We start from the raw sequence: 115,343 nt of genomic DNA on the forward strand, positions 1-115,343 counted from the left end.
GCAGTTTCTGTTCGACGAAGCTGTAGATCTGCGTGTACGGCGGAATCGCCACGTCCGCTTCGGCGAAGCTGATCTTCAGGACGATGAAGAACGGCAGCATGAAGAACAGGAACAGCCAGAGGAACGGAATCCCGATGACCGCATGGCGGCCACTGGGTGTTATTCGTCGCACCAGGGATTTGAGTTTCATGAGCGCAGTACCACGCCGCTATCGTCTTCCCACCAGACATAGACTTCATCGCCCCAGGTCGGACGCTGGCCCTGGCGCTCGGCGTTGGCGACGAACGACTGCACCAGCTTGCCGCACGGCAGCTCAACGTAGAACACCGAGTGGCCGCCCAGGTAGGCGATGTCGTGGACCTTGCCCCGCGACCAGTTGTACTCGCTGGTCGGTGGCACCGGCGTCACCAGCAGTTTTTCCGGGCGAATGGCGTAGGTGACACGCTTGTCCTGAACCGAAGTGCTGACACCGTGGCCGACGTAGATATCGCGCTCCAGCTCCGGGCTGGAGATCCGCGCGTAACCTTCGGCGTCATCCACTACTTCGCCTTCGAAGATGTTGACGTTGCCGATAAACTCGCAGACCAGGCGGCTGGTCGGGGTCTCGTAGATGTCAATCGGGCTGCCGATCTGGGCGATCCAGCCCAGGTGCATGATGGCGATGCGTTCGGCCATGGTCATGGCCTCTTCCTGGTCGTGGGTCACCATGACGCAGGTCACGCCGACGCGCTCGATGATCTCGACAAGCTCAAGCTGCATTTGCGAGCGCAGCTTCTTGTCCAGAGCACCCATGGGCTCGTCGAGCAACAACAGCTTCGGCCGCTTGGCCAGGGAGCGGGCCAGGGCCACGCGCTGGCGCTGGCCGCCGGAGAGCTGGTGCGGCTTGCGCTTGGCGTACTGGCTCATCTGTACCAGCTTGAGCATCTCGGCCACCCGGGCGTCGATCTCGGCCTTGGGGATCTTGTCCTGTTGCAGGCCGAAAGCGATGTTCTGCGCCACGGTCATGTGTGGGAACAAGGCGTAGGACTGGAACATCATGTTGATCGGCCGCTCATAGGGCGGCAGGTCGGTGATGTCGACACCGTCGAGGTAAATCCGACCCTCGGTCGGGCGCTCGAAGCCGGCCAGCATGCGCAGCAAGGTGGACTTACCCGAACCCGATCCGCCGAGCAGGGCGAAGATCTCGCCCTTCTTGATTTCCAGGGACACATCGTCCACGGCAATCGTCTCATCGAACTTCTTCGTGACCCTGTCGATTTTGACCAGCACCTGTTTAGGTGTCTGGTCGCCCTCGAGGGCTTTCTTATAGGCGCCGGAGGCAACTGCCATTTGTAAAACTCCCAACAAGATTTAGCCGCCGAGCCTGGGTGACCCGGCTTTGGATGGTTCGACCCACGGGCATTACTTGCCCGACTTGACCTTGGTCCAGCTGCGGGTCATCAAACGTTGGATCTTCGGGGGTAGCTCAGCATTGACATACAGTTTGTCCACAACTGCCTGCGGTGGGTAAACCGCTTCATCGGTACGCACGGACTGATCCATCAGAGCGCCAGCCTTTGGGTTCGGGTTGGCATAACCGACATAATCACTGACCTGGGCAATCGCTTCAGGTTGCAGCAGATAATTGATAAAGGCGTGGGCCTCCTTGACGTTGCCGGCGTCCTTGGGAATCGCCAGCATGTCGAACCAGAGGTTGCCGCCTTCCTTGGGAATCACATAGGCGATGTTCACGCCTTTCTTGGCTTCTTCAGCGCGTTTCTTCGCTTGGAAGATATCGCCGGAGAACCCGGCCGCCACGCAGATTTCGCCGTTGGCCAGGTCGGAAATGTATTTGGACGAGTTGAAATAGGTGACGTAAGGACGAACCTTCAGCAGCTTCTCTTCGGCCAGCTTGTAGTCTTTTTCATTGGTGCTGTTGGGGCTCAGTCCCATGTAGTTGAGCACCGCCGGCAGCATTTCATCAGCGGAGTCGAGGAACGCCACGCCGCAGCTGGAGAGTTTCTTCAGGTTCTCCGGCTCGAACAGCACCGCCCAGGAGTCGATCTTGTCGACGCCCAACGCTGCCTTGACCTTCTCGACGTTGTAACCGATACCGTTGGTGCCCCACAGATAAGGCACGGCGTACTGGTTGCCCGGGTCGTTCTTTTCCAGACGCTTCATCAACGCCGGGTCGAGGTTCACGTAGTTCGGCAACTGCGCCTTGTCGAGCTTCTGGAACGCGCCCGCCTTGATCTGCTTGCCGAGGAAATGGTTGGACGGCACGACCACGTCGTAGCCGGTGTGCCCGGCCAGCAACTTGCCTTCCAGGGTTTCATTGGAATCGAACACGTCATAGACCGGCACAATGCCGGTGGCCTTCTGGAAATCAGCCAGGGTGGTCTGCCCGATATAATCCGACCAGTTATAAATATGCACGGTCGGCGCCGCTTGCACACTGACCGCCAAGGTCAGGCCTGCGCCCGCCAGCATGGCTTTGCGAAATAAAGAAACAGACACGTGGAGGTCCTCTAAATAGTTGGGCCCGAGTTGCCGTGCTACGAGGCTGTTAAGCCACGAGGCGGATAAATAGCCCATTAACAAAACCGGCGCGCAACTTACCCTCGATAAACCGATCCAGCAAAGTTTTCCGGTGATTCAATTCACATGACATTCAATCCGCGGGAGCCGCCAAAGGCTGCGCAGCTCCCGGGAGTTGTCTCAAATCGGCTTATTTACCCGATTTGATCTTGGTCCAGCTGCGGGTCATTTCGCGCTGGGTTGCCGCTGGCAAATCGGCAATGGCATACAGCTTGGCCTGCACATCCGCTGGCGGATAGATGCCCGGGTCGCTGGTGATGCTCTTATCCACCAACGCGGTCGCCTTCTCGTTACCGTTAGGGAAACGCACGCTGTCGGTGATCGCCGCCATGACTTCCGGCTTGAGCAGGTAGTTCATGAACTTGTAGGCCGCTTCGGTGTTTTCCGCATCTTTAGGGATCGACACCATGTCGTAGAAGCTGCCAGCCCCTTCTTTCGGAATGCTGTAGGCGACTTTGACCTTGTCACCGGCTTCGGCGGCGCGGGACTTGGCCTGCTGGACATCACCCGAGTAACCGATGGCGACGCAGATGTTGCCGTTGGCCAGGTCGGAGATGTACTTGGACGAGTGGAAGTAGGCAATCGACGGACGCAGTTTGAGGAACAGGTCTTCGGCTTTCTTCAGGTCTTCCTTCTTCTGCGTGTCGGTCGGCAGACCCAGGTAGTGCAGGGCCACCGGCAGCATTTCGGTCGGCGAATCGAGGAAGCTCACGCCGCAGCTCTTCAGCTTGGCCAGGTTCTCGGGCTTGAGCACCGCGTCCCAGGAATCGATCTTGTCCACGCCCAGCGCGGCCTTGACCTTCTCCGGGTTGTAGCCGATGCCGATCGAGCCCCACATGTACGGGAAGGCGTGTTTGTTGCCCGGGTCGCTGACCGAGACGGCCTTGAGCAGCGACTGGTTCAGGTTGCCGTAGTTGGACAGTTTCGACTTGTCCAGTTCCTGGTAGACACCGGCCTTGATCTGCTTGGCCAGGAAGTTGTTGGATGGCACAACGATATCGTAACCGGACTTGCCGGCCAGCAACTTGGCTTCCAGGGTTTCGTTACTGTCGAAGACGTCGTAAACCACCTTGATGCCAGACTCTTTTTCAAAGTTGGCAACGGTGTCCGGTGCGATGTAGTCGGACCAGTTGTAAACGTGCAGCACCTTGTCGTCCGCGTGAGCGGCACCGGCCATCACACCCGCCAACGACAGGGCGAGGAGAGTTTTGCCGGCTACGTTCTTACCTAATGCCTTCATGCGTCATGCTCCAATTATTCTTTTTAACCCGCTGTTCGGCGGCCGATTCCAGGGCAACTCGAAACAGTGGGGGTAGTCTGGCAAGATCCAAGGCAGCCTTTCAAGGAAAGACCACCCTTTCTGATTGCTCTGAGCGAAAGCACCTACACCGTACTTCCGGGTCAGAGCCTAGCACTTAGCCCTGTAACGCACTCAGGGTCAGATCCAGGCACTTGCGTGCCTTTGCCACCAACTCGTCGATCTCGGTTTTGCTGATCACCAGTGGCGGCGCGATGATCATGGTGTCGCCGACGGCACGCATGATCAGTCCATTATCGAAGCAGAACTGTCGGCAGATCATGCCGACGCCTTTACCTTCATACCGCGCACGGGTGGCCTTGTCCTTGACCAGTTCGATGGCGCCCAACAGGCCCACACCGCGAACTTCACCCACCAACGGGTGATCGTTCAGTTCCCGCAGACGTTTCTGCAAATAGGGTGCCGTTTCGCTCTGGACGCGCTCGATAATTTTTTCTTCGCGCAGGATACGGATGTTTTCCAGGGCTACGGCGGCGGCCACCGGGTGGCCGGAATAGGTGAAACCGTGGTTGAAATCGCCGCCTTCGTTGAGCACCGCGACCACTTCGTCACGCACGATCAGGCCACCCATGGGGATATAGCCGGAGGTCAGGCCCTTGGCGATGGTCATCATGTCCGGCTTGAGGCCGTAGAAGTCGCTGCCGAACCACTCACCGGTGCGACCGAAACCACAGATCACCTCGTCGGCGACGAAGAGGATGTCGTACTTGGCGAGGATTTCCTTGATCCGCGGCCAGTAGCTGTCCGGCGGCACGATCACCCCGCCCGCGCCCTGGATCGGTTCGGCGATAAAGGCGCCGACATTATCAACGCCCAGTTCGAGGATCTTTTCTTCCAGCTGGTTGGCGGCCCAGACCCCGAACTCTTCCGCGCTCATGTCGCCGCCTTCGGCGAACCAGTAAGGCTGCGGGATATGGACGATGCCCGGGATCGGCAAATCGCCCTGCTCATGCATATAGGTCATGCCACCCAGGCTCGCGCCGGCCACGGTGGAACCGTGATAGCCGTTCTTGCGGCTGATGATGACTTTCTTGTTCGGCTGGCCCTTGATCGCCCAATAGTGGCGGACCATACGCAGCATGGTGTCGTTGCCTTCGGAGCCGGAACCGGTGAAGAACACGTGGTTCATGCCTTCAGGCGCGATCTCGGAGATGGCCTTGGCCAGTTCCAGCACCGGCGGGTGGGCGGTCTGGAAGAACAGGTTGTAATAAGGCAGCTCGCGCATTTGCTTGCTGGCGGCGTCGGCCAGCTCATCGCGACCGTAGCCGATGGCCACGCACCAGAGGCCGGCCATGCCGTCGAGGATCTGATGGCCCTCGCTGTCCCAGAGGTAAACGCCCTTGGCGTGGGTGATGATGCGCGGGCCTTTCTCTTTCAGCTGCTTGAAGTCGCTGAAAGGGGCCAGGTGGTGATCACTGCTGAGGGCTTGCCACTCACGGGTTTGCGGGTTGTTGCTGGTCATACGGATCTCCTAGATTCCAGTAAGGGCGCGGTCTTTATCTACCGCGCCCGACGCATCAGACGGCGAAGAGCAGGAATTCCCGCTCCCACGAACTGATGACGCGCTTGAAGTTTTCATGCTCGGCCCGCTTGACCGCGACGTAGCCTGTGATGAATTTCTTGCCCAGGTATTTCTCGATGGTCTTGCTGTTTTCCATCCGCTCCAGGGCGTCTTCGATGGTCAGCGGCAGGCGCAGGTTGCGGCGTTCATAACCGCGACCGACCACCGGCGCGCTCGGGTTGAGGCCCTCGACCATACCGATGTAGCCACACAGCAGGCTTGCAGCAATCGCCAGGTAAGGGTTGGCGTCGGCGCCCGGCAGGCGGTTTTCCACACGACGGTTCTGCGGGCCGGCATCCGGGACCCGCAAGCCGACGGTGCGGTTCTCTTCGCCCCATTCGACGTTCACCGGGGCCGAGGTGTCCGGCAGGAAGCGGCGGAACGAGTTGACGTTTGGCGCGAACAGCGGCAACAGCTCGGGAATCAGCTTCTGCAGGCCGCCGATGTGATGCAGGAACAGCTGGCTCATGCTCCCGTCTTCATTGGAGAAGACGTTCTTGCCGGTGGTGATGTCGATGATGCTCTGGTGCAGGTGCATGGCGCTGCCCGGCTCGCCGGTCATGGGTTTGGCCATGAAGGTCGCCGCCACGTCGTGCTTGAGCGCCGCTTCACGCATGGTGCGCTTGAACACCAGGATCTGGTCCGCCAGGGACAACGCGTCGCCATGCCGGAAGTTGATTTCCATCTGCGCCGTGCCGTCCTCGTGGATCAGCGTGTCGAGGTCCAGCTCCTGCAGTTCGCACCAGTCGTAGACGTCTTCGAACAGCGGGTCGAATTCGTTGGCCGCTTCAATGGAGAAAGACTGGCGACCGGTTTCCGGGCGACCGGAACGGCCGACCGGCGGCTGCAAAGGGTAGTCCGGGTCGTCGCTACGCTTGGTCAGGTAGAACTCCATTTCCGGCGCCACGATCGGCTGCCAGCCCTTTTCGGCATAGAGTGCCAGGACCTTCTTGAGCACGTTGCGCGGCGACAGCTCGATGGGGTTGCCCTGCTTGTCGTAGGTGTCGTGGATCACCTGGGCGGTGGGCTCGATGGCCCAGGGCACCACATACACCGCATTGCTGTCGGGGCGGCAGATCATGTCGATGTCGGCCGGGTCGAGCAGTTCGTAATAGATGTCGTCTTCGACGTAGTCGCCGGTCACCGTCTGCAGCAGCACGCTCTCAGGCAGACGCATGCCTTTTTCGGCGATGAACTTGTTGGTCGGCGAGATCTTGCCCCGGGTGATGCCGGTAAGGTCGGCAATCATGCATTCGACTTCTGTGATCTTGTGGTCTTTCAACCAATCGGTGAGCTGGTCGAGGTTGTTACTCATAAGTGCCTCTGGGTTGGGGTTCCTGACGTCTATTATCGGTCAGGCGTTCCTGGACGTATCGTCTTGGCGCTGTAAAACCCGCTTTCGACAGGCATCGCCGAAAGCCTGGAAAATCGCCAGGTAGACCGGGTTGCTCGTGACCTGCCATTCCGGGTGCCATTGCACCCCTAGAGCAAAAGCCTTGCCTTCGATCACCGAGACCGCCTCGATCAGGCCGTCCGGCGCCGTGGCTTCGACGCGCAACCCCGGCGCCAGGCGGTCAACGCCCTGGCTGTGAATCGAGTTGACCTGGAATTCCGTCGGCAGCCCGAGACCCGCCAGTACGCCGCCGGGTTGAACCTGCATGGCATGGGCCGGACCGTACTGTACGTCCAGTGGCTGGGACTCGTCTTCACGATGATCCATGAAGGTTCCAACCTCATGAACCTTTTGATGCAGGCTGCCACCGAAGGCCACGTTCATTTCCTGGAAGCCCCGGCAGATCCCGAGCACGGGAATGCCCGCAGCGACGGCGGCACGGATCAGCGGGAGGGTGGTGCGGTCGCGTGCAGAATCATGAGCAGTGCCCGGCGCGCTGGCCGGACCGCCGTACAGATGCGGTTCGACGTTGGACGGAGAGCCGGTAAACAGGAGTCCATCCAGGCCGTCGAGAATATCGGACGGCTCAAGCAGTTCAGCCAGGGACGGAAGGATCAGCGGCAGCCCTTGGGCGGCGACGGCGACGGCACGGACGTACTTGTCACCACTGATGTGATAAGCATGCAAACCGATCTGTTTAGAGCATGCGGTGACGCCGATTAACGGCAGGCGAGACATGAAGCACCCCGGTATTATTGCTGTTATGGGTTTCAATCGAGCTTAGCCTTGTTCATTTTTTTACACAACACCCCCGTAAAAAATACAACACGGCCCGCTCAAGCCCGCGGTGCGGGAGAGCCCTCCGCCCAAAAAATTGCCCCAAAAGGCCGCAAAAAAGCCACCTGGGCGCTTTTTCAGGGCAAAAAAGGCCTCGCTTGACTTCGGCATGCCGTTCGGGTTGACTGAAACCAGAAAAGATCAATGATTGATATTTTTAACAACAAAGGTGTTGCATCATGTCGGTACCCCCGCGTGCCGTTCAGCTTAACGAAGCGAACGCGTTCCTTAAGGATCATCCTGAGGTTCTGTACGTAGACCTTCTAATTGCGGATATGAATGGTGTGGTGCGCGGCAAGCGCATCGAACGCACCAGCCTCCACAAGGTTTACGAGAAAGGCATCAACCTGCCTGCCTCTCTATTTGCCCTGGATATCAACGGCTCGACGGTGGAAAGCACCGGCCTGGGTCTGGACATCGGTGATGCTGACCGAATCTGTTATCCGATCCCCGACACCCTGTGCAATGAACCTTGGCAAAAGCGCCCGACCGCGCAGTTGCTGATGACCATGCACGAACTCGAAGGCGAACCTTTCTTCGCCGACCCTCGCGAAGTGCTGCGGCAAGTCGTGAGCAAGTTCGATGAACTCGGCCTGACCATCTGCGCCGCGTTCGAGCTGGAGTTCTACCTGATCGACCAGGAGAACGTGAACGGTCGCCCACAACCGCCCCGCTCGCCGATCTCCGGCAAACGCCCGCACTCGACACAGGTCTACCTGATCGACGACCTCGACGAATACGTCGACTGCCTCCAGGACATCCTGGAAGGTGCGAAAGAGCAAGGCATCCCGGCCGACGCCATCGTCAAGGAAAGTGCCCCGGCGCAGTTCGAAGTGAACCTGCACCACGTTGCCGACCCGATCAAGGCCTGCGACTACGCGGTACTGCTCAAGCGCCTGATCAAGAACATCGCCTACGACCATGAGATGGACACCACCTTCATGGCCAAGCCTTACCCGGGCCAGGCGGGCAACGGGCTGCACGTCCATATCTCGATTCTCGACAAGGAAGGCAAGAACATCTTTGCCAGTGAGGATCCCGAGCAGAACGCCGCGCTGCGTCACGCGATCGGCGGTGTGCTCGAGACCCTACCGGCGCAGATGGCCTTCCTCTGCCCGAACGTCAACTCCTACCGTCGTTTCGGCGCACAGTTCTACGTGCCGAACTCGCCGTGCTGGGGCCTGGACAACCGCACGGTGGCGATTCGCGTACCGACCGGTTCGTCCGACGCCGTACGTATCGAGCACCGGGTCGCCGGTGCCGATGCCAACCCGTATCTGTTGATGGCTTCGGTCCTGGCCGGTATTCACCACGGCCTGACCAACAAGGTCGAGCCGGGCGCTCCGGTGGAAGGCAACAGCTACGAGCAGAACGAGCAGAGCCTGCCGAACAACCTGCGTGATGCCCTGCGCGAGTTGGACGACAGCGAGATCATGGCCAAGTACATCGATCCGAAATACATCGATATCTTCGTCGCCTGTAAAGAGAGCGAGCTGGAGGAGTTCGAACACTCCATCTCCGACCTCGAGTACAACTGGTACCTGCATACCGTGTAAGCGGTTGCCGTGATAAAAAAGAACGCCGCCGGCCTTGGGCCCGCGGCGTTTTTTGTGCCCGCCTGTTGGCGGATCGCCAGCAAGCCGGCTCCTACAGGGTCGGCGGTGAGCGCAACATTCGGTACGACGCAAACGTTGCCGGCGATGGCGTCCTCACAGACGCTGTAGAACCTCGCGTACAATCCCCGCAGCCCCTCTCGGAGAACCCCATGACCCGCCCCGCCACCGCTCGCAAACCCCGCGCACGCAGCCAGGCCCGGATCGATTCGATCCTCGACGCCGCGCGCACCTTGCTTGCCGCCGAAGGCGTGGCCAGTCTGTCGATCTACAGCGTGGCGGAACGGGCCGAGATCCCACCGTCCTCGGTCTATCACTTCTTCGCCAGCGTCCCGGCCCTGCTCGAAGCCCTGACCAACGACGTCCACGCGGCCTTCCGCGCCACCCTGCAGGCGCCCATCGACCATCAGGCCCTCACCAGTTGGCGCGACCTGTCACGCCTGGTAGAGCAGCGGATGCTGAATATCTACGAGGAGGATGCGGCGGCGCGTCAGTTGATCCTTGCGCAGCACGGCCTGACCGAAGTGACCCAGGCTGACCGCCAGCACGACATCGAGCTCGGCGACCTGATGCACAAGCTGTTTATCCGGCATTTCGAATTGCCGACGCTACCCGCGGAAGTCGATGTATTCGCCCTGGCGATGGAGTTGGGGGATCGGGTCTATGCACGCTCGGTGCAGTTGCACGACCAGATCACGCCGCGCATGGCCGAAGAGGGGATGCGGGTGTTCGATGCGTACCTGGGGCTGTATTTGCCGCCGTATCTGCCGAGGCGCGAACACCCGCTCTGAGCCACAGGGTCAGAACGGCGCATCACCGAGAATGGTCGCCCGGTGCATCACCCGCCGATTCGGCCGGTAATCGTCCACCGCGTAATGCTGGGTCACGCGGTTGTCCCAGAATGCCACGTCATTCTCCTGCCAGCGCCAGCGAATGGTGAACTCCGGACGCGTCGCATGGGCGAACAGCAACTTGAGAATCGCCTCGCTCTCGGCCTCCTCCAGCTCGTTGATCCGGGTGGTGAAACCCTCGTTGACGAACAACGCCTTGCGCCCGCTCACCGGGTGCGTGCGGATCACCGGATGCGACAGCGGCGGGTTCTTCCTGCGGGTCTCCTCCCAGCGCGCCAGGTCCTCGGGCGTATTGCCGAAACGCTCGACGGGAAACGACTTGATGAAGTTGTGCGTCGCCGTCAGCCCCTCCAGCAGTTGCCGCAACGGCGCCGACAAGGCCTCGAACGCCGCGATGCCACTGGCCCACAGGGTGTCGCCACCAAACGCCGGCAGCTGCTTGGCGCTGAGCACCGCCCCCAGCGCCGGGGTCGGCAGGAAGGTCACGTCGGTGTGCCAGACCGCGTTGTCGCGTACGTCGGTCACCGCCGTGTCGAGGATCAGCACTTCGGGCTGCTCCGGCACGTTCGGGTAGATCGGATGAATATGCAGGTCGCCGAAATACGCCGCAAAGGTCGCCTGCTGCACCGGGTTCAACGGTTGGTTACGGAAGAACAGCACCTGATACTTGAGCAGGGCCTGCTGGATGGCGTCGCGATGTTCGACGGTCAACGGCCGGTTCAAGGTAACGCCGTCGATCTGCGCGCCCAGGGCGGCGCTCAGAGGAGTAATGGTCAGGCTCATGATCGATCTCTTCAAATACGCGCCGGGCTGTCGGCGTGGTCAATAGACTGCGGTCTGTCAGTGGGCCTGGCCGTGCCACGGCACCAGCTTGCGTTGCAGGGCGCGCAGGCCCATCTCCATGGCAAAGGCGATGAAGGCGATCACCAGGATCCCCAGCACCACCACATCGGTCACCAGGAACTGCGCGGCCGACTGCACCATGAACCCCAAGCCGCTGGTGGCGGCGATCAGTTCGGCGGCCACCAGGGTCGACCAGCCGACACCGAGGCCGATGCGCACACCGGTGAGAATGTCCGGCAAGGCGCTGGGCAGGATCACATGGCGAATCAACTGGGCACGGGTGGCCCCCAGGGATTGCGCGGCCCGCAGCTTGGCCGGGTCGACGGTGCGTACACCGGTGGCGGTGGAGATGGCGATCGGGGCGAAAATCGCCAGGTAGATCAGCAGCACTTTCGACAACTCGCCGATCCCGCACCAGATCACGATCAGGGGCAGATAGGCCAGCGGCGGAATGGGTCGGTAGAACTCGATCAGCGGATCGAAAATGCCCCGGGCGATGCGGTTATGGCCGATGGCGATGCCCACGGGAATCGCGGTCAACACCGCAAAGCCGAGACCCAGGCCGATACGTCCCAGGCTCGCGCCCAGGTGCTGCCAGAGGGTCGAGTCCATGTAGCCCTTGGTCGCCAGCAACCAGCCTTTTTCCAGCACCGCGCCCGGCGGCGGCAGAAACAACGGTTCGATGAGGCCGGCAGCGGTCACTGCCCACCAGAGCAGGACCAAGGTCAACAGGGTCAGCACGCTGATCCAGCGCGTGCTCAGGCTGCGGCGCACCGGCACGACTTGCGGTTTGCTCGCCAGCGTCACCGGCAATTCATAGCTGCTCATACGAACTCCTGCCGCTGGGCGGCGCTGCGTTGGGAGAACACACGGGCCAGCACGTGCTCGCGGGTTTCGATAAAACGCGGGTCGGACTTGATCGCCCGGGCCGATTCACCGGCGCTGTAGCGCTGACCGAAATCCAGGCTCAGGCGTTCGACGACCTGCCCCGGATTGGGTGCCAGCAGAATCAGGTCGGTGGCGAGAAAAACCGCTTCTTCTATATCGTGGGTAATCAGGAACACCGGCTTGGCGGTGCGGCGCCAGACTTGCAGCAACAGCTCCTGCATCTGTTCGCGGGTAAAGGCGTCGAGGGCGCCGAACGGCTCGTCCATCAACAACACCCGAGGGTCTGCCGCCAGGGCGCGGGCCAGCCCGACACGCTGTTTCTGACCACCGGAAAGTTGCCAGATCCGACGCTTGTCGAAACCGGCCAGGTCCACCAGGGCGAGCATCTCCCGGGCGCGGATTTCGCGCTGCGGCCGGGGCACACCCGCCAACTCCAGACCGAAGCCGACATTGGCCAGGACATCCTGCCAGGGCAACAGGGCGTCATCCTGGAACACCACGCCACGCTCGGCACTCGGGCCTTTGACGGGCACGCCGTCGAGGGTGATGCGCCCGGCACTCGGTTCGACGAAGCCGGCGATCAGGTTCAACAGCGAGGTCTTGCCACTCCCCGAAGGTCCGAGGGCCACCAGCAGTTGCTGGGGGCCGAGGCTGAGGGAAATGTCCGCCAGCACCGGCTCGACCGCGCCGGGGTACTGTGCGCTGATGCGCTCCAGCTGTAACAAGGCCATGACGGCGGCTCCTCGACTGAATCAGTTAGTGATGAACTTGGCGCTGACGTAAGGGGCGTAGTCCGGCAGCACGGCATCGACCTTGCCCTGCTCTTTCAGGAACGCGGCGGTGTCGGTGATGGCCTGTGCGGTCGGCTTGCCGAGGACGGTGACCTGGTCAGCCGCCAGCGGATAGACGTTGCCTTGCAGCAGCAGGGGGATGTCAGACGCCTTGGCCCCGGAGAGCTTCACCAGCTTGTCGACATTGCCCTGGGTCGCCAGCCAGGCTTGCGGGTCCTTGCGGTACTGGGCGTAGGCATCCAGGGTGACCTTGGCGAAAGCCTTGACGATCTCCGGGTGCTTCTCGGCGAAGTCCTTGCGCACGATCCAGGCATCGAAGGTCGGCGCACCGAACTTGGCCAGTTCGCCGGAAGTGATCAGCACCTTGCCGTTTTCCTTGGCCACGCCCAGGGCCGGATCCCAAACGTAGGTGGCGTCGATATCACCGCGTTTCCAGGCGGCAATAATGGCCGGTGGCGCGAGGTTGAGAATCTGTACTTTCGAAGGATCGATGTTCCAGTGCTTCAGCGCAGCCAGCAGGCTGTAGTGCCCGGTGGAAACGAAGGGCACGGCGACTTTCTTGCCGATCAGGTCCTGGGGCGAGTTGATCCCGGAGCCGTCGCGGGCCACCAGGGCTTCAGCGCCGCCGATCTGGGTGGCGATCAGGAAGGTTTCCACCGGTACCTTGCGGGTGATGGCCGCGGTCAGCGGGCTCGAACCGAGGTAGCCGATCTGCACATCGCCCGAAGCGATGGCGGCGATGATGTCGGCGCCGTTATCGAATTTGCGCCAGTCGATCTTCGCTTGCGTGGCTTTTTCATAAGCGCCGTCGGCCTGGGCGACTTTCGCCGGATCGACGGTGGTCTGGTAGGCCACGGTCACATCGGCAGCCTGGGCGAACCAGCTGGCCCCGGCCAGGGACAAGGCCGCCAGGAGGCGGAGCGGAGCAGGGAGTTTCATGGGACAAGTTCCTCGACAGGCGACCGGGAATCGGCATGTGGAGAGACTAAATGATCTAAGAATCTTAAAATAAATAACTTATTTGCATTAGCTTATGAGTCAAAAGATTACAGATGCCACCGCTATAGCGGCGGTGAAGCTCAAGGCGCCAATACTGGCCAGCCGCCACCTGCCGGAGCCAAGCGGGCCGTGGGCTGGAGAGAAATGCAGGGAATAACTAAAACCGACGAATGAAGGTGCAATCCGCATTTTTTCTTCTAAGGTTCTGTGCGCGGCAACGTGTCAACCGTCCGGCTGAATCAGCCAAATGCTGTAATAAATTGACGGGAGTGCCAGCGTTTAGACATGATTGCGTCGCTTTTTTGAACTTTCCTGTCCCTGAGAACAGGTCTCAAATGCAGATTGTTCGAAAAAAGCGGCTACAAATACTTTGCAGAAATAAGTCTGGAGGCCGACAAAGGCTTCAGGCCAGGGTAAATTCCCAGGCGGCTTATTCCCGAATCGTATTAAAAAGGACGAAATAGTTCTTTTTGGGTTTATGAAGAGTTTCATTACCCTGCAGGGACCAAATTCACAGCGAGTTAGACCAAAGTCTAGGCATGGTTTGTTACGATTGACTTACCAGTCACGATCTGGTGCTAATCGCGCATCTGTGGCTACAAAGGGACGTTAGATCCCCGGCCAGGACACACAAAAATTAGAAATGAGAGGAGCTGTACCATGAAGAAGTCCACCTTGGCCCTGGCTGTGGCCGTAGGCGTTTTGGCACAACACGCATATGCCGACGGGCAAGCAGATGCCACCGGTTTTATCGAAGGCGCGAAATCGACCCTGGGTCTGCGTAACTACTACATCAATACCGATAACCGTGACCGTGATACCAAGGCTTCGGGCTCTCAGAGCCTGAACTCGGAATGGGGCCAAGGCTTCGATCTGCGGTTCACCTCCGGTTACACCCAAGGCACTGTAGGTTTCGGCCTTGATGTAATCGCCCTGACCGCCATCAAGTTGGACAGCGGTGGCGGTTCCAACGGCGCGACCCCAACCAGCGCTGGCGGCACGGTATTCCCGACCGAAGCCACTGGCGGTAAAAACGCCAAGGCTGTGAATGACTTCAGCAGCCTGGGTCTGACCGGTAAAGTCCGCGTTTCGCAGACCGAACTGAAAGTCGGTACCCTGCTGCCGAACAACCCGGTGATCAAGTACAACGACGGTCGTCTGCTGCCACAAACCTTCACTGGTGGCCAGATCACTTCGAACGAGATCAAGGACCTGACCCTGACTCTCGGCCAGGTTGAGAAGGCCAAGGGCCGTAACTCGAGCAACGACGAAGATCTGTCGATCAACGGCGCAAACGGCGGCTCGAACTACTCCCAGGGCACTGCCGGCAAGTTCAGCAACAAGTTCCAGTACGCCGGTGCCGACTACAAGGTCACCAAGGACCTGGTCGCTTCGTACTACTTCGGCGAGCTGAAAGACTTCTACTCGCAGAACTTCCTGGGTCTGGTACACAACTGGGCTATCGGTCCAGGCGTGCTGAAAAGCGACCTGCGTTACTACCGTAGCCGCGACAATGGCGCCAATGGCGACACCGCTGCCTACTTCAGCTCTGGCTACTACCCAGACAACACCCCACTGTCCGCTCGTGCCAAAGGCAAGGTCGACAACAACCTGTACAGCTACCTGGCCTTGTACACCGTTGCTGGTCACACCTTCGGTGGTGGCTACCAGTACAGCAATGGCGAAAGCGACTTCCCATGGCTGAACCAGGGTGACGGCTCGTCCAACAGCACCATCACCGACATGCAGATCCAGAAGTTCGGTCACGCTGGTGAGCGTACCTGGCAGGGTCGCTACTCCTACGACTTCGCTCAGGTCGGCGTGCCTGGCCTGACCGCAGGTGTTATCTACCTGCGCGGCAACAACATCGACACCGTCGGCAAAGAAGGCGCAGCTCAAGTCAACGTTCTGGGCACTGGCCGCTCCGAGTGGGAACGCGACATCACCGTTTCCTACGTGGTACCGGAAGGCACCTTCAAAAACGTTGGTGTGTCGTGGAAAAACGCCATGTGGCGTAACGATATCGCCGGCCAGCGCGAACAAGACGAAAACCGTCTGATCGTCAGCTACTCGATCCCGCTGCTGTAAGCGTGATCGTTTAAAGTCGAGATCCACACTCAGCCCGGCGCAATGCCGGGCTGAGTGCTTCACGTACCGCTTGAAACTACCTCTCAGCTTCGCCTCGAACGCCAACCTTCGACATCACGGCGCCAAGAACCCCACTGAGTTACATCCCCTTAGCCCTCTCACAAGCTGTGGACAAGGTTGCTCCTGCCCGCGCCCGACGTCCAATGAAGAACTTTTTAATATTCAATTTAGATCTAAATAAATCGATATTTATTCTTTTTAAATAAATTCGCCAACAGGCACAGTAGGCTCATCACGCACTCACCAGGAGCAGCACCATGAGCCTAAGACTCGGCGACATCGCCCCCGACTTTGAACAGGATTCCAGCGCCGGCACGATTCGCTTCCACGAGTGGCTCGGCGACAGTTGGGGCGTGCTGTTCTCCCACCCGGCGGACTTCACCCCGGTGTGCACCACGGAGCTGGGCTTTACCGCCAAGCTCAAGGACGAATTCGCCCAGCGTGGCGTCAAGGCCATCGCCCTGTCGGTGGACCCGGTGGACTCGCACCACAAGTGGATCGAGGACATCAACGAAACCCAGAATACCGTGGTCAATTTCCCGATCCTGGCCGATGCCGACCGCAAGGTGTCCGATCTCTACGACCTGATCCACCCGAATGCCAACGACACCCTCACCGTACGCTCGCTGTTCGTGATCGATCCGAACAAGAAGGTCCGGCTGACCATCACCTACCCGGCCAGCACCGGGCGCAATTTCCACGAGATCCTGCGGGTGATCGACTCCTTGCAGCTCACCGACAACTACAAGGTGGCCACCCCGGCCAACTGGCAGGACGGTGACGAGGTGGTCATCGTGCCATCGCTCAAGGACGAAGACGAAATCAAGAAACGCTTCCCCAAAGGTTACCGCGCAGTGAAGCCGTACCTGCGCCTGACACCACAGCCCAACCGCTGAACCCAGTTTTTTACCAACTCACGATGCAGGGGTTTCAGGCCGTTTCGACGGCCTGTTTTTTTGCCTGGAAGAAAGTCACCCGCATATTCATTTAAAGAATAAACAAATGAAAAAATAAGATTTATAGATATATAAATCAGCTGATATGGTCTGTCCATCTTGGTGAGATCGCAGCCCGCGAATCGCCGACAAACGTTCAAGGAATTACCCGCATGCTGGTCGTCACACTTGGAGGAAGCCCCAGCCAGCGATCACGCTCCGGGGTGCTGCTGGACCAGGCCAGGCGCTGGTTGATCGAACAAGGCGTGGAAGTGGTGAGTTACCAGGTCCGCGACTTCCCGGCCGAGGACCTGCTGCACGCGCGCTTCGGCAGCCCGCAGATCATTGATCTGCTGCAACAGATCGAACAGGCCGACGGCCTGGTCATCGCCACGCCGGTGTACAAGGCGTCATTCTCCGGCGCCCTGAAAACCGTACTCGATCTGCTGCCCGAACGCGCCCTGAGCCACAAGGTGGTCTTGCCCATGGCCACCGGCGGCAGCATCGCCCATATGCTCGCGGTGGATTACGCCCTCAAGCCGGTCCTGTCGGCACTCAAGGCCCAGGAAATGCTCCACGGCATCTTCGCCGAGGACAACCAGATCGCCTATGGCGAAGGCAGCGCCCAGGCGCAGCTGGCACCGGCCCTGGAACAACGCCTGACCGAGGCCCTGGAACAGTTCCACAGCGCCCTGGCGCGGCGTCCCAAGCCCCTGGACCCGACACTGCTCAACGAGCGCCTGCTCACGGCTCGCTGGAGCATCTGAACCGCTTTACCTGACATCGATGTACTGGCCTTACTCGCCCGCCAACGGGCAAGCAGGTGCAGCCAAAACCCTCACAGCAAAAAGGAGAGCGCCATGCGCACTATCATTTTGCGTCGCGGTCTGGTCGCTCTGTTTGCTGCGGCTGTCACCTTCGGCGCCATTACCCAGGCTCAAGCCGAGACGCTTCGGATCGGTTATCAGAAATACGGCACCCTGGTGCTGCTCAAGGCCAAGGGCACCCTGGAAAAACGCCTCGCCGACCAGGGCGTGCAAGTGCAATGGACCGAATTCCCCGGCGGCCCGCAACTGCTCGAAGGGCTGAACGTCGGCTCCATCGACTTCGGCGTAACCGGCGAAACACCGCCAGTCTTCGCCCAGGCCGCCGGTGCCGACCTGCTCTACGTCGCCTCCGAACCGCCGGCGCCCACCAGTGAAGCGATCCTGGTGCCCAAGGACTCGCCGATCAAGTCGGTGCAGGAACTCAAGGGCAAGAAAGTCGCCCTCAACAAAGGCTCCAACGTCCATTACCTGCTGGTCCGCGCCCTCGAAGACGCCGGCCTGAAATACAGCGATATCGAAACCGTGTACCTGGCCCCGGCCGATGCCCGCGCCGCTTTCGAGCGTGGCAGCGTCGACGCCTGGGTCATCTGGGACCCGTACCAGGCCGCCGCCGAGCAACAGCTCAAGGCCCGCACCCTGCGTGACGGGACCGGCCTGGTGGACAACAACCAGTTCTACCTGGCGACCAGACCCTACGCCGAAAAACATCCGGAAGTGATCAAGGCCCTGGTGGAAGAAGTCCGCGCCGTGGGCGACTGGTCCAAGGCCAATCCCGAGGAAGTCACCACCCAGGTGGCACCGCTGCTCGGCCTGCCCGCCGACATCACCCTGATCTCGGTGAAACGCCAGGGCTACGGCGCGCAGTTCCTCACCCCGGAAGTGATCGCAGCACAGCAGAAAATCGCCGACAGCTTCTACCAGCTCAAATTGATTCCCAAACCGCTGAGCATCAAGGACGTGATCTGGACCCCGCCGGCGGCCGTTGCCAAAGCACTTTGAACCGCATTCCTTAGGAGACCACTCCATGAGCCTCAATATTTTCTGGTTCCTGCCTACCCACGGTGACGGCCATTACCTTGGCACCGCCGAAGGCGCTCGCGCCGTTGACCACGGTTACCTGCAGCAAGTGGCCCAGGCCGCCGACCGCCTCGGTTTCGGTGGCGTGCTGATCCCCACCGGGCGCTCCTGCGAGGACTCCTGGCTGGTGGCCGCTTCGCTGATCCCGGTGACCCAGCGCCTGAAATTCCTGGTTGCCCTGCGCCCCGGGATCATCTCCCCGACAGTAGCGGCGCGCCAGGCCGCGACCCTCGACCGGCTGTCCGGCGGGCGCGCGCTGTTCAACCTGGTAACCGGCGGCGACCCGGACGAACTGGCCGGTGACGGCCTGTTCCTCAGCCACGAGGAACGCTACCAGGCCTCGGTGGAATTCACCCGCATCTGGCGTCGCGTGCTGGAAGGCGAAACCGTCGACTACGACGGCCAGCACATCAGCGTCAAAGGCGCCAAGCTGCTCTACCCACCGATCCAGCAACCGCGTCCGCCACTGTACTTCGGCGGCTCGTCGGAAGCCGCCCAGGACCTCGCCGCCGAACAGGTGGAAATGGTCCTGACCTGGGGCGAACCGCCTGCCGCCGTTGCCGAGAAGATCGAGCAGGTCCGGGCCAAGGCCGCCAAGCTGGGGCGCACCGTGCGCTTCGGTATTCGCCTGCATGTGATTGTCCGTGAAACCAATGCCGAAGCCTGGCAGGCAGCGGACAAACTGATCTCCCATCTGGACGACGAGACCATCGCCCGCGCGCAGAAATCCCTTGCGCGTTTCGACTCCGTCGGCCAGCAACGCATGGCCGCCCTGCACGGCGGCAGCCGCGACAACCTCGAAGTCAGCCCCAACCTCTGGGCCGGCGTCGGCCTGGTCCGTGGTGGTGCAGGCACGGCACTGGTGGGCGACGGCCCGACCGTGGCCGCGCGGGTCAAGGAATACGCCGACCTGGGCATCGACACCTTTATCTTCTCCGGCTACCCCCACCTGGAAGAGTCGTACCGGGTTGCCGAACTGCTGTTCCCGCACCTGGATATCGAACGTCCGGAACTGCCGAAAAGCGCCGGTTACGTCAGCCCCTTCGGTGAGATGGTCGCCAACGACATCCTGCCCAAAGCCGTGTCCCAGAGCTGAGGCCGGCCATGACGACCTTGAGCAGACTTACCCACAAGCTCGCACCCTGGGCCCTGCCGGTGCTGTTGCTGGCGGTGTGGCAACTGTCGGTGTCGGCCGGCTGGCTGTCGACCCGGATCCTGCCCGCGCCGAGCGCCGTGGTCGAAGCCGGTATCGCCCTGGTGAAGAGCGGCGATATCTGGAAACACCTGGCCATCAGCGGCTGGCGCGCCGGTATCGGCTTTGCCATCGGCGGTGGCATCGGCCTGGCCCTGGGCTTTATCACCGGCCTGTCGAAATGGGGTGAACGCCTGCTCGACAGCTCGGTGCAAATGATCCGCAACGTGCCACACCTGGCGCTGATCCCGCTGGTGATCCTGTGGTTCGGGATCGACGAATCGGCGAAGATTTTCCTGGTGGCCCTGGGCACCCTGTTCCCGATCTACCTCAACACCTACCACGGCATCCGCAACGTCGATCCGGCGCTGGTGGAAATGGCCCGCAGCTACGGTTTGTCCGGTTTCAGCCTGTTTCGCCAGGTGATCCTGCCGGGCGCCCTGCCCTCGATTCTGGTGGGCGTGCGCTTTGCCCTGGGCTTCATGTGGTTGACGCTGATCGTCGCGGAAACCATTTCGGCCAGTTCCGGCATCGGCTACCTGGCGATGAATGCCCGGGAATTCCTGCAGACCGACGTGGTGGTCCTGGCCATCGTTCTCTACGCCGTCCTCGGCAAACTGGCGGACCTCGCGGCCCGTGGCCTGGAACGGGTCTGGCTGCGCTGGCACCCGGCCTATCAAGTGAGCAAGGGCGGTGCGCAATGACGGCTCAACAACCTCCACGCCTGCTGCGGGGTATTCCGCTGGCGGTGCGCAACCTGCAAAAGACCTTCGGCCAGCGCCAGGTGCTGCGGGAGATCGACCTGCATATCCCGGCCGGTCAATTCGTCGCCGTAGTGGGCCGCAGCGGGTGCGGTAAAAGCACCCTGCTGCGCCTGCTGGCCGGTCTCGACCAACCCAGCGGCGGCGAATTGCTGGCCGGTTCCGCTGCGCTGAGCGAGGCCCGCGAAGACACCCGGCTGATGTTTCAGGAAGCGCGTTTGCTGCCTTGGAAAAAGGTGATCGACAACGTCGGACTGGGTCTCAAGGGCAACTGGCGCCCCCAGGCACTGGAAGCGCTGGAAGCGGTCGGCCTGGCGGACCGCGCCCATGAATGGCCGGCGGCCCTGTCCGGTGGCCAGAAGCAGCGTGTGGCCCTGGCCCGCGCCCTGATCCACAAACCGCGTCTGCTGTTGCTGGACGAGCCGCTGGGGGCCCTGGATGCCCTGACCCGGATCGAAATGCAGCAGCTGATCGAACGTCTCTGGCAGCAGCATGGTTTTACCGTGTTGCTGGTGACCCACGACGTCAGTGAAGCCGTGGCCATCGCCGATCGGGTGATCCTGATCGAAGACGGCCAGGTCGGCCTCGATCTGCACGTCGAACTGCCGCGCCCACGGGCGCGTGGCTCCCATCGCCTGGCGGCGCTGGAGACCGAAGTGTTGAACCGGGTGTTGTCGCTGCCGGGCGTACCGCCCGAGCCGGAACCTGTATCGCCCTTGCCCACGCAGTTGCGTTGGGCGCTGTAACCCATGCCTTGCCTACTCAATCCACGACAGGAATCAATGCCATGACCATCAAAGCCATCAACGTTCGCAACCAGTTCAAGGGCACCATCAAGGAAATCGTCACCGGCGACGTGCTCTCGGAAATCGACGTCCAGACCGCTTCGGGGATCGTCACCTCGGTGATCACCACCCGTTCGGTGAAAGAGCTGGAACTGCAGATCGGCAGTGAAGTGATCGCGTTTGTGAAATCCACCGAGGTGTCCATCGCCAAGCTGTAAGCGATGGAAACCTTTGGCCCCGGAGGGTTTGGCCCTTCGGGGTTTCTTTTTGGACAAAAGCTCACCAGTAATCCGGTTTTCTCGCCGGTTTTTTCCGGGTAGGCACTTGGCGTGGCAACTGACACGCGGCCAATTCCTCCCGTGTCACGACGTGGCGCATCCAGTGCGAGTGATTCCTCAATGAACCGGGGGCATTGCGCTTGATATCTTCTCGATGCGGAAGAATCACCCCCACTTGCACTTCAGGGTAATCCTCTCGAAGTGCCTTGAGGACGGGAGTCATATCGGTATCGGCAGACACCAGCACGATTTGCCCGATGCGCTCACAGGCAGGCAATGCGGCTTGTTTGGCCGCGAGTCGATACATGCTGATCGCGATGTGAACATCGGTCTCTTTTTCTTCAAGCTTCCAGATAGCGACCTGATCCAGCCTTGACGCCGGTGTATTTCGATCGACGAATCGAGGTGCAAGCCTCGGCTCCAGTTGATGCCGCCCGTAATACACACGAACGCCTTTTTCGATGAGCGCACGTAGATAAGTGTCTTGAGCTTCTTTAGAGGTACGACCGCGGGTCGCGAGATCGGGTTTGACACCCGAGGTGAAAAAACACACCGACGCCAACTCGCTCTCTGGCTGTTCAGCACGAAGGATATGGGTAAGCAACGCAGGAAGGTCTAGCCATTTGTACTCAGTTCCTGCCAGCAGGCCGTAAAACAGGTTGTATCCGTCCACGAAGCAGGCTGTACGCACAGATTCAGTCCCTTGAAACGAAAAAACCGGCGCTAGGCCGGTTTTTTCACCCCAACAGCCAGCGAACTGAATCGCTGCGTACGGGGCTGAGTAGTGTTTTAAGAATGCCACAGATGACGTTGATGTCAACTCACTACGACCGTTGAATACATTCTTGGTGCAAGCACCAAAGCTCATCAGCAAGACGATTCTCTTTCCCTTGCGTGAACTTTCCTAGAAAATCCTTTCGGCTTGCGCCTGCGATTCTCGGGACCTAGGCTTGGACCTGTCACTGCAAAAACACAGTGATCGGGTTTGGTAGCCCGAGGTCAATCAAGGCGCATAGCGCCACCGAGTCGATTTTCTGTTGGCGTTTTTTATTGCCCACGGTTTTCGTCTATGGCGGCTCTGCGCGGGGCACTTTCGAGTGCGCTGGGTTCCTTGATTCCCGGTCTACCAACCTGCGCATAGCCGCCACCCATATCGTTTGGTAGCGATCAGTGTCGGCTCCATCAATCAAGGAGTTGTCATGAAAACAGTCGTTCCTGATCCGCCCGTACAAAATGCATCTTTTGTAGATGCCGAGGCCGCCGAACGCGCCTTCGCTCACTATGGATTGCCACGTCATCCTGTGCGCAAATCGCCCCGTCCAAATCCCGAAGACACCCTGAACAATCTCGACTCGATCCTGCGCTCAGCGGCCGCGACGGCGTATGAGTCCGCCGATCATCTGAGCGGCACACCTCGCCAACTGGCGATGGCCTCGGTGCATCTGATCGAGCTGGCGCAGAGCCAGGTGGATGACTTGCTCGCGCAACGACACTGAGGCGCTGAACAGGCCCCTCTCTGGAGCCCTGAAGGTCGCTAAAAGCTTCGCGGGCAAGCCCTGCTCCTACAGTTTTGTGCCGTACACAAAATCGGTGAACGACAGAAGACTGTAGGAGCAGGGCTTGCCCGCGAAGAGGCCCCGGAGCCTTGCGCCATCTATGCGGACGCTATCGCCAGCAAGCCGGCTCCTACAGGGGGGATGGTGTCTGGCCTCAGGTCTTGCGCCAGACACTCGCCAACCACGGTTGCTGCTCTCGCGGCAGCCCGGCAGGGCGATAGTAGTGCTCCAGCTCGACAAAACCCGCCGCCGTCAGCAGCTCCCGCCAGGCCTCCAGGTCGTGGTACGAGCCATAACGCTCGCCGTTCCAGCCTTCCTGGTTTTCACCACGCGGGTTGGAGCTGAACAGCACGCCACCGGGTTTCAAGGCACCGTGCAATTGCCCCAGCACCCGTGGCAATTCCTGGCGCGGGATATGAAACAACACGGCATTGGCGAAGATCCCGTCGAAGCGCTCGGACGGCAGATCAAGTTCGAGGAAGTTCTGCTGCAGCACCTCGCAGCCACTGTCCTCACGGGCCATCTGCGCAAAGCGCTCGGAGCCGTCGAGGCCGACCGCGATATGGCCCATGCGGGTGAAGGTCTGCAAATCCCTTCCCGGACCGCAACCGAAATCCAGCACGGTAAACGGCGCCGTGCCCTGGATATGCCGCAACAACGCGTCGATGTTCTGGCTCACATCGTGGTCGCGGGTGCCTTCGCGAAAACCCTCGGCACTGCGGTTGTAATGGCCGAGGGTGGTGGAAGCAATCTGTTCGAGGTCGTTGGGGCCGAGGGTTTTCATCGAGGTCTACGCGGGCTGGGGGCGGATGTTCCGAATATAACACCCTGCCCGCGTCCTCTGCCTTTCAACGCTTGTTCAGCACCCGCGCCAACCGATCTCCACCCAACTGAATCACCGCCACCAGGATCACCAGCAGCACGATCACCGTCAGCATCACCTGGCTGTCAAAACGCTGATAACCATACCGATAGGCGATATCCCCCAACCCGCCCGCACCAATCGCACCCGCCATGGCCGAGGAATTGATCATGGTCACCAGGGTAATGGTGAAGCCGCCGACAATCCCCGGCAACGACTCGGGCAACAGCACATACCAGACGATATGCCAGCGCCGGCAACCCATGGCCTGGGCCGCTTCGATCAAACCATGATCGACCTCCCGCAGGCTCACCTCGGCGATCCGTGCAAAAAACGGCGTAGCCGCGATGGTCAGCGGTACCACGGCAGCCCACACGCCATAGGTGGTGCCGACAATCAACCGGGTAAAGGGAATCAACGCCACCATCAGGATCAGGAACGGGATCGAGCGGAACAGGTTCACGAATGCCCCCAGCACCCGGTTCACCACCGGCGCTTCATAGATCCCGCCCTTGTCGCTGGTGACCAGGATCACTGCCAGCGGAATGCCCAACAGCAAGGCAATCAGCGACGACACGCCGACCATCAGGAAGGTGTCGATCACCCCCTGCCACAAACGCTCAAGCCACATAACCCAGCACCTCCACCTGTTGTGCCCAACGCCCGGCCCGCTGACGCAGTTCCTCGGCCCCCAGGGACGAGCCGCTCACCGACAGCAGCAACTGCCCCAGCGCATGCCCCTGGATTCGTTCGACACCACCCTGCAACAAACGCACGCGCCCGCCGAGGGCACTGAACAGCGCCGCCAGGTCCGGTTCGTCGGCTGCGCTGCCGGTCAATTGCAGACGCAACACCACCGCCGACTCCGATGACTCGGGACGTGCCTGCAAACGCTCTTGCAGCTCCGCCGGCAAAACGTGTTGCAACGGCGCCAACAAGGTCCGGCTGACCTCGTGCTGCGGATCGCCGAACACTTGCCAGACCGGCCCCTGCTCGACCACCCGCCCATGTTCCAGCACCACCACCCGATCGCAGATCTCGCGGATCACCGCCATCTCGTGGGTGATCAGGACAATGGTCAGGCCCAGGCGCTGATTGATCTCGCGCAGCAAGCCAAGGATCGATTGGGTGGTTTCCGGGTCCAGCGCCGAGGTGGCTTCGTCACACAGCAGGATCGCCGGGTCATGGACCAGCGCCCGGGCAATCCCGACCCGCTGTTTCTGCCCGCCGGACAACTGCGCCGGGTAGGCCTTGTATTTGTCCCGCAGGCCGACCAGGTCCAGCAGCTCGCGAACCTTCTGCTCCCGTTGCAGCTTCGGCACCCCGGCCACCTTCAACGGCAGCTCGACGTTCTGCCAGACCGTCTTGGCCGACATCAGGTTGAAGTGCTGGAAAATCATGCCGATGCGCCGACGCAGTTCCACCAGGCGGTTTTCGTCGAACTCGCCGATATCCACCTGATCGATCAGCACCCGCCCCGAACTGGGTTGTTCCAGGCGATTGATCGTGCGGATCAGCGACGACTTGCCGGCGCCGCTGCGGCCAATAATGCCGAACACTTCACCGCGCTGGATTGCCAGGTCGATGCCTTGCAACGCGTGCACCGGGCCTTCGCGGCCTTCATAGGTCTTGCCCAGGCCGATAAAACGCACGTGGGCACGGTTGAGCTCGGGATGCAGTTCGGTCTGCTCGGCGCTGCGCGGCGTTTCCTCACGCGGGCGCTGGAGGTTGACGACACTCATGTCAGCCTTCCCAACCGGCCTGGTACAGCTTGCCGTGGGCTTTATCCAGGGCGGCACGGACCACCGGCGAATGCTGGTAGATATCGACGAACTTGATCAGCCGCGGGTCGGTTTTCTCTTTCGGCTGGATCACGAACTGGATCACGTACTCCTTGTGATCGAGACCGTCGAACAGCAGCGCGGAGCCGGCGTCGAAGGTCTTCGCCAGGCGGATATAGGCCGGGTAGCCCTGGACCAGATCGGCGTCGTCGTAGGCGCGCACCAGTTGCACGGCTTCGACCTGGAGGATCTTGATCTTTTTCGGGTTGCCGATGATGTCGTCTTCGGTGGCCTTGTAGCCGACGCCGGGTTTGAGGGTGATCAGCCCGGCCTTGGCCAGCAGTTGCAGGCCGCGACCGCCGTTGATCGGGTCGTTGGCAATGGCCACGGTGGCGCCTTGTGGCAGCTCGTCGAAGCTTTTGTATTTCTTCGAGTAGAGACCGACGTTGTTGATGATCCCGGGGGCGAAAGGTTCCAGGTCGAAACCGGCAGCAGCCTTGGCGTTTTCCAGGAAGGGAATGTGCTGGAAGTAGTTCACGTCGATATCGCCAGCGGCGAGGCTGACGTTGGGCGCGATCCAGTCGGTGAACTCAACCAGTTCGACTTTCAGACCTTGTTTGCCGGCTTCTTCAACGGCGGCCTCCAGGGGGATGGCGAAGGCGGCGGTGGTGCCGACCTTGAGCGGGGCGTCGGCGGCATGAGCGATGGCGCTGAAGAGGCCGAGGGCCAGGACCAGTGCTTTGACTGGTTGGGTGAGGCGTGTTGTTTTCATGATGGGTTTCCAGTCATAGGGTTTGGGGTGTCTGGGCGGGCCTCTTCGCGGGCAAGCACCGCTCCCACAGTTTTGAGCGGTACCTGATTATTGTGTACGACCGCCCCCCTTGTGGGAGCGGAGCTTGCCCGCGAAGACGACAGAACAGACGCTGCAGTATCAAAGGGTGACTCAGGCTCTCAGGACCGGCGATAACCCGCTCCGGCATGCTGCACCGGCAGATGCGCCTCACCGTGGAACAGCTTTTCACGCAAGGTCCCCTGGTCATAAGCGGTCTTGTACGACCCGCGCCGCTGCAATTCCGGAATCACCAGCTCGATAAAGTCCACATAGCTTTCCGGAGTGACGATGCGTGTCAGGTTGAAGCCATCCAGCCCGGTTTCGGCGATCCACGACTCCAGTTCATCAGCCACCTGCCCGGCCGAGCCGACCACGGTGAAATAGCGCCCGCCCAAGGCGTGCTGCTCCAGCAATTTGCGCCGGGTCCAGTCATTGTTCTGCAGGTTCCTGGTCGCCGACTGGATCGCATTGCTCTTCACGTACTGGATCGGCTCATCCAGTTCGTACTCGGCAAAATCAATCGCGGTAGACGCGGAAAAATGCGCCACCCCGGCCTCCGCACTGGCATACCCCAGGTACTCGGCATGCTTGGCCCAGGCCGCGTCCTCGGTCTCGCCGACAATCACGTTCAAGCCCATGAATACCTTGACGCCTTCGGGATCACGTCCGGCCGCCACCGCGCTGGCGCGCACCTTGTCCACCTGGACCTTGGTCGCGGCCTTGTTCTGCCCGCTGATAAATACGCACTCGGCATGTCGCCCGGCGAACTCCAGGCCACGCTCCGAACTGCCGGCCTGGAACAGCACCGGCGTGCGCTGCGGCGAAGGCTCGCAGAGGTGATAACCCTCCACCTGATAGAACTCGCCGGCGTGCTGCACCTTGTGCACCTTCTCCGGCTGGGCGTAGATCCGCCGGGCCGGATCGTTGAGCACCGCGTCGTTTTCCCAGCTGCCTTCCCAGAGTTTGTAGAGCACCTCCAGGTACTCGTCGGCCTGGTCGTAGCGCCGGTCATGTTCGACCTGTTCCTTGAGGCCCATGGCCCGGGCGGCGCTGTCGAGATAACCGGTGACGATGTTCCAGCCGACCCGCCCACGGCTCAGATGGTCGAGCGTCGACATCCGCCGGGCAAACAGGTACGGCGCCTCGTAAGTGAGGTTGGCGGTCAGGCCGAAGCCGAGGTTTTTCGTCACCGCCGCCATCGCCGAAACCAGCAGCAGCGGATCGTTGACCGGCAACTGGATCGACTCCCGCAGCGGCACCTCCACCGACCCCTGGTACACGTCGTAGACCCCGACGATATCGGCGATAAACAGACCGTCGAACAGACCACGCTCCAGCAGCTGCGCCAACTCGGTCCAGTATTCCAGCGTCTTGTACTGGGTCGAGTTGTCCCGCGGATGGGTCCACAAGCCGTGGTTGATATGCCCGATGCAGTTCATGTTGAAGGCATTGAGCAGGATCTTTTTCTTCGCCATCAGATGGTCCCCCGCAGCGGTGGGTTTTCCGCATTGAGGTAGTAGTTGCCCACCGCGTGGTACTTCCAGCGCACCGGGTCATGCAGGGTGTGCACCCGCGCATTGCGCCAGTGGCGATCCAGCCCGTGCTCGGCCAGGGTCGCCTGGCTGCCGGCCAGTTCGAACAGGCTGCTGCCGGCCGCCAGGGAGATTTCGGTGCTGATGGCCCGTGCTTCGGCAACGGCAATCGAGGCCGCCGCGACGGTTTCGGCATTGGTCTCGGCCTGGGCCAGGTCGAGGTATTCACCGGCCCGCTCCAGCAAGGCTTCGGCGGCGTGCAGGCGAATGCTCAGGTGGCCGATGCTCTTGAGGGTCAACGGATCTTCAGTGGCCTTGTCGCTGCCGGCATCGATCCAGGGCCGCGTGCGCGTGCGGACAAAGTGCAAGGTGTCTTCATAGGCGGCGCGGGCAATGCCGGTGTCGATGGCCGCATGGAGAATCTGCGCCAGCGGACCGACCGGGGTCGGACGTTCGAAGGCGGTTTGAAAAGGAATCACGTCTTCGGCGGCGACATACACGTCCTCGAACACCACCGAACCGCTGCCGGTGGTGCGCTGGCCAAAACCGCTCCAGTCGTCGATCACATTGAGGCCGGCGCTGTCACGCGGCACGAAGGCCAACTGCTGGACACCCTGCTCATCCACCACCGAGGTCGGGATGCGCTGGGCATACAAGGCGCCCGTGGCGTAGAACTTGCGACCGTTGATGCGGTAGCCGTCGCCGTCCCGGCGCAAGCGGGTGACACGGTCATGGGCGGTCTTGGTCCCCAGTTCGGCCAGGGCATTGCCAAAGCGCCGCCCCGCGAGCACCTCGGCATACAGGCGGCGTTTCTGCGCCTCGCTGCCGTTGACCCGCAACACTTCCAGGGCATAGAAATGGTTCTGTGGAATCTGCCCCAGGGAGGCATCGGCCTCGGCGATCAGTTGCGTCACCTTGGCCAGGGTCACGTTGGACACGCCGGCACCGCCGTAGGCCTTCGGCACGCTGATACCCCAGAGGCCGGAGCGGGAAAACACCTCCAGCTCGGCCAGCGGCAGGCGCCGTTCACGGTCGCGCAGGATGCTGTCGCGCTTGAAGTCTTCGGCCAGGTCGCTGGCCACGATCAGGGCTTGCTCGTCGCTGCTGATGACCGCGACGTGTTGAGAAAAAGTCATGTGTTTCTCCAGAGGTCTGGTCGTCAAATCCAGGAATGCCGGGCCGGCAAACTGCCGTTCAGGTGATAGGCGCCCACGGCGTGGTATTTCCAGCGCACCGGGTCGTGCAGGGTGTGCACCCGGGCGTTGCGCCAGTGCCGGTCGAGGTTGAACTCGGCCAGGGTGGCGCGGCTGCCGGCCAACTCGAACAGCTTCTCGCTGGCGAGCAGGGCGATTTCAGTGGTGAGGACCTTGGCTTCGGCCACGGCAATCGAGGCACGCGCGGCAGAAGCCGCATCCACCGGCTTGGCGCTGACCTGGTCGAGCACCTGCCCGGCCTTGCGCAGCAGCGCCTCGGCGGCGTGCAGTTCGATTTTCAATTTGCCGATATCGGCAATCACGTAGAGGTCGTCACTGGCGCGCTCGACCTTGGCATCGACCCACGGCCGCGAACGCTCGCGGATAAAGGCGATGCTGTCGTCGATGGCCCCACGGGCGATGCCCGCGTCGATGGCGGCCTGGATCAGTTGCGAGTAGGCGCCCTGGATATTCGGCACCTCGCCCTGGCGCCAGTTGTCCACCACGTCTTCCGCTTCCACCCGCACCTGGTTCAACAAGACGGTGCCGCTGGCGGTGGTGCGCTGGCCGAAGCCCGACCAGTCGTCGACGATGCGCAAGCCCGGCGTGCCACGCCGGACGAAGGCCATGACCTGCCGCCCTTCGTCGTTGATCGCCTTGACCGCCACCCAGTGGGCGAACAGGGCGCCGGTGGAATAGAACTTCTGGCCGCTGATGACCAAACCGTCACCGTCGGCGGTGATCCGGGTCTTGAGCTCCAGGGTGTTTTTCGTGCCGCGTTCCGGCCCGGCATTACCGATGCGCCAGCCTTCCAGCACGCTCTGGAACAGCTGCTTCTTCTGGCGTTCGGTGGCGGTGCCCAGCAGCAACTGAAGAATGCCGAACTGGTTCTGGGGGATCTGCCCGAGCGCCGGATCGGCGGCGGAAATGATCGCAAAGACTTCGGCCACGGTGACAAAGGATACCTGTGGACCGCCGTACTCACGGGGAATCGTGATGCTGCCCAGGCCGCTGCGGGTGAACTGCTCGATCTCGGCCCAGGGCAGCTTGCGCTGACGGTCGCGGCGCGCGGCCTGCAAGCGGGCAGCCTCGGCCAGCTCATGGGCGGCCTGCAAGGCTTCGGCGTCGTTGCGCAGCACGCGGGCCGGGAGCAACAACGGGGCAATATCCAGGTCGCTCTGGACCTGTGCTTCATGCAAATTAGACATCAACGCCACTCCGTGGCGTGCGCAATGCCCTGGCGATCCGCACAAGGGTGATTGTGTTCCTGACCATACCGTCCTCATCTCTCTTTGGAAGCGTCGCGAAAGCGCGACGCCATAGAAATCAAACAAGTCCGGTGGTCCGGTGCATATACCCTAAGCGCGTATAAAAATTAAATAAACTAACCTTTGGGAATATGCATAGAAGGTCAGCCTCTCAGCCCCGGCAGGGCTGGGCGAGCTTGGGGAAAACCGGGCGCGGGGCCCTGATGTAGTGCCGGGCGCTGCCCACCCTGAGCCGCCGCGCCGGCGCCCAACGAGAGTTGTTGCCGACCCGGTCGATCACGCAGTAGGTGAGGTCCAGGCCACTGTCTTCACCGGCTTCCTGGATCACCGCCGGTGGCACGAAGACCCGGACCGGCTTGCCGATGTCCTCGCCGGCGAGCTTGGGCAGGTCGAGGCGCACATCGCCCCAGAGCAGGGTGATTTCGTCCTCGGCGGCCATGTTCAGATAGGGCGCCAGGGTCAGCGGTACGCCCCGGCGCATCTGGCTGGGGTTGACCCCGTAGCGCTGGATCGGCGCGGGAATGATCAGCGGCGCCAATCCCTGGTTTTCCTCGCCGAAGGGCTGGCCACCCGGGCAAGCGAGCTTGACCGGCACCTCGAGCCGGCGCGAACAGGCGCCGGCACTGCCCACCCGCAGGACCCGATAGTGGACCCGCGCCAGCCCGTCCAGGACGAAACTCTCCGGTACCCGCAAACTCAGCGACTGGCCCACGTCATTGGCCGACACCTGCCGCGCCGTCACATAACAACCGTCCCAGAACAACTCGATCAGGTCGCCCTCATCCATGCCGACATAGGGCCGGACGACAATCGACAACTGCGCGGCGGCCAGCAGGCCAATACCACGCCCATGGGCCTGGGGGACGACAGGCGGAGCCAGCCGCAGGGTTTCCTGAAAATGAGTCATGCAAAAATCCTTTTTGTAGGGTAACGAAAAGTCCAACGTGCAGGCGCAGGCCTGGGCCGCATAAACAACCGTTGTCCTTGAACCTTAATAGGCGTCCTTACCGTCGAACATTCTGGAAGGCGCACGCGCAGTCCGGCGAACAGTTGGCCGAAACGTGCATACAGTCCTGATAACGTCGTGCAGGTTGTGAAGTGCAGCTAAGAGTTTTGCCGGGAAGGTGTCAAGCCATTAAGCCGTCAGGGCGGGGATCGCCCGGGAATTCGGACACTTCCTACTTTCGCAGTCGTTCGTGTGAAAGAAGAAGCAGGGGAAAGGCGGTAGTAAACAATTATCGCCCGATAGGCGATCAAACAACTTTTCAAAGCCGTCGTACTCATTCCCTGAGTACGCCTTATTCAGTCAAGAAGTGTCCTACGTATTACCGAGAAACTTGCTGAGAAACTGCCGGGTGCGCTCTTCCTTGGGATTGGCAAACAGCGCCTTGGCTTCACCTTGTTCGACGATCACGCCCTTGTCGAAAAAGATCACCCGATTGGCCACATCCCGGGCAAAGCTCATTTCGTGGGTGACGATGACCATGGTGCGTTTTTCTTCGGCCAGGCCACGAATGGTTGCCAGCACTTCACCCACCAGTTCCGGGTCGAGGGCCGAAGTCGGCTCGTCGAACAGGATCACCTGCGGCTCCATCGCCAGCGCCCGGGCAATGGCCACCCGTTGTTGCTGACCACCGGAAAGCCTGCGCGGATAGGCGTCTTCCTTGCCTGCCAGGCCAACCTTGGCCAATAGCTTGCGGCCCAGGGCCAAGGCCTGGTCACGCGGGGTCTTCTTGACCACCAGCGGGCCTTCGATGACGTTCTCCAGCGCCGTGCGGTGGGGAAACAGGTTGAAGTTCTGGAACACGAAACCGACCTGCTGGCGCAGCTTGCGCACCAGGCCCAACTGCTGGTTCAGTGGACGGCTGCCATCGATTTCGATGTCGCCGACCTTGATCCGGCCGCTGGTGGGTTCCTCGAGGAAGTTCAGGCAACGCAGGAAGGTGGTCTTGCCGGAACCGCTGGGACCGATGATAGCGATCACCTCGCCGGCCTCGACCGTCAGGTCGATACCGTTGAGCACGGTCTGCCCTTTGAATTTCTTGGTCAGTTTTTCAACCACAATCATGCTGTCAAGACTCCTGGTCATGCCGATTGACCCGCTCTTCCAGACGGTTCTGCAAGTGCGCGAGCAGGCTGGCAAGGACCCAATAGATCAGGGCGGCGGCAAGATACATGGTGAAAATTTCAAAGGTCCGGGCAGTAATCAGCTGGGCCTGGCGGAACAGTTCCGGTACCTGGATGGTCGCGGCCAATGCCGTGTCCTTGACCAGGGAAATGAAACTGTTGCCCAACGGCGGCAGGGCCGTGCGCGCGGCTTGCGGCAGGATCGCCCGGCGCAGGGTCTGCGCCCGCGACATGCCGATACTCGCCGCCGCTTCCCACTGGCCGCGCTCGATGGAGCTGATGGCGGCCCGGAGGATTTCACAGGCGTAGGCCGCCATGTTCAGCGAGAAGCCGATCAACGCGGCGGGCAGCGGGTCCAGCTCGATGCCCATCTGCGGCAGTCCGTAATAGATCACGAACAACTGGACCAGCAGGGGTGTGCCGCGAAAGAACGACACATAGACCCTGGCGATCCAGCTCACCGTCTTGAAGCGCGACAGGCGCATCAAGGCCAGGCCGAAGCCCAGCAGCAAACCGAAGAACATTCCACCCAGGCTGAGGATGACCGTGTAGTACGCGCCCTCGAGCAGAAAGGGCGCGGAGTCCAACGCAAGCTGAAAAGCTGCTTCCATTATTGAGTGACGTCAGCGTTGAAGTATTTTTCCGACAGCTTTTTCAAGGTGCCGTCAGCGCGCAGTTCGTCGATGGCCTTGTTCACCGCGGCCAGCAACTCGGGTTCGCCTTTACGCAGGGCGATACCGGCTTCCTGACGGGAGAACGGTTCACCGGAAACGGCCAGGGTGTCGTTGGTTTTCTTGATCAGTTCAAAGGCTGCCAGGCGGTCCACCAGAATTGCGTCGATACGGCCTACACGCAGGTCCTGGTACTTGGTCGGATCATCGTCGTAAGTCTTGATGATGGCTTTCGGCACATTGTCCTTGAGCCATTGTTCATAGTTGGTGCCCAGGCCGACACCGACCTTGTGGCCCGCCAGATCCTGGGCGGTCTTGAACTTGTCGGCGTCCTTCTTCTGCACCAGCGCCTGGATACCGGAAACGGTATAAGGCTCGGAGAAGTCATACTTCTTCTTGCGCTCTTCGGAGATGGTCACCTGGTTGATCACCGCGTCCAGGCGCTTGGACTCCAGGGCGGCGAGAATGCCGTCCCACTTGGTCGGTTGCAGCTTGACCTTCACACCCAGTTTTTTCGCCAGGGCGTCGGAGAACTCGACCTCGAAGCCGGCCAGCTTGCCGTCGGCACCGATGAAGCTGAACGGTGGGTAGGTGCCTTCCAGGCCAACGTTGATGACGCCGGCCTTCTTGATGTTGTCCAGTTGCTCACCGGCAAAGGCCTGGCCGAGCAGTCCGGCACCGAGTACCAACCCCAGGCTGCCGACCAGCAGACGCTTGCGAAATGCGGAAATATTCATGACGAGCCCCGTGTGTATTCTTATGGGTGGGAACGCGAATCTGACGTGCTGAAGAGCAGCGTCAATCCTGCCTTAAAGCGGCGCTGGCGTCTCGCGCCAAATCGCCTGCGCCGCGACTATAGCGAGCGCTTAATATTCTATAAAATAATAAAAAACTATTTGTATATTCTATTTTATTACCTGCTGACACCCGAATTGGTGTCGGGCTGCCCCGCTCCCAGCAGGGAGCGGGGCAGCCTCACGCTCAGAGTCGGGTTACAGCATAGCGTTGTAGGCAAACAACGCCGGCGCCCCGCCGGTGTGCAGGAAGATGATCGGGCCGTCCTCGAAACGCTGGCGGCCGATGCCGTCGAGCAGCCCGGCCATGGCCTTGCCGGTGTAGACCGGGTCGAGCAGGATGCCTTCCTGGCTGGCCAGCAGCTTGACCGCCGCCAGGGTCCCGGCGTTCGGCTCGCCATAACGGGGAGCGAAATATTCGTCCCACAACTCGACCTTGAAACTGGCCGGCAGCGGCACACCGAGCAACTCGGCCGTGCGCTCCGCCAGCCCCTGCACCTTCGGCCGCTGCGCCTCATCGCTACGGGACACTGTCACGCCGACCACCGGCAAGCCCGGCAGCGCTTCGCTCAGGGCCAGGCCCAGGCCGCTGTGGGTCCCGGCACTGCCGGAGGCCAGCACCACGGCGGCGAATTCCAGCCCGCTGTCTTCGATCTGCGCCGCCAGCTCGAAGCCGGCCCGCACATAACCCAGCGCGCCCAGGGCATTGGAGCCACCAATCGGCACCAGATAGGGCTTCTTGCCGTTGCTGCGCAGGCGCTCGGCCAGGGCCTGCAACTGCTCGTCGGCATTGTCCAGGTTGTCCACCAGCTCGACCCGGGCGTCGAACAGGTCGAGCAACAGGCGATTGCCATTGCCCAGGTAGTTGGCGTCCTGGGTGCCGATGGGGTTTTCCAGCAAGGCCACGCAACCCAGCCCGAGGCGGGCCGCCAGGGCCGCGGTCTGGCGCACATGGTTGGACTGGATGGCGCCGGCGGTGATCAGCGTGTCGGCACCGACCGCCAGGGCATCGGCCCCCAGGTATTCCAGCTTGCGCAGCTTGTTGCCGCCCAGAGCCAGGGGCGTCAGGTCATCACGCTTGATGTAGATATCGCGGCCGACCCACGCCGACAGGCGTTCGAGCTTTTCCAGAGGGGTGGCCTGGGCCAGGAGTTCCAGACGGTTAAAACGGGCAAGCTGTTGTTTGATCATGGGTCCGAGCTGGCTGTAGGAGATGCCTGGACTATAGGCAGGGGCTTTTCCTCAGGCAACTGTCATTCGCTTATGTCGGAAAGTTCTGAGGAAAGCACCATTCGTTCTTAATTACCGTTTGTGTCGGTGCCGTAAAGTGGAAGTCATTCAGGCGACCCGATGGGCCGGTCGTCCCGTCGGAGATTTGATCGTGAGCGAGCGTTCCAGCCATTGGCAACTACAGACCATCGTCGGCCAGTTGCGCAGCGCCCGGGATGAGTGGCGCAGCCGTAATGGCCGGGTCAGCGACGAACAGGGCGGCCGCGAGCTGCCGTCGCGCCAGGCCATGGCCGAGATTCTCGAATCGCTCTGCGGCGCGCTGTTTCCCATGCGCCTGGGGCCGGTAGACCTGCGCGAGGAAAGCGAGGATTTCTACGTCGGCCACACCCTCGATGCCGCCCTCAATGCCTTGCTGGCCCAGGCCCGCCTGGAGTTGCGTTACGTGGCGCGACATGGCGGCGAATCGGACGCCGAGGTCCAGAGCAAAGCCGTGCAACTGATCCAGGACTTCGCCATGGCTCTGCCGGCATTGCGTCGGTTGCTCGACACCGATGTCCTGGCGGCTTACCACGGCGACCCGGCGGCGCGCAGCGTCGATGAAGTGTTGCTGTGCTACCCGGGGATTCTCGCGGTGATCCACCATCGCCTGGCCCATCACCTGTACCGCGCCGGGTTGCCGTTGCTGGCGCGGATCAGTGCGGAAATCGCCCACTCGGCCACCGGGATCGACATTCACCCCGGGGCGCAGATCGGCGGCAGTTTCTTTATCGACCATGGAACGGGCGTGGTGATCGGCGAAACCGCGATCATCGGCGAACGGGTACGCATCTACCAGGCGGTGACCCTGGGTGCCAAGCGCTTCCCGGCGGACGAGGACGGGCAATTGCAGAAGGGCCATCCACGTCACCCGATTGTCGAGGACGACGTGGTGATCTATGCCGGGGCAACCATCCTCGGGCGGATCACCATCGGCCGCGGCGCCACCATCGGCGGCAATGTCTGGCTGACCCGCAGCGTGCCGGCGGGCTGCAACCTGACCCAGGCGAACCTGCAGCAGCATGAGGAAGGGACGCAGCGCTAGTCGTCAGGGCGCTCGCCACAAGGCCGGCAGGTCCTGCATCGATCTTGCGGCCGCCTTCGCGGCGATGCGGCGCGAAGAGGCCGGAACGATCACCCCATCAGAAGCGTCATACCCCTGCCTAACGCTCACGTAAGAAAAGCACCACCGAGCCCTGCGATTAGTCCTCAAAGCCCTATCCGTGTTTAACTTGACCGTTCGTTCAAGTTAAACCGGCGGTTCGCTGCCCGCTCACAACAGGAGGCTTGCCTTTGCTGAGTCCGAGATGTCCAGCCACGTTTCATGTTCTTGAGGTGCCCGTTTCATGAGCACGTCCCCCCCTTCCACCAGCGGCCTGATCCGCATGAACCCGCCGGTGTTCTACTTCGCCGCGAGCTTCATCCTGCTGTTCGGCCTGGTGGTCATTGCCCTGCCCGAAGCCGCTGGCCAATGGCTGCTGGCGGCGCAGAACTGGGCGGCCAATACGGTCGGCTGGTACTACATGCTGGCGATGACCCTGTACCTGGTCTTCGTGGTGGTCACCGCCTTGTCCGGCTACGGCAAGATCAAGCTCGGTGCCGACCACGACGAACCCGAGTTCAGCTACCTGTCCTGGGCCGGCATGCTGTTCGCCGCCGGGATCAGCATCACGCTGTTCTTCTTCTGCGTTTCCGAACCCCTGACCCACCTGCTGCAACCGCCCCAGGGAGAAGCCGGGACCCAGGCCGCCGCGCGCCAGGCCATGCAGATCCTGTTTCTGCACTGGGGCCTGCACGGCTGGGGCGTGTTCGCCTTCGTCGGCATGGCCCTGGCCTACTTCGCCTACCGGCATAACCTGCCGCTGGCCCTGCGCTCGGCGCTGTACCCGTTGATCGGCAAACGCATCAACGGGCCCATCGGTTATGCCGTGGACGGCTTCGGCATTATCGCCACGGTGTTCGGCCTCGGCGCCGACATGGGCTTTGGCGTGCTGCACCTGAACTCGGGCCTGGACTACCTGTTCCACGTGCCCCACACCCAGTGGATCCAGGTCGGGCTGATCACCCTGATGATGGGCGCGGCCATCGCCGTCGCGGTCGCCGGCGTCGACAAGGGCGTGCGGGTGATGTCCGATATCAACATGCTGCTGGCCTGCGCACTGCTGCTGTTCGTGCTGTTCGCCGGGCCCACCCAGCACCTGCTCAACACCCTGATCCAGAACGTCGGCGACTACCTCGGCGCACTGCCGACCAAGAGTTTCGATCTCTACGCCTATGACAAACCCAGCGACTGGCTGGGCGGCTGGACGGTGTTCTACTGGGCCTGGTGGATTGCCTGGTCGCCGTTCGTGGGCCTGTTTATCGCGCGGATTTCCCGCGGCCGGACCATTCGCGAGTTCGTCTTCGGCGTGCTGCTGATTCCGCTGGGCTTCACCCTGGCGTGGATGTCGATCTTCGGCAACAGCGCCATCGACCAGGTGCTCAACCACGGCATGACTGCCCTCGGCCAGTCGGCCATCGACGACCCGTCGCGAACCCTGTACCTGTTGCTGGAAACCTATCCCTGGAGCAGGACCGTGATTGCGATCACGGTGTTTATCAGCTTCGTGTTCTTCGTCACCTCGGCCGACTCCGGCACCGTGGTGCTCTCGACGCTCTCCGCCCGTGGCGGCAGCGCCGACGAAGACGGGCCGAAATGGCTGCGGGTGTTCTGGGGCGCGATGACCGCGCTGATCACCAGCGCGCTGCTGTTCTCCGGCAGCATCGACGCGCTGAAATCGGCGGTGGTGCTGACTTCACTGCCGTTCTCGTTGATCCTGCTGCTGATGATGTGGGGGCTGCACAAGGCGTTCTACCTGGAGTCGCAGAAGCAGATCGCCCAGTTGCACTCCCTGGCACCGCTGTCCAGTTCACGACGCAGCGGCTGGCGCCAGCGCCTGAGCCAGGCGGTGCACTTTCCGTCGCGGGACGAGGTGTATCGCTTCCTCGACCAGACGGTACGTCCGGCTATCGAGGAAGTCAGTGCGGGGTTTGTCGAGAAGGGCCTGAACGTGGTCACGCAGCCGGACCCGGCCAATGACAGCGTCAGCCTGGAAATCGGCCATGGCGACCAGCATCCGTTCATCTACCAGGTGCAGATGCGCGGCTACTTCACGCCGTCCTTCGCCCGTGGCGGCATGGGTCCCAAGGAGCTGCGCAACCGCCGCTACTACCGCGCCGAAGTGCACCTGCGCGAAGGCAGCCAGGACTATGACCTGATGGGCTACAGCAAGGAGCAGATCATCAACGACATCCTCGACCAGTACGAACGGCATATGCAGTTCCTGCATCTGGTCCGTTGAAACCCGGGATCAGGCCTGGTCCAGCACCATGAACAAGGCCATGGCGATGGCCGGCAAGCCGAACACCGCCAGCCCGATCATCACCTCCGAAAGGAGGCTCTGGTGGGCGGTGATCACGCCGATGGCGCCGTTGACGATGGTCGCCAGCAGCCACATGCCGAGAAAGCCGGCGCCGAGGATCTGCCGGCTGATGCCCAGGCGCCGACCGAAGAACAGCGTGCCACCGAGCAGGATCAGGCCGATGGCGAGAATGATGGCGGTGTGCATGGGGGGGATCCTCCGAGGTGCAGTGTTGTCAGTTATGCCGTCTTCGCGGCGGTGCGGCGAAAGCCATTTTGAACACCACACATGACTTGATTCAGACGCTCATCCCTTACTAACACTGTAGATCGAAACCAGCCCCTTCAACGGTCGCCAACCCGCAACAAATCCTCCAACCCGATCCGTCGGAACATCTCAGCCCGCACCCGATCGGCCATGGCCTTGACCACTTCGGCGCCATCCCGGGAGGGGTCGATATGGCAGCGAACCGGGCGATCATGCAGAGAGGGATGCGCTGATCAGACCAGGCCGCCATTGGCCCGCAGGATCTGGCCGTTGACCCAGCCAGCGGCCGGGCTGACCAGAAAGGACACGACAGCGGCGATATCTTCCGGCTGACCGAGACGCTCCAGCGGCGGCATCTTGGCGAAGGTCTGGATCTGCTCTTCACTCTTGCCGTGAAGGAACAATTCAGTCGCCACCGGACCAGGAGCCACCGCGTTGACGGTGATCTGGCGGCCGCGCAGTTCCTTGGAGAACACGTGGGTCAAGGACTCCACCGCCGCCTTGCTGGCGATATACACCGCATAACCCGGCAGGTTCAGGGCCACGGTGCTGCTGGAGAAGTTGACGATGCGACCGCCGTCATTCATCCGCGTCGCGGCTTCGCGCAGGGTGTTGAAGGTGCCACGGGTGTTGATCGCAAAGGTCTGCTCGAACAGTTCGTCGCTGTGCTGGGCCAACGGCAGGACCTTGAGAATCCCGGCGTTGTTGACCAGCACATCGACCTTGCCCAGTTGCTGCTCGGTCTCATCGAACAGGCGGGCAACATCGGCGGAACTGGCGACATCGGCCTTGATCGCTATGGCCGTGTGCCCGGCCTGGCGCAGTTCCACCACCAGCGCCGAAGCCTCGTTGGCGCTGCTGGCGTAGTTGATGGCGACGGCAAAACCTTCCGCCGCCAGCTGGCGGGCGATAACAGCACCGATGCCGCGTGAAGCGCCGGTAACGATGGCCACTTTCCGAGTCTGGGTAGTCATGTCGAATCTCCTGGGGTGTGGGTTGCGTGTGGCGCCAATTTCACATGTTTACCCAGGGTGATAAATGCTCGATAGTTGGCTTGACTGTTCAATAATCGCCAACAATCAATTGCAACGGAGCGCCCATGGACCAGGTCAAGGCCATGAAGGTTTTTGTACGGATCTACGAGCGCAGCAGCTTCACCCTGGCCGCCGAAGACCTGAACCTGCCCCGCGCGACACTGACCCACACCCTGAATCAGTTCGAGGCCTGGCTCGGCACCCGGCTGTTGGAGCGTAGTACGCGGCGCGTGCGCCCGACCCTGGATGGCGAGGCGTATTACCGACGCTGCGTGCAGTTGCTGGCGGAGCTGGAAGAAGCCGAACTGGCCTTCCGTTCGGTGGCGCCCAAGGGCCGCTTGCGGGTGGATTTGCAGGGGACGCTGGCCAGGTACTTCGTGGTGCCGGCACTCCCGCAGTTTCTCGAGCGTTACCCGGATATCGAGATCTCGATGAGCGAGGCCAGCCACTTTATCGACCTGATCAGCGAGGGCGTGGACTGCGTGCTGCGTTCGGGCAATCTCGGCGACTCCTCGCTGGTCGGCCGGCGCGTCGCCAACCTGCGCCAGGTGACCTGTGCCAGCCCGGCTTACCTGCGCAAATACGGCGAACCGCAAAACCTCGCGGACCTGAGCCGGCACCAGGGGGTGAACTACGTTTCCAGGGTCACCGGCAAGCTGTTTCCGTTCGAGTTCACCGAGGCCGGCGAGCTGCGGGAAGTGCCCCTGGCGGGCCGGGTGTCGGTGTTCGGCGCCGAGATCTATGCCGCTTCGGCCGTCTCCGGGCTGGGCCTGATCCAGGTGCCGTATTACCGGGTGGCGGAGCAGATCGACCAGGGCTTGCTCAAGGAAGTCCTGCCGAACCATCCGCCGCCGCCGATGCCGGTGTCGGTGCTCTACCCGCAGAACCGGCATATGTCGCCACGGGTGCGGGTGTTCGTCGACTGGATCAGCGAGGTCTTCGCCAAGGCCGTTTGAGGTCAGGCACTCTCCCGCTCGATCAGTTGGCAAGTCAGCAGGTTCAAGCGTTGCACCTCGTCCGCCGGCAATACCCCGAGGCTCTCCAGCACCCGGGTCGCCGCCAGCACGCCGATCTCCAGGGCCGGCGGCTTGATGGTGCTCAGGCTCGGCAGGAGCATTTCGGCAAACGGGTAATCGCCGAAGCCCAGCACCGCGCAGTCCTCGGGGATCTTCAACCCTGCCCGCTGCCCGGCCAGCAAGCCACCGGCGGCCAGGTTGTCGTTGGCGAAGATGATCGCATCCGGTTTCGACGCGCCACTCATCAACACCTGCATCGCCTGCTTGCCGGCCTCGAACGGGGCACGGTCGGCATCCGGGGCGAATACCCAGGGCTCCAGTCCCAGTTCGCGAACGGTCGCCGCATAGCCGTCTCGACGCTCCAGGGCACTGAAGTCCCCCGGGGCGCTGTTCTGCACAAAGGCGATCCGCCGATACCCCTTGCCATGCAGGTAACGCGCGGCGGTCACGCCGACCTCATGGTGGGAAAAGCCGATCTGCATCGGTTCGCGCTCCGGTTGGTAATCCCAGGTCTCGATCACCGGGATATCCGCCTCGGCGAGCATTTTCTCCGTGCCCGCGCTATGGAAATGGCTGGTCAGCACCAGCGCCGCCGGTGACCAGCCGAGAAAGGCGCGGACCGCACTCTCCTCCTGCTCCGCCGAGAAGTAGCTCGACGCCAGCAGCAACTGGTAGCCGTGACGACTGAGGGTGTCGCTGAAGCCCTGGATGGTGTTGGCGAAGATCGGCCCGGAGATGTTCGGGATCACCATCGCCACGATCCGCCCCCGCGCCGAGGCCAGGCCGCCGGCCACCAGGTTCGGCACATAGCCCAGGGCCGCGACCACCGTCGCGATCCGCTCACGGCGCTCGGGTGAGACCTGCTCCGGATTGTTGAAATAGCGCGACACGGTGATCGCCGAGACCCCGGCCTCCTGGGCCACCGTGTTCAGGGTGACGCGTCCGGCGCCCCGACGTTTACGGCCTGGCGATTTGTCAGCAGTCAAAGTGCGACCCTTCTTGAAAACCAAAAGGAATATAAAAGTAATTTTTCAGTATTGGACGGTCTATGTCGACCTTTCCGATACTGGCGATGTTAGCGCTAACAAAGTGCTTTGTCTGCTACTCGCTCGAGCGAATGCCCCAAGACAAATTTCAGGCGCTGTCGACGCAGAGCGACAGCGGTTCAGGGCCATTTTTCGAGCGGGCAACACATGCACAACACACTTGGGGTTCAACCCACACTGGCGCAGTCGATTCGCGCCGCCACACCACGCCGTCCACACCTGGGCTGGCTGCTCGCCGGTCTCGCCGCCCTGCCGTCATCCGCAGTGTTTGCCGCCGACGCCAGCAGCGACCAGGAGCCGACACTGAAGCCGGTCACCGTCACCGCGACGCGGCGCGAGGAATCGTTGCAGAAAGTCCCGGTGGCGGTCTCGGTGGTCGAGGGCGAACAGTTGGAGCGCGACAGCCGCAACGGCGTCGCCAGCATCGTCCAGCAAGTGCCGACGCTGAACTTCCGCACCGGCGCTTCGAACAAGGACACCTCGCTGTTCATCCGTGGCGTAGGCACCATTTCCACCTCGCCGGGGGTCGAGCCCACCGTGGCCACGGTGATCGACGGCGTGGTCTACAGCCGTCCCGGCCAGGCCACCCTCGACCTGCTCGACCTCGACCGCATCGAAGTGCTGCGCGGCCCGCAAGGCACGCTGTTCGGCAAGAATGCCTCGGCCGGTGTACTGAACATCGTCACCAAGGCCCCGACCGCCGAGACCCACGGCTACATCGACCAGTCGTACTACAGCGGCAACGAAAGCCGTACCCGTTTCGGCATCGGCGGCAGCCTGGTTCCAGAGACCCTGAAAGGCTCGCTGACCACCCTGTTCGGCAGCTATGACGGCAACGTCGAGAACAAGGCCAACGGCCAGGAAGTCAACGGCTACAACCACAAGGGCGTACGCGGCAAGCTGGAGTTCACCCCCAACGAAGACGTGAAATTCACCTTCGCCGCCGACTACATGGAGTCCCACGACAACGCGCCCAACGGCGTGGTCAGCAAGTCCCTGACCCCGGCCTTCGCCAATGCGTTGAACCCGGTCCGGGGCTCCAGCGACAACCGCGACATCAACACCGACACCCGCACCGATGTCGACGATATCAACAAGGGCCTGTCCGGCCAGTTGGACTGGAACCTGGGCGACTACACCCTGACCTCGATCACCGCCTGGCGCGGCTGGAGCAACCACCAGTACCAGGACGCCGATCGCCTGAGCACCATCAGCGCCGCCTTCCCCGGCACCGCCGACCAGGGCGCGCTGGACTTCAACCAGTACTCCCAGGAACTGCGCCTGGCCTCGCCCAAGGGGCAATTCCTGGAATACGTCGGCGGCCTGTTCTACCTGCACGGCAAGGACGAAGAGACCTACCAGCGCACCCTCACCGCGCCCGGCAGCGTCAATCGCGGCGTCGCCAACTACGGCACCACCAGCGACAGCTACTCGACGTTCGGCGAAACCACCTTCAACTTCACATCGGCGTTTCGCGGCATCGCCGGCCTGCGCTGGACCCACGACGACCTGTCCTACGACCACCGCCGCGTCTCCACCTCCGCCACCACCGTCAGCGGCATCCAGCCCGCCACCAGCAGCAGCGGTTCGGTGGCCGAAGACGGCTGGTCCGGGCGTCTCGGCGTGCAGTACGACCTGAGCGATGCGGTGACCACCTACCTGACCTATTCGCGCGGCTACAAAGGCCCGGCCTACAACGTGTTCTTCAACATGCAGCCCCGGGACACCGACGCGCTGAAACCGGAAACCTCCAACACCTGGGAAGCCGGGATCAAGGCCACCAGCTGGAACAATCGCCTGACCACCAACCTGGCGGTGTTCCACAGCGACTACAGCAACTACCAGGCGAACTTCTTCGACACCGTCGCCGGGCAAGTGGTGACGCGCCTGATCAACGCCGGCAGCGTCAGCACCGAAGGCGTGGAAGCCGATTACGCCTTGCAGGCCACCCGCAACCTGAAGTTCTCCGGCGCACTGGCCTACACCAAGGCGCGGATCGACGAATTCTCCTGCCCGCCGGGGGCGGCGGCCAGCTGCAACGTCAACGGCAAGCCGCTGCCGTTCAGCCCGGACTGGAAGAGCTACGTGCGCGCCGACTACAGCATCCCGCTGGACAACGGCCTGGATGTCGAACTGGGTACCGACTTCAGTTGGCAGAGCCAGGTGCAGTACGACATCAGCCAGAACCCCGACACCGTGCAAGGCGCCTATGGGATCTGGAACGCGAGCATTGCCCTGGCCGATTACAGCCAGGGCTGGCGGGTCGCTCTGCTGGGGAAAAACCTCGCCGACAAATCCTATTCACCCTTGCTGGCCAGCGGCGGCAACTACATCTACCGCGCCGTGCCACGGGATGACCAGCGCTACTTCGGCATCCAGTTGCGCAAGGATTTTTGAGCCGTTGCGTGCACCAACCCTCAATAAATCGCCAAGGACTCTGTCATGACCCACACCCCGCGCCAGCTGAAACTCGGCGCCTTCCTGATGGCCACCGGGCACCACGTCGCGGCCTGGCGCCATCCGGATGTGCCGGCCAACGCCGGGCTGGATTTCGCCCACTACAAGCACCTGGCCCGCGTCGCCGAGGCGGCGAAGTTCGATGCCCTGTTCGTTGCCGACAGCGTCGCCGCGCCCAGCGCTGAAATCGCCAGCCGCATGGCCCGCTCGGAACACTTCGAACCGCTGACCTTGCTGTCGGCGTTAAGCGCGGTGACCGATCACATCGGCCTGATCGCCACCGCCACCACCAGCTACAACGAGCCGTACCATGTGGCCCGCAAGTTCGCCTCGCTGGATCATCTGTCCGGCGGGCGCGCCGGCTGGAACCTGGTGACCTCGGACAACGCCGCCGAGGCCCAGAACTTCGGGCGCACCGAACATATCGGCCACGCCGAACGCTACAGCCGGGCGCGGGAGTTTCACCAGGTGGTCACCGGCTTGTGGGACAGCTGGGAGGACGACGCTTTTACCCGCGACAAATCCAGCGGCCAGTACTACGACCCGGCGCGCTTGCATGTGTTGAATCACAGTGGCGAACACTTCAAGGTCAAGGGCCCGCTGAATGTCGCCCGCTCGCCCCAGGGCCAGCCGGTGATCGTCCAGGCCGGCTCCTCGGAGCTCGGCCGTGAGCTGGCGGCGCAGACCGCCGAAGTGGTGTTCACCGCGCAAACTTCGTTGAGCAAGGCCCAGGCGTTTTATGCCGATCTCAAAGGCCGCCTGGCGAAGTTCGGACGTTCGACCGACTCACTGAAAATCATGCCCGGGGTCTTTGTCGTGGTCGGCCAGAGCGAGGCCGAGGCCCGGGAAAAATATGAATCGTTTCAGCAATGGGTCGAGCCGGAGGTTGGCGTCGCGCTACTTGGGCGTATGCTGGGTAACTTCGATCTGTCTGGATACCCGCTGGACGGCCCATTGCCTGAGCTACCGCTGACCGACAGCGGCCAGCAAAGCCGCCAGCAACTGCTGACCGAACTGGCCGGCGCGGAAAACCTGACCCTGGCCCAGCTGGGACGGCGTATCGCCGGCGGACGCGGGCACTACAGCCTGATCGGTACGCCGACGCAGATTGCCGACGAGTTGCAGGCCTGGTTCGAACAGGGTGCGGCGGATGGCTTCAACGTGCTGGTGCCGCATCTGCCGGGCGGGCTGGAAGACTTTGCCGCCAGTGTCGTCCCGGAACTGCAACGCCGCGGGCTGTTCAGAACAGAGTACCCAGGCACCACGCTGCGCGAGCACCTGGGGCTGGCACGGCCGGCCAACCGATTTTTATAGCGACGATCTGTATCTACTGCCAAACGAGAGAGGGTTCGATGACTTACCAAGCTGCCGAAAACCGCTACGACTCCATTCCCTACCGCCGCGTCGGACGCAGCGGGCTGGTACTACCGGCGCTGTCCCTGGGCCTGTGGCACAACTTCGGCGACAGCACGCCGATCGACACCCAGCGCGCGCTGTTGCGCACCGCCTTCGACCTGGGCATCAACCACTTCGACCTGGCGAACAACTACGGGCCGCCCTACGGCAGCGCCGAGATCAACTTCGGCCGTCTGCTGCGCGAAGACTTCAAGCAGTACCGCGATGAACTGATCATTTCCAGCAAAGCCGGCTGGGACATGTGGCCCGGCCCTTACGGCCAGGGCGGCGGTTCGCGCAAATACGTGCTCGCCAGCCTCGACCAGAGCCTGCAACGCCTGGGCCTGGACTATGTGGATATCTTCTATTCGCACCGCTTCGACCCGGACACCCCGCTGGAAGAAACCGCCAGCGCCCTGGCTACCGCCGTGCAGCAGGGCAAGGCGCTGTATATCGGCATCTCGTCGTACTCCGGGGTGAAAACCCGCGAGATCGCCGCGCTGCTGAAAGAATGGAAAGTCCCGCTGCTGATTCACCAGCCGGCCTACAACCTGCTCAATCGCTGGGTGGAAAAGGACCTGCTGGACACCGTCGAGGAGCTGGGTACCGGGGTGATTGCCTTTACCCCCTTGGCACAAGGTCTGCTGACCGACAAATACCTCAATGGCGTGCCGAAGGATGCGCGGGTCAATCGTCCGGGCGGCGGTTCGTTGCAGGCCTCGCATTTGTCCGAGACGAATATCGCCCACGTGCGGGCGTTGAACGAGATCGCCCAGCGTCGCGGCCAGAGCCTGGCGCAATTGGCCTTGGCCTGGACCCTGCGTGACCCACGAGTGACCTCGGCCCTGATCGGCGCCAGCCGGCCGGAGCAGATCATCGAGAACGTCGGCGCGCTGAAGAACCTGAGTTTCACCCAGGAAGAACTGGCGGAGATCGATCGCTTTGCCCAGGAAGGCGGGATCAATTTGTGGGAGAAGCCGTCGACGGCGGAGTGATCACTGGCCCCTTCGCGGGCAAGCTCCGCTCCCACAATGTTCGAGTCGTACTCAAATCTTGAGTACGGCGCAAAACCTGTGGGAGCCGGCTTGCTGGCGATGGCGTCCGGTCAGGCGATGCAAGGCCACTGGCCTTATCGCCAGCAAGCCGGCTCCTACAGGGGTATCGGGACATACCCGAAAAAACGTTTCTACCGGACCTCCGGCTCCGGCTCCCGAATCCTGTACCACGCCACATACAGCGCCGGCAGGAACATCAACGTCAGCACCGTCGCCACCACGATCCCGCCGATCATCGCGTAGGCCATCGGGCCCCAGAACACTTCCCGGGCAATCGGGATCATCCCCAAACTCGCCGCCGCCGCCGTCAGCAAAATCGGCCGCCGCCGATGCTCCGTCGCCTCCACCACCGCATCCCACGGCGCATAACCATTACTCTCGTACTCGTTGATCTGGGTCACCAGGATCACCGAGTTGCGGATGATGATACCGATCAGCGCCAAGATCCCAAGGATCGCCACAAAGCCCATCGGCGTGCCCGTCGGCACCAGCGCCAGGACCACGCCGATCAGCCCCAGGGGCGCGACACTGGCCACCAGGAACATCTTCTGCACGCTGTGCAACTGGATCATCAGGAAGGTCGCCATGAGGAACAGCATCAGCGGCACCACCTTGGCAATCGGCCCCTGGGCCTTGCCGCTCTCCTCCACCGTACCGCCAGTGACCACCTTGTAGCCCGCCGGCAAGCCGGCGGCGAACTGGTCGATATCAGGCTTCAGTTGCTTGACCAGATCGGTCGGCTGCAACTTGCCGCGCACACCGGCCTTGAGGGTAATGGTCGGCAAACGGTCACGGCGCCAGACCAGCGGCTGCTCCAGTTCATAACGCACCGTGGCGAACGCCAGCAACGGAATCGACACCCCGTTGGGCGTGACGATCTGCAGGTTCTGCAAGGTTTCCGGCGTGCCCCGCTCACTGTCCACCGCGCGCCCGACCACGTTGATCAGGTAGATGTCGTCCTTGACCTGGGTCACCGGCGAACCGCTGACAATGCTGTTCATCAGCCTCGCCACATCCTCGGATGACAAACCGAACTGCCGCGCCTTGTCCTGGGCGATATCGATGCGCAGGACCTTGCCCGGCTCGTTCCAGTCGTAAATGGTCTCGCCGACATTGGGGTTCTTGTCGAGGATGGTCGCCAGTTCGATGGCGTGCTTGCGCACCTGGTCGATGTCCTTGCCGCTGACCCGGTACTGCAACGGCCGCCCCACCGGCGGGCCCATTTCCAGGGTCTGGACAAAGCTGCCGATGCCGACGAAATCCTCCCGCAAACGCTTGTTCAACCGCTCGATCAAGGCGGCACGCTGTTCCAGGCCCTTGCTGACGATGATCAGTTGCGCGTAGTACGGGTTCTGCAATTGCTGGTCGAGGGGCAGGTAGAAACGGATCGCGCCCTCGCCGATATAGCTGCTCCAGCGCAGGATGTCCGGATCGTCCTTGAGGCTGGCCTCAAGTCGGTCCACCGCCTTGCGCGTCTCGTTGATCGAGGCGTTTTGCGGCAGGTTGAGGTCAACGAGGATTTCCGGGCGGTCCGAGGACGGAAAGAACTGGTTCTGCACAAAACGCATGCAGAACACCGACAAGACAAAGATCAGCACCGTGAGGCCGATGGCCCACCAGCGATTGCGCATCGACCAGAGCAGCCCGGCATTGAAGCCCCGGGCAATCCGGCCCGGCTCCGCGTTGTGACCCTTCACTTTTTCACTGAGGATATGCACGCCGATCACCGGCGCGAACAGCACCGCGACCACCCACGACACCAGCATCGCCACGGCGATCACCGCGAACAGGGTGAAGGTGTATTCCCCGGCGGAGCTGGCATTGAGGCCGATGGGCACGAAGCCGGCCACGGTCACCAGGGTCCCGGTGAGCATTGGAAAGGCCGTCGAGGTATAGGCGAATGTGGCCGCCTGCTCCTTGGTGTCGCCCTTTTCCAACCGCGTGACCATCATTTCCACGGTGATCATCGCATCGTCCACCAGCAGGCCGAGGGCGATGATCAGTGCGCCCAGGGAAATCCGCTGCATGGTGATGCCGCTGTATTCCATGAACACGAAGACCATCGCCAGCACCAGCGGGATCGAGCAGGCCACCACCAGTCCGGCACGCATGCCGAGGGCGATAAAGCTCACCACCAGGACGATGATCACCGCTTCGAACAGGGCACTGGTGAAACCGCCGACGGCCTTTTCCACCACCTCGGCCTGGTCGGAAACCTTGTGCACGCCGACGCCCACCGGCAGTTCGGCGGTCAGGCTGTCCATGCGCGCGTGCAGGCTCTTGCCGAAGTCCTGGATATTGCCGCCCTTCTTCATGGCGATCGCCAGGCCGATGGCCGGCTGGCCGTTGTAGCGGAACAGCGGGGTCGGCGGATCGACATAGCCGCGGCTGATCTCGGCAATATCGGCCAACCGGTAGAAGCGGTCATTGAGCTTGAGGTTGACCGCCTCCAGGTCTTTCTCCGAGGCGTATTGCCCGGAAGCCCGTACCGAAATCCGCTCCGGTCCGGCCTCGATCACCCCGGCCGGGGTCACCGCGTTCTGCGATTGCAGGCTCTGCACCACCTGGCGCTGGTCGATGCCCAGGGCGGCCAGCTTGCGGGTGGAGAAGTTCAGGTAGAGCACTTCGTCCTGCTCGCCGATCATCTGGATCTTGCCCAGCCCCGGCACATCGCGGATCTGCGCCCGCACCTGTTCCACGTAGTCACGCAGTTGACGCATGCTCAGGCCGTCGCTGGTGAAGGCGTAGACCGAACCGAACACATCGCCGAACTCGTCGTTGAACCCCGGCCCCTGGATACCCTGGGGGAAGTCGCCGCGAATATCGTCGATCTTCTTGCGCACCTGGTACCAGATCTGCGGGATGTCCTTGCCGCTGGTGGTGTCGCGCAGGAACACGAACACCGTCGACTCGCCCGGCCGGGTGTAACTCTTCACGTAGTCGAGGGAGTCGAGCTCTTCGAGTTTTTTCTCGATGCGGTCGGTGACCTGTTCCAGGGTGTCATCCACCGTGGCGCCAGGCCATTTGGTCTGGATGATCATGGTCTTGATGGTGAAGGACGGATCTTCCTCGCGCCCCAGGTTGATGTAGGAAAACACTCCCATCAACAGCGCGACGAACATCAGGTACCAGACGAACGACTGGTGTTTGAGGGCCCACTCGGACAGGTTGAAGGACCCTTTCATTGGGCTTTTTCCTCAGCGACTTTGACTTTCTGCCCCGGTTTCAGGCTGTTCACTCCGGCACTCACCACCCGTTCGCCGGGTTTGACGCCGGAGGCCAGCAGCACGCCGTCGGCATCACGACTGAGCACCCGGACCTCGCGCAGCGCGACCGTCTGGCTCTGTGGGTCGATGATCCAGACCCGCGTCTGCCCCTCGCTTTCCAGCAGGGCCGAGAGCGGCAGGCGGGTCCGTGGCTCGATGGCCGAGCTGAGGGTGACGCTGATGGAGCTGCCCAGGCGAAACGCCGCCGGGGTCTCGGCCAGGGTCAGCCGGGCACGCCGGGTGCGGGTGGCGCTGTCGGCCTGGGGCTCGATCTCCCGCAGGTGCGCGGTGGTGTTGACGGCGGGGTCGAGCTGGCTGGCGACGCGGAATTCGACGCCCTCGCTCAGTTGATCGGCCAGGGGGGCCGGCAGGTCGATGACCGCCTCCTTGATATCCGGACGCGCCAGGGTCACCACTTGCTGGCCGGCGCTGACCACCTGGCCGGCCTCGGCTTTCCAGGCGGTGACCACCGCCGCGTGGTCGCTGTGCAGTTCGCTGTAGCCGAGCTGGTCGCGGGCCTGGCTGACCGAAGCCTTGGCCTGTTCGAGGGAGGCGCCGGTGGTTTTCAGGTCGGTCTGGGCAACGTCCAGTTGCGCCTGGGCACCGACGCCCCGGTCGAACAGCTCCTGCTGGCGTCGGGCATTGGCCTGGGCATTGATCCACTGCGCCTGGACCCGTGCCAGATCACCTTCGGCGGCGCGCAACTGGTTCTGTTGATCGGTCGGGTCGAGGCTGGCGAGCAAGGCGCCCTGCGCCACTTCGCTGCCGACATCCACATAGCGCCGGGCAATACGTCCCGAGACGCGGAAACCCAGGGTGCTTTCATAACGCGCCTGGATGCTCCCGGCGAAACGCCCGAGGCTCTGTTCCAGTGCCGGCTTGACCTCGACGAACAACACCGGGCGCACCGGTTCAGGAGCGGGCTCCTGTTTCGAGCAGGCGACCAGCAAGGCGCCGCCCAGCAACATCAGCGACAGGCGCTTCATGGCTGGGCTCCCTTGGCCGGTTGCGCGGCGATCTCCACCAACATGTCCGGATGGAGCAATTGCCCGCCGGCGATCACCACCTTTTCGCCGCCCTGGAGGCCGTCGCTGATGATCACATGGCCGGTCAGGTAGCGCCCGACCTTGACCCGGTGCAGGCTGACCTTGCCGCTATCGTCCACCAGCCACACGGCCGGCTCGCTGATGTCCTTGGTCAGGGCCGACCAGGGCAGTTCGATGCTGGCTTTGCCGGGGGCGGTGACGGTGGCGCTGACCACCGAGCCCAGGTCCATGCCGGCCGGCAGCGCGCCGAGGGCGACCTTGACCTGGACGGTGCCACTCTGGGCCGAGACGGCCGGGGTCACTTCACGGACCTTGCCGGTGGCCTGGATAGCCGGTTTGTCGAGCAGGGTCACGGTAATGGTCTGGTCGCCGGGCGGCTCCACCAGCAGCGATTCATAGACGTTGAACACCGCGTCGCGTTCGCCGTCGCGGGCCAGGCTGAAGATCGGCATGGTCGCCTGCACCACCTGCCCGACCTCGGCCTGGCGGGCAGTGATCACCCCGGGAGCTTCAGCGATCAGCGAGGTGTAGCTCAACTGTTCGCGGGCATTGGCCAACTGTGCCTGGGCCGCCGTAAGCGCGCTCTTGCTGCTCAATAAGGCAGCCTGGGCCGAATCGTATTCGCTGCGACTGGTATAACCCTTGGGCAGGAGTTTCTGCTGGCGGACGAACGCCGCGCTGGTCTGCTGCACCCGCGCCTGCTGGGCGTTGACCTCGGCCTGGGCTGTGTCGACATTGGTCTGCAGGTCTTTGGGATCAAGCTTGGCGAGCACCTGTTTGGCGGAGATACGCGCACCAACGTCGACATTACGCTGGATGATCTTGCCACCGACACGGAACGACAGATCGGTCTGGACCCGGGCCTGGACATCGCCCGTCAGGGTCACGGCGGCACCGAAATCCTTGAGCTGCACCTGTTCGACGAAGACCCGGGGGCGCTCGGTTGCAGGCGGCTTTTCATGACCGCATCCACTCAAGAGCGCTGCCAGGCCGAGGGCGACCGTCCACTGTGTTCGCTGCCCTTTCATGCACGCTCCTTTGCGTAATACAGTTTCGCCAGTGCCGTTACGACTGTTAGCGTAGAACAGGGTTCCCTACGTGCACATCAACGACTCGACTCATCCGGCAGGACGCTTTCCATGCTCAAGACCCTGGCGGTCGCCAACTACCGCTCGATCAACCAACTGGTGGTGCCCCTGGGTCGACTGAACCTGATCACCGGGCCCAACGGCAGCGGTAAATCCAACCTCTATCGCGCCCTGCGCCTGCTGGCGGAAACCGCCCAGGGCGGGGTGGTCAATGCGTTGGCCCGTGAAGGCGGGCTGGACTCGACCTTCTGGGCCGGACCGCACACCATCACCCGGCGCATGCGCAACGGCGAAGTGGCCATCGAAGGCGGGCCACGCCCAAAAGCCAAGCGCCTGCGCCTGGGGTTTGCCGGTGAAGACTTCAGCTACGCGATTTCCCTCGGTTTGCCGGAGCCCAGCAGCTCGTATTTTGCCCTGGACCCGGAGATCAAGCGCGAATGCATCTGGGCCGGGCCCCTGTATCGCCCGGCCAGCCTGCTGGTGGGACGCTCGGGGCCGATGGTCAAGGCCCGCGAAGGGCGTGGCTGGGAGGTGCTGGCGCAACATACGCCGAGCTTCGACAGCCTGTTCGATCAGGTCGGCAATCTGCGCGGCTCACCGGAAGTGCTGTTACTGCGCGAGAGCATTCGCGGCTGGCGGTTTTATGATCACTTTCGCAGCGATGCCGAGGCGCCGGTGCGTCAACCCCAGCTAGGCACACGCACGCCGGTGCTGCATCACGACGGTCGCGACCTGGCGGCGGCGTTGCGGACCATTATCGAAGTCGGCGATGCCCAAGCCCTGCACGCAGCCATCAGCGATGCCTTTCCTGGCTCGCGACTGGAGATCGCGCCATTGCAGGGCGCGCGCTTTGCCATCGAGTTCTATCAGGAAGGGTTGCTGCGACCGCTGTCGGCTGCCGAGCTGTCGGACGGGACCTTGCGTTACCTGCTGTTGATCGCGGCGCTGCTGACGCCCCGGCCACCGACCCTGATGGTGCTGAACGAACCGGAAACCAGCCTGCACCCGGACCTGCTGCCGGCCTTGGCGCGCCTGATCGTACAGGCTTCGGAGCAATGCCAGGTGTGGGTGGTGTCCCATGCCAGCCGCCTGATCGCGGCGTTGCAACAGGACCCGGCGTGCAACTCCATCGTCCTGGAAAAAATCCTTGGGCAGACCGGGGTGGTCGGCCAGGGCATGCTCGATGAGCCGGCCTGGAACTGGCCGGATTGACCGCCGGTGTTTGCCGGATGGGAGCTGGGAAATAAAAAACGCCGACGCTGGTTGCTCGTCGGCGTTCAAACCTTGAAGGGGTTATTCGCGAATCAGAACGCCGGCAATACCGCGCCTTTGTACTTCTCGGCGATGAAGGCTTTCACTTCCGGGCTGGTCAGGGCCTTGGCCAGTTTCTGGATCGCGTCGCTGTCCTTGTTGTCCGGACGAGCCACCAGGAAGTTCACGTAAGGCGAGTCGGCACCTTCGATCACCAGCGCGTCTTTAGCCGGGTTCAGGCCCGCTTCCAGGGCATAGTTGGTGTTGATCATGTCCAGGTCGACCTGGTCCAGAACCCGTGGCAGCAGGGCCGATTCCAGTTCCTTGAATTTCAGGTGCTTGTCGTTCTTGACGATGTCTTTGGGTGTCGACAGGGCATTGGTCGGGTCTTTCAGGGTGATCAGACCGGCTTTCTGCAGGAGCAGCAGGGCACGGCCGCTGTTGCTGCCTTCGTTCGGGATGGCCACGGTGGCGCCGTCTTTCAGGTCAGCCAGGCTTTTGACTTTCTTCGAGTAACCACCGAACGGTTCGACGTGCACGCCGATCACGGTGACCAGGTTGGTGCCCTTGCCTTTGTTGAAGCCATCCAGGTACGGCTTGGTCTGGAAGTAGTTGGCGTCCAGGTGTTTCTCGGCCACCTGGGTGTTCGGTTGTACGTAGTCGGTGAAGACCTTGATTTCCAGGTCCACGCCTTCTTTGGCCAGGGTCGGCTTGATCAGCTCGAGGATCTCGGCATGGGGGACCGGCGTTGCCGCCACGACCAGTTTCTCGCCGGCCTGGGCCAGACCTGCCGCCAGAGCAGCCGCCAATGCGGTAAACAACAGAACCTTTTTCATGCAGTGTCCTTATCGAAGATCACGGTCGTCATCGACGACAGCCTTGAGAGAGAGGTGCCAGCAAAGTGATATCGCTGGCGTGGGGCAGAAGATACCGATATTTTTTATTCCAGAACAATATCTTTTATTCATCTTCATATTCCATTTTGTTCATACAGCCACTGCCCTTTGTAGGAGCCGGCTTGCTGGCGATGAACGAAAACGCGGTGTCCCTGGGACACCGCGTCGCTTGAATCGCCAGCAAGCCGGCTCCTACAGAAAATCAGGTGCCTGCGTTATCCAGCAGGCGCTTGAGCGCCGCCAGTTCCTCAGGAGAACTGCTGCCGATAAATTGCTCGATCAAGGCCAACGGCGCCGGCAGATTCAGATGCTCCGGCAAAATCTCGTCGCCGCTGCTGACCAGCAAGGCAAAGTGAATGACATTCTCCAGCTCGCGGGTATTGCCCGGCCAGCTGTGACGCTCCAGGGCACGCTGGGCGCTTTCGCTGATCAGCGGTACCGGCAGGCTGAGGCGCTGACTGTAGATGCCGAGGAAATACTCGGCCAGGGACAGGATGTCGCCGACCCGTTCGCGCAACGCCGGCAACTCCAACCGGCCTTCGCTGAGGTAGTGATACAGGCGCTCATGGAATTTCCCCACCGCCACCGCCTGGGCCAGGTCGATGCTGGTGGCCGCCACCAGGCGCACATCCACCGGACTCGGTTGCGGCGCGCCGACCCGGGTGACTTCGTGATTTTCCAGGGCCGCGAGCAACTTCACCTGGATCGGCAGCGGCAGGTCGCCAATCTCGTCCAGGTACAAGGTGCCGCCGTTGGCCGAGCCGAACCAGCCGGCGCGGCTGCTGGCCGAACCGCTGTAGGCCCCGGCCGCATAACCGAACAGCTCGGCATCGGCGTAGGTCGGGCTGATGGCGCCGCAGTTCACCGAAACGAACAAGCCGGTGCGATCACTGGCACGGTGGATATGCCGGGCGAGCAACTCCTTGCCGGTGCCGGTCTCGCCACGGATCAAGACCGGCACCGACTTGGGCGCCAGGGTCTCGAGTTCTTCACGCAGTTGCCGCGAACGTGGATCGACGAACACCAGCGCCTTGGCGCGAATGCTCAGCGGGCTTTTTTCCGAATCGGGAAAGGTCAGCAGCGGCTGACCGAAGGTTTCATGCAGGCTCATGGCAGGCTCCCGCCCAAAACCGCCAACGGCAGTGGGCGTTCAAGCAAAAGAAAGAATTCAGGCGCGACGCAGGGAATGCTGTTCCATTCGGGTCTGCAGGCGGTACAGGTAGGCAAAACCCTGTTCCCAGCGCTGGTGACCGGACTTCACATTGATATGCCCGGCACCGCTGAGGATGCTCGCTTGCGCGCCCCAGTCGCGGGCCAGTTCCAGGGTCCGCGGGGCGCTGACGGCAGCGTCGTTGTCGGAGGCGACGATCTGGCTCGGGAACGGCAGCAGGTCGGTCGGAATCGGCGCAAAGTTACGCAAGGCCGGCGCGCAGGCGGGACGCTCGACATCGGCCGGGGCCACCAGCAGCGCGCCACGGACCTGGCGCAGCAGGTGCAGCGGCGCCGTTTGCGCCCAGTGGGCAACCGTGATGCAACCCAGGCTGTGGGCGATCAGAATCACCGGCGTATCGTCCGCGGCAATGGCTTCGGCCAGGGCCGCGACCCAGTCTTCGCGGCGCGGCGTCAGCCAGTCGGCCTGCTCCACCCGCGCACTGTTGGGCAGACTGTTCTGCCAGTGGGTTTGCCAATGATCTTCTGGCGATCCTTGCCAGCCCGGCACGATCAGATAACGAATCGACTCGTTGCGCATGGGGTACACCTCCTCCAGCGTTTGCGTTCCTGATCGAGTATAGGGAGGAGAGTTATATTCGTTAAGGAATAAGAAGCTATTTATTAAGACCATAAAGAAATATAAGACCGATCATCCCGTTGATCGGCCTGCGCGCTTATCCAGAAATAAAAAAAGGGCCGCACCCTGCCAAGGAGACGGCCCAAGAAACTCGAGGATGTGTTGCGTTCAGCGCGCGGTAATCACCGACAGCTTGGTAATCCCGGCCCGCTCGATGGAGGCCATGGCCCGCGCCACTTCTCCATAGTTCACGCCGTTGTCGGCCTGCAATTGCACCCGCAGGTCCGGGTCCTTGGCCTTGGCCGCCTGGAGGTTGAACTCCAGCAACTCGGGCTTGATTTCGTCCTTGTTGAGGAACAGCTTGCCGCTGCCATCGATGCTCACCACCAGCGGGTCCTTCTGCTCCACCGGCGCCACGGCTTCGGTCTTCGGCAGGTTGATCGGAATCGCATTGGTCAACAGCGGCGCGGTGACGATAAACACCACCAGCAGCACCAGCATCACGTCCACCAGCGGTGTGACGTTGATCTCGCTCAATACCTCATCGCTGTCCTGGGTCGAGAAGGCCATATCAGGACGCCTCCTTCACTTTCTGCGCCGAACCCTGGGCGGCCGCTTTGTTCGCCGTCGGGTGGATCAGCACGCGGAACGAACTCTTCTGCGCCAGGCTGTAGAAGTCATGGGCGAAGTCATCGAGGTCGGCGGCGGTGAGTTTCAGGCGACGCAGGAAGTAGTTGTAAACCAGCACCGCTGGCACCGCGACGGCGATCCCGACGCCGGTGGCCACCAGCGCGGCACCGATCGGCCCGGCAACGGTTTCCAGGCTCGCGGAACCGGCGGCGCTGATGCCTTTCAAGGCTTCCATGATCCCCCACACGGTGCCGAACAGGCCGATAAACGGAGAGGTGCTGCCGATACTGGCGACCACCGCCAGACCGGTTTCCAGGGAGCGTCGTTCCCGCACGATCTGCTGGCGCAGGGCACGTTCGAGACGGTCCTGGTGATTGATTGCCTGGCTCAGATCCGCCGCGTGGGGCGCATCGCCGACCTGGATCGCGGCATAACCGGCCTGGGCCACGCGGGCGGCGGCGCCCGGTTGGGTTTCGCTGAGCTCGGCGGCCGAGTCGAGGCTGGAAGCGGCCCAGAACTGTTTGTGGAACTTGCGATCCTGCGCCTTCAGGCGGCCGAACTGCACGCCCTTGAGCAAAGCCAGGCCCCAGGTGGCGACGGAGAAGACCACCAGCAGCCAGATCACCGCGCTTTCGATGGATTGGAGTGGAGATGCCAGTAACGTCATGATGTGTTCCCTCTGTGGAAGCGTTTAGCGCGTTGGGTGCCGATCAGTGGATCTTGAAGTCGATGGGTACGCTGACCCAGCCGACCTGGGCGACATCGCCCTGCTTGGCCGGGACAAAGCTCCAACGCTTGACCGCTGCCAACGCGGCGTCGTCGAGTTGCTGGCGACCACTGGTTTTCTGAATCTGGATCTCGCCCGGTTTACCGCTGGCCAGGACCTGCACCCGCAACAAGACCGTGCCTTCCCAACCGCGACGCTGGGCCAGCTGCGGATATTCCGGCGCCGGGTTCTTCAGGTACGCGGCGCTGGCCGAAGCCGGGGTCACCGGTGCCGGAGTCGGCGGCGCGGGTGGCGCTGCCCGAGCCGCCGGTTGTGGCGGCGCGGGCGGTTGCTCGACCGGCTTGGGCGCAGGTTTCGGCTCAGGCTTGGGAACCGGCTTGACCTTGGGCTTGGGTATCGGCTTGGGCGGCGGCGGTTTGGCCGCCAGCTCATCGACCACCGGCGGCGGCGGCTCGACCACCGGTGGGGGCGGCGGAGGCGGAGGGGGTGGAGGCGGCGGTTCAACCACAGGCGGAGCCGGTTGGGAGAACTCGATGGTCATCGGTGGGATTTCCGGCGGCACCACCGGCAGCACCGGGGTTTCCTTCTGGCTCAGCCAGTAGATCACCGCGCCATGCAGCACCAGCGCGAACACACCGAGCAAGATCGCCTCGCGTCGGCTGAGGATGCCCTTGGGCACTTTCTGCAGACGCAATTGCCCCAGCGGCGCGCGGTGGGGCCGGCCGAGGTCGACCAACTCGCCACCCGGTGCCTGAGGCCTGCGCACCTCATGTGCACTGGCAGCGGTCTGGACATTGCCCATTGAATAACTCCTGCGGTCTTCAGCAAAAAATCGTCGAGGCGCGCTTGGCGGCGTCGAGGTGCCGATGATCCACGGAGGCTGCTTAGGCCTTAAAGTAATATTTAAAATTATACATAGAACAAAAATGAATATTGATTTTCAGTGCGCCGCTCAAGGCCGCGTGTTTCAAGGGCTCCAGCCAATCGCCCGGGAAGCCATGCTTTTCAGGCATTGAAAATATTCGCTCAAGGCATGCCTTCAAGGCTCAAAACCGCTACTTGATGAGCGATTTCAAACACGCAGCGGCGATCACCACACGGACAACCGCGCGGATGGCAAAGAAACAGGAAGAAGGATTCGGATGTAAGAAAGAGGGAAGTGCAAACAATAAAATGGCGTATTTAATAATTAACACACACGACAAAACATACCGCCAGTACATCGAGCGGATGAGCAGCATCCGCCACTCACCCGTTCGTTGGCCTGGCAGTATAGTGTGTTGCCTTTATTACTGTTTGACGAACTCGCCCCCCAGACCGACCACTTGGCCGTCAAAGGTGCTGCGTGAACCGCTTGCTCTCAGTCGCCCGTAGTTGTGGTCGGGGGAGAAGGCGGCAAAGGTGACATAGCCGTGACCATCATTGTAGCCAGTGAAGGCGATGATCGTGGGCTGGCCGGTGCTGTTCTGGAAGTGGTAGTGGCCCGTCACGTTGTAGTTCACACCGGCCTGGGTGATCTGCCCGCTGAAGGAACCGTTCGAGTCGTTACCGTCGGTCACGACCAGTTTGGCGTCAGAGTTGGCGTTTACATAAGTTCCATTGATGCTCGACATGATGCGTTCTCCTTATGTCGTTAATACACTCTTCCACTGAAAGTGAGGTTCTCCTGAAACTCACGACACCCAGCATGGTTGGACTTGTAACGCCTGTCCAATTGCACCACCGGTTATTTCTCAATCGATTGGCTATATGAACCATGAGCATTGTGAATAACTTGTTTGACGGATGAGTTATATATAACCAACTCTTCACTGAATGGACTCAGAAGTCATAGCGCCCGGTCACCCCGAGGGTCCGCGGCGTGCCGAGCAGTCCTTCATAGCCGCCATTGCCGCCGGTCCAGAGGGTGGTGTAGTAGGTCTTGTCGAAGGCGTTCTTCAACCACAACGACACATCCCATTGGCCCTGCTTGAAATCGCCGCGCAAGCCGGTGGACAGGTTGACCACCGCATAGCTGGGAATCTGCCCATAGGCGGAGTCCTCGACCGTACCGGCGGCCTTGGAGCGGAAGGCGTAGCTGCCGGTGACGTATTCTTCCCAGCCGTTATCCAGGTTCCATTTGTATTCGCCATTGGCGTTGGCAATCCACTTCGACGCCCCCGCCACCTGGTGCCCGGTGAGGTCGCAGGAAGCCGGCGCCCCGGGTTGCAGGGCGACCTCGGGCGCGCACGGCGCATCCTTGTAGGACATGTAACGCACATCGTTATAGGAGCCGTTGAGATTGAGGGTCAGGCCGCGCAGGGGAATCAGCGTGCTCTCCACTTCCAGCCCGCGCGAGCGCACGGAACCGGCGTTGGTCAGGTATTGCACACGGGTGTCGTAGTCATAGGCGTTGGTCTGGTATCCGTTGACCTGGGTCCAGAACAGGTTGGCGTTGAGCTGCAGGCGCTTGTCCCACAGGGTGCTCTTGAAACCCAGTTCGGCGTTGTTGGCGCGCTCGCTGCCGACCAGCAGCGAGCCGGCACCGGCCGTTGGGGCCGTTCCCACCGCGAGGCTGACACCGCCGGATTTTTCACCGTGGGACAAGGTCGCATAACCCAACAGGTCGTCGGTGAAGCGATAGCTCAGGTTCAGCAGGCCCGACGGGCTGATGCTGTACAGGCTCAGGTTACCGGAGTCATAGGCACCGGCGCGGCCGGCTCGGGCCGTGGCGGCGGCACCGCTCACGGCTGCACCGCCAACCGGTGCATCGCGGGTCACCCAGGCACTTTTTTCCTCGTAGCTGCCGCGCAGGCCGGCGGTGAAGTCGAGGCGCTCAGTCAGGTGCCAGGTGCCCTGGGCGAAGAGGGCGAAACTGTCGGTGTCGATATGCCCGTTGCCGATGCTGGTGACGTTGTTCAACGCGCCCGTGGGGGTGCCGTTCCAGATATCCGCCTTGGGGCCGTAGTAGCTGAAGCTCTGGTTATCCAGCTTCGAGCCGAAGTAGTACGCCCCCAGCACATAGTCGAAGAACCCACCCGTGGGCGAGGCCAGGCGCACCTCCTGGGACCACTGGGTATCCTCCACCGAGACCCCGGAGTTGTAGGCGGCCGGGACGTTGAGCCCGTCGTCGTTGCGCGGAGTGAAGTTCCACCAGCGATAGGCGCTGATGGACGTCAGGGTGAAATTGTTGGGCAGGGTCCAGTTGGCCTCCAGGGAAGTGCCGCCCTGGAACACCCCGACGTGTTGCTGACCGTCGAGATTCACTTGCCGATTCCGGCCATCGGCGAGGGTCGCCCCGGCCGCGGCAGCCCGCGCCTGGTAAAGGTTTACGCCATTGATGGTCGGGCCGGTGCTGTAGAGCACGCGGGTCCCGGCGCTGGAGTCTTCTTCGTTGTAGTCGCCGATCCAGCGCAGGCTGAAGTTTTCGTTGGGCTTGAACAACAGCTGTCCGCGAAAGCCGTCCCGCGAGCCGCCGTCCAGCTCATGGCCGTTGTATTCGTTCTTGATATCGCCATCGCTGCTGGTGCGATAGGCCGACAGGCGCCCGGCCAATTGATCGGTGATCGGCCCGGAAATCGTGCCCTTGGTCTGGAAGTAACCATCCTCGCCTGCCGAACTTTCAATGCTGCGCTCCGGTGTGAAACTCGGTGCCCGGGTATTGATATTGATCACCCCGGCGGTGGTGTTCTTGCCGAACAGCGTGCCCTGGGGACCGCGCAACACTTCCAGCTGCTCGATATCCATCAGGTCGAATACGGCCATGCCCGGACGACTCAGGTAGACGTTGTCGATATACAGCCCGACGCTGCCCTCCAGGCCATCGCTGGCCGGGTTGTTGCCCAGGCCGCGAATCGACACGCTGGACTGGCGCGCATGCATGTAGGCGACGTTGACGCTGGGCACCAGTTGCTGCAGATCCTGGATGCGATAGACCCGCTGGCTTTCCAGGGCCTGGCCACCGATCACGCTGATGGGCACGGGCACGCTCTGGGAGCTTTCTTCCCGGCGCCGGGCGGTGACGGTCACGGTTTCCAACTGGCCGCTGTCGGCCTTGGGCTTGCTGGTACTGGCCACGGGTGCCGGGTCCGGCGGGGCTTCGCTCTCGGCGGCCTGGCCCAGAGACCAACTGGCACTCCCCGCCAGCAACAGGGCCAGGGGCAAGCGCTTGAGCCGCCGCGAAGGGTGATGCAAGGCAAAGTTGAACGAATTCATGGGCGGCTCCTGGTCAAAAAATATACATCCCGTATATTCTTTAAAGTTATTTATTTATGTTTTTACAGATATTTACTGCATAAGAGATTGCCTTTATAAGGAATCGACGTAATGCATAGCCAATGCATTTCCCCGATATTTTCCATGTGAAAAATGCATATCGACCTGCGTCAACTCCGTCACTTCATCGCCCTCGCCGAGCAGCGCAGTTTTGTCGCCGCGGCCACGGCGGTGAACCTCTCGCAGTCAGCGTTCAGCCGCAGCATCCAGGCCCTGGAGCACAGTGCCGGGTGTCAGTTGGTGGATCGCGGACGCAAGGACCTGGCGCCGACCAAACAGGGCCAGGTGTTGCTCGAACATGCTCGCCGACTGGTCAGCGGCGCCCAGCAACTGGCCAATGAAATCAGCCAGTTCAACGGCCTGGAGGCCGGCGAGGTGCGCTTCGGCTGCGGGCCGGCGCCGGCCTCGGGGTTGATCCCACGGGCCATCGGCCACTTCATCGGGCGCTATCCGAAAGCCCGGGTGCAGTTCCAGGTGGATGACTGGCAGAGCCTGAGCAAACGGCTGTTGAACGATGAGTTCGAATTTTTCGTCGCCGACACCCGCAGCTTCGAGGCCAACCCGGATTACCTGACCCAGCGCCTGCGGCCACGCAAGTGGTACTTCTGCTGCCGGGCCGGGCATCCGCTGGCGGCTCAGGAGAGCGTGACGGCCGGGCAATTGCTGAGTTATCCCCTGGCCTCGACGATTCGTCCGCCGAACTTGCGCAAGGTGATCGTCGACCTCAGCGGTCGCCCGGATTTCACTCCGCAGGTGGAGTGTGAAAGTGCGTTCAGCCTGTTGGGGGTGGTTTTGAGGTCGGATGCCATTGGTATCTGCGGGGAGAACAGCGATGCCTGGGAGTACGCCCGGGGCGGGTTGGTAAGGCTGAAGATCGAGGGGTTGGCGGAGGATCTGGAGGAGTTGTATACGCGGTATGGGATTGTCAGCCGGGCCGGGTATCGGTTGTCGCCGCTGGCCGAGGCGATGATCGAGCAGATCAAGAGCGAGGATGCGCTGGAGGTGGGTGAGGTGTGCAGCCTGGAGCAAATGGCTGTCTGAGCGAGACTCACCCCATGCACACCATGCATAGAAAACAGTCGCCAAATGCGCTTGCCGAAAATCGCGCCAAAACGCGAAATCCCTCACTTGTCCTCCGCTGCGGTGAACCTCCATGCCCCACGTGCGCAACGTGCTTTACATCATGTGCGACCAACTGCGTCGCGATTATCTGTCCTGCTACGGCCACCCCCATCTGCACACGCCGAATATCGACCGCCTGGCCGCCGCCGGCGTGCGCTTCAGCCGCGCCTACACCCAGGGCACCATCTGCGGGCCGTCGCGGATGTCGGCCTATACCGGGCGTTACGTCAGCAGCCATCAAGTGGCCTGGAACGCCGTGCCGCTACCGCTGGAAGAACTGACCCTCGGCGACTACCTGCGGCCCCACGGCATCCGCACCGCCCTGGTCGGCAAGACCCACGCCACGCCCAATCTCGACGCCCTGCAGCGACTGGCCATCGACCCCGACAGCCTTCAGGCCGAGCCCTTCAACGAAGTCGGTTTCGAAGCCTACTCACGCCATGACGGCATCTACCCCGATGACCCGCTGTTCGCCGATAAACGCGAGTCGGCGCCCTACACCCATTACCTGCGCGACCTCGGCTATAACGGCACAAACCCCTGGCATGACTGGGCCAACGCCGCCGAAGGCGAAAACGGCGAGATCCTCAGCGGCTGGCAAATGCGCCACGCCCATTTGCCGGCGCGAGTAGCGGAACAACACTCGGAAACGGTCCACACCACCGACCGCGCCATCGACTTCATCAGCGAACAGGGCGAGCAGCCGTGGTGCCTGCACCTGTCGTATATCAAACCGCATTGGCCCTATATCGCCCCCGCGCCGTACCACGCGCTGTATGGCCGCGAGCAGGTGCTGCCGGCGGTCCGTCCGGCACCGGGCGCGGCCAGTGATCACCCGGTCTACAGCGCCTTCCGCCAGCATGAGGAAAGCCTGAATTTCTCCAGGGACGAGGTGCGGCTGAATGTGGTCCCGACCTATATGGGCCTGATCAAGCAGGTCGACGACCAGCTCGGGCGGCTGTTCGACGTGCTCGAAAGCAGCGGCCGCTGGGACGACACCCTGATCGTGTTCACCAGCGATCACGGGGATTTTCTCGGCGATCATTTTCTCGGCGAAAAGGAGTTCCTGCTGGAGCAGGCGGTCGGCGTGCCATTGATCGTGCGCGACCCGCGGGCGGCGGCGGATAGCACCCGGGGTACGGTGGATGAGCGCCTGGTGGAAACCATCGATGCGCTGCCGACGTTTCTCGAAGCACTGGGTCTGCCGTCGGCGGAACATCGGTTGGAGGGACGGTCGCTGGTGCCGCTGCTGCATGGAGCGCAACCGGCCTGGCGCCGCTATGCCATCGCCGAATACGACTACGCCTTCCAGGCCCCGGCCCGGGAGCGGCTGGCGCAACCGATCGATCGTTGCCGGATGACCATGGTCCGTAGCGAGCGCTGGAAGTACCTGGCGTATGACGGATTTCGGCCGCAGTTGTTCGACCTGGAAAACGACCCGCAGGAACTGCATGACCTGGGCGCCGATCCGGCCTTGGCGGCGGTGCGTGAAGAGCACTCGGGGTATCTGTTCGAGTGGCTGCGCGGGTTGAAGCGCCGGACCACCATCAGCCATCAGGAAATCGATCTGCGCGGGCAGCGCTTTCGTTATGGCGAGCCGGAGGCGGAGAAGGTGGTGCAGATCGGGGTGTGGTAAAACCTTGAGGGCCACCAGCCAAGTGTGATCTCAATGTGGCGAGCGGGCTTGCCCGCTCACCACATGACCTCACCTGTCACCGCAAACTCAAGCCCCCTTGATCGTCTGGCTCCGCTGCCCATGCACGCCCACCGGCACTTCGCCCTTGAGCGTCACCCGCCGCACGATGCGCTCCTGGGTCCCGTAATCGTCCACCGCGTAATGCTGGGTCGAACGGTTATCCCAGATCGCCACATCGCCGCTCTGCCAGCGCCAGCGCACGGTGTTTTCCAAACGCGTCACATGGCTCTGCAACAGGTTGAACAAATGCGCCGAGTCCGCCAGCGAATAGCCCTTGATACGTTTGACGAAGTGCCCCAGCAACAGACTCTTCTCACCGCTGATGGGATGTACCCGCACCACCGGATGCTCGGTCTCGTATACCGTCGAAGTGAAGATCTGGCGGTAACGCTCCAGCTTCTCCGCCGAGACATTCGGCCGCGAACCGGCGTAGTCGTATTCGTTGCTGTGCACCGCCCAGAGCTTGTCCGCCAGCTCGCGCAACTCCGGCGCCAGCTCCTCGTAGGCCGCTGCCGTATTCGCCCACACCGTGTCGCCGCCGGAGGCCGGCGCCAGCACCGAACGCAGGATCGAGGCTTTCGGATAGGCGTCGACGAAGGTCACGTCGGTGTGCCAGGAATTGGCCCGCTGGCCTTGTGCACCGTCCAGCTCCAGCAGATAACGCGTACCGTCACGCACCGGCACCGTCGGGTGCGCCACCGGCTCGCCGAGCAGATGAGAAAAAGCCTCTTGGCTCTGGTCATCGAGATGGGTCTGGCCCCGGAAGAAAACCACCTTGTACTGCACCAGCGCCTGCTGGATCGCCTCGATCACGCCGGCCTCCAGCTCGCCGGAAAGCTCGACGCCACGGATCTCGGCGCCAATACGACCGGCCACCGGATGAATATCCAGCGCGTGCACAACGGGTTTTACAGCGAGTGCGGCATTGCTCATGGGTGAACCCTCGTCGGACTGCTTACGGTTTGAGCCGTCGCGAAACAACGCTCTATCTATATTCAATTTAGATCTAATAGATATACACATGCTTCGTTGACGGAATAAGAGCTTGCATTTAAAACCTCAAGCCTCGCTCGTCGCAAATGCCTTCGAGCTATTTTTCGGATGCCAGGAAAGCATATGGATCTTCGCCAACTGCGCTACTTCATCGCCCTCAATGAACACCGCAGTTTTGTCCGCGCGGCGGACGCCATGGGTATCACCCAACCGGCCTTCAGCCGCAGTATCCAGGGGCTGGAACAGGAGTTCGGCTGCGTGCTGGTGGACCGTGGCAACAAGGATTTGCGCCCGACGCCTGAAGGCCAGGTGGTGCTGCAACATGCCTTGACCCTGGTCCAGGGCGCGGCGCTGCTGAGCGCCGAAGTGACCCAGATGACCAAGCTCGATGCCGGTGAGCTGCGCTTCGGCTGCGGCCCGGCGCCAGCAGTGAAACTGGTACCGGAGGCGGTGGCGCGGTTTATCAATGCCCACCCGAAAGTGAGGACCAGATTCCATGTGGATAACTGGGAAAAACTCAGCCGCAGCCTGAGTCGCGAGGAGATCGAATTCTTTATCGCCGACATCCGCCATTTCGAGGCCGATCCGAACTTCCAGACCCAGGCGCTGACGCCCAAGCGCGGGGTGTTTTTCTGCCGGCCAGGGCATCCGTTGCTGGCCAAGGAAAGCCTGTCGACCAACGATATGTTCGACTATCCGCTGGCGACCACGCTGATTCCGCCAGGCATTCGCAAGCTGCTGGCGAACCTCAGCGGGCGCACGGATTTTTCGCCGAATATCGAGACCGAGCATTTTCCGGCGCTGGTGAAGATCGTCCGGCAGTCCAATGCAATTGGCGTCGGCACCCAGGAGGCGTTTATCGAGGACGTGGAACAGGGCTCGCTGGTGCTGCTGCACTGGCGCAACCTGCCGCAGAACATCGAGAGCATGAACGCCCGCTGCGGGATCGTCAGCCGCACCGGGTTCCGGCTGTCACCGGCGGCGCGGGCGATGATCGAGACGTTGGTGGCAGTGGATACCCAGGAGGACAGGGTTGCGGTCTAGATCCCCGCCGCCGCCAGATTCGGCGCCACCCAGTCCGTCACCTTGAACGGCTTGCGAATCAGCTTCTGCTGGGATGCCAGGTCCACCGAGCCCTGCAATTTACCAAGGAACACCGGGTCCAGTTGCGAAGGGAAAATCTCGCTGAGTTTCTCGTCTTTCAGGTCCTGCTGCAAAATCACCTGTGGATAACTTGCCAGCCCCGACACCAACTGCACATAGGCGTCCTTGTTGCCATCCTGGGTCAGCCACTCCACCGCTTGCTGCTGGGCCTTGAGCAGCTTGTCGACCACGTCCGGATGCGCATCGACAAAGGCGCCGGAGCCCACCAGCACGCTCTGGATACTCCCGGCACCGCCCAGATCCCTGGTGCTCACCGGCAACTCAGCCAGCCCCTTGGCCTGCAACGCCGTCAGGTTCGAGCTGCCCCAGGAGGCGTCGATCTGCTTGGCCGCCAACGCCGCGACCGCCGCGCTGAAATCCAGGTTGATCACCTTGAAGTCCTTCTCGCTCAAGCCCTGGCTGGCCAGTGCGGCATCGAAGGACAGCTGGCTGGCGGTGCCACGGAACACCGCCACGCGTTTGCCCTTGAGGTCCTGCAGGGTCTTGATCCCCGAACCGGGCACCACGCCGAGGTATTGCTTGACCCCGCGTGCCGTCGCGCTCAACAGCCGGGTATCCAGCCCGTTCGATTTGCCGATGATCGCCGCCAGGTCCCCCAGGTAGGCGAAATCCACCTGGCCGTTGGCGAAGGCTTCATTGATCACCGGCCCTGCGCCCTTGAAGAAATTCCACTGCACCTTGATGCCTTGGTCGGCAAAGGCCTTTTCGAAGATCTGCCGGCTGCGCAGCACATCCACCACACCACCGCCGCTGTGCTCGGTGCCGGCACTCAGGTCGGGCACGGCGATGCGGATTTCCTTGACCTCGGCCGCCGTGGCCAACAGCGGCAGGGCGCCCAGGACGCCCGCTAGAGCGGTGGTGGCGAACAGGCGAGCAAGGCTGCCTTTGAACAGGGTTTTCATGGGTGGTGCTCCTTGGCAACGGGCTTCGAGTCGCTGAAGGTAGGCATAGCCATCCATAACAATAAAATACTAATAATTCACATTTTAGTAACCTTAAGGAATATAAGCGCTGGAACAAGGGTCCTGGAGCGGCATGCATAAAACGCATCGAAAATATTCTTCAAATGCATTGGATGCGTGCCCTGCACAAGCCTTAAATGGCTTCTCTTATCTCCCAATAGAATCGATAAGATTTTTTATAGACCTAACAAGCATATTCAATCCAGTGCCGTGCATTGCCCGGAAAACCGACAACGGAGGTCTGCCATGGCCCGTGTTTCGCTCCTCAGCCTGCCGCTGGCGCTGCCGCCGTCCGGGCAGCGCCGTGGTTGGCCCAGACTGAGTCCGCGCCTGTTGCCCTGGCTGTTGCCGCTGGCGCTGGCCACCCTGTGGTGGGTTGCCAGCCGGCAACACTGGATGAGCGAGCAGATCCTGCCGCCGCCTTCGCTGGTCGGGCAAAGCGCCGTGGAACTGGCCGGCGGCGAACTGTGGGGGCATCTGTGGATAAGTCTGCAGCGGCTGTTCCGTGGTTTGCTGGCGGGCGTCGGCATCGGCGCCCTGCTCGGTGCCACGCTGGGTTTCAGTCGACGTGCGGAACGCTGGGTATTTCCCACCTTCAGCGCCCTCGCACAAATCCCGACCCTGGCCTGGATTCCGCTGTTCATGGTGTTTTTCGGCATCGGCGAAGTGCTCAAGCTGGTGGTGCTGATCAAGGCCATCGTGGTCCCGGTGACCCTGCACACCCTGGTCGGCGTGCGTGATGCCCAACCCAGGCTGCGCGAAGCCGCGGCGGTCTTGCGGCTGCCACCGTATCTGTTGATCCGGCGGCTGATCCTGCCCGCTGCCCTGCCGGCGTTCATGGCCGGCCTGCGCCTGGCGCTGGCCGCCGGTTGGACCTCGCTGCTGGCCGTGGAACTGTTGGCCTCCAGCGAAGGCATCGGCTACCTGATGGTCTATGCCCGGCAACTGTTCATGCTCGATATCGTCTTCGTCTGCGTCCTGGTCATCGGTGTGCTCGGCGTGTTGATGGACCGTGGCATCGGCCTGCTCGACCGACGCCTGGTGCACTGGCCGCACCCGGCGACGGCGCAGATCCCCCCCGGCCCGCGCTATCACGGCTGGCAACGCCTGCAACCCTGGCTGCTGCCGCTGATCCTGCTGGTGCTCTGGCAAGTGGCGAGCGACCAGCAGTGGGTCGACGGGAATATCCTGGCCAGCCCACTGGCGGTGCTGCACAGCACCTGGCGCGGGACACTCGACGGCAGCCTGCCCACCAGCCTGGGCCTGAGCTTGCAACGGACCCTCGCCGGGCTGCTCCTCGGCGGCTCGCTGGGCTTTGGCCTCGGGCTGTTGCTGGGGCTGTCGAAAACCGGCGAACGGCTGCTCGGCCCGAGCCTGTCGGCCCTGCGCCAGATCGCTATTTTCGCCTGGGTACCACTGATCACCGCCTGGTTCGGCCTCGGCGAGCTGGCCAAGGCCGTGTTCGTCGCCCTCGCCGCCTTCTTCCCGCTGTTTATCGCCACCCAACGCAGTGTCGCCAACCTCTCGCCGCAGTTGACCGAGGCCGCGCAAGTGCTGCGCCTGAGTCTCTGGCAACGGCTGCGCAAGCTGGTGCTACCCGGTGCCGCGCCGGGGATTTTCGCCGGGCTGCGCCTGAGCCTGATCTATGCCTGGCTCGGGACCCTCGGCGCCGAATATTTCATGCCGTCCAACGGCGGCATCGGCGCGCTGATGATCGGCGCCCAGCAGTTGCTGCGCATGGACGTGATCATGAGCGGCATGCTTGTGGTGGGCCTTACCGGCGCGCTGATCAACCTGCTCGGCCAACACCTCGAAACCCGCGCCACCCGCTGGAGACACGCATGAACGCTCCGATTGTCAGCTTCAACCAGGTCGGCAAATCCTTCGATGTCGACGGCATCGAGCTGGAAGCCATTCATGAGTTCAGCCTGGATATCGCCGAGGGTGAGTTCGTCGCCATTGTCGGTTCCAGCGGTTGCGGCAAATCCACCTTGCTGCGCCTGCTGGTCGGCCTGGACACAGCCTTTCGTGGTGAGATCCGGGTCGATGGCAAGGCGGTCGAAGGCATCGGCAGCGAGCGCGGCATCGTGTTCCAGGAACACCGGCTGTTTCCCTGGCTGACGGTCGAGGAAAATATCGGCCTGGGCCTGGTCAACGAACCGCTGAGCAAGGCTGAGCGTCAGCAGCGCATCAATGATTTCATCCAGTTGGTGGGCCTGGGGGATTTCACTCGCGCCTACCCGCACCAACTGTCCGGTGGCATGGCCCAGCGCGTGGCGATTGCCCGTGGGCTGGTGGCGAGTCCACGCATCCTGTTGCTGGACGAGCCGTTCGGCGCCCTCGATGCATTGACCCGCCAACAGATGCAGGACGAACTCCTGGCCATTCGCGCCCGGGCCAGGATCACCACGCTGCTGGTCACCCATGATGTCGAAGAAGCGATTTTCCTCGCCGACCGGGTGGTGGTGATGGAGCCGCGTCCCGGGCGGATCAAGCAGGTGGTCGAGATCGCCCTGCCCCATCCGCGCCAACGCAGCAGCTTCGATTTTCACCAGTTGCGCGAGGAACTGCTCCACGAGCTGACCAGCGACGGCCATTACCAGACGCCGGTTCCCGAGCAGATTCGCGACCTGCCCCTGACGTTTATTGCCTGCTGAGAGGAGCCCCTCAGCCTTGCGCCGAGCTCACTTCCTGCGGGCTTTGGCGCTCTGGCCGGACAAACCGGTTGGCCCGTCCGAAGGTCCCGAAATCATTGAAACGCACACCCATCTCGGCCATCACCCTGTGTGCCACCGGCGCGGTCATCTGGCGGATATAGAACGGTTCCTTGACCACGAAATGATGAATCCCGTGGGTGCTGCCGAAGTTGAAGCAGAACGCCTGCAATGGCCACAGCCACCAGGGATTGAGCACCTGGGTCTGCTGGATCACGTTGCCCGCCTCGAGATCCCCGTAGTAGTGCATGTTCGAACTGACGAAATGCAGGCAGAAGGTCCGCAGCACATTCGGCCCGATGATCACCACCACCGCGATATCGATCACCTGCATCACCGCCAGGGTATGAGCCGACCAGTCGATGGAGCTGCCCAGCAGCCCGGCGATCCCGTTGGCCGCGTGGAACCCGAGAAACACATACCAGGCGCCCCAGTGCAGCAGCGCCAGTGGCGCATAGACCCTGAGCGTACGCTTGAGAATGCTGAACTTGTGGGTCCAGGTCTTGGCCCGCAGCATGCGGATCAGCGAAGACATCACGTTGTCGCCGACCATCAGCAAGCGGGCAATCCCCCAGGGCTCGCCATTGGTAATGGCGCGCTCTTCCATGTCTGCCTCGGTGCCGGAAACCTTGTGATGATTGAGGTGCAGATGGCGGCGGATCCACGGGTTGATGGTGCTCGGCCGTGCCAGCCAGACCAGCGCCAGCATCAGGTTGTGCGGCACCCGCTGCTTGCGGAAATACATGCTGTGGATCAGGTCGTGTTCCAGCTCGTGGGTCAGCGAGGCAAAAAAAGCATTCAGTAACAAACACCCCCACCAAGCCAGGTATCCACCCACATAAAGCGCCGCCGAACCGATCATTCCGGCCAGGGCGAGCGCCAGGATGCCCGCGCCCAGGGCGTCCTGATGATTCAACAGCGGGTAGCGCCGACGCAATTCGACGCCCCGGGACATGACCTTTTCGCGAATATAGGCGGATCGTTGTTGAGCATTCATGCGTTCGGGACTTGCGCAAACACCGTCCATGATTCCATCCTCTAGTTATTGATGTTCGTATCCTGCGCCGTTGCAGCATCAGAGGTCGTAGCCGCGAACGCCAACCCGTTGACCGGATACGCCAACATGCCTGAACCGACCTCGCTCTCCAGCTGGACCCGCGCCCTGCGCAAACAGCTCGACGCCCTGGGCCTCGACAGCGCCGCCCTGTGCCACGAAGCCGGGCTCGACCCGCAACTGATGGACGACCCCAACGCCCGCTACCCGCTGTCGGCCACTACCCGCCTGTGGGAGTTGGCCGTGGCCAGCAGCGGCGACCCGGCCATCGGTTTGCGGGTCTCGCGTTTTGTCAGCCCGACCACCTTCCACGCCCTCGGCTACGCGCTGGTGGCCAGCGGCAGCCTGCGCGAGGTGTTCGAACGGATCGTGCGGTATCACCAGGTGGTCAGCGATGCCCTGGGACTGGAGTTCAGCCGCGAGGGCGAACGCTATCGTTTTCGCCTGCAAGTGCCGACGGACGGCCCGGCACCGGCTCCCGAAGCCATCGATGCCTTCGTTTCGATCTATGTGCGCACCTGCCGCAACCGCCTGGGCCGCGATTACGCGCCGCTGGCGGTGCATCTGCGGCGTCCGGAACCGGCCGATCCGACGCCCTGGCACACGGTGTTCCGCGCGCCGGTGTTCTTCAGCGCCAAGGAGGATCTGCTGGAGTTCGCCTGTAGCGATTTCGACAGTCACCTGGACGATGCCAACCCGGAGCTGGCCGAACACAACGAGACGGTGCTCAACCGGACCTTGGCGCAACTGAAGCCACTGACCTGGGAGCGGCGCGTGCGTGAGGCCATCGAGGCCCAGTTGCCGGAAGGCGAGCCGTCGGCGGAGCGCATCGCCCAGACGTTGCACCTGAGCCTGCGCAGCCTGCAACGGCACCTGGCCGATGAAGGCGCGCGCTATGACACGCTGCTCAACGAATGCCGGGAGAACCTCGCGCTGCTGCACCTGCGTGATCCGCAGTGTTCGCTGAGCGAAGTCAGCTATCTGCTGGGGTTTGCCGATACCAGCAGCTTCAGCCGGGCGTTCAAGCGCTGGACCGGGATCACCCCGGGGCAGTTTCGCGACGGTTTGCGCTGAGGGCGGCGGCGCTTATCCGTATGCCATCGCCAGCAAGCCGGCTCCTACAGGGGTTCCCCATGCAGCCAGGGACAAAGGGTCACTCGCTTGCAACGGCGCGCAGGCGCTCCAGGTCGAGGATCTCGATTCCGCCATAGCTGGTGCGCAGGATGCCCTGTTGCTGGAAATCCTGGAGGATCTGGTTGGTGGTCTGGCGCGACAGCGACAACATCGCCGCCAACTGCTCCTGGGACACCTCGAGCAATTGCCGCGAACGGTTCAATTCGCCGTAGCCTTCGGCAATCAATAACAGCCGGTGCGCCAGGCGCGCCGGCGCCGGCATCAGGCTCAACTGTTCCAGGCCGATAAAGGTCAGGCGCAGCTTCTGGCTCATCAGCAAAGCGAACTGCCGCCAGTATTCCGGGTGTTCATCAAGCAGTTTGAGCAACACGTCCTGGGGCACCTGCAACAGGATGGTGTGCCCCACGGCATAGGCGTCGTGGGTCCGCGGCAGGCCGTCGAACAGGGAAATCTCACCGAACCAGTAAGGCAGCTCCATCACCCCGAGCAAGGCTTCCTTGCCCTTCTCGCTGACGGCACCGACCCTGACCGAACCCTCCAGCACCGCGTACAGCCCGCACGGCGGATCGCCGCGCTGGAACAGGCGCTGGCCGGGTGTCAGGCGCCGGCCCTTGGCGGCGGCGAGCAGGCTATCCTGCAAGTGAGCGGGCAGGTGGTTGAACCAGTGTCCGGTCAGCAGGCGCGAGCGCCAGGCAGATACATCCATGAGAACTCCGAGACAATTGTCGTGTAGCTGACAGAGTGAAAGTTTCACGCAGGGCATGATCCCATCACCCTACAGGAGGAATAACAATGAAAAACCTCGTCGAGCATCTCAGTCAATACGCGGACTATCACCGTGATCCGCGCAATATCGCCAGCCACTTCATCGGCATTCCGTTGATCGTGGTCGCCGTGGCCGTGTTGCTGTCACGGCCGCAATGGCCGGTGGCCGGGCTCGGGATCAGTCCCGCGGTGCTTTTGGCGGGGGTCTCGGCGGTGTTTTATCTGCGCCTGGAACTGGCCCTCGGACTGCTGATGACGGTGCTGCTCGGACTATCCGTTTGGGTGGGCCAAATCCTCGCGGCGCAGAGCACGCTGGTGTGGTTGGCGAGCGGAATCGGCCTGTTCGTGATCGGCTGGGCGATCCAGTTCGTCGGGCATTACTACGAGGGGCGCAAGCCGGCGTTTGTCGATGATCTCAGCGGGCTGATCGTCGGGCCGTTATTCGTGGTGGCGGAGTTGCTGTTTTTGCTGGGGCTGCGCCAGGAGCTCAAGCATGAGATCGAGGCGCGGGTGGGGGTGGTGCAGTTGCGGGAGAAGCGGGCAGCCGTTTGAAATAGCCGGCGCCTGTAAAGGCCTCTTCGCGGGCAAGCCCTGCTCCTACAGTGTCGTGTCGTAAACAAAATGAGCGAACGACAGAAGACTGTAGGAGCAGGGCTTGCCCGCGAAAGGGCCCTCAAGACCGCCAAAAGCTTCGCTGGCAAGCCAGGCTCCTACAGGTTCCGTCGTGCCCTTAGAGGCTCGCCTGCTTCTGCCAGACCTTCGGCTTGAAGAACAAGGTCTCACCGCGCGTCAGGCCGATCAGGCTGTCGTGGTCTTTCACCACTTCGGCTTCGATCAGTTCGCTCTGGCCTTCAACCTTCAAGGTCACCCGGGTCGTCGCGCCCAGCGGACGGATATCGCGCACCTCGGCCGCATGGTGGTCTTCCAGCTCATGCCGCGACAGTGACACTTCATGGGGCCGGAACAGCACATGGTTGTCGTCCCCCAGGTGCAGGCGGTTGGAGTCCCCGAGGAAGTGATAAACGAAATCGCTGGCCGGGCTTTCATACACCTCGCCCGGTGAGCCGATCTGCTCGATCACGCCCTTGTTCATCACCACGATACGGTCGGCGACTTCCATCGCTTCTTCCTGGTCGTGGGTCACGAACACCGAGGTCAGGTTGATGTCTTCGTGCAGCCGCGCCAACCAGCGCCGCAACTCCTTGCGGACCTTGGCATCCAGCGCGCCGAAAGGCTCATCCAGCAATAACACCTTGGGCTCCACCGCCAGGGCCCGGGCCAGGGCGATACGCTGGCGCTGACCACCGGACAACTGCTCCGGATAACGATCGGACAACCAGTCCAACTGCACCATGTTCAACAATTCATGAACCTTGGTCGCGATCTGGCTTTCATTCGGGCGCTGGTTCTTGGGCTTCATGCGCAGGCCGAAAGCGACGTTGTCGAACACGGTCATATGGCGGAACAGCGCGTAGTGCTGGAACACGAAACCGACGTTGCGATCACGCACGTCATGGCCGGAGACGTCTTCGCCATGGAACACGATGCTGCCGTCATCCGGGGTTTCCAGCCCGGCGATGATCCGCAGCAAGGTGGTCTTGCCGCAACCGGACGGGCCGAGCAGCGCCACCAGCTCACCGCTGTGGATATCCAGGTTGATGCGGTCCAGGGCCTTGAAGGCGTTGAAGTTCTTGCTGACATTACGGACTTCGATCGACATGACTTATTCCTCCGCCGCAGCGGCGCGCAGGCGGTTGATTCGGTTTTCGCTCCACTGCTTGAGCAGCAGGATGAAGAGCGCCAGGATCAGCAACAGGCTCGCCACGGCGAACGCGGCCACGTGGTTGTATTCGTTGTAGAGGATCTCGACATGCAGCGGCAAGGTGTTGGTCACCCCGCGAATATGCCCGGAGACCACCGACACCGCACCGAACTCGCCCATGGCCCGGGCGGTACAGAGCACCACGCCGTAGATCAGGCCCCACTTGATGTTCGGCACGGTGACATGCCAGAACATCTGCCAGCCGTTGGCGCCCAGCAGGCGCGCGGCCTCTTCTTCCTGGGTGCCCTGCTCCTGCATCAGCGGGATCAGTTCACGGGCGACGAAAGGCACGGTGACGAAGATGGTCGCCAGGACGATGCCCGGCAGGGCAAAGACGATCTGGATATCGTGGTCTGCCAGCCAGGGGCCGAAGAAGCCCTGGGCACCGAACATCAGCACGTAGACCAGGCCGGCAATCACCGGCGAGACCGAGAACGGCAGGTCGATCAGCGTCACCAGGATGCTTTTGCCGCGAAACGAGTACTTGCTCACGCACCAGGCAGCGCTGACCCCGAACACCACGTTGAGCGGCACCGAAATCACCACGGCGATCACCGTGAGCTTCAACGCCGACAGCGCATCGGGCTCAAGGATCGCGGTGAAGAACGCGCCGAGGCCATTCTTCAAGCCCTGGGACACCACGATAAACAGCGGCAGCAGCAGAAACAGGAAAAACACCAGCCAGCCAAGGCTGATCAGGATACGTCGCGAAACAGCACTGCCACGACGGGCAGCGTTGGCCGAGGACGCGGCGGAAATAGACGATTGGGACATGTTCCGCGCCTCCTTATGGGTGTTCGATGCGGCGCTGCAGCAAGTTGATCAGCAGCAGCAGGACAAAGGAAACCACCAGCATCATCACGCCGATAGCGGTGGCGCCGGTGTAGTCGTACTGGTCGAGCTTGACCATGATCAGCAGCGGCAGGATCTCGGTTTTCATCGGCATGTTGCCGGCGATGAAAATCACCGAACCGTACTCACCGACACCACGGGCAAAGGCCAGGGCAAAACCGGTCAGCCAGGCGGGCAGCAGCGCCGGCACCAGGATATAGCGGAACACCTGCAAGGGCTTGGCCCCCAGGCAGGCGGCGGCTTCTTCGATTTCCCGGGGGATATCGGCCAGCACCGGCTGTACGGTACGCACCACGAACGGCAGCGTGACGAAGGTCAGTGCCAGGGTGATACCCAAGGGGGTGTAGGCGATCTTGAAACCGAGGTCGGCGGCGAACTGTCCCACCAGGCCTGCCGGCGCGTACAGCGCCGTCAGCGCAATACCGGCCACGGCCGTGGGCAAGGCGAACGGCAGGTCGATCATCGCATCGATGATCTTGCGGCCGGGGAAGGTATAGCGCACCAGCACCCAGGCCAGCAGCGTACCGATGATGCCGTTGATGATCGCGGCGTACAGCGCGGTACCGAAGCTCAGCTTCAGCGCTGCAACAACCCGCGGTGCCGAGATGATCGCCCAGAACTGATCCCAGGTGAGTTGGGCGGCATGCACGAACATCGCCGCCAGGGGGATGAGCACAATCAGGCTGAGGTACACCAAGGTGTAGCCCAGCGTCAGCCCGAAGCCGGGTATGACGGGGGAGATACGACGTGACATAAAAGTCCTTGGTTAACGGAACTGACACGCAAAGCCCGCAGGTGAATGCGGGCTCTTTGCTGGCTGCTTAATTCACGGTTTATTGCGCCGTGTAGATCTGATCGAACACGCCACCGTCATTGAAGAACTTCGGTTGGGCAGTTTTCCAGCCGCCGAAGTCTTTGTCGATGGTCACCAAGTCCAGTTTCGGGAACTGCTTGGCGTATTTGGCGGCGACCTTCTCGTCACGTGGACGGTAGAAGTTCTTCGCCGCGATCTCCTGGCCAGCCGGGCTGTACAGGTGCTTGAGGTAGGCGGTGGCGATCTCGGTATTGCCCTTTTTCTCGGCGTTCTTGTCGACCACGGCCACGGGTGGCTCGGCGAGGATCGACAGCGATGGGACAACGATGTCGAACTTGTCGGCGCCGCCGTCTTCCTTCAAAGCCAGAAAGGCTTCGTTTTCCCAGGCCAGCAACACGTCGCCCTGACCGTTGTTGACGAAGGTGATGGTCGAACCGCGAGCGCCGGTGTCGAGGATCGGCACGTGCTTGAACAGCTCTTTCACGTATTCCTGGGCCTTGGCTTCGCTGCCGCCGGCTTTCAGGCCGTAGGCCCAGGCGGCGAGGAAGTTCCAGCGCGCACCGCCGCTGGTTTTCGGGTTCGGGGTGATCACCGAGACGTCTTTCTTGACCAGGTCGCCCCAGTCCTTGATGCCTTTGGGGTTGCCCTTGCGCACCAGGAAGACGATGGTCGAGGTGTAGGGGGTGCTGGCGTCCGGCAGGCGTTTTTGCCAGTCCTCGGGCAGGGTCTTGCCGAGCTTGGCGATTTCGTCGATGTCGCCGGCCAGGGCCAGGGTCACCACGTCGGCGCGCAGGCCGTCGATCACGGCACGGCCCTGCTTGCCCGAACCGCCGTGGGATTGCTGGATCTTCACGTTGTCGCCGGGGTGGGCCTGCTTCCAGAAGCTGGTGAATTCGGCGTTGTAGTCCTGGTACAGCTCACGGGTCGGGTCGTAGGACACGTTGAGCAGCTCGTAATCCTTGGCAACGGCGGAACCGGCAAACACGGCACTGGCGAGCGCGGCCAGGGCGTAACGGCGAATCGACGACATGGTGAAGCTCCCGAAAATTTTGGTGTATTGGCTTTTTTCTTATGGCGCTTGCGGCCCGCATCCGGGCTCGAACGCTCTGTTTTTGACTGGGGGGGAGATGACGCCCTCCGGTTATCCAGTCGGGCCTCTGCTTGAACAGAGGAAGACGCGGGGTTCAGCTGGGTTTGGTGCCCGGGTTTTGCAGACGGAATTTTTCCTTGCGTTCGATCTGGACCACTTGTGCGTTGTGGACCGTGATCTCGACGGCACCGAAACGCAGATCGCGCAAGGCGCTCTGGATCTCACGCAGAATGGTTGCTTCGTCCTGGCCGTCAACGCTACGCAGAGATGCGCTCATGGTCGTGCTCCTGAAATGAGAGTTGCCCCGGCAGTGGGGCACTGCTTGTGGCGTGAGGGCAATCTTAGACAGGGGAAGTTATTCTTAAAAATACTATTTAAGAATTTTAATATAACCAAAATTTCATCAGGGGAAATGCGGGGGATGGCGTCCGGCTGGACGCCACAAGACTCAAGCGATGACGGGCGCCCGCAACCAATCAAGCTGATCCGCCGGCATCGGCCGTCCGAACCAGTAGCCCTGCCCCAGGTCGCAGGACTGATCGAGCAGGAAACGCGCCTGATCGGCCTGCTCGATGCCCTCGGCCTGGACCTGCATGCCCATGCTCTGCGCCAGGGCGATGACCACCCGGACAATCGCCGCATCGTCTTCGTCCCACGGCAAGCCGGCGACAAAACCCTGGTCGATCTTGAGTTTCTGCACCGGCAGCCGCTTGAGCCGCAGCAAAGAGGAATACCCCGTACCAAAGTCATCGATCGCCAGGCTCACGCCCAACTCGCGCAAGCGATGCAGTTGTTCCAACGCCACCTCGGGGTCGTCCATCACCGCGCTTTCGGTCACTTCCAGCTCCAGCAGCGCCGGGTCCAGCCCGGTGTCATCCAGCACCTTCGCCACCTGCTGGTACAACTCGCGACGGGCAAACAGACGACTGGAGACGTTCACCGCGATAAACGACAGCTCCACACCCTCCTGCAACCACTGGCACATCTGCCGACAGGAGTGCTCCATGACCCAGGCATCGATCTCGGCGATCAGCCCGGTGCGCTCGGCAATCGGAATGAATTCGCCAGGCGACACCAGCCCGCGCTGCGGATGCTCCCAGCGCACCAGGGCCTCGACCCCGATCAGCCGGCTGTTGCTCAGGTCATGCACCGGCTGGTAATAGACCCGCAACTCGTCCTGCTCCAGCGCCCGGCGCAACTCACCGGCCATTTCCACCCGATGCTGGGCGTGGGCGGTCAGCTCCTCGGTATACAAGGCATACCCTTCGCGCCCGGCGCTCTTGGCCTTGAACAAGGCCGAGTCGGCATTGCGCAGCAATTGCTCGGCATTCAGCGAATCGCTGGGGAACAGGCTGATGCCGATACTGGCGCTGATGAACAATTGATGCCCGTCGAGCTGGAACGGCTCCTTCAGGCCCTCGATCACCCGTTGCGCCAGGGCCGCCGCCTGCACCACCTGCGGGCAGTTCTCCGCCAGTACGGCGAACTCGTCACCGCCCAGGCGGGCCAGGCTGATGCCACTGCCGAACAGGTGCTGCAGGCGATCGCCCACCGCCTTGAGCAGTTGGTCGCCAATATTGTGACCGAGGCTGTCGTTGATGATCTTGAAGTGGTCCAGGTCGATCAGCAGCAAGGCGCAACCGCGCTTGTGCACCTGCGCCGACGCCAACGCCTGGGTGGCACGGTCGGTGAACAGCAGGCGGTTGGGCAGGCCGGTCAGGGGGTCGTAGTTGGCCAGTTGCGCCAACTCGTGCTGCGAATCCTTGATCGCGCTGATATCGGAAAACACCGCGACATACTGGCTGAGTTGCCCCAAATCGTCGCGGATCGCCCGGATCGTCTGCCATTGCGGATAGATTTCGCCGCTCTTGCGCCGGTTCCAGATCTCACCGCTCCACTCGCCGGTGGCGTCCAGCGTCTGATAGACCTTCTGGTAGAACTCCGCCGAATGCCGGCCAGACTTGAACAGATTCGGCCGCTCCCCTAGTACTTCGGACTCCTGATAACCGGTAATGGCGACAAAGGCGCGGTTGACGTGGACGATCAAGCCATCCTTGTCGGTGACCAGTACCCCCTCGCGGGTGCAATCGAACACCGCAGCCGCCTGTCGCAAGCGCTCGCGGTCCTCGGACCTGGGCTTCAAGTCCAGACCCGCCCGGCCGAAACGCTGGTAACGGGCATGGATCAGGAAAATCAGCACGGCGCTGACACTCACCCACAGATAACCGCGAACGATCTGCCACTGCACCAACTGCTCGGGGTCATCGAAAAAGCTGCTCAACAGGTGCTGGCTGAGCTGGATCCAGAGGACCGACAGCAGCAGGTACAGCAGGCCTGACCTCAGGGCATTACGAGTTGAAATCGACATAAACGGTGCTAAATCCCTCTAGAAACGCCAAATTGCCCTACAAACTGGCCGGAATTATAGAGTAAGAAACATCCCGCCACTCTTATCTGAAACAGCGACTGGTTTTCTCTGTGGGCTCGGTGATAATGCACGGGCTGTTCTTTACTTTTTCGAGGGCCATACAGCCTATGTGGTACAACGGTTTTCTTGACCTGTCAGCCTGGCAAACAGTGGCGGTCACCCTGTTGATGACCCACGTGACCATTGTCGGCGTCACGGTCTATCTTCACCGCTATTCGGCCCACCGCTCCCTGGAGCTCAACGCTGGCCTGAAACACTTCTTCCGCTTCTGGCTGTGGCTGACCACGGCACAGAATACTCGCGAGTGGACTGCTATCCACCGTAAACATCACGCAAAATGTGAAACCGTCGACGATCCCCACAGTCCGGTGATCCTCGGCCTGTCCACCGTCCTGCGTACCGGTGCCGAACTGTACCGGGCCGAGGCCAGCAATCCCGAAACCCTGCGCATCTATGGCAAGAACTGCCCGGACGACTGGCTCGAGAACAACCTCTACTCGCGCTACAAAATGCTCGGCATCGCCCTCATGGCGGTGATCGACCTGCTGCTGTTCGGCGCCATCGGCATCACCGTCTGGGCCATCCAGATGATGTGGATTCCGTTCTGGGCCGCCGGCGTGATCAACGGCCTGGGCCATGCGGTCGGCTACCGCAACTTCGAATGCCGTGACGCCGCCACCAACCTGGTGCCCTGGGGCATCCTGATCGGCGGCGAAGAGCTGCACAACAACCACCATACCTACCCCAACTCGGCCAAGCTGTCGGTCAAGAAGTGGGAATTCGACCTGGGCTGGGCCTGGATCAAAGTCTTCAGCTTCCTGGGCCTGGCCAAGGTGCAACGCATCGCGCCCATCGCCCACCGGGTCGAAGGCAAGGGTCACCTGGACATGGACACCGCCATGGCGATCCTCAACAACCGCTTCCAGATCATGGCCCAGTACCGCAAGCTGGTGATCGCGCCGCTGGTGCAACAGGAGCTGGCCAAGGTCGATCATTCGGTCCGCCATCAGTTCCACCGCGCCAAGCGCCTGCTGTCTCGGGAAACCAGCCTGCTCAGCGAAAAACACCAGATGCGCATCGAGACCATGCTCGCCCATAGCCAGGCACTCAAGGTAATTTACGAGAAACGCCTGGCCCTGCAACAGATCTGGGTCAAGACCAGCTCAAATGGCCACGACATGCTCGCCGCGATCAAGGATTGGGTCCACGAAGCCGAAGCCAGCGGCATCCAGTCGTTGCGCGACTTCGCCGACCAGCTGAAAACCTACTCGTTGCGTCCCTCGGTCGCCTGACACCGTTGATCGGCGCGCCCTGCCCCAGGTCGCGCCGAACGGAACTTAGCGGCCCCGGCCCTATCTCAAAAACACGTCGCCATCCCGGCGGGCTGTAGCGTGGCCGTGCCGCCATAACGTACGGCACGCCCTGTGAGATGAGTGCCGATGGTCAATAAGAATTCGAAACCGCCTTCCCTCCCACAGTGGCCAAAAGCCGCTGAAACCTTGTTGGCCTTGATGCACGCACAGGCCGAAGTCGCACGCCTGGGCGAACGCGAACAACTCTTCAGTTCCCTGCTGGTCAGCGTCAATGCGGTGCTCTGGGCCCTGGACTGGAACAGCCAGCAGATGCTCTACGTCAGCCCCGCCTACGAGCGGATCTTTGGCCGCTCGGCCGGTTTGCTGCTGGCCGACTACAACGAGTGGCGCAACAGCATCTACCCCGACGATCTCGACTATGCCGAACGCAGCCTGGCCCAGGTGCTGGAAAAGGGGTCGGTGGAAGACCGCGAGTACCGCATCATCAGTGCCGACGGGCAGCTGCGCTGGCTCAGCGACAAATGCTTCATCAGTCGCCACGCCGAGCCGGGGCAGCGGGTGATCGTGGTCGGCATCGCCGAGGACATCACCGAGAAAAAAGCCCTGGAGGACGAGTTGCAGCGCCTGGCCACCACCGATGTGCTGACCGGCAGCAGCAACCGCCGGCACTTCTTCGACAGTGCCCATCGCGCCTTCGAGGAAGCCCGCCTGCAGGATTCGCCCCTGGCGTTCCTGCTGCTGGATATCGATGACTTCAAACTGATCAACGACACCTACGGTCACCCCGAAGGCGATGTGGTCTTGCAGCGGATCGCCGAAACCGGGCGCGGGGCGTTGCGGATGGGCGATCTGTTCGGGCGCATTGGGGGTGAGGAATTCGCCGCGCTGCTACCCGGTTGCGCCCCGGAGATGGCCCTGCAGATCGCCGAGCGCCTGCAACGGGAGATCCAGCGCCTGAGCTTCAACCATGACGGCAAGGGTTTCGGCGTTACCGTCAGCCAGGGCCTGACCAGCCTGACACCGCAGGACGAAACCCTCGACCCGCTGTTCGCCCGGGCGGACAGCGCCATGTACCAGGCCAAGCGCCAGGGCAAGAACCAGATCGTGTTGGCCTAGAAACGATCAGTTCTTGCGCAAACGCATCAGCTCCGGCAAGCCGACCTTGAGCAAACGCGCCGTGCGGCTCTTGGCGATTTCTTCGACGCCCTCATGGGGCGTCAGCCGTGCCATCTGCGCCGCCAGGCTCATCACCAGGGCCTCGCGCGAGTAAACCCCGCCACCGAGCTGGTAGACCGCCGCAATCAGCTCCCGCAGCTCCAGCGGCAGGCGCCAGCGCGTGCGCAGCGCCGAACCGAAGGCGGCCCCAAAGGCATAGAGCGATTCACCGATCAGTGCATCATCCAGCTCACCACCAGCGCTCAACCATTCCTGCAGACAACGCAGCAAGGCCAGGTCACCCAGGCGATGCAACAGGCCCGCGCAGTAACAACGCTCGTGGTCCAGATCGAGCAAGCGCGCCAGGGAGTGGCCGTATTCGGCCGTGTGCAGCGACAGATTCCAGTAGCGTTCGGCGTAGTCGCCCAGGGCCGCATCACTGAGCCGGGCGCTGCGCTTGAGGGTCAGGCCGAGGATCAGGTTCATGCTCTGCGCCGCACCGAGTCGTTGCAACGCCTGGGCCAGGGTCTGCACCGCGCTGCCGTGATGCTGGGCCGCACTGTTGGCGGCGGCGATCAGCACCGCAGTGATTTGCGGGTCGGTACGGATCTCCTGCTCCAACACCTTCAGGTCGAGGCCGCCGGGATTGAGGCTGCGATTGACCGCCACCTGCACGTCGGCCATCAACGGCGCACCGTCCGACTCCTCGCGGCGGCGTTCGAGAAACTTCGCCACGGTCATGCCCGGCGCCAGGGCCGGGATTTCGCACGAGACCGCTTGCCCCGCATCCAGCAGCAGATCCTGCAGGCGCTGGGTCAGGCTCTCCATATTCAGGGGTTTGGTCAAATAGGCCGTCGGGTGCAGCGGCAGGATTTCCCGCACACTGGCCACGTCGTTGCGCGACCCCACCAGAATGAACGGCAGTGGCGGTGTGCGCTTTTTCTGGCGCTGGCCACGCAGCAGACTCAGGCCATCGACGCCCGGCAGTTCCCAGTCGGCGATCACCAGGTCGAAGGCGTGCTCGTTGAGCAACTCATGCGCGTGGTGGCCATCGGCACAGATTTCCAGTCGGGCATCACAACGCACGTTCAACAGCACCTGCTTCAGCAGGTCCCGTGACCAAGGCTCCGCCTCGGCAATCAACACACGGGGTACAGCGGGTAGATCCACAGCGGTCATCAAGCACTCTCCGAGAGCAATCCTGACACATTAGTCAATCCGCACAGGCAGATACAGCCAAAAGCCACTATTGCGATGTCGTGAAACAAAAAAACCCGCCGGGGGCGGGTCTTTTTGTCTATCGCGTCACAACTCAGGCGAGTTCGGCGAAGCACTCTTCGATGATTGCCAGGCCTTTGTCCAACTGCTCGTCCGGCGAGGTCAGCGGAACCAGTACGCGCAACACGTTGCCGTAGGTGCCGCAGGACAGCAGGATCAGACCCTTGTCACGGGCCTTGGCCACGACCTGGGCCACAGCGGCTGCGTTCGGCTTGTGGCTGTCGCCGCCTTCGAACAGCTCGACCGCGATCATCGCGCCCAGGGCACGCACTTCACCGATCACCGGGTACTTGGCCTGAATCGCTTTCAGACCGGTCACCAGGCGCTCGCCGACCGCTTTGCAGCGATCCAGCAGGTGCTCTTCCTCGAACACTTCCATCACGGCCAGGGCCGCGGCGCAAGCGATCGGGCTACCGGCGTAGGTGCCGCCCAGGCCGCCGGGAGCAATGGCGTCCATGTATTCGGCCTTGCCGCAGACACCGGCCAACGGGAAGCCGCCGGCGATGGATTTGGCGAAGGTGGTCAGGTCGGCGGCAACGCCCATCTGTTCCATGGCGAAGAAGGTACCGGTACGACCGGCGCCGGTCTGCACTTCGTCAGCGATCAGCAGGATGCCGTGCTGGTCGCACAGGGCACGCAGGCGCTTCATGAACTCTTTGGGCGCGACGTAGAAACCGCCTTCGCCCTGAACCGGCTCGATGATGATCGCGGCGATATCACGGGGCTCGGCGTCGTTCTTGAAGATGCGCTCGATGCTGGCGATGGAGTCGTCGATGCTCACGCCGTGCAGTTCGTTCGGGTACAGCGCGCGGAAGATGCCGCCGGGCATCAGGCCCATGCCGGCCGAGTAAGGCACGACTTTACCGGTCAGGCCCAGGGTCATCATGGTGCGGCCGTGGTAGGCACCGGTGAAGGCGATCACGCCGGCGCGGCCAGTGGCGGCGCGGGCGATTTTCACGGCGTTTTCCACCGCTTCGGAACCAGTGGTGACCAGCAGGGTTTTCTTGGCGAAATCACCCGGGACCTTGGCGTTGATTTTTTCGCACAGCTCTACGTAAGGTTCGTAGGCCAGGACCTGGAAGCAGGTGTGGGTCAGCTTGTTCAGCTGCTCGGTCACCGCGGCGATGATTTTCGGGTGCAGGTGACCGGTGTTCAACACGGCGATGCCGCCGGCGAAGTCGATGAACTCGCGACCTTCGACGTCGGTCACGGTGGCGTTCTTCGCGTGGTCGGCGAAGATCGGGTGGATCTGGCCGACGCCGCGGGGTACAGCGGCTTCGCGGCGTTTCATCAGGGATGCGTTGGTCTTGCTCATGGTGTCCTCATTCACCGCTCATCGGGCGGCGTGGTTCAAGGATGACGCGGCGGGGAGGCACTGCACCAGCATACGATGATCGACTGGTACAGCGTTCCGGCCACATTGAAGTGTCGTTTGAAACGCGACAGGGGCAGCGCTCTCGTGCCCCTCTCGCTGAACCACCTGACCGGGTTAGATGCCCAGGCAGAGATATTTGATTTCCAGGTAGTCTTCGATGCCGTACTTGGAACCTTCACGGCCCAGGCCCGAGGCCTTGATGCCGCCGAACGGCGCGACTTCGTTGGAGATCAGCCCGGTGTTGACACCGACCATGCCGTATTCCAGGGCCTCGGCCACACGGAACACACGGCCCAGGTCACGGGCGTAGAAGTACGAAGCCAGGCCGAACTCGGTGTCGTTGGACATCGCGATCACTTCGGCTTCGTCCTTGAAGCGGAACAGCGGCGCCAATGGACCGAAGGTTTCTTCCTTGGCCACGGCGGCGTCCTTGGAGACGTTGACCAGGATGGTCGGCTCGAAGAAATTGCCTTCGATGGACTTGCCGCCAGCCAGCAGGGTCGCGCCTTTGCTCAGGGCGTCGGCGATGTGTTCCTGGACCTTCGCCACGGCCTTCTCGTCGATCAGCGGGCCGGTGGTGGTGCCTTCGTCCAGACCGTTGCCGATCTTGAGCTTGGCGACCGCCACTTTCAGCTTCTCGGCGAACGCGTCGTAGACCGAATCCTGGATGTACAGGCGGTTGGCGCAGACGCAGGTCTGGCCGTTGTTGCGGTATTTGGAAATGATCGCGCCTTCGACGGCCTTATCCAGGTCCGCGTCGTCGAACACGATGAACGGCGCATTGCCGCCCAGTTCCAGGGAAACCTTCTTGATGTCCTTGGCGCATTCGGCCATCAGCTGGCGACCGATCTCGGTCGAGCCGGTGAAGGACAGTTTGCGCACGATCGGGTTGCTGGTCAGCTCGCTGCCGATATCGCCGGCGCTGCCGGAGACCACGCTGAACACGCCTTTCGGGATACCGGCACGCTGGGCCAGTTCGGCCAGGGCGAAGGCCGAGAACGGCGTTTGCGAAGCGGGCTTGAGCACCATGGTGCAACCGGCGGCCAGGGCCGGGCCGGCTTTACGGGTGATCATCGCGGCCGGGAAGTTCCACGGGGTGATGGCGGCGGTGACACCGATCGGCTGCTTGATCACGATCAGGCGCTTGTCCGGCTGGTGGCCCGGAATCACATCACCGTAGATACGCTTGGCTTCTTCGGCGAACCATTCGATGAAGGAAGCGGCGTAGACGATTTCGCCCTTGGCTTCGGCCAATGGCTTGCCTTGTTCGAGGGTCATCAGGCGGGCCAGGTCGTCCTGGTTCTCGATGATCAGCTCGTACCAGCGACGCAGTTTGTTCGCACGCTCTTTGGCGGTCAGGGCACGCCAGGCGGGCAGGGCCTTGTCAGCGGCCTCGATGGCGCGACGGGTTTCGGCAGCGCCCATCTTTGGCACAGTACCCAGGATTTCGCCCGTGGCCGGGTTGTTGACCTTGATCGTCTGACCATTGTCCGCGTCGACCCAAGCCCCGTCGATATAGGCTTGCTGGCGGAACAACTGGGTGTCTTTGAGCTGCATGTAGGCTTTCCTTAACAGCACCGCGCTGATGCGCAGCGAATTATTGATTGTAGAAAGGCGCCTTGGAGGCTGCCGTCAGGAAATTCATTCACCGGGCCGAAGCACATAAATAGCGCACATGAGATTGCTGTGCGGTTCAGCACCCAGACAAGAGCGTTTGAAATCTCAAACGAATCCTAGGATCAATGGGGGTAAAGGACAATAGTCTGTTCGAAAAAAAGAACGAAAATGGCGCTTTTGCTGGGTTTTTCTGATCAACGTGAAGCTCGCGCCTTCGCGACATCCCTGGAAATCGCGAAGGCGCGGTGAGCGGCCATCGGCTCAAGGTTTGAATGTGCTCAGTACCGTCAGCAGGCTGGTGAGATTGTCCGAGACACCGGCCTGGGCAATCTTCTCGGTGGCGCCCGCAGCGGCGGTGGTATCCACGTTGTAGATCTGCATCACGCCCTGATTGGTGGCGGCCTGGGTTTCGGTGTTCTGCTGTTGCTGATCCGCAACGGCGTTTTCGAACAGGATGCCCGTGGAGTGCGCCAGGCTTTGATAAATAGTGCCCATTGCCATGGCGGGCGCTTCGCCCACCACCTTGACGTTGCTCTGGGTCACGGCATCGGTGATTTGATCGTTGACGGTAGCCATACCTTAACTTCCTTTGTCAGTACGAGTACGTGCCGGGCTCAGGGGTGAAACCGCGAGCGGGCGCCGGATCGGCACGCAAAACCAGCGCCGCCTGAGGGTGATCCTCGATCCGGAGGGCGTCAATGATTGCCGGACGGACTGCTCAAGCCGAGGCGGGCCGGGGCCATGAGCGCTGAAAACCGAAGAAGAGAATTTCCCGACAAAACCTGAATGGACGCCCCGAGCCGACATGGGTATGATGTCGCCCGCATAAGCACCAGTAGCTCAGCTGGATAGAGTACTGCCCTCCGAAGGCAGGGGTCGTGGGTTCGAATCCCGCCTGGTGCACCATCTGCAAATAAAATGCCCCGGATCGTTGATCCGGGGCATTTTTGTTTTCAGGTCCGGGTCTGACCGAGGCAGCCACTAATCAGGCCCTCCGAGATCGCGCCGAAGCACAGTCGGAAATCAAACCTTACTGATAGCCTGCCGCAGGCCTACCCCTGCGGGCAGTTCGTCTAAAGACATATCTTCCAGTCAAATGAGCGATTTTTCCCAGATCCCTGAATCTACTGGGTTTTAAGGCTTTCCTCGGCGACTCTGGGCGCCTCAGTCAAATGGCCGTCAAATGACTTCCCGAGCTTGTCCCACCTCGAACTTAACCTGGAGGGTATGGGGGTCGACCACTGCTGGCAGCGGCATGCCGGTAAGCAAAAAAATCCAGGCAATACCCCCCCTGAGCAGTCTCAGCACCGAAGCGCATCAACCGAGAGGGGCCGTGTTAAAGACGATTATAAAGGCTAAAGCCCTCCCGGCAACAACCATGGCCGCAGCCCTCTGAACACCCTAGACCACCCGGGTAAAATACACCGTGACCTGCCCGGTTTCCGCCGACCGCTGCAACCCCGCGATCAGCTTCACCAGGCGCCCCTGCTCCATGGCCTCCTTGACCGGTTTGAGCAGCGCACGCTGACCCAGTGGCCTCAGGTCGAAATGCCGGTTGAACCAGCCATCCGTCAACTGCCGTGGGCCCCCTTGGTAGCGGGTCATGGGTATCGAGCGCTTGTCGGTCCATTTGAGCATGATGTAGTACAAATGTTCCGAGCCAGGGTGGGTACAGAACAGGTTGACCGTATTGAAGGACTGGGATTTCGGGATCTCGGTCACGACAAAACCATGACGACGCAAGATATCGATCACGGCGTTCTCGCTGTTCGAGGCCAACTCGGCAATACGGGCCGCCCCCCTGGCGTCGAAAAGCCGAGGATTAACGGCCTGGGGCGGATCAAAGTCCAACCGGGAAAAGCCCGCTGTATCGGCCGCACCACCGATGCGCAGGTAAGTCTGTCCCAGGGGCCGGGCATCGAGCTCGCGCAGCAGCACATCCATGCGCACGCCCCGCGAGCTCCAGGCTTCCTGCGTGCGTTTGAGCGCGACCATCCGGGTCGCCGTGGCCGACGAATACTCCATATCGGTTCGCTCGATCAGCCGACGGGCCGTCTTCCGCAGGCTCACTGGCGTCATGCCCGCCAGGGGTTGCGCCAGGGACTGCTCCAGAGGCTCGTCGAACAAGAGGGAACGCACTGTCCAGCTCTGGCTGCGCGGATCAAAAGTAGCCGGTACCGGCTGTTCGTCCAGGTGCGTCCACCAAAAATTGAAGTCGGCCTCGGCATGGCCGGACAACGGCACGGAACGTTTCAGAAAGACGATATCGGAGTGAATCCCGGAACCATCGGGAAGCAGTTCGAAATAGCGCTCATCGATCTTCAGCAGCCGAACGTGTTCAGCCCCCCGCCTCGCATACAGCCCCCGGATCGCCGACAGCTCCACGACCTGTTCGCTTTCCAGGACCAATCCCCGGGTCTTCCAATCCACGGGCAACAAGGCCGGCCTCCGGGTCATCCATTCCAGTTGCAGCACGGGCGGACCGGCGGACTCCGGCAACGCAGGCCGCGTCCAGGGTTGCCACATCGCGCGACTGGGACCCGGCTGCGGCTCGGGCGCATCGGCACGCAACAGGTATTCGCCCGGCTCGTGGATATACAGAATCAGCTCATTGTCCTGCGCGGCGGTTTTCTTCAAGCGCAAGGCACTCTCGCCCTTCGGCCGGTAGACCTCGTAACGGGTGCTGCCGTCGGTGATGAACTGCACACCGTTTTTTGCGTAGCTACCGGCATTGGCCGGACCGTGCAGGGCCACCGCATCGTCAGGGGTAATCTTCGCTTCATACCCGGGAAGCAGGGGCTTGGGTTTTGGCGCAACCTTTGTTTTCAGGGCCATCGCGCCGTTATGAGACAAGCTCTGTCGACGATCGAGGGTCCGCAAGGCCACGCGCGACCAGCCCCGCTGACCAGCCCGTAGCGGCCGGGAGACCGCACCGGCGCCCTTGCCCAGCGGGTAGAAGGTCAGCACGGCATCGACCAGCGTCATATGCGCCGCCTTGAAGAGTTCCAAGGCATCGCGCGGATCACCGCTGCGGTGAAACCGGCGCAGGGCCACTGCCGTCTCCCGGGCATTGACCCCAATACTGACGATGGGCACCACCGACAACACCCTGAGCCAGTAGGCCGAACGCTGCTCGTCTTCACGCAACTCGCGCAACTGCGACAATTGCCGGCCCGAGTTCGATACCGTCCGGGCCCGTTGCTGCGCCCGCAGGACAAAGGCATGCGCCAGCAGCCGCGACAGGTCCCAGCGCTGGGTTTTCCTGAGCCGCAACCAGTGTTGGGGGTTTTCCGCGATCTCGCGCCTGACCTCCTTTTCCAGCGCCACATGATCCGGCACGGGTTGCTCCGGCTCGCTCGTCCACCAGCTGTTTACGGCCGCCAACAGCGAAGTGGATCTGATCGCGGAAATCGGATCGCTTCCCACAGACGCCAGGTCAATTGGCAGTCGATCATCGCGCGCAGGCTCCGGGGGCCTTGAGCCCGACGCCTGCGGGTCTTGCTCGGCGGGATAGCCCTCGATGGCTTCCGCCTCCCAGCCAGGCGCCAGTCTTTGCACAATGTCCGCCACCCGCTGCGGTGCCCGGCCGACATTGACCAGCGCCCGCTGCGCCGTCGCCAGGTCACTGTGCTCGGTCAGCACCTGCTCATGGGGAGCGCCGGGCAAATAGATAAGCGTTCGTCCGCAAACCTTGTCGTGGATAGCCACGGCATTGCCCACATGCCGGGCCCGGGCAAACGCCCGGCCGGCGAAAGTGACAAAGTGCAGTTCGAGCTCAAGGTGCTCGCTGCGCAGGTCGGCGGCACACTCCGCACTCAAGGCCCTCTCGAAAACCTCGGCGGCCCAGCCGCTGAGTCCCTGTTGTCGGGCACTGAACAACTCCATTCGGGCCCGTTGCCTGACCAGCCGGTACAACAGCGCCTGATCGAACGCCCGTAGCGGTTCGAGCCCGGGATCATCGACGCCGTAAAAAGCCCGCTGGATCAGGGTGTCGTAGTGGCCGCCAAGATCGAGTGCCGAAATCGTCGCCATCAGATAATCCGGCGTCAGTCGCTGTTGCCAGGTGCGATCCAGTATTCGTCCATGCTGCAACCGACGTTTGGTCCCGGGCGCTTGCGGGTCGAGGTTTTCCAGGGCCAGGCGCAAGAGGCTGTAGGTCGTGCGCCCCTCGCTGACCACCGTCTTCGGGCCCGACTCACCCACCATGCGTTCAGGGTGCCCGACCCACACCCGCTCGACACTGTCGGGAAGATCGAACAACGGCTTGTCGATATCCAGCTCCGGGTCAAAACCATCCTGCTTGAGCCGTTTGATAAGGCTCTCCCGGGCAAAGTCATCCAGGTCCGGTAGCTGGCGCTCCAGCTTGAGTTCCAGGGCATGGATGCTTCTCTGATAGCGGGCCAGCAGTCGCGCGTACTGTTGGCGGACCGCGCGGGCCGCCGTGGACAGCCAGTCGGGAAGACCTTGTGCCTGCACCGCACCGAGCTGCAGCAGCGCAATGTTGTCCAGCGCTCGCTCCCGGGCATCGTGCCCCGGAACGCCGAGGTTCTCCTCCAGCTCATGGGCCAGCAGTTGCAGGGAACTGCGGGCGTCGCCGATTTCCGAGAACGGCCGCAAACCGCCCTCGACCCGCCGGCAGACCCGCAGATGTTCCTGGATCTGCTGCTGGAGTCCCTGTTGCAGGGCGTCCCCTTCAATTGCTTGATAGTGGATGGGAACCCGCGCCCCATCAGCCAGCCCCCGTACCCAGCGACGCGCCTCGCCACGCCGGTCCCGGGCAATCAACGGCCAGAGGCCTTCACACTCCGGGCTGCGCAGGCTGACGTCCAGCTGTTGCGAAAGACTGTCGAGGGTCATGAAGCGTTGCAGCCCGCCCAGCCGTCCCGGCACAAACAGCAGCGCCGCTACGCCCGAACGCGGATCGGCCAGCGCGCCGCGGGTGCTGATGACGCAGCCGCCCGTCAGCGACCACCCAGAGTCCGCCGGCCCCAGGCTGATCGCGGCGACCTCGGTCTCACTGGCCACACGCACGTCCGCCAAAGCCTGTGGCAGCACATCAAGCACCCGCGCCAGTTCCTCCTGATCGATCAGCCCGAGCTGATGCTGCATCTTCGCCTCGTGCAAAAGCCCCTGGCAGCGCCCCCTGAGCAACTTGTCTGAAAGATCGCTCTGCAGCCGATCCGGGGTGCTCCAGAATTCGGCCTGGGCGTATCGCTCCCGGTCCTTGAGCAGGTCCTGGACATCAACCCGCTGTTGTCGCCAAAGATTGTGGCGCGCCAGCAAGTCACGGTAGGCAGGAGTGTCGCGCCCAGGCTCCTGTTCATCGATCAGCTCGAGGAGACCCCGCTCCTGCTGCCGAATCTTGCTCTGGCGCAAGCGCACGGGAAGATCAGCGGCCAGGCTGCCAAAGCTGATTTCCAGTATCCGGCGACGTTCGTCACTGCGAAGCCGCTGCGCGAGCATCGTCCTCAGGGGCGGCAAGCCAGTCAGCGCAGCCCGCGATTCCTGCATGGCTTCCACCGCCTGCAGCGGCGTCAGGCGCCCGGCATCGACCACCCCCTCCGGCAGCATGTACGCCGTGTTGAGCAACAACGCGGCGGCCCACTCGTTGGTCAACTGGGTATCCAGCCAGCTCAGCGCACTGTGGGCCAGGGCATCGCCGGTGAGTGCGGCCCCCCCATGGAAGCGGTACGCCAGGGCCGAACTACCCGGCTGGGTAAACAGCCGATCGCGGTCTTGCAGCGCCAGCAACTGCCAGGGCCGATAATTGCCCGGTGCGTTGAACAGCTCCGGGAGCCGGCGTTGCATTTCGACGTAGCTGTCAAACTCGAAAAATTCCTCGGCCACCCCAGGCACGAAAATCACCTGCCGTCCCCGCTCAACGCCACCGGGACCCTGCAGGTGCAAAGCGCCGCTCAAGGCTACCGTCGCCGAGTTCTTTCCCGGCCAGACCAGTTCCGACACCGTGAGCCGCCCCCAGCGGCCGCCAGCCAGCGCCCGCGCTTCGGGGGTCGGCGCATCCAGCAGGCCCATCAGCATGCTGAACGCGGTAGCGGACAAATCGTCGGTGCCATAGGCCAACAGGGCCTTGTCGTGAAACTGCAGCTTGTGCAACTCGACCAGGCGCTCGCGCCTTGAGAGAGGACTATCGCAAGCCGGCTGATGCCAATAGCCGCGCAGGGCCGTGTCGAGTCGGTAAGGCAGCCCCAGACTCTTCAGGCGAGTCAGCACCTGCTCCGGGTCCAGCGCCAGGAGCTGCTGCGGTTCGTCAGCCAGACTCAGACGCACGGTGTGACCCGGCGCCAGGGACAGGAACGGATTGCGCAACAGCGACATGGCCACCTGCGCCAGGGTCCGCGCCGTTTGCCCGTCGTCGGAACGCAACGGCGGGGTGAACAACAGCTTGTCTGGATCGTGCCCGAAGGCCTCGGTCAAGATCTGCTTGAGCAGCCCACCAATCCGTGGTGCTCGCGCAAAGAGCTTCTTGAGTTGGTGCTGGCTATCGAGCCCACGCACCAGCGCCGCCTGGAGCCGGTTGAGCAACAGGCTGGGACGCTCCGCGCTCGCGATACGCTCGAAGAGTTTTTCAGCGAGGCGCTCCAGGGCGGCGCCACGGGGGTCGGGTAAAACCGCTGCCGACTCAACGGCCGCCCTGGGAGGCTCCGCTACGGAGGTTTTCATAGGATTTCCCTTGTTCCATGGAAAAAGGGAAAAGCGTAGAGCGCCGTACGGCGTAGCCGTGCACTAGATAGTTAAGGCGCGGACCAGCGCTACAGAGACGGGCGGCTGCCGTCATCCTCCGAGGGCAACTGGATCACCTGGGGCGCGGCCAGCGGCGGCTCCTGCGGCTCGACGCGATACAGAGGGGTAATCACTTCAAGTACCCCGCCATGCTCATCGTTGTGCACGATCATCGTCGCCGACTGGCGCATCCGCGCGAAGTTGTCCTCGCTGAGCTTGAAGCTGCGACTCAAGCCCTCATCCCCGACCACCGGCGCGGGCAAACGGCGGCGGGTGTAGCCACGGCTCTTGCGCTGCTGATAACGCGCCCAGGCAATCAATACCGCCGCATTCAACAAGCCGACCCACAGATAAACCTCCAGGGTATTGAGGGCGTCGAAGAACGAGATATCGATCCGCGGCCCCGTGTGCCCGTCGAACAACGGCATCAAGCCCTGGATCAGCAGGTACCACAGGCCGGCCCAGGCCAGCGCGGTCAGGACCACATCCACCAGCACCATGAACGGCCGCTGGCGGGTTCTGATGATTTTCATGAACGCACCTTCTGCTTGCCGTCATCGACGGGCTTGATCCCCCGGTCCGGACTGACCCAGCGCGCCCGCTTGCCGCTCTGGCGGAACAACACCTGGGGAAAGCTGACCAGGGTGGTGAAGAAGCTGATGAACCAGAACACCAGTGGGTACCAGACCACCCAGAACATGATTTTCCACAGGTCTTTTTCGTAGCGGCGGTCGATCAGCACGCTGACCGCGAACTGTCCCAGGCAGACCGTTGCCAGCAGCAACCCGGTAAAGGCCGGCGGCACGATGCGGTGCACGACAATCGAGGCCGGCATGTCGATAAACAGCCCCATGCAGTAGAAGACAATCGACAACAGCAGGGTGAAGGCCCAGCCGGTCGACAGGCAGTACTCGAACAACAGTGGCCACAGGTAACGATGGTTCCACTGCCAGATGCCCCGGATGTTCTTGAACAGCACCTCCGCGCCGCCCCGGGCCCAGCGCAGCCGCTGCCGCCAAAGCCCGCGCAGGGTCTCCGGCATCAGGATCCAGCAGAGAGCCCGCGGCTCGTAGAAGATGCTCCAGTGATCCAGTTGCAGCTTCCAGCTGATATCGATGTCCTCGGTGATCATGTCCGTGCTCCAGTAGCCCACACGGTCCAGCGCCGTACGGCGGAAGGCGCAGATCACCCCGGAGATGGTGAAAATCCGCCCGAAGACCCGCTGCGTGCGCTTGATCAAACCGATGATCGAGGAAAATTCGCCGACCTGGACCCGCCCGACCAGGGTCGAGCGGGTGCGGATCCGCGGATTGCCGGTGACGGCGCCGAGGCGCACGTTCTGCAACAGCGGCGCCACCAGGTAGGCCGCCGTGTGCGGTGCCAGCAAGGCGTCACCGTCGATGCACACCAGGTACTCGCTGCGGGCCGCCACGGCGCCCATGCGCAGGGCCACCGCCTTGCCCTGGTTCTGCGCCAGATGGATCACCCGCAAGCGCGGGTCGAGCAGCGCCAGGCTGTCGAGCAACTGGCCGGTGTTGTCGCTGGAACCATCGTTGATGGCGATCACTTCGATGTTCGGGTAATGCTGGGCCAAGGCGGCCTCGAGGGTATCGGCGACATTCTCCCCTTCGTTGAAGCAAGGGATCAGGATCGAGATCAGCGGCTCGCCCGCCAGCGCCGGCGGCAGGGTATCGGCTTCCCAGGGCCAGCGGCGTTCCCAGTGCAGCCAGAAGTACAGGCCGCCGGCCATCCACAACCCCGACATGAACAACGGGTAGAAAAACACGAAGTCCATCAGGAATTGCCCGGTCACCAGGAAAATCACGCCCAGGGGAACCCCCAGGACGAGTGCCAGGACGGTCAGTGCCAGGATTCGATCCATCATGATCTAGGGATTCCACTGGTTGGAAAAAGCCGGGCGCACGGCCTGCACGGCCGGGCGGTTGTCCAGGAAGTTATCCGGGTAATAACCGAAACTGCTGGCACCCTGGCGCTTGAGCAGCCCCATCCAGCCCGCCAGTTGCGTGCCGTCGAGGTCCGTCGCCGGTTTCTGTCGCCAGTCCCGGGCCTGCAACTCGAACACCGTGCGATCCAGCGCGCCGGGGCGCTGCCTGACCTGGCCGACCAGCGCCTGCAGCCACTCATCCGCCTGCCTCTCGCTCTGCCCTTCCATCAGCGGCATGGCCATGGGCGCGGTCCAGTCGTAGCTGGCGAGGAAGTCATCGAGGTTCTGGGCGAACCAGGCTTCGCTTTGCGGATTGATCACCGGCTCCACGAACAGGTTGCGCGCGGTCTTCACTTGCGGGCCACGAATGGCGCGGACCTTGGCAGTCAGCTCCTGGGTGAAATCGATCAGGTAACGGCTCTTGAAGCGCGTCCAGCGTTGCAGCGTCGCCGGGTCACCACGCAGGGCGCTGATGCTGCCCGGCAGGCCGTTGGCAGCGTAGGTGCGCAGCGCCTGCGGGCTGGCGTCCTCGAAGTCGGACAGCACGGCATCGTCGTGATAGAGAATGCCGTCGACCGAGGTCAGCCGGGCCAGGTCTTCGTAGATCTCGCCAATGACCCGCCGCACGTTCGGGTCGAACGGCGACAGGCGCGTGTACTGTTTCGGGTCGACCGAGGCCTGTCCGCTGACCGGGTCCCAACGCGTCACCCGGGGCAGTTTTTCATCCAGGGCAAAACTCAGCACCGGCATCCAGGCGTAGACCTTGACGTGGGCGCGGGTGCGCAACTGCCAGGCGGCACGGTCAAACAGGTCGGCGCGCATCGGCAGATGCCGGTTGGGGAAGTACAGCGAGTGCACCAGGCCGTCTCCCGCCGGATCGGCGAACGCTTGCAGGAACACGGTATTGGCGCCCAGGTCGGCGATACGCTGGACCAGCTTGCCGAGGTTGGCTTCCTGCTGGACCGGGTTCGGATCGTAGACGTTATCCAGGTCGACCTGCACCATCCGCATCGCCGCGCGGTTCTGCACCGAGACAATGCTGCCGGCGTAGTGACTGCCGTCCGGGTCCGCCGACACCAGCATGCGCGGGCTGTTCATCAGTTGGTCGAGACTGTCGATGCCGTCATCCAGGGTCAGCGCCAGTTTGTAGCCCTGGCTCTCGATCACCTTCAACGCGGTGCCATCGGCGGTGCCGTAGGGCCAGACCCAGACCCGCGGCGAGTAGCCGGTGGCCGCGCGGATCTTGCTCGAGATGGCAATCACATCCGCACGCAGGCGGGCCTCGAAATCAGCCTCGCTTTCATAGCGGCCGGTGCTCGCATCGTAGCGCCGGGTCGCCGCCGCCGGTTGCAGGTTGCCCTGGGGATTGGCCAGCACACCCTGGTGGCTGGCGTCGGTGTGGGCGACGATTTCCACCAGTCCGGAGGCGGCCACTTCCTTGATCTGCGCCCAGGTCAGGAATTCGGAACGCGGGCGCATGTCACCGGCAAAATCCACCGGTTTGTTCGCCGGGGTATCGATCCAGACGCCGACCGGGGCCAGCAAGGCCGGCCATTGATAGCTCCTGAGCAACGGCATCACGCGGGTGTAGAAACTCGCGTAACCGTCATCGAAGGTCAGCAGGATCGCCCTCGGCGGCAACTCCGGACCGCCATTGCGCGCCGCCAGGATCTGGTCCACGGTCACCGGCCGATAGCCGTTTTCCCGGAGCCACGCGAGCTGTTCGAGCAAGCGTTCGGTGCGCACGGCAACCACCGCCTGGTCCGGGTCGCGGTCCTCGATGTCATGGTAGGTCAGGCTGAGAAAGTGATTCTTCGGCCAGGGTGCTTCATTGATCGGCACGGCCCGTTGCGCGGGCGCGACAAACTCGACCGGCTTCTGGGCACAGGCGCCGATCAGCAAGGCTCCCAGCAACAGGATGCAACGCGTGATCCAAGGCATCATCATCCCCTTCTAGAAGCGGTAGGTCAGATCGACGGTCAGCCGCACGTCGCGTTCACGGTCACCGTCATAGGGCCGACTGATCCAGCTCAGGTTGGCCCCGGCTTCCAGCACATCGTTCCAGCTGACCCGCTGGCCGTAGCTCAGCAGGGCGACCGCGCCCGTCGAATAGTCACGCTGGCTGTAGGTCCCGGCGCCGACCTGGAACAGCTGGTTCCACTGGGTGGCATAACGGCGATAGAGGACCTGGTTGACGGTCAGCGTCGGCAACACGCTGAAGTCGGACTTGGGATTGAAGTACGGCGGGTCTTCGTTCTTGCTGTTGTGACTGGCGCTGACCTCCAGCCCCAGGTCCACTTGCAGATGGGAGTTGGTGTAGATGCCCTCGCGCCCGGTCAGCAGGGCTTCGGTGCGGTTGTTGCCATCGCTGAAATGCGAGGGCGTGACCGCCAGCCGCCATTCGCGATTTTCGTCGGCGCGCCAACGCAGGAAGGCGTTCGCCGAATTGGCGGTGATATCGTTTTTCAGGGCGCGCAGCGGCGTCGATGCCGACAGGCGTTCGAGGCTCCCGCCGTATTGCCAGTGATCGTCGATATCGAAGGCGCCCGACACGCGCGCGCCAAGCTTGTCGCCATAACCGAAGGACTGGTTGGAGACCTCGGCTTGCAGGGTCATGTCACGGGTCCGGTCTTCGATACCCACCCGCTGCCAACGCCGCTGGGCATCCCCTTCGGGGAAACGGCCGAAGGCGTAGCCGGCGCCGGTGAACAGCCGCCAGTCGTCGTTGATCGGCGGGCTGTAGAGCGTGCTTTCAATGCCGTAGTCGCGGCTGCCGGTGACCGCGCCGGCACCGCCCGCGCCACCGCCGAAGCTCTTGCCGGTGTAGGCCTCGACCCGCAACTCGGCCATGTCGTGGACAGCGCGCTCACGCTCCAGGCTCTGGACCTGCGCACTCTCCGGAAAACGTTCGGCCACGTCATCGGTGAGCACGTCGAGCTGGCGCCACTCCTGCAACGCCAGGGCGGTATTGGCCTGGGCAACTTCCAGGCCCAGGCTGCGCGGCGCCGCGCTTTCGGTTTCCTTGTTCAAGGCCTCGGCACTGCGCGGCCAATCGCGGGACAGGTACATATCGGCCTGGGCCAGGCGCAAGCCGACGTTGCCCGGCGCCTGTGCGACCAGGGCCTCCAGTCGTTGTTCGGCGCCGGCCTGGTCGCCATTGTCCATCGCCATCTGGGCCGACAATTGCTGGGCGTCCAGCCAGGCATCGTTGGGCACGCCGCCCGGGTCACCCTTGAGCGGCAACCGTGGCGGTACGGTGAGCGCCAGCGCGTCCGCCAATGCGCGGGCCTCTTCCGGCTGGTCGCTTTCCATCAGGGCATAGACCAGCGCCGAGGTATCGCCCGCCTGGTCGATGGGGTCCGCGCTCGGCGCCGAGAGAATCTGCCGATACAACGCCACGGCCTTCTCCGGCTCGCGCACCGCGAGGTAGGCCGAGGCAATCCAGCGCTGGGCATAGGGCGGGATCGTCACCCCTTCATCGGTCAGTTTTTGCGCCTCGCTCAATACTTCGGCGTTGCGCGAGCGGGCCTTGAGCGCGCCCAGGCGGTCGATACGCCAGTGCACCACGTCGTCATGGGCCTGCGGGTCCGCGGACCAGGCCGCGAGCAAGCGGTCGTAGTCGGCCAAGGCACGATCGGCGACGACAAAACGTTCCTGCTCGGTGCGGGTCGGCAGCTCGGCCAGGCGTACCCGCTCGGCCGCCAGCTCGCCTTCGAGGCGCCGGGTCGCGGCCGCGTCGATCAGCCCGGGATGCCGCTGGGCCAGGCGCAAGGCGGGTTCCGGCAGGCGCGCGCGCTCCAGGGCGAACAGGTATTCACGGATCACCTCGGGTTTATCCGAAGCCCGGAAAAAAGCCTGGTCGTACTCGAACAAGGCATCACTGTTAGCGCCCGAACGGGTCAGCGCATACCCCAGGGCCATGCGCCGGGCCGGGTCATTGGGTTGTCTGGCGACTTGTTCGCGCGCCCGGCGCACCGCGTCCTGCGGGTCTCCACCATCGGCCTCGGTAATCGCCAGGCCCAATTGCAGGTCGGCATTCTGCGGTTCGCGCTCCAGGGCCTGGCGATACAGGCGTTCGGCATCATCCCAGCGTTTCAGGTTGCGATAGGCGCGGGCGACAGCGGTCAGGGCCTGGGTCGGCAAGACCCGCCGGGCACCCTGGGTTTCATAGACATTGATCACTTCGGCATCCAGCCCGGCCCAACTGGCGATCTGCAGGTGATCGCTGATCTGGCCCGCGGACTGCTGCGGGGCGGGCAGTTGACGCAAGAGCACCAGCGCCGGGGTGTAACTGCCGTCGCGGGCCTGCCGGATCAGTTGGTCGTAGGACGCGTCGGCCCAGACGTTGAGGGGCCAGAGCAATTGGCTGCACAAAGCCATTCCCAACAACGGGCGCAACCTGCCGTCCTGGCAGCAAAGAGCATTACGCGGCATATCGTTCATTTCCTGAGAGACAGCCGGAGACCAATGCTCCTGCCGGGTCCAGACGCACAAGGCGGAGCCTAGCGACAGCGGTCGAGCGCGTCGTCCGCCTGTCGTTCTCGAAGGGTAGACCAAAAAACAAAGCTCAATATTTATTCAGTCAGTGCTCGTGAAAAAGACTGGAGCACTGCGCGGTCAGTCCTGCCAGAGAGGCAGGCACAGGGTGAACGTCGTGCCCTGGCCTTCGGCGCTGGCACAGTGAATACGCCCGTCATGCCGGTCGATCACCGCCTTGACCATCGACAGCCCCAAGCCCAGCCCTTCGGTGCTGGCGGAGGAGGCGAAGCGTTTGTAGGGGTCGAAGAGCTGTGGCAATTCCTCCACGCCGATACCCCGCCCCTGATCGCGAATGCTGCAGCTCAACTGGTTATCCGCCACCTTCACGTCGAGGCTGACGCAGGTGCCGGAAGGGCTGTATTTGATGGCGTTTTCCAGCAGGTTGAACAGCGCCCGGGTCAGCAGCGAAGCATCGGCCCACACCAGGCCTTCATCGACCTCGTCAAGTCGATGGCGCAGCTCGATGCCCTTGAGCTGGGCCAAGGGCGCCACCTGATCGAAGGCATCCAGCACCAGCATGGCGAACAGCACCGGCTCGAAGGTGTAGGCCTCCGACTCGGCCTTGGCCAGTTGCACGAAGGCCTCGGTCAGGCCCAGGGCCCGGCGGACCTGCTGTTCGATCTGGCGATAGAGCGGCGCATCGTCGTGCTCCGCGCGCTGCACTTCCAGCAACGCCAGGATCGCCGAATGCGGCGCCCGCAGGTCATGGGACAGAAAGCGCAACAAGGTCGCCCTTTGCTGCTCGGCCTCGCGCGCCAGGCTCAGGTCCGCCAGGCTGAACAGCCAGCCGACGGCGACTTCATCTTCCGTCGAGCGCAGCGGTGCCAGGTTCAGGTGCAGGGCGCGTTGGCGGCTATCGCGAAACTCCTGGCTCAGCAGTTCGGTCAAGGCCGGTCGTGCTGGCCCGTCCATGCCAGGAAAGCCAAGGCCCGCCAGACATTCGAGCCAGTCCTCGCCCACCAGCGCAGGCCCCAGCAACTCGCGCGCGCTGCGGTTGGCGAGCAGCACCTGGCCCCGGGTGTCGGTGATCAGCGTGGCGACGGGCAGGCATTCCAGGCCATCGGCCATGAATCGCCGTGTATCGCGGGTGCGCCCGAGGGCCTGTTCCAACGCCGCGATGCGGCCTTGCAATACATCGCCCTTGGGCACCAGGGGGCGGCGGCGTTCGGGCAACACCTTGGGCTCGTCGTTCAGACGGGCCAATTCCCAGCCGAAGTAGGCCAGCACCGCACTCAGGCGCCGCCAGTTCCAGATCAGGTAGGCCAGCAGAAAACCGCTGAGGCTGGCGGCCGGCGACCACCACAGGCCGAACCGCAGCAGTCCCCAGGCCGCCAGCAGCACCGCCGCCATGCTTCCGAGCGTCAGCCACAACGCATAACGCGCACGCACCAGCAGCCCGCCCAGCAGGAGTGCCACGGCCAACACCGACAACAACATGCCCGACAGTGGCGCCAACGCGACAATGCTGCGCTGCTGCAACAGGCCGTTGAGCAGGTTCGCCTGGATCTCCACTCCTGCGGTGGTGCCAGCCTGCTCGGACACCGGCGTGACATACCGATCCCCCAGGCCCGGGGCGGTGGCGCCGACCAGGATCAACCGATCACGCAGCAGCTCGGCCGGCACCTCACCACGCAGCACGCTGATGTAGGGAACACTGGGAAAGCCGCCGGCGATAAAGGGCACCAGGATGGCGCTCTGGCGCTGCCAGCCATGCTGTTCGGAGATGTCCGCAGTCCCTGGCATCGGTGGCCGCTCAGCCACTGGCAGCGCCATCTGATAGGCCAGCCAGGCCAACTGCTCACGGGGTTGGCGGACCGGACCTTCGCGCAGGTACACCCCACGCACCACGCCGTCGTTATCCGCTTCGACATTGATATGGCCGACCGCCCTGGCGCAGCGCCGCAACGGCTCGATCGGTTCGATTTCCGCCAGCGCCGTGGCAAATCGCGGCACACCTTCGCGCAACAGCGGTAGGACCACATTGCCGGCACGACACAGCGCCTGGGCCAGGCGCTCGTCACCACTACCAGCCGCCTCCGGTTCGCTGAAAATCACATCAAACAGGACACCCCGGGGCTGCGCCGCGCTCAAGCGCTCGAGCAGCTCGGCATGCACACTGCGCGGCCAGGGCCAGCGCCCCAGGGCCTCAAGACTGCGGTCATCGATAGTGACCAGCAAGATCCGTGGATCGACCGGCAAGGGACTCAGACGACTCAACCGGTCGTAGAGAAAATGACTGAATGCCAGGTTCTGGCTCAAGGAAAGCACGGCGGTCAGCGGCAGCAACAACAGGCCCACCCACAACCATTCGCGCAACAAACCACGGAACAGCCGTTGCGCCTGCGTCGGCTCGCGTCCCTCGTGCCGTCGCCACAACCTCATGAACGCCGGGTACCGCAGCTATTGCTCATGAACCGTCCTGGGCCAGTAGTAGATATCGTAGACCCCAGTCTGGCCTTCAAGTCCCTGTTCGTCGAATGCCGACAGCCGCACATGGTAGAACGCCGCCTGCAAACCGCTGAAGCGGATATCCGGGGTACTGGAAAACCGCTCCTGCTTGATATTGAGGAACGCCGCGTCGGTGGCGACTTGCGCCCGGTAGCGCCGGGCACCGTCCAGGGGCTGGAGAAAGAGTTGCCAGACCGGCTTGTCGCCGCGCTGGCCGTCCTGCCCGAGCAAGCGTGGGGCCGCCAGCAGGTCGACCGGCTTGAGCTCGCCCTTGTCCTGGATTTTCAGACCCTGCCGGGCGTTGACCCTGACCGCGGGCTCGCCCGCAACGGGCAATGTGTTGCGCACCTTGTTGCCGGAAGCCGGCGGCGCTTCGCCGCGACTCACCGCAACCTGGCCGTCGAGCACTTCAACCAGCGACTGACCGTCTTCGCTACGGGTGCGGAAGTGCGTGCCGCGAACGCCAAGCACGCCGACCGAGGTACGAATCTGGAAGCGATCATGCTCGCTGATGCGCTTGATCACGTAGGACTCGACCTGACCTTGTTCGAGCTGCAGTTGCGGGATCGACTGCGTCTCGTCCAGCTCCAGCCGTACCTGCGAGTTGGAAGGCAGCACGATCCGCGAACCATCGCCCAGCACCAGGCTGACAAAGGCATCGCCCGAGGTTCTCAGCCCTTCGTGCTCATCCAGGCTCATGCCCTCTTCCAGGGCCAACTGCTTGCCCTTGGCATCCAGCTTCCAGGCCTCCCCCGCCAGGTGCAGCACCACCGCCGGAAACGGCTGCGGACGGCATTGCTGTTCGCGATCGAGGTAAGGCGCGCGCAGGGCCGGCGTGGCCGCCAGGGCATTGCCAGCAAACAGGCAGAAGGCCGCGCCAAGCAGCAGGCGCAGGCTCGGTCGGGACAACAGGACAGGAAAAAGAGGCTGCGAAAAAAAGCGTTCGCTCATGGGCTTGGCCGCTCAGGCTCTGGAGGGAGCAGGATCGAAGTAAAGGAACAACGGCAAAAAGCCATCCGGGCCCATCATGCCACAGCGCCCTCAGTCAGCCTGATCGCACTGTGTTGCTTCGTATGAATGCACGCCAGGGTGTGGCGGAAAAATGGCCAAGGGAGGACATCCTGACCGTCCCTTGGCGGCGGCCCGTGTGGATCCGAACCGCCACCCGTCCGTGGGTCGGACTTGCTCCAAAGTGCCCCGGTATTACTGGGTCTACTCTATGGGTAAAACCAGAGCGCCCGGTGAATCTGCCAGATTTGTTCAGAATTGCCGGAGAATCCTCAGAACACCCAGCGCGGCTGTTCCCGTGGGCGGATGACTTCGCCGGTGGTCCACAGCGTCGGCGCGGCGAAGGGGGCTATCCACCGGCCCTTGGGCGCCACCGGCAGTTGCTCGGACACCAGCGAGGGACGGGCAGCACCGTAATGGAACAGCCCGACGACAAAACCGAAGCCAAGGCACAGGCTCAATCCGGACAACAAGCCGAGTACCGCCCAGGATGGCAAACCGCTGAAACGAAAGGGACTGCCCATGAATCCTTCTCCTTGACCGTGCAAATCGTTACCCTGCGCCTGACCCCGACAAGGGCCACAACACGCCAGGTAAAAGCCATTTGACATCAGCCTAGCCAGCCGCCGCCCGTCCTTGAGGAAATCGCCAGAATTGTTCAGATTTGACGGCAAACTTACAGACTTCCCTGTAGGAAATAGCCTGTAGAGTCCTCTTTTACAGACAGATCCGTGGCTGAACGAGGAGAAAGGTCCAGACATGCGTGTCGCCATACTCGACGACGAGCCCGCCGAACTGCGTCGGGTCGAACAGACGCTTGGCCAGATGGCCGGTGTCGGGGAAGCCCCCTGGACCCTGCACGGTTTCGAGCGCGGCGAAGACCTGTTGCGTCAGCTGCGCCGGGAAACCTTCGACCTGCTGATTCTCGACTGGCAGGTGCCGGACCTCAGTGGCCTGGCGCTGTTGCGCTGGACCCGCGAGCACATGGAAGTACCGCCACCGGTGATCATGCTCACCAGCCGCGATGCCGAGAGCGATATCGTCCTGGCCCTGGGCAGTGGCGCCGACGACTACGTGAGCAAACCGTTCCGCGCCAACGAACTCAAGGCGCGGGTCAACGCGGTGCTGCGCCGGCATGCCGGACAGCGCGGCAACGCCAGCACAATCGCCATCTTCAATGATTTGAGTTTCGACGACGCCGAACTGACCGTGACCCGCTCAGGCAGCCCGGTCAATCTGACCGAGCGTGAGTATCGCCTGGCCCGCTGCCTGTTCAGCAACCTCGGGCGGCCGCTGTCGCGCGAGTATCTCTACAAGCGCTTCTGGCCCCATGAAGAAATGCTCTCGTCACGTCCCCTCGATACCCACATCTATCGCCTGCGCAACAAGCTGGGCCTGACCGCCGAACACGGCTGGCAGTTGCTGACGATCTACGGCTATGGGTATCGACTGGAAAGCGTCACCTCTGGCTGAACGCCGCTTAAGGCTGTTCGCCGCCGCCCGCACCACCGAACTTGGTCAGCAGCAAGGTGATGAAGTCTTCCACCGGCATCTTCTGCCCGTTGAAGTCCACCTGGCCATTGGCGTAGTGCAGCGTCGAGATGATATCGCTGCCTTGCACCGTCGCCATCTCCGTGGACAAGGCCATGGTGCCGGCCATTTCACTGGCCATCGAGGCTTGACGGGTGATGGCCGCAGGGTCGGTCTGACCCTGGATCTGCGCCTGCAGGCCGGCCAGGTCGGCGATCATCGGCTTGGACAGCGAGACCTTGGCATCCAGTTGCGAAACCAGTTGCTTGCCCAGCTCCACGGGTGGCAGCTCGGTGGAAGACGGGTTGGTCAGGTCCAGCACCAGGCTGGCGCGGCTCTCGCCGTTGGCGGTCTTGATCGAGAAGTTTTCCAGGGCGATCTGCGGCTTGCCGGTCAACAATTGCTTGATGTCCGCTTCGGCCTGGGTCTGCTGGGCCGGGGTCAGTTCCGGGACCGCCGCCTCAGGGTCTTCAGCCCCTGCCGCCTGGGCTTTTTGCAGCGCTTCCAGCTGGACCTGGTACAGCTTGATCAGCGATTGCATCGCCGGGAAATCCAGGTTCTTCGCCGTCCAGCTCATCTGGGCGCTGCCCACCGGCTTGTCGTTGTAGTCGATGGAGGCGATGTTATAGGCCAGACGTCCGGAAAGCACATTGCCCTGCGCTTGCGTCGAGTCTTTCTGCTCGAACCCTTTGATCGTGACCACCGCCGGCTTGACGCCGAAGCCCACCTTGGTCTCGCTCAGTTCGATAGTGTTCTGCCCCAGGTAGAAACCCAGGTCGCTCTTGGTCAGGTCGCTGGCCAGGGTCAGGCCGTTCAGTTCGAGCTGCACCGGCCCCTGCTCAGGGGTGACCGTGGACACCTTGAGGTCATCCATATAGCCGTTGAGCTTGATCTTGGCGGCCTGGTCGCTGGCGGTCACCGCCAGGTTCAGCCCGGAGAATTTCAGGCTGGTGTTGGCGTCCGGCGTGAAGTCCAGCGGCACCAGTTCGATATTGCCGTCCACCGAACGGTTGTAGCCCAGGGCAACCTGGCCCTTGAGCGGTGCGGCGCCCTTGGCGGCGTCGAACCACTTGGCGGTGACGTCGTTCTTTTCCAGCTCGTAGTTGCTGTTGACCATCACCGGCGCCAGCTTGAACGCCTTGAGACGCGACCACGGCAAAGGCCCGTGCTCGATATGGTCGACGAACAGCAGCTCGATGTCTTTCTTCTCGGTGCCGGCCTGCAGGTTCTGAAACTTGACGCGGTAGTGCGCGGTGCTGGTGAACAGATTGCGATCAAGCGATACCAGCTCGATCTGCGCGCTGCCGCCGGCACTGGCCAGGGCAGTCTTCAACTGTTGGTTGGCTTCCTGGATCGAAGTGTTCAATACCCCTTCCAACTGATTGCCGGTGTACCACGCGCCGACGGTGCTCACCGCACCGACCACCACGACAAAACCTAAAAGCAAGCCTGCTGATTTATTCATGAATTGACCCGATCGATGTCCGTTGAATGGAAAAATGCTGGTCTTCCTGACCCCTGACCGGAGCCGGCTCGACAATGCCCGAAAGGACGCAGGGTAGCATTTGCCGGAGCAGGCCCCAAGGCTTTGCCCACGGAGCCACTGGCTACTACTTCATCCTACGGACAATAGCGAAATGACTGACAACGCAGTACGGGAATAGTGCGCTCGGCAGCGCTCATCGGCGGCCACTCGGGTTGACGGCGGGTCGACGACCGCCGGGCAGGGACAGGGACGACTCAGGAATACTGGACTTCCATCTCATCCAGTTGATGGTCGAAAGTCTTCAAACGCGCGGTCCAGGTGTACACCAGCACCTCGAAGTCGCGGTTGATCACCACGCCGTTCGGCGAGTCATTGCGCGGGTCGCAGACGTCCAGTTGATAGCGCTCGCGGGCCATGGCCGTGGCCACATCGGACAATTCGCGGGCATTGGTCAGCCAGTGGCGTTCGTCATGGGCCACTTCGTGGTCGAGTTTCAGGCATTGGATCTTGAGCATTTCCAGGCTTTTTTCCAGCGGCGTACCGGTGAGTTCGCCCATGACCTCCTGGAAGGTCCGGCCCGGTTGCCAGTAGCTGCCCCAGAAATACCGGTCGAAGACGGTTTCGACCCGGCGCAGGGCAACTTTGGTGTCCCAGACCAGCACCAGGGTCTTGCTCTGGGACAGTTGGCGTTTCTTCACCTGCTGCGCCTGGTAACTGGCCCAGGCCACCACGGCGATGGACATCACCGCGATCAACGCCGTGGCGCTGTCGAGAAAGACCAGGGCCTTGTCGATCTGGTGCGCCAGCATGACGCCATAGAAGTAGGTCGCCGAAAGCAGGACCAGCGCCACCACCGCACACCAGAAACCAGGAGCATAAGGGTTTTTCATTATTAGAATCCCCATCGGGCCACGCTGACCACGATGGTTAGGATTCTCCCAGCGCTCCCCACCAGCGGCGACCAGCCGATAGTTCAAAGCATAGCAACGGACTCAGGGTTGCGCGTGTTCGGCAGGTGGCGTTCGTCCGCTTTCCCAACCGCCGCCGAGGGCCAGGAACAGATCGATCTGGCTCATCGCGACCTGGGTGTTGGCCGAGGCCAGCTGGGCGCGTACATCGGTGTAGGTGCGGGTTGCCTGCAAGTCGGCGAGGAACGAGGCGCGACCGGCCTTGAAGAAACGGTGCGTCTGGTCCGCGGCGAGCTTGGCCGAATTCCCCGCATCGGCCAGGGCATCGCGGCGGTCGAGCTGCGCGGTGTACTGGGCCAGGCTGGTCTGGGTTTCGCGGATGGCGTTGAGCACCACACCGTCGAAATGCGCCAGGACGCCCTGGGTGGTGGCCTCGGCTTCACGGATACGCGCGCGGGCGCCGTTGGTCGGCACGCTCCAGCTGATCGCCGGGCCGAAGCCCCAGCGATTGGTCGACGGATCGCCGAGATCCTTGAGGATACCGACCGTCCCCACCGTGGCCCCGATGCTGATGTTCGGGTACAGCTCGCCCGTGGCCACGCCAATGCCGGCCGTCGCTGCCGCGAGCCGGCGTTCGGCCTGGCGGATATCGGGACGGCGCTTGAGCAACTCGGCACCGTCGCCCACCGGCAACAACTGGGTGATATGCGGCAGTGCGGCGCAATCGGCGACACCGGCCGGCAACTGGTCAAGCGGCTTGGCCAGCAACATCGACAGGCGATACAAACCGGCCTGGCGCGCGGCCTGGTAGCGCGGCAGTTCGGCGCGCAGGGATTTGAATTGGGTCTGGGAACGGGTGACCTGGGTTTCGTCGCCGCGCCCGGCGTCGCGCAGACGTTTGGTCAGCTCGGTGCTCTGGGATTGCAGCGCGAGGGACTCCTCGGCAATTCCGCGTTCTTCGTTGGCCGCGCAGATCTGGGTATAGGAGCGCACCACATCCGCCACCAGGGTGATGCGGGCCACGTCGCCCGCCGCCTGGGTCGCGTCGGCATTGGCTTTCGCCGCCTCGATGCCACGCTGCAAGGTGCCCCACAGGTCGAACTGGTAGGAGGCGGAAATCGCGATATCGCCGACGTTGGCCACCGGCACCTTTTCCGTCAGCAGGTAGGCCTGGCCGGACTCCTGCAAGCGCTGGGCGCCGGCTTTTATCCCGGCACTGAAGCCGCCGGCCGCCTCGGCCTCTTCCACCTGGGCCCGGGCCCGCGACAGGCTCGCCGCCGCCACGCGCAAATCGGTGTTGGAGGCCAGGGCCTGGCGGACCAGCTCATCCAGGCGCGGGTCCTGGTACAGGCGCCACCAATCGGTCGGCACGGGCGCCGACACCACATTGTCGCCTTCACCGGCGAGCGTCCCTTGCAGGTCCTTGCGTTGCATCGCCGAGTCGGCCGGCAGGTGATAATTGGGACCGACCATCGAGCAGGCCGACAGCATCAGGCCAAGGCCCAGGGTCGCGACTTGCGCCAGCGGTTTCATTGCGCGGCCTCTTTCTTCGGCGCGGCCTTGGCGTCATCGATGATCGACACCGTGGCCGTGCGACCGGCGATCATGCGGAAGTCCGCCGGCACGTCGTCGAAGGCGATGCGCACCGGAATCCGCTGGGCCAGGCGCACCCAGCTGAACGCCGGGTTGACGTTGGGCAGCAGGTTCGTGCCGCTGGTGCGGTCACGGTCCTCGATCCCGGCGACGATGCTTTCGACATGCCCGCGCAACCGCGCGTTGTCACCGATCACCCGGATGTCCACAGCCTGGCCGACATGAATGCCGTCGAGCTTGGTTTCCTCGAAATAACCGTCGATATGGAAGGAGCTGCTGTCCACCACCGCCAGCACCGGCCGCCCGGCGGTGACGAACTCCTGCTCGCGGGGCGCACGGTCGTTGACGTAGCCGTCCACCGGGCTGCGGATCACCGAACGGTCGAGGTTCAACTGCGCGGCGTCCACCGCCACCTGGGCTTCGGCCAGGGCCAGTTCGGCACGGGCGACCCGCGACTGGCTTTCTTCCAGTTGCTCGCCGGCCACCAGATTGCCCAGACCCCGGTTGCGCTTGTTCTCGCGCTGGGCCTGGGCCAGGGTTTCCTGGCGATCGGCGACCGCGGCCCTGGCCTGGCGCAGCGCCAGCTTGAAGCGATCCTGGTCGATGCTGAACAGCACCTGCCCGCGGCTCACCGGCTGGTTGTCGCGCACCTGCACCTGCTGGATCAGGCCGGACACGTCCGGGGCGATCTGCACGATATCGGCGCGGATATGCCCGTCCCGGGTCCAGGGGGCAAACATGTAGTACATCACCATGCGCCAGACCACCAGGCAGGCGAAGATCACCACCAGCAAAGTCAGGACTACACGGCCAATGGTCAAAAGAGGTTTTTTCATGTCATCAGGTATCGACTGAACGAATCCACAACGCCCAGCAACAAAGCGTAGAGACCGACGTTGAACAAGGCCCGGTGCCAGACCAGGCGGTAGAAGTGGAGACGCGTCAACAGCCCGTGCACCACCAGGTACAGCGCATACGTAATGCCCATCAGCACCAGCAGCGTGGGCAGGAACACCCCGCTGATATCCAGCTCACCGATCATAACGGCACTCCATTGATCCCATACGGAACGCTCTCCGGCTGATCGCCGCTATCGACGAACTCGACGCCGGGCAACAACGCCAGGCGCAGGCCACTCAAGGCGTGTAGCAGGTGCAGGCGGGTTTCGCCATCGTCCAGCCCCTGGGAACTCAGAGCCCGACGCGTGCGGTCCATCGTCATCAGCAAAGGCGCTGGGGCCGGCAGACGCTCGCGGGCCTTGAGACAGGCGCGGAAGTACTCGCCGACCTCTTCCACCACCTGCTTGAGCAGCACATTCGCCACCCCCAGCACGCGAGGGGTGTAGGCCAGCAGGTCGAGCAGGTTGAGCGCGACGCGCAACTCGCGCAGCGCCGCGCCGGTGTCCTGGCCGGTCATGGCCAGGCGCGGCAGGTGCTGCATCAACCGGTCGAGCATCTGCGCACCCATGTGCCGGTGCTCGGCCAGGGTCGCCGGCTCGGTCAGCTTGACGATGTCGTGCCAGCTGAAACGGGTCAGGCGCTTGGCTGCCAGCTCGGCGCCGAAAGGCCGCGCCACGAGGGTCCAGACAAAGGCGAACAGCAAGCCCACGGGACCGGCCAGGTTGGCGTTGGAGAAGTTCAGGAAATCGGCGTCATAGGCCCCTGAAATGCTGATAAAGGACGAGGTATTGACGATGGTCAGCAAGGTCCCGAGGTAGAAACGCGGCTGCACGGTGAGGGTGCCGACACAGATAAAGGGCACGGCGAAGGCCAGCACCAGCATCGGGAAATCATGCAGGTTGGGCAGCACCACGAACAGGTAGAGGCTGGCGAAAATCACCGACATCGCGGTCCAGAAAAAGAACCGGTAGATCTGCGGTGCCGGGTCGTCCATCGCCGCGAAAAAGCTGCAGGCGACCGCTGCGAGGATCACCGCGCTGGCCCCATCGGTCCAGCCGAGCAGGATCCACAGCACCGAGGCAACGATGATCGCCAGCACCGTCGAACCCGCCGAATAGAGCATCAGGCCACGGTCGAGAAAGGGTGTCAGGCGGCTCAGGCGCCAGTGGCGGTAGACCGCGCGCCAGCTGTCCTGGCTTTCGCACTGGATGGCGTATTGCAGGCTGCGCAGGTCCTGCCACAGGTCGACCCATTCGCCGAGGCGGTAGAGGGCGTTGGAGAACAGCAACTGGCGGCGGTCATCCAGCTCGACCGGGCTCGGTTGCAGGCTCTCGATCTCGGCGCGCAGGGCTTGCCAGCGTTCGACCGGCGCTTCTTTTTTGGTGCTTTCCAGCCATTCGCGGGTAGCCACGAGCAAGGGTTCGAAACGCGCCACCAGCTCCGGCGTGCGCCGCGCCATCGCATACAGGGCATCGTCCAGGGCGTCGACCACCGGCAGCAGGTGAATCATCCGCCCGCGCAAGTCCTTGGTATTGCGCACGGTCTGCGGCCGGGCGCCTTCGTGGGGTAGCTGACCGATCATCAATTCGAGGCTGTTGAAGGTCGCCACCATCGCCGAACGCAAGGCGCTGACTTCATCGGCCTGCACATCACGGGAAAGGAATCGCAGGCTGTAGGTCGAGGCATCGGCGAACCACTTGCCCGCCGCGTCGATAAAAACCGGGGCCAGGCGCCGGGGCCAGAACATGCTGCCGACCACCGCCGCCACGGCGATACCGAGAAAGATCTCCTCGGTCCGCGACACCGCCACATCGAACACCCCCAGGGGGTTGTCGACTACTGGCAGGGCGATCATCGGCATGGTGTAGCCAGCGAGCATCAGCGCATAGCTGTTGGCGGTGCGCAGGTGCAGCGAGAGAAACAGCAGAATGCCGGTCCAGAGCGCGATCGCCACCACCAGCAGGTAGGGTGTCTGCACGAACAGCGGGACAAACAGCACCGCCGCCGAAGCGCCGAGAAAGGTCCCGACCGCGCGGTACAGGGCCTTGGAGCTGGTGGGACCGACGAAGGGGCTGGAAACGATATAGACGGTGGCCATGGCCCAATACGGGCGCGGCATCTCCATCAGCAAGGCGATATACAGCGCAATCATCGAGGCGGCGAAGGTGCGCACGCCGTAGAACCAGTCGCGGGCGGGAGGCATGCCGGTCCAGAAACCATTCACGGGTTCGCCACTCCCAGATTGCGCCCGGCCGCTTCGAAGGCACGGATCACCCGCAGCGCCGCTTCCAGGTCAGCGGGAGCGAAACCGTCGAGCACTTCGCCGCGCAGGCGGATCAACTGGATTTCGATGTCCTGCATCAGCCGCTCGCCGGCCTCGGTCAGGCTCAGGCACTTGGCCCGGCGGTCACTCGGGTCTTCGCTGCGCAGCACATAACCGGCATTGCACAACTGGTCGAGCAGGCGCACCAGCGACGGGCTTTCCATCCCCGCTTCCTGGGCCACGGTCACCTGGCGTACGCCCGGCCCCATGCGCCCGACCAGCAGCAATGGCATGGCGCAGGCTTCGGAAATCCCATAGTTGACGAGCGTGGTCTGGCACACCCGGCGCCAATGGCGCGAGGCGACGACGAGGCCGGCACTGATGTGCTTGTGCAGCTGTTCGAGGTGCTTGGACACGGGGAGATTCGCATTGTTAGTTTGCTAACTATCAATATCTCGCATCAGTTGGGGGCTCGTCAAGTTTTGAAACAATTACTTCATTCGACCGGGGGACGGCTGGGGACAGGGTGGCCCGGCTGAACTCAAGCCTAGTTCACGGGCGATGAGGTGTTTGGAGAATCGTCGGGCTTGAATCGTAGCGTGATGTAAAAATTCTGCTGTTTTGGCTTGGGAAACTTCAGCGTTCTTGCACCGTTGCTCTGTGCCTGTGGACGGCGCTGCCCGCCACAATGGGGACGAGCAGCGATTGGATGAAAGCCACGCGTCACGCTTGCGATGGGGTTTCCAGGGGGAGACGGAACTGGATCCGGTCGAGAATATCCAGGCCATCCTGCAGCAGCAGGTAAGCCCCGTTGGTCAGCCGGTACAGATCGGCGTCGTCGATGTTCCTGACGGTGACCGAGGTGAGGGTTTCCAGTTGCGCGGTACCCGCACGGATGCGGGCGCAGGCGGTTTCGTGGAGCAGGCGTAGCGGGGCTTGGGTGTCGATCAGCAGGACTGGGGTGCCGGCGGGGTTAGTGGTTAACGGGTGATATGTCGTCATGACTAGGGCTCCAAAGTTATAGACCTAAAGCCATGGTTGATCGGATCGCCAAATCCTCTGTCAGCAGGTGCCGACGGGTCAAATTATAGGGTTGAAAAATCAAGGGACACAACAGAGGCAAAATGCCCAAGGCCGGATAAAGCGTTACCAAGCATGACGCCGATCCAGAAGACAACGAGTGACTGTGGGAGCGGAGCTTGCCCGCGAAGCTTTTAGCGGTTTCAGGGACCTCTTCGCGAGCAAGCTCTGCTCCCACAGTTTCTTGCCAGACTTGGGATCGTTCTTAACTGAACGGCACTAGGACAAGCTCGCTGGCCACACGACCACAGAAAAAACTGACTAACGCGATTAAAGCCCAGTTTTTTTTACTCTTCCCCAGATTTTTTTACATTTGGGGCATTTTCCACATTTTTTTTACACCCCTCTCCCCTTCCTCAACAACACATCCAACTGATCCACCACTTCCGCCCAGTCGGCGTCGTCCAGGATCTCGCCACGCAGAAAGTCCGCCTGGCTCTCGCTCCAGAAAAACGCGTCGGCCAGGTGCAGTTCCGGCTTGAGCGGCGAATGGGTGGCGATAAAACGATCAATGCTGACCGGGTCATCGGGCAGGCCCAGTTGCTTGAACAGGGACGGCAGGCTGTGATCAGGTGATTCCATGGGGGACTCCGGTATAGGGAAAATGGCGGTACTGGTCAGACAGCTTCGCGAGCAAACGCGTTCCCGCTGTGAAGCACCGCGCGAATAGAGAACAGCCAGCGCCAAGCTCTCAGTGACAGACCTCGCACACCTCGGCATGGGGCACCAGCTTCAGGTACTGGTCCATCTGCATATGCACCAGGTTGTGGTGATTGCCGGCTTCCAGGTAGATGTCGTGCTGGCGGGTCAGTTGCGGATCGACCACCATTTTCAAGCCATAGGACTCACCCAGCGCCGGCACCGCGCCGCGTTCGCAGTCCTGGAACAGATAGGCCAGGGTGCTTTCCCGGGTGATCTGCCAGGTGCTGGCGCCGCGGACCTTGCTCAGGTCCAGGTGCTGGCTGGCGGGCAGGACCGCCATCAGGTAGTGGCCGTGCTGGTCGTCGAGGACCACCGATTTGGCCATGCGCTCGGCCGGGATTCCCGCCAGGCGGGCGGTTTCCAGGCTGCTGGACGAATGCGGATGAGCGACGATATCGAATTCGCAGTGCGCCTGTTCCAGGCTGCGCTGCACGGTTTTTGCCATGCGCATGATGCACCTCCGGGCCCTGTCGAATGCCCCAGGGCGATGGGTTTGCTGCATTCCTTGAGTAAGAGTCTAGGCAGTTCACCGCCGGGCGTCGGCTTAACGTCAGTAACCGTTCTCGCTATTGCAGGTCCTCGATAGTCGAGTCGGGTCTAAACAGGTTTGGGCCCCACGGTATTTTGCGCAGCAACACCGAACCTGTAGGAGCCGGCTTGCTGGCGATGAGGCCAGTCA

97 protein-coding genes, 1 tRNA gene and 1 pseudogene are annotated in these 115,343 nt (G+C 62.5%); 29 read left to right on the forward strand and 70 right to left on the reverse strand.

The features are described from left to right. The 7 genes and pseudogenes from CWE01_RS21590 to CWE01_RS21620 form a co-directional block, all read right to left on the reverse strand. Positions 1-190: pseudogene (locus tag CWE01_RS21590) on the reverse strand (putrescine ABC transporter permease PotH); the annotation flags it as partial. Then, complete coding sequence (locus CWE01_RS21595) at positions 187-1,329, reverse strand: ABC transporter ATP-binding protein (protein ID WP_100942577.1); 1,143 nt, start codon at positions 1,327-1,329, stop codon at positions 187-189. The gene CWE01_RS21595 and the pseudogene CWE01_RS21590, both read right to left, overlap by 4 nt. A gap of 72 nt (positions 1,330-1,401) precedes the next feature. After that, positions 1,402-2,496 (reverse strand): polyamine ABC transporter substrate-binding protein, encoded by a 1,095-nt coding sequence (locus CWE01_RS21600; protein WP_100942578.1) that lies wholly within the window; start codon positions 2,494-2,496, stop codon positions 1,402-1,404. 211 nt (positions 2,497-2,707) lie between these two features. After that, positions 2,708-3,817, reverse strand: a complete 1,110-nt coding sequence (locus tag CWE01_RS21605) for a polyamine ABC transporter substrate-binding protein (RefSeq protein WP_100942579.1) — start codon at positions 3,815-3,817, stop codon at positions 2,708-2,710. 175 nt (positions 3,818-3,992) lie between these two features. Beyond that, positions 3,993-5,357: an aspartate aminotransferase family protein gene (locus CWE01_RS21610; protein WP_100942580.1), complete on the reverse strand. Its 1,365-nt coding sequence runs from the start codon at positions 5,355-5,357 to the stop codon at positions 3,993-3,995. A gap of 55 nt (positions 5,358-5,412) precedes the next feature. Next, the gene (locus tag CWE01_RS21615) at positions 5,413-6,771 is read right to left on the reverse strand and encodes a glutamine synthetase family protein (RefSeq protein ID WP_100942581.1); all 1,359 of its coding nucleotides are present in this window, start codon (positions 6,769-6,771) and stop codon (positions 5,413-5,415) included. 39 nt (positions 6,772-6,810) lie between these two features. Further along, positions 6,811-7,587: a gamma-glutamyl-gamma-aminobutyrate hydrolase family protein gene (locus CWE01_RS21620; protein WP_100942582.1), complete on the reverse strand. Its 777-nt coding sequence runs from the start codon at positions 7,585-7,587 to the stop codon at positions 6,811-6,813. Positions 7,588-7,865: 278 nt separating this feature from the next. On the opposite strand from CWE01_RS21620, the gene CWE01_RS21625 reads away from it, so the two are divergent. Both CWE01_RS21625 and CWE01_RS21630 read left to right on the forward strand, forming a co-directional pair. Further along, on the forward strand, positions 7,866-9,242 hold the full coding sequence (locus tag CWE01_RS21625) for a glutamine synthetase family protein (protein WP_100942583.1): 1,377 nt from the start codon (positions 7,866-7,868) through the stop codon (positions 9,240-9,242). A gap of 209 nt (positions 9,243-9,451) precedes the next feature. After that, entirely contained in the window at positions 9,452-10,090 is a 639-nt protein-coding gene (locus tag CWE01_RS21630) for a TetR/AcrR family transcriptional regulator (RefSeq protein ID WP_100942584.1), read from the forward strand. Positions 10,091-10,099: 9 nt separating this feature from the next. Here the strand turns inward: CWE01_RS21630 and tauD are convergent, their stop codons facing one another. The 4 genes from tauD to tauA are packed head-to-tail and all read right to left on the reverse strand — an operon-like array spanning position 10,100 to position 13,611. Then, a complete protein-coding gene (gene tauD / locus CWE01_RS21635; RefSeq protein WP_100942585.1) occupies positions 10,100-10,933 on the reverse strand; it encodes a taurine dioxygenase in 834 nt (277 codons plus the stop codon). Between the two features lie 57 nt (positions 10,934-10,990). Next, complete coding sequence (tauC, locus tag CWE01_RS21640; RefSeq protein WP_100942586.1) at positions 10,991-11,821, reverse strand: taurine ABC transporter permease TauC; 831 nt, start codon at positions 11,819-11,821, stop codon at positions 10,991-10,993. Beyond that, positions 11,818-12,612 (reverse strand): taurine ABC transporter ATP-binding subunit, encoded by a 795-nt coding sequence (gene tauB / locus CWE01_RS21645; RefSeq protein ID WP_100942587.1) that lies wholly within the window; start codon positions 12,610-12,612, stop codon positions 11,818-11,820. The genes tauC and tauB overlap by 4 nt, the downstream gene beginning before the upstream one ends. Positions 12,613-12,633: 21 nt before the next feature. After that, positions 12,634-13,611, reverse strand: coding sequence for a taurine ABC transporter substrate-binding protein (gene tauA, locus CWE01_RS21650; protein WP_100942588.1), 978 nt, complete (start codon positions 13,609-13,611; stop codon positions 12,634-12,636). A gap of 720 nt (positions 13,612-14,331) precedes the next feature. Between tauA and CWE01_RS21655 the strand changes: the two genes are divergently transcribed. The 8 genes from CWE01_RS21655 to CWE01_RS21690 all read left to right on the forward strand — a co-directional run bounded on the left by CWE01_RS21655 (position 14,332) and on the right by CWE01_RS21690 (position 21,614). Continuing rightward, complete coding sequence (locus CWE01_RS21655) at positions 14,332-15,759, forward strand: OprD family porin (protein WP_100942589.1); 1,428 nt, start codon at positions 14,332-14,334, stop codon at positions 15,757-15,759. Between the two features lie 317 nt (positions 15,760-16,076). After that, entirely contained in the window at positions 16,077-16,715 is a 639-nt protein-coding gene (locus tag CWE01_RS21660) for a peroxiredoxin (protein WP_100942590.1), read from the forward strand. A 212-nt stretch (positions 16,716-16,927) separates the two neighbouring features. After that, positions 16,928-17,521, forward strand: coding sequence for an NADPH-dependent FMN reductase (gene ssuE, locus CWE01_RS21665; protein ID WP_100942591.1), 594 nt, complete (start codon positions 16,928-16,930; stop codon positions 17,519-17,521). Between the two features lie 93 nt (positions 17,522-17,614). Beyond that, entirely contained in the window at positions 17,615-18,580 is a 966-nt protein-coding gene (locus tag CWE01_RS21670) for a sulfonate ABC transporter substrate-binding protein (RefSeq protein ID WP_100942592.1), read from the forward strand. A 25-nt stretch (positions 18,581-18,605) separates the two neighbouring features. Next, entirely contained in the window at positions 18,606-19,754 is a 1,149-nt protein-coding gene (ssuD, locus tag CWE01_RS21675) for an FMNH2-dependent alkanesulfonate monooxygenase (RefSeq protein WP_100942593.1), read from the forward strand. An 8-nt stretch (positions 19,755-19,762) separates the two neighbouring features. Next, entirely contained in the window at positions 19,763-20,554 is a 792-nt protein-coding gene (gene ssuC, locus CWE01_RS21680; RefSeq protein ID WP_100942594.1) for an aliphatic sulfonate ABC transporter permease SsuC, read from the forward strand. Further along, positions 20,551-21,357, forward strand: a complete 807-nt coding sequence (ssuB, locus tag CWE01_RS21685) for an aliphatic sulfonates ABC transporter ATP-binding protein (protein WP_100942595.1) — start codon at positions 20,551-20,553, stop codon at positions 21,355-21,357. Before ssuC ends, ssuB begins: the two co-directional genes overlap by 4 nt. Positions 21,358-21,398: 41 nt before the next feature. Next, a complete protein-coding gene (locus CWE01_RS21690; RefSeq protein ID WP_017125347.1) occupies positions 21,399-21,614 on the forward strand; it encodes a molybdopterin-binding protein in 216 nt (71 codons plus the stop codon). Positions 21,615-21,675: 61 nt separating this feature from the next. Here CWE01_RS21690 and CWE01_RS21695 read toward each other — a convergent pair whose 3' ends face one another. Next, positions 21,676-22,365, reverse strand: a complete 690-nt coding sequence (locus CWE01_RS21695; protein ID WP_100942693.1) for an NYN domain-containing protein — start codon at positions 22,363-22,365, stop codon at positions 21,676-21,678. 508 nt (positions 22,366-22,873) lie between these two features. Here CWE01_RS21695 and CWE01_RS21700 point away from each other — a divergent pair. Further along, on the forward strand, positions 22,874-23,170 hold the full coding sequence (locus CWE01_RS21700) for a DUF6124 family protein (RefSeq protein WP_157815257.1): 297 nt from the start codon (positions 22,874-22,876) through the stop codon (positions 23,168-23,170). Between the two features lie 214 nt (positions 23,171-23,384). Here the strand turns inward: CWE01_RS21700 and CWE01_RS21705 are convergent, their stop codons facing one another. From CWE01_RS21705 to CWE01_RS21760, 12 genes are all read right to left on the reverse strand, one after another. After that, positions 23,385-24,014 carry a bifunctional 2-polyprenyl-6-hydroxyphenol methylase/3-demethylubiquinol 3-O-methyltransferase UbiG gene (locus tag CWE01_RS21705; protein ID WP_100942597.1) on the reverse strand — a complete coding sequence of 210 codons (630 nt, stop codon included), beginning with the start codon at positions 24,012-24,014 and terminating at the stop codon, positions 23,385-23,387. A gap of 64 nt (positions 24,015-24,078) precedes the next feature. Beyond that, positions 24,079-24,723, reverse strand: coding sequence for a methionine ABC transporter permease (locus tag CWE01_RS21710; protein WP_100942598.1), 645 nt, complete (start codon positions 24,721-24,723; stop codon positions 24,079-24,081). Continuing rightward, positions 24,713-25,834 (reverse strand): methionine ABC transporter ATP-binding protein, encoded by a 1,122-nt coding sequence (locus tag CWE01_RS21715; RefSeq protein WP_100942599.1) that lies wholly within the window; start codon positions 25,832-25,834, stop codon positions 24,713-24,715. Before CWE01_RS21715 ends, CWE01_RS21710 begins: the two co-directional genes overlap by 11 nt. A gap of 1 nt (position 25,835) precedes the next feature. Next, positions 25,836-26,645 (reverse strand): MetQ/NlpA family ABC transporter substrate-binding protein, encoded by an 810-nt coding sequence (locus CWE01_RS21720; RefSeq protein WP_100942600.1) that lies wholly within the window; start codon positions 26,643-26,645, stop codon positions 25,836-25,838. Positions 26,646-26,824: 179 nt separating this feature from the next. Then, a complete protein-coding gene (locus CWE01_RS21725) occupies positions 26,825-28,180 on the reverse strand; it encodes an LLM class flavin-dependent oxidoreductase (protein WP_100942601.1) in 1,356 nt (451 codons plus the stop codon). Then, on the reverse strand, positions 28,180-29,373 hold the full coding sequence (locus CWE01_RS21730; protein WP_100942602.1) for an SfnB family sulfur acquisition oxidoreductase: 1,194 nt from the start codon (positions 29,371-29,373) through the stop codon (positions 28,180-28,182). Before CWE01_RS21730 ends, CWE01_RS21725 begins: the two co-directional genes overlap by 1 nt. A 23-nt stretch (positions 29,374-29,396) precedes the next feature. Further along, positions 29,397-30,638 carry an SfnB family sulfur acquisition oxidoreductase gene (locus tag CWE01_RS21735; RefSeq protein WP_100942603.1) on the reverse strand — a complete coding sequence of 414 codons (1,242 nt, stop codon included), beginning with the start codon at positions 30,636-30,638 and terminating at the stop codon, positions 29,397-29,399. A gap of 211 nt (positions 30,639-30,849) precedes the next feature. Next, on the reverse strand, positions 30,850-31,605 hold the full coding sequence (locus CWE01_RS21740; protein ID WP_100942604.1) for a hypothetical protein: 756 nt from the start codon (positions 31,603-31,605) through the stop codon (positions 30,850-30,852). A gap of 411 nt (positions 31,606-32,016) precedes the next feature. Continuing rightward, a complete protein-coding gene (gene tcyN / locus CWE01_RS21745) occupies positions 32,017-32,766 on the reverse strand; it encodes an L-cystine ABC transporter ATP-binding protein TcyN (RefSeq protein WP_100942605.1) in 750 nt (249 codons plus the stop codon). A gap of 4 nt (positions 32,767-32,770) precedes the next feature. Then, positions 32,771-33,436, reverse strand: a complete 666-nt coding sequence (tcyL, locus tag CWE01_RS21750; protein ID WP_100942606.1) for a cystine ABC transporter permease — start codon at positions 33,434-33,436, stop codon at positions 32,771-32,773. Then, positions 33,436-34,233: a cystine ABC transporter substrate-binding protein gene (gene tcyJ, locus CWE01_RS21755; RefSeq protein ID WP_100942607.1), complete on the reverse strand. Its 798-nt coding sequence runs from the start codon at positions 34,231-34,233 to the stop codon at positions 33,436-33,438. Before tcyJ ends, tcyL begins: the two co-directional genes overlap by 1 nt. A gap of 255 nt (positions 34,234-34,488) precedes the next feature. Further along, positions 34,489-35,481 carry a D-cysteine desulfhydrase gene (locus CWE01_RS21760; RefSeq protein WP_100942608.1) on the reverse strand — a complete coding sequence of 331 codons (993 nt, stop codon included), beginning with the start codon at positions 35,479-35,481 and terminating at the stop codon, positions 34,489-34,491. A gap of 190 nt (positions 35,482-35,671) precedes the next feature. On the opposite strand from CWE01_RS21760, the gene epsC reads away from it, so the two are divergent. Then, complete coding sequence (gene epsC / locus CWE01_RS21765) at positions 35,672-36,601, forward strand: serine O-acetyltransferase EpsC (RefSeq protein WP_100942694.1); 930 nt, start codon at positions 35,672-35,674, stop codon at positions 36,599-36,601. A 340-nt stretch (positions 36,602-36,941) separates the two neighbouring features. After that, entirely contained in the window at positions 36,942-38,897 is a 1,956-nt protein-coding gene (gene betT, locus CWE01_RS21770) for a choline transporter BetT (protein WP_100942609.1), read from the forward strand. Positions 38,898-38,906: 9 nt separating this feature from the next. Here the strand turns inward: betT and CWE01_RS21775 are convergent, their stop codons facing one another. Further along, a complete protein-coding gene (locus CWE01_RS21775; protein ID WP_100942610.1) occupies positions 38,907-39,164 on the reverse strand; it encodes a hypothetical protein in 258 nt (85 codons plus the stop codon). A gap of 293 nt (positions 39,165-39,457) precedes the next feature. Then, a complete protein-coding gene (locus tag CWE01_RS21780) occupies positions 39,458-40,198 on the reverse strand; it encodes an SDR family oxidoreductase (RefSeq protein WP_100942611.1) in 741 nt (246 codons plus the stop codon). Positions 40,199-40,323: 125 nt separating this feature from the next. On the opposite strand from CWE01_RS21780, the gene CWE01_RS21785 reads away from it, so the two are divergent. After that, positions 40,324-41,214: a LysR family transcriptional regulator gene (locus CWE01_RS21785; protein ID WP_100942612.1), complete on the forward strand. Its 891-nt coding sequence runs from the start codon at positions 40,324-40,326 to the stop codon at positions 41,212-41,214. A gap of 2 nt (positions 41,215-41,216) precedes the next feature. Here CWE01_RS21785 and CWE01_RS21790 read toward each other — a convergent pair whose 3' ends face one another. Further along, complete coding sequence (locus CWE01_RS21790; RefSeq protein WP_100942613.1) at positions 41,217-42,260, reverse strand: LacI family DNA-binding transcriptional regulator; 1,044 nt, start codon at positions 42,258-42,260, stop codon at positions 41,217-41,219. 207 nt (positions 42,261-42,467) lie between these two features. Between CWE01_RS21790 and CWE01_RS21795 the strand changes: the two genes are divergently transcribed. From CWE01_RS21795 to mgrA, 3 genes are read left to right on the forward strand one after another with little or no spacing between them, the layout of a single operon-like run. Further along, positions 42,468-44,717 carry a TonB-dependent receptor gene (locus tag CWE01_RS21795; protein WP_100942614.1) on the forward strand — a complete coding sequence of 750 codons (2,250 nt, stop codon included), beginning with the start codon at positions 42,468-42,470 and terminating at the stop codon, positions 44,715-44,717. 45 nt (positions 44,718-44,762) lie between these two features. Continuing rightward, the gene (locus CWE01_RS21800) at positions 44,763-46,091 is read left to right on the forward strand and encodes an LLM class flavin-dependent oxidoreductase (protein WP_100942615.1); all 1,329 of its coding nucleotides are present in this window, start codon (positions 44,763-44,765) and stop codon (positions 46,089-46,091) included. A gap of 38 nt (positions 46,092-46,129) precedes the next feature. Beyond that, entirely contained in the window at positions 46,130-47,167 is a 1,038-nt protein-coding gene (gene mgrA, locus CWE01_RS21805) for an L-glyceraldehyde 3-phosphate reductase (protein WP_100942616.1), read from the forward strand. Between the two features lie 191 nt (positions 47,168-47,358). Here mgrA and CWE01_RS21810 read toward each other — a convergent pair whose 3' ends face one another. From CWE01_RS21810 to CWE01_RS21820, 3 genes are read right to left on the reverse strand one after another with little or no spacing between them, the layout of a single operon-like run. After that, positions 47,359-50,412, reverse strand: a complete 3,054-nt coding sequence (locus CWE01_RS21810) for an efflux RND transporter permease subunit (RefSeq protein ID WP_100942617.1) — start codon at positions 50,410-50,412, stop codon at positions 47,359-47,361. Continuing rightward, positions 50,409-51,479 (reverse strand): efflux RND transporter periplasmic adaptor subunit, encoded by a 1,071-nt coding sequence (locus tag CWE01_RS21815; protein ID WP_100942618.1) that lies wholly within the window; start codon positions 51,477-51,479, stop codon positions 50,409-50,411. The genes CWE01_RS21810 and CWE01_RS21815 overlap by 4 nt, the downstream gene beginning before the upstream one ends. Then, positions 51,476-52,567: an efflux RND transporter periplasmic adaptor subunit gene (locus CWE01_RS21820; protein WP_100942619.1), complete on the reverse strand. Its 1,092-nt coding sequence runs from the start codon at positions 52,565-52,567 to the stop codon at positions 51,476-51,478. The genes CWE01_RS21815 and CWE01_RS21820 overlap by 4 nt, the downstream gene beginning before the upstream one ends. 111 nt (positions 52,568-52,678) lie before the next feature. On the opposite strand from CWE01_RS21820, the gene CWE01_RS21825 reads away from it, so the two are divergent. Then, entirely contained in the window at positions 52,679-53,839 is a 1,161-nt protein-coding gene (locus CWE01_RS21825; protein ID WP_100942620.1) for an AAA family ATPase, read from the forward strand. Between the two features lie 92 nt (positions 53,840-53,931). Here CWE01_RS21825 and CWE01_RS21830 read toward each other — a convergent pair whose 3' ends face one another. The 8 genes from CWE01_RS21830 to CWE01_RS21865 form a co-directional block, all read right to left on the reverse strand. Next, a complete protein-coding gene (locus CWE01_RS21830; protein WP_100942621.1) occupies positions 53,932-54,714 on the reverse strand; it encodes a MetQ/NlpA family ABC transporter substrate-binding protein in 783 nt (260 codons plus the stop codon). 262 nt (positions 54,715-54,976) lie between these two features. Further along, positions 54,977-55,885, reverse strand: a complete 909-nt coding sequence (locus CWE01_RS21835) for a sigma 54-interacting transcriptional regulator (RefSeq protein ID WP_100942622.1) — start codon at positions 55,883-55,885, stop codon at positions 54,977-54,979. A gap of 57 nt (positions 55,886-55,942) precedes the next feature. Then, on the reverse strand, positions 55,943-56,524 hold the full coding sequence (locus tag CWE01_RS21840) for an alpha/beta hydrolase (protein ID WP_100942623.1): 582 nt from the start codon (positions 56,522-56,524) through the stop codon (positions 55,943-55,945). Positions 56,525-56,731: 207 nt separating this feature from the next. Next, positions 56,732-57,133: a biopolymer transporter ExbD gene (locus tag CWE01_RS21845; protein WP_100942624.1), complete on the reverse strand. Its 402-nt coding sequence runs from the start codon at positions 57,131-57,133 to the stop codon at positions 56,732-56,734. Position 57,134: 1 nt separating this feature from the next. Beyond that, a complete protein-coding gene (locus tag CWE01_RS21850; protein WP_100942625.1) occupies positions 57,135-57,860 on the reverse strand; it encodes a MotA/TolQ/ExbB proton channel family protein in 726 nt (241 codons plus the stop codon). A gap of 43 nt (positions 57,861-57,903) precedes the next feature. Beyond that, positions 57,904-58,722 carry an energy transducer TonB gene (locus CWE01_RS21855; protein WP_100942626.1) on the reverse strand — a complete coding sequence of 273 codons (819 nt, stop codon included), beginning with the start codon at positions 58,720-58,722 and terminating at the stop codon, positions 57,904-57,906. 487 nt (positions 58,723-59,209) lie between these two features. Further along, complete coding sequence (locus CWE01_RS21860) at positions 59,210-59,533, reverse strand: hypothetical protein (protein ID WP_100942627.1); 324 nt, start codon at positions 59,531-59,533, stop codon at positions 59,210-59,212. A 208-nt stretch (positions 59,534-59,741) separates the two neighbouring features. Then, positions 59,742-62,114 (reverse strand): TonB-dependent receptor, encoded by a 2,373-nt coding sequence (locus CWE01_RS21865; RefSeq protein WP_100942628.1) that lies wholly within the window; start codon positions 62,112-62,114, stop codon positions 59,742-59,744. Positions 62,115-62,267: 153 nt separating this feature from the next. Here CWE01_RS21865 and CWE01_RS21870 point away from each other — a divergent pair, with 153 nt between their 5' ends. Both CWE01_RS21870 and CWE01_RS21875 read left to right on the forward strand, forming a co-directional pair. Further along, on the forward strand, positions 62,268-63,215 hold the full coding sequence (locus CWE01_RS21870) for a LysR family transcriptional regulator (RefSeq protein WP_100942629.1): 948 nt from the start codon (positions 62,268-62,270) through the stop codon (positions 63,213-63,215). Between the two features lie 112 nt (positions 63,216-63,327). Next, complete coding sequence (locus tag CWE01_RS21875; RefSeq protein ID WP_100942630.1) at positions 63,328-64,932, forward strand: alkaline phosphatase family protein; 1,605 nt, start codon at positions 63,328-63,330, stop codon at positions 64,930-64,932. An 87-nt stretch (positions 64,933-65,019) separates the two neighbouring features. Here the strand turns inward: CWE01_RS21875 and CWE01_RS21880 are convergent, their stop codons facing one another. Beyond that, positions 65,020-65,925 (reverse strand): TauD/TfdA family dioxygenase, encoded by a 906-nt coding sequence (locus tag CWE01_RS21880; protein WP_100942631.1) that lies wholly within the window; start codon positions 65,923-65,925, stop codon positions 65,020-65,022. Positions 65,926-66,108: 183 nt separating this feature from the next. Between CWE01_RS21880 and CWE01_RS21885 the strand changes: the two genes are divergently transcribed. Continuing rightward, entirely contained in the window at positions 66,109-67,029 is a 921-nt protein-coding gene (locus CWE01_RS21885; RefSeq protein ID WP_100942632.1) for a LysR family transcriptional regulator, read from the forward strand. Here CWE01_RS21885 and CWE01_RS21890 read toward each other — a convergent pair. Continuing rightward, positions 67,026-68,051 carry an ABC transporter substrate-binding protein gene (locus CWE01_RS21890; RefSeq protein WP_100942633.1) on the reverse strand — a complete coding sequence of 342 codons (1,026 nt, stop codon included), beginning with the start codon at positions 68,049-68,051 and terminating at the stop codon, positions 67,026-67,028. The genes CWE01_RS21885 and CWE01_RS21890 overlap by 4 nt on opposite strands. 306 nt (positions 68,052-68,357) lie before the next feature. Between CWE01_RS21890 and CWE01_RS21895 the strand changes: the two genes are divergently transcribed. Then, positions 68,358-69,956 carry an ABC transporter permease gene (locus CWE01_RS21895; RefSeq protein WP_100942634.1) on the forward strand — a complete coding sequence of 533 codons (1,599 nt, stop codon included), beginning with the start codon at positions 68,358-68,360 and terminating at the stop codon, positions 69,954-69,956. Beyond that, the gene (locus CWE01_RS21900) at positions 69,953-70,768 is read left to right on the forward strand and encodes an ABC transporter ATP-binding protein (RefSeq protein WP_100942635.1); all 816 of its coding nucleotides are present in this window, start codon (positions 69,953-69,955) and stop codon (positions 70,766-70,768) included. Before CWE01_RS21895 ends, CWE01_RS21900 begins: the two co-directional genes overlap by 4 nt. A gap of 10 nt (positions 70,769-70,778) precedes the next feature. Here the strand turns inward: CWE01_RS21900 and CWE01_RS21905 are convergent, their stop codons facing one another. Further along, a complete protein-coding gene (locus CWE01_RS21905; protein WP_100942636.1) occupies positions 70,779-71,852 on the reverse strand; it encodes a fatty acid desaturase in 1,074 nt (357 codons plus the stop codon). 96 nt (positions 71,853-71,948) lie between these two features. On the opposite strand from CWE01_RS21905, the gene CWE01_RS21910 reads away from it, so the two are divergent. Beyond that, complete coding sequence (locus CWE01_RS21910) at positions 71,949-72,953, forward strand: AraC family transcriptional regulator (protein WP_100942637.1); 1,005 nt, start codon at positions 71,949-71,951, stop codon at positions 72,951-72,953. A 79-nt stretch (positions 72,954-73,032) separates the two neighbouring features. Here CWE01_RS21910 and CWE01_RS21915 read toward each other — a convergent pair whose 3' ends face one another. After that, the gene (locus tag CWE01_RS21915) at positions 73,033-73,719 is read right to left on the reverse strand and encodes a Crp/Fnr family transcriptional regulator (protein ID WP_100942638.1); all 687 of its coding nucleotides are present in this window, start codon (positions 73,717-73,719) and stop codon (positions 73,033-73,035) included. 86 nt (positions 73,720-73,805) lie between these two features. Between CWE01_RS21915 and CWE01_RS21920 the strand changes: the two genes are divergently transcribed. After that, positions 73,806-74,330 carry a DUF962 domain-containing protein gene (locus CWE01_RS21920; protein ID WP_100942639.1) on the forward strand — a complete coding sequence of 175 codons (525 nt, stop codon included), beginning with the start codon at positions 73,806-73,808 and terminating at the stop codon, positions 74,328-74,330. A gap of 178 nt (positions 74,331-74,508) precedes the next feature. Here CWE01_RS21920 and CWE01_RS21925 read toward each other — a convergent pair whose 3' ends face one another. From CWE01_RS21925 to dibA, 6 genes are all read right to left on the reverse strand, one after another. Then, positions 74,509-75,498: a sulfate/molybdate ABC transporter ATP-binding protein gene (locus CWE01_RS21925; protein WP_100942640.1), complete on the reverse strand. Its 990-nt coding sequence runs from the start codon at positions 75,496-75,498 to the stop codon at positions 74,509-74,511. A 3-nt stretch (positions 75,499-75,501) separates the two neighbouring features. Continuing rightward, positions 75,502-76,374, reverse strand: a complete 873-nt coding sequence (cysW, locus tag CWE01_RS21930; RefSeq protein ID WP_100942641.1) for a sulfate ABC transporter permease subunit CysW — start codon at positions 76,372-76,374, stop codon at positions 75,502-75,504. Between the two features lie 13 nt (positions 76,375-76,387). Next, the gene (gene cysT / locus CWE01_RS21935) at positions 76,388-77,206 is read right to left on the reverse strand and encodes a sulfate ABC transporter permease subunit CysT (protein ID WP_100942642.1); all 819 of its coding nucleotides are present in this window, start codon (positions 77,204-77,206) and stop codon (positions 76,388-76,390) included. Positions 77,207-77,285: 79 nt separating this feature from the next. Then, entirely contained in the window at positions 77,286-78,296 is a 1,011-nt protein-coding gene (locus tag CWE01_RS21940; RefSeq protein ID WP_100942643.1) for a sulfate ABC transporter substrate-binding protein, read from the reverse strand. Between the two features lie 154 nt (positions 78,297-78,450). Next, the gene (gene oscA / locus CWE01_RS21945) at positions 78,451-78,633 is read right to left on the reverse strand and encodes a sulfur starvation response protein OscA (protein WP_094469701.1); all 183 of its coding nucleotides are present in this window, start codon (positions 78,631-78,633) and stop codon (positions 78,451-78,453) included. Between the two features lie 171 nt (positions 78,634-78,804). Continuing rightward, the gene (gene dibA, locus CWE01_RS21950; RefSeq protein WP_100942644.1) at positions 78,805-80,724 is read right to left on the reverse strand and encodes a phosphodiesterase DibA; all 1,920 of its coding nucleotides are present in this window, start codon (positions 80,722-80,724) and stop codon (positions 78,805-78,807) included. Positions 80,725-80,891: 167 nt separating this feature from the next. Between dibA and desA the strand changes: the two genes are divergently transcribed. Together desA and CWE01_RS21960 are read left to right on the forward strand one after the other, a co-directional pair. Further along, the gene (gene desA, locus CWE01_RS21955) at positions 80,892-82,076 is read left to right on the forward strand and encodes a delta-9 fatty acid desaturase DesA (RefSeq protein ID WP_177144947.1); all 1,185 of its coding nucleotides are present in this window, start codon (positions 80,892-80,894) and stop codon (positions 82,074-82,076) included. Positions 82,077-82,223: 147 nt separating this feature from the next. Continuing rightward, positions 82,224-83,213, forward strand: a complete 990-nt coding sequence (locus CWE01_RS21960) for a sensor domain-containing diguanylate cyclase (protein ID WP_100942645.1) — start codon at positions 82,224-82,226, stop codon at positions 83,211-83,213. A 6-nt stretch (positions 83,214-83,219) separates the two neighbouring features. Here CWE01_RS21960 and CWE01_RS21965 read toward each other — a convergent pair whose 3' ends face one another. From CWE01_RS21965 to CWE01_RS21980, 4 genes are all read right to left on the reverse strand, one after another. Beyond that, positions 83,220-84,431, reverse strand: a complete 1,212-nt coding sequence (locus CWE01_RS21965) for an HDOD domain-containing protein (RefSeq protein WP_100942646.1) — start codon at positions 84,429-84,431, stop codon at positions 83,220-83,222. A 133-nt stretch (positions 84,432-84,564) separates the two neighbouring features. Further along, a complete protein-coding gene (gabT, locus tag CWE01_RS21970) occupies positions 84,565-85,845 on the reverse strand; it encodes a 4-aminobutyrate--2-oxoglutarate transaminase (RefSeq protein ID WP_100942647.1) in 1,281 nt (426 codons plus the stop codon). A gap of 174 nt (positions 85,846-86,019) precedes the next feature. Then, complete coding sequence (gabD, locus tag CWE01_RS21975) at positions 86,020-87,462, reverse strand: NADP-dependent succinate-semialdehyde dehydrogenase (RefSeq protein ID WP_100942648.1); 1,443 nt, start codon at positions 87,460-87,462, stop codon at positions 86,020-86,022. 321 nt (positions 87,463-87,783) lie between these two features. Continuing rightward, entirely contained in the window at positions 87,784-88,098 is a 315-nt protein-coding gene (locus CWE01_RS21980) for a RebB family R body protein (protein ID WP_100942649.1), read from the reverse strand. Positions 88,099-88,351: 253 nt separating this feature from the next. Here CWE01_RS21980 and CWE01_RS21985 point away from each other — a divergent pair. Further along, positions 88,352-88,428, forward strand: a tRNA-Arg gene (locus tag CWE01_RS21985). A 495-nt stretch (positions 88,429-88,923) separates the two neighbouring features. Here CWE01_RS21985 and CWE01_RS21990 read toward each other — a convergent pair. The 8 genes from CWE01_RS21990 to CWE01_RS22025 all read right to left on the reverse strand — a co-directional run bounded on the left by CWE01_RS21990 (position 88,924) and on the right by CWE01_RS22025 (position 104,727). Then, positions 88,924-94,203, reverse strand: a complete 5,280-nt coding sequence (locus CWE01_RS21990) for a dermonecrotic toxin domain-containing protein (protein WP_100942650.1) — start codon at positions 94,201-94,203, stop codon at positions 88,924-88,926. Between the two features lie 89 nt (positions 94,204-94,292). Beyond that, complete coding sequence (gene pgaD / locus CWE01_RS21995; RefSeq protein ID WP_100942651.1) at positions 94,293-94,796, reverse strand: poly-beta-1,6-N-acetyl-D-glucosamine biosynthesis protein PgaD; 504 nt, start codon at positions 94,794-94,796, stop codon at positions 94,293-94,295. After that, the gene (pgaC, locus tag CWE01_RS22000) at positions 94,793-96,148 is read right to left on the reverse strand and encodes a poly-beta-1,6-N-acetyl-D-glucosamine synthase (RefSeq protein WP_100942652.1); all 1,356 of its coding nucleotides are present in this window, start codon (positions 96,146-96,148) and stop codon (positions 94,793-94,795) included. Before pgaC ends, pgaD begins: the two co-directional genes overlap by 4 nt. A gap of 3 nt (positions 96,149-96,151) precedes the next feature. Beyond that, a complete protein-coding gene (gene pgaB, locus CWE01_RS22005; protein ID WP_100942696.1) occupies positions 96,152-98,149 on the reverse strand; it encodes a poly-beta-1,6-N-acetyl-D-glucosamine N-deacetylase PgaB in 1,998 nt (665 codons plus the stop codon). 12 nt (positions 98,150-98,161) lie between these two features. Further along, positions 98,162-100,642, reverse strand: coding sequence for a poly-beta-1,6 N-acetyl-D-glucosamine export porin PgaA (pgaA, locus tag CWE01_RS22010; protein ID WP_100942697.1), 2,481 nt, complete (start codon positions 100,640-100,642; stop codon positions 98,162-98,164). A 183-nt stretch (positions 100,643-100,825) separates the two neighbouring features. After that, positions 100,826-103,129, reverse strand: a complete 2,304-nt coding sequence (locus CWE01_RS22015; RefSeq protein ID WP_100942653.1) for a CHASE2 domain-containing protein — start codon at positions 103,127-103,129, stop codon at positions 100,826-100,828. 18 nt (positions 103,130-103,147) lie between these two features. Next, complete coding sequence (locus tag CWE01_RS22020; RefSeq protein WP_100942654.1) at positions 103,148-104,146, reverse strand: FecR domain-containing protein; 999 nt, start codon at positions 104,144-104,146, stop codon at positions 103,148-103,150. 329 nt (positions 104,147-104,475) lie between these two features. Then, a complete protein-coding gene (locus tag CWE01_RS22025; RefSeq protein WP_100942655.1) occupies positions 104,476-104,727 on the reverse strand; it encodes a hypothetical protein in 252 nt (83 codons plus the stop codon). Positions 104,728-104,962: 235 nt separating this feature from the next. On the opposite strand from CWE01_RS22025, the gene CWE01_RS22030 reads away from it, so the two are divergent. Beyond that, positions 104,963-105,676 (forward strand): response regulator transcription factor, encoded by a 714-nt coding sequence (locus CWE01_RS22030; protein WP_100942656.1) that lies wholly within the window; start codon positions 104,963-104,965, stop codon positions 105,674-105,676. A 7-nt stretch (positions 105,677-105,683) separates the two neighbouring features. Here CWE01_RS22030 and CWE01_RS22035 read toward each other — a convergent pair whose 3' ends face one another. The 10 genes from CWE01_RS22035 to CWE01_RS22085 form a co-directional block, all read right to left on the reverse strand. Continuing rightward, the gene (locus CWE01_RS22035; RefSeq protein WP_100942657.1) at positions 105,684-107,198 is read right to left on the reverse strand and encodes a YdgA family protein; all 1,515 of its coding nucleotides are present in this window, start codon (positions 107,196-107,198) and stop codon (positions 105,684-105,686) included. Between the two features lie 275 nt (positions 107,199-107,473). Then, positions 107,474-108,109 carry an NADH:ubiquinone oxidoreductase subunit N gene (locus CWE01_RS22040; protein ID WP_100942658.1) on the reverse strand — a complete coding sequence of 212 codons (636 nt, stop codon included), beginning with the start codon at positions 108,107-108,109 and terminating at the stop codon, positions 107,474-107,476. Positions 108,110-108,211: 102 nt separating this feature from the next. Continuing rightward, positions 108,212-109,660 carry an efflux transporter outer membrane subunit gene (locus CWE01_RS22045; RefSeq protein ID WP_100942659.1) on the reverse strand — a complete coding sequence of 483 codons (1,449 nt, stop codon included), beginning with the start codon at positions 109,658-109,660 and terminating at the stop codon, positions 108,212-108,214. Continuing rightward, a complete protein-coding gene (locus CWE01_RS22050; RefSeq protein WP_100942660.1) occupies positions 109,657-110,556 on the reverse strand; it encodes an HlyD family secretion protein in 900 nt (299 codons plus the stop codon). Before CWE01_RS22050 ends, CWE01_RS22045 begins: the two co-directional genes overlap by 4 nt. Next, positions 110,553-110,762, reverse strand: coding sequence for a DUF1656 domain-containing protein (locus tag CWE01_RS22055; RefSeq protein WP_100942661.1), 210 nt, complete (start codon positions 110,760-110,762; stop codon positions 110,553-110,555). The genes CWE01_RS22050 and CWE01_RS22055 overlap by 4 nt, the downstream gene beginning before the upstream one ends. Then, positions 110,759-112,843 (reverse strand): FUSC family protein, encoded by a 2,085-nt coding sequence (locus CWE01_RS22060; protein ID WP_100942662.1) that lies wholly within the window; start codon positions 112,841-112,843, stop codon positions 110,759-110,761. The genes CWE01_RS22055 and CWE01_RS22060 overlap by 4 nt, the downstream gene beginning before the upstream one ends. Further along, complete coding sequence (locus CWE01_RS22065; protein ID WP_100942663.1) at positions 112,840-113,298, reverse strand: MarR family winged helix-turn-helix transcriptional regulator; 459 nt, start codon at positions 113,296-113,298, stop codon at positions 112,840-112,842. Before CWE01_RS22065 ends, CWE01_RS22060 begins: the two co-directional genes overlap by 4 nt. A gap of 307 nt (positions 113,299-113,605) precedes the next feature. Continuing rightward, positions 113,606-113,884: a hypothetical protein gene (locus CWE01_RS22070; RefSeq protein ID WP_100942664.1), complete on the reverse strand. Its 279-nt coding sequence runs from the start codon at positions 113,882-113,884 to the stop codon at positions 113,606-113,608. Positions 113,885-114,298: 414 nt separating this feature from the next. Next, positions 114,299-114,544 (reverse strand): DUF2789 domain-containing protein, encoded by a 246-nt coding sequence (locus CWE01_RS22080; protein WP_100942666.1) that lies wholly within the window; start codon positions 114,542-114,544, stop codon positions 114,299-114,301. 109 nt (positions 114,545-114,653) lie between these two features. Continuing rightward, positions 114,654-115,115: an aminoacyl-tRNA deacylase gene (locus CWE01_RS22085; protein WP_100942667.1), complete on the reverse strand. Its 462-nt coding sequence runs from the start codon at positions 115,113-115,115 to the stop codon at positions 114,654-114,656. Between the last annotated feature and the right edge of the window lie 228 nt (positions 115,116-115,343).

Source organism: Pseudomonas sp. QS1027 (assembly GCF_002814235.1).
In the GTDB taxonomy this organism is placed as follows: domain Bacteria; phylum Pseudomonadota; class Gammaproteobacteria; order Pseudomonadales; family Pseudomonadaceae; genus Aquipseudomonas.

Coding starts and splice junctions, on each gene's coding strand:
- CWE01_RS22030 (WP_100942656.1), top strand. CDS start 104,963: ATGCGTGTCGCCATACTCGACGACGAGCCCGCCGAACTGCGTCGGGTC.
- CWE01_RS21655 (WP_100942589.1), top strand. CDS start 14,332: ATGAAGAAGTCCACCTTGGCCCTGGCTGTGGCCGTAGGCGTTTTGGCA.
- tauB (WP_100942587.1), bottom strand. CDS start 12,612: ATGGCCTTGTTACAGCTGGAGCGCATCAGCGCACAGTACCCCGGCGCG.
- CWE01_RS21875 (WP_100942630.1), top strand. CDS start 63,328: ATGCCCCACGTGCGCAACGTGCTTTACATCATGTGCGACCAACTGCGT.
- CWE01_RS21965 (WP_100942646.1), bottom strand. CDS start 84,431: ATGACCGCTGTGGATCTACCCGCTGTACCCCGTGTGTTGATTGCCGAG.
- CWE01_RS21960 (WP_100942645.1), top strand. CDS start 82,224: ATGGTCAATAAGAATTCGAAACCGCCTTCCCTCCCACAGTGGCCAAAA.
- CWE01_RS21820 (WP_100942619.1), bottom strand. CDS start 52,567: ATGAAAGGGCAGCGAACACAGTGGACGGTCGCCCTCGGCCTGGCAGCG.
- tauC (WP_100942586.1), bottom strand. CDS start 11,821: ATGAGCAGCTATGAATTGCCGGTGACGCTGGCGAGCAAACCGCAAGTC.
- CWE01_RS21800 (WP_100942615.1), top strand. CDS start 44,763: ATGACCCACACCCCGCGCCAGCTGAAACTCGGCGCCTTCCTGATGGCC.
- CWE01_RS21610 (WP_100942580.1), bottom strand. CDS start 5,357: ATGACCAGCAACAACCCGCAAACCCGTGAGTGGCAAGCCCTCAGCAGT.
- oscA (WP_094469701.1), bottom strand. CDS start 78,633: ATGAGCGCATCTCTGCGTAGCGTTGACGGCCAGGACGAAGCAACCATT.
- CWE01_RS21885 (WP_100942632.1), top strand. CDS start 66,109: ATGGATCTTCGCCAACTGCGCTACTTCATCGCCCTCAATGAACACCGC.
- CWE01_RS21620 (WP_100942582.1), bottom strand. CDS start 7,587: ATGTCTCGCCTGCCGTTAATCGGCGTCACCGCATGCTCTAAACAGATC.
- mgrA (WP_100942616.1), top strand. CDS start 46,130: ATGACTTACCAAGCTGCCGAAAACCGCTACGACTCCATTCCCTACCGC.
- CWE01_RS21920 (WP_100942639.1), top strand. CDS start 73,806: ATGAAAAACCTCGTCGAGCATCTCAGTCAATACGCGGACTATCACCGT.
- CWE01_RS21670 (WP_100942592.1), top strand. CDS start 17,615: ATGCGCACTATCATTTTGCGTCGCGGTCTGGTCGCTCTGTTTGCTGCG.
- CWE01_RS22070 (WP_100942664.1), bottom strand. CDS start 113,884: ATGACGACATATCACCCGTTAACCACTAACCCCGCCGGCACCCCAGTC.
- CWE01_RS22045 (WP_100942659.1), bottom strand. CDS start 109,660: ATGAAACCGCTGGCGCAAGTCGCGACCCTGGGCCTTGGCCTGATGCTG.
- CWE01_RS21900 (WP_100942635.1), top strand. CDS start 69,953: ATGAACGCTCCGATTGTCAGCTTCAACCAGGTCGGCAAATCCTTCGAT.
- CWE01_RS21725 (WP_100942601.1), bottom strand. CDS start 28,180: ATGGCGAAGAAAAAGATCCTGCTCAATGCCTTCAACATGAACTGCATC.
- pgaD (WP_100942651.1), bottom strand. CDS start 94,796: ATGAAAATCATCAGAACCCGCCAGCGGCCGTTCATGGTGCTGGTGGAT.
- tcyN (WP_100942605.1), bottom strand. CDS start 32,766: ATGATTGTGGTTGAAAAACTGACCAAGAAATTCAAAGGGCAGACCGTG.
- CWE01_RS21990 (WP_100942650.1), bottom strand. CDS start 94,203: ATGAAAACCTCCGTAGCGGAGCCTCCCAGGGCGGCCGTTGAGTCGGCA.
- CWE01_RS21740 (WP_100942604.1), bottom strand. CDS start 31,605: ATGACTCATTTTCAGGAAACCCTGCGGCTGGCTCCGCCTGTCGTCCCC.
- ssuC (WP_100942594.1), top strand. CDS start 19,763: ATGACGACCTTGAGCAGACTTACCCACAAGCTCGCACCCTGGGCCCTG.
- CWE01_RS21690 (WP_017125347.1), top strand. CDS start 21,399: ATGACCATCAAAGCCATCAACGTTCGCAACCAGTTCAAGGGCACCATC.
- CWE01_RS21715 (WP_100942599.1), bottom strand. CDS start 25,834: ATGAGTGTCGTCAACCTCCAGCGCCCGCGTGAGGAAACGCCGCGCAGC.
- CWE01_RS21825 (WP_100942620.1), top strand. CDS start 52,679: ATGCTCAAGACCCTGGCGGTCGCCAACTACCGCTCGATCAACCAACTG.
- tauA (WP_100942588.1), bottom strand. CDS start 13,611: ATGAAACTCCCTGCTCCGCTCCGCCTCCTGGCGGCCTTGTCCCTGGCC.
- cysW (WP_100942641.1), bottom strand. CDS start 76,374: ATGTCCCAATCGTCTATTTCCGCCGCGTCCTCGGCCAACGCTGCCCGT.
- pgaB (WP_100942696.1), bottom strand. CDS start 98,149: ATGCCTTGGATCACGCGTTGCATCCTGTTGCTGGGAGCCTTGCTGATC.
- CWE01_RS21840 (WP_100942623.1), bottom strand. CDS start 56,524: ATGCGCAACGAGTCGATTCGTTATCTGATCGTGCCGGGCTGGCAAGGA.
- CWE01_RS21780 (WP_100942611.1), bottom strand. CDS start 40,198: ATGACTACCCAGACTCGGAAAGTGGCCATCGTTACCGGCGCTTCACGC.
- CWE01_RS21630 (WP_100942584.1), top strand. CDS start 9,452: ATGACCCGCCCCGCCACCGCTCGCAAACCCCGCGCACGCAGCCAGGCC.
- CWE01_RS21660 (WP_100942590.1), top strand. CDS start 16,077: ATGAGCCTAAGACTCGGCGACATCGCCCCCGACTTTGAACAGGATTCC.
- CWE01_RS21795 (WP_100942614.1), top strand. CDS start 42,468: ATGCACAACACACTTGGGGTTCAACCCACACTGGCGCAGTCGATTCGC.
- pgaC (WP_100942652.1), bottom strand. CDS start 96,148: ATGATGGATCGAATCCTGGCACTGACCGTCCTGGCACTCGTCCTGGGG.
- CWE01_RS21880 (WP_100942631.1), bottom strand. CDS start 65,925: ATGAGCAATGCCGCACTCGCTGTAAAACCCGTTGTGCACGCGCTGGAT.
- ssuE (WP_100942591.1), top strand. CDS start 16,928: ATGCTGGTCGTCACACTTGGAGGAAGCCCCAGCCAGCGATCACGCTCC.
- CWE01_RS21830 (WP_100942621.1), bottom strand. CDS start 54,714: ATGAAAAAGGTTCTGTTGTTTACCGCATTGGCGGCTGCTCTGGCGGCA.
- CWE01_RS21735 (WP_100942603.1), bottom strand. CDS start 30,638: ATGTCTAATTTGCATGAAGCACAGGTCCAGAGCGACCTGGATATTGCC.
- CWE01_RS22050 (WP_100942660.1), bottom strand. CDS start 110,556: ATGAAAAAACCTCTTTTGACCATTGGCCGTGTAGTCCTGACTTTGCTG.
- ssuB (WP_100942595.1), top strand. CDS start 20,551: ATGACGGCTCAACAACCTCCACGCCTGCTGCGGGGTATTCCGCTGGCG.
- CWE01_RS21625 (WP_100942583.1), top strand. CDS start 7,866: ATGTCGGTACCCCCGCGTGCCGTTCAGCTTAACGAAGCGAACGCGTTC.
- CWE01_RS21810 (WP_100942617.1), bottom strand. CDS start 50,412: ATGAAAGGGTCCTTCAACCTGTCCGAGTGGGCCCTCAAACACCAGTCG.
- CWE01_RS21925 (WP_100942640.1), bottom strand. CDS start 75,498: ATGTCGATCGAAGTCCGTAATGTCAGCAAGAACTTCAACGCCTTCAAG.
- CWE01_RS21705 (WP_100942597.1), bottom strand. CDS start 24,014: ATGAAAACCCTCGGCCCCAACGACCTCGAACAGATTGCTTCCACCACC.
- CWE01_RS21835 (WP_100942622.1), bottom strand. CDS start 55,885: ATGAGCCTGCATGAAACCTTCGGTCAGCCGCTGCTGACCTTTCCCGAT.
- dibA (WP_100942644.1), bottom strand. CDS start 80,724: ATGTCGATTTCAACTCGTAATGCCCTGAGGTCAGGCCTGCTGTACCTG.
- CWE01_RS21700 (WP_157815257.1), top strand. CDS start 22,874: ATGAAAACAGTCGTTCCTGATCCGCCCGTACAAAATGCATCTTTTGTA.
- CWE01_RS21940 (WP_100942643.1), bottom strand. CDS start 78,296: ATGTCGTCGATTCGCCGTTACGCCCTGGCCGCGCTCGCCAGTGCCGTG.
- CWE01_RS22080 (WP_100942666.1), bottom strand. CDS start 114,544: ATGGAATCACCTGATCACAGCCTGCCGTCCCTGTTCAAGCAACTGGGC.
- tcyJ (WP_100942607.1), bottom strand. CDS start 34,233: ATGAATATTTCCGCATTTCGCAAGCGTCTGCTGGTCGGCAGCCTGGGG.
- CWE01_RS22025 (WP_100942655.1), bottom strand. CDS start 104,727: ATGGGCAGTCCCTTTCGTTTCAGCGGTTTGCCATCCTGGGCGGTACTC.
- CWE01_RS22020 (WP_100942654.1), bottom strand. CDS start 104,146: ATGAGCGAACGCTTTTTTTCGCAGCCTCTTTTTCCTGTCCTGTTGTCC.
- gabT (WP_100942647.1), bottom strand. CDS start 85,845: ATGAGCAAGACCAACGCATCCCTGATGAAACGCCGCGAAGCCGCTGTA.
- CWE01_RS21595 (WP_100942577.1), bottom strand. CDS start 1,329: ATGGCAGTTGCCTCCGGCGCCTATAAGAAAGCCCTCGAGGGCGACCAG.
- CWE01_RS21720 (WP_100942600.1), bottom strand. CDS start 26,645: ATGAAAACAACACGCCTCACCCAACCAGTCAAAGCACTGGTCCTGGCC.
- CWE01_RS21730 (WP_100942602.1), bottom strand. CDS start 29,373: ATGACTTTTTCTCAACACGTCGCGGTCATCAGCAGCGACGAGCAAGCC.
- CWE01_RS21895 (WP_100942634.1), top strand. CDS start 68,358: ATGGCCCGTGTTTCGCTCCTCAGCCTGCCGCTGGCGCTGCCGCCGTCC.
- cysT (WP_100942642.1), bottom strand. CDS start 77,206: ATGTCACGTCGTATCTCCCCCGTCATACCCGGCTTCGGGCTGACGCTG.
- tauD (WP_100942585.1), bottom strand. CDS start 10,933: ATGAGCCTGACCATTACTCCTCTGAGCGCCGCCCTGGGCGCGCAGATC.
- CWE01_RS21785 (WP_100942612.1), top strand. CDS start 40,324: ATGGACCAGGTCAAGGCCATGAAGGTTTTTGTACGGATCTACGAGCGC.
- CWE01_RS22015 (WP_100942653.1), bottom strand. CDS start 103,129: ATGAGGTTGTGGCGACGGCACGAGGGACGCGAGCCGACGCAGGCGCAA.
- pgaA (WP_100942697.1), bottom strand. CDS start 100,642: ATGCCGCGTAATGCTCTTTGCTGCCAGGACGGCAGGTTGCGCCCGTTG.
- CWE01_RS21915 (WP_100942638.1), bottom strand. CDS start 73,719: ATGGATGTATCTGCCTGGCGCTCGCGCCTGCTGACCGGACACTGGTTC.
- CWE01_RS22085 (WP_100942667.1), bottom strand. CDS start 115,115: ATGCGCATGGCAAAAACCGTGCAGCGCAGCCTGGAACAGGCGCACTGC.
- CWE01_RS21850 (WP_100942625.1), bottom strand. CDS start 57,860: ATGACGTTACTGGCATCTCCACTCCAATCCATCGAAAGCGCGGTGATC.
- CWE01_RS21905 (WP_100942636.1), bottom strand. CDS start 71,852: ATGGACGGTGTTTGCGCAAGTCCCGAACGCATGAATGCTCAACAACGA.
- CWE01_RS21865 (WP_100942628.1), bottom strand. CDS start 62,114: ATGAATTCGTTCAACTTTGCCTTGCATCACCCTTCGCGGCGGCTCAAG.
- CWE01_RS21860 (WP_100942627.1), bottom strand. CDS start 59,533: ATGTCGAGCATCAATGGAACTTATGTAAACGCCAACTCTGACGCCAAA.
- CWE01_RS21605 (WP_100942579.1), bottom strand. CDS start 3,817: ATGAAGGCATTAGGTAAGAACGTAGCCGGCAAAACTCTCCTCGCCCTG.
- desA (WP_177144947.1), top strand. CDS start 80,892: ATGTGGTACAACGGTTTTCTTGACCTGTCAGCCTGGCAAACAGTGGCG.
- CWE01_RS21870 (WP_100942629.1), top strand. CDS start 62,268: ATGCATATCGACCTGCGTCAACTCCGTCACTTCATCGCCCTCGCCGAG.
- CWE01_RS22055 (WP_100942661.1), bottom strand. CDS start 110,762: ATGATCGGTGAGCTGGATATCAGCGGGGTGTTCCTGCCCACGCTGCTG.
- CWE01_RS21855 (WP_100942626.1), bottom strand. CDS start 58,722: ATGGGCAATGTCCAGACCGCTGCCAGTGCACATGAGGTGCGCAGGCCT.
- CWE01_RS21760 (WP_100942608.1), bottom strand. CDS start 35,481: ATGATCAAACAACAGCTTGCCCGTTTTAACCGTCTGGAACTCCTGGCC.
- CWE01_RS21615 (WP_100942581.1), bottom strand. CDS start 6,771: ATGAGTAACAACCTCGACCAGCTCACCGATTGGTTGAAAGACCACAAG.
- CWE01_RS22040 (WP_100942658.1), bottom strand. CDS start 108,109: ATGAAAAACCCTTATGCTCCTGGTTTCTGGTGTGCGGTGGTGGCGCTG.
- gabD (WP_100942648.1), bottom strand. CDS start 87,462: ATGCAGCTCAAAGACACCCAGTTGTTCCGCCAGCAAGCCTATATCGAC.
- tcyL (WP_100942606.1), bottom strand. CDS start 33,436: ATGGAAGCAGCTTTTCAGCTTGCGTTGGACTCCGCGCCCTTTCTGCTC.
- CWE01_RS21710 (WP_100942598.1), bottom strand. CDS start 24,723: ATGTGGCTTGAGCGTTTGTGGCAGGGGGTGATCGACACCTTCCTGATG.
- CWE01_RS21815 (WP_100942618.1), bottom strand. CDS start 51,479: ATGAAGCGCCTGTCGCTGATGTTGCTGGGCGGCGCCTTGCTGGTCGCC.
- betT (WP_100942609.1), top strand. CDS start 36,942: ATGAACCCGCCGGTGTTCTACTTCGCCGCGAGCTTCATCCTGCTGTTC.
- CWE01_RS22035 (WP_100942657.1), bottom strand. CDS start 107,198: ATGAATAAATCAGCAGGCTTGCTTTTAGGTTTTGTCGTGGTGGTCGGT.
- CWE01_RS21890 (WP_100942633.1), bottom strand. CDS start 68,051: ATGAAAACCCTGTTCAAAGGCAGCCTTGCTCGCCTGTTCGCCACCACC.
- CWE01_RS21980 (WP_100942649.1), bottom strand. CDS start 88,098: ATGGCTACCGTCAACGATCAAATCACCGATGCCGTGACCCAGAGCAAC.
- CWE01_RS21845 (WP_100942624.1), bottom strand. CDS start 57,133: ATGGCCTTCTCGACCCAGGACAGCGATGAGGTATTGAGCGAGATCAAC.
- CWE01_RS21910 (WP_100942637.1), top strand. CDS start 71,949: ATGCCTGAACCGACCTCGCTCTCCAGCTGGACCCGCGCCCTGCGCAAA.
- ssuD (WP_100942593.1), top strand. CDS start 18,606: ATGAGCCTCAATATTTTCTGGTTCCTGCCTACCCACGGTGACGGCCAT.
- CWE01_RS21775 (WP_100942610.1), bottom strand. CDS start 39,164: ATGCACACCGCCATCATTCTCGCCATCGGCCTGATCCTGCTCGGTGGC.